This is a genomic window from Streptomyces sp. NPDC039424 (genome assembly GCF_055639495.1).
The window spans coordinates 1-114,739 of the sequence record NZ_JBVKAI010000021.1 but is presented as its reverse complement, the minus strand read 5'-3'; the positions used below and the strand labels follow the sequence as shown (position 1 = coordinate 114,739).

Below are 114,739 nucleotides of genomic sequence, written 5' to 3'. Positions count from 1 at the left end.
ATCCGTGCGGAATCTGCGCGGAATCTGCGCGGACTGGTTGCGCTGCGGCAAACGACGTACGTCGCCCGCCGGTGACGGCGCGCCGGTCCGGAGCCCGTCCGGGCCCCGCCTCTAATGGGGTTCCGCGGCCCGCGCACGGACGGCCCGCGCCAGGACGGAGACAGATGCACGAGATGTCCATCGCGGTCGCGGTGATCGAAGAGGTGGAAGAGGCGGCGCGGCGAACCGGCGACGTCACCGCGGTGCGATCGGTGCGGCTCCAGGTCGGCGAACTGGCCGGCGTCGTCCCCGACGCGCTGTCGTTCTCCTTCGAACTGGCCTCGGCCGGCACCGTCCTGGAGGGCGCCGAGCTGGTCGTCGACACGCTGCCGGGCCGCGCCCGCTGCGGGCCGTGCGCGCACGAGTGGGCCGTCGGCATGCCGCCCCTGCTGAGCTGCCCGCGCTGCGACGGCGCGACCACCGAGCTGCTGACCGGCCGTGAACTGCGCATCGCCGACGTGCGCTGGGAGAGCGGCACGACGCCCGCGGCCACCCGCGAACCGATCCTCGAGGAGCGCTGAACCATGTGCCGTGTCGTCGATCTGCAACAGGCCGTCCTCGCCCGGAACGACGAGGCCGCGCGCACCCTGCGCGAGGAACTCGCGGCCCTGGGCACCACCGTCGTCAACCTGCTCTCCAGCCCCGGCAGCGGCAAGACCGCCCTGCTGGAACACGAACTCACCCTGGCCCGTGAGCGGTCCGTGCCGGTCGCTGCCCTGACCGCCGACCTCGCCACCGAGAACGACGCCGAGCGGCTGGCGCGTTCCGGCGTCCCGGTCAAGCAGATCCTCACCGACGGCCTGTGCCACCTGGAGGCCGCGATGCTCGCCCGCCACCTCCAGGACTGGCTCCCCGACCCCACCCGGCTGCTGTTCGTGGAGAACGTCGGCAACCTCGTCTGCCCGGCCTCCTACGACCTCGGGGAGACGCTGCGGGTCGTCCTCGCCTCGGTGACCGAGGGCGAGGACAAGCCGCTGAAGTACCCCACCGCCTTCGGCCTCGCCCATCTCGTGGTCGTCACCAAGACCGACATCGCCGAGGCCGTCGGCTTCGACGAGGCGGAGTTCCGCGCCAACGTCGAGCGCGTCAACCCCGGGGTCGAGGTGCTGCTGACCTCGGTGCGCCGCCGGCAGGGGCTCGGCGCCCTGCTCGACAAGGCCCTGGCGGCGGCGGAGGGCGCCGTGCCGCACAGCCCCGTCATGGCCCGCCGCCCGCACGAGCACCCCGCGCCGGCCGGCGTCACCGCCCCGTCCGGCTCGTGAGCGTCCTGCCCCCACCGGCCGAGGCCGACCACCGGACCGCGCTGCGCCGCCGGGTCACCGTGCGGGGCGTGGTGCAGGGGGTCGGCTTCCGGCCGTACGTCCACAGCCTCGCCACCTCCCTGCACCTGACCGGGCACGTGACCAACACCCCGGAGGGCGTGATCGCGGAGATCGAGGGCGCTCCGGAGGCCGTCGCCCGGTTCTGCGCCCGGATCGCCCGGGACGCGCCGCCCCTGGCCCGCGTCGACACGGTCGACCACCAGGACGTGCCCGCCACCGGATCCGCCGCCTTCACCATCCTCGCCTCCCGCGCCGGCGGCCCGGCCCGCACCCTGGTCCCGCCGGACACGGCGACCTGCGCCGCGTGCCTGCGCGAACTCGCGGACCCCGCCGACAGCCGGTACCGCCACCCGTTCGTGAACTGCACCCACTGCGGGCCGCGGTTCACCATCGTCACCGGTCTGCCCTACGACCGGGCGCACACCACGATGGCCGGCTTCCCGATGTGCCCCGACTGCGCCCGCGAGTACGCCGACCCCGCCGACCGGCGCTTCCACGCCCAGCCCGTCGCCTGCCCGGCCTGCGGCCCGCGGCTGCGCCTGCTCGTCGCGGGACCGGAGCCGGGCGGGACACCGCGGGAGGCCACCCCGCCGGACCCGGCCGCCGCCGCCCGCGCCCTGCTGGCGGACGGCGCGATCCTCGCGGTCAAGGGGCTCGGCGGCTACCACCTGGCCTGCGACGCCACCAACCCCGACGCCGTCTCGCTGCTGCGCCGCCGCAAGGCCCGCGGGGACAAGCCGTTCGCCCTCATGGCCGGGAGCGCCGACGACATCGGGCACCTCGTCCGGCTCGGCCCCGAGGAGCGCGGCCTGCTCACCGGCGCCGCCCGGCCCATCGTGCTGCTGCGCCGCCGAAACGACGCCACCGGTGCCACCGGGCCCAGCCCCGCCCCGGCCGTCGCACCGGGCAGCCCCGACCTCGGCGTCATGCTGCCGTACACCCCCGTGCACCATCTCCTGCTCGGCCTGCCGGGGGACGCCGAAGGGCCCCGGCTGCTGGTCATGACGAGCGGCAACGTCTCCGGCGAGCCGATCGTCACCGACGACCGGGAGGCGCTCGGGCGGCTGGCACACCTGGCCGACGCCTGGCTCACTCACGACCGGCCGATCCATGTGCCGTGCGACGACTCCGTGGTCCGCGTGTGCGACGGCGAACCCCTGGTCGTGCGCCGGGCCCGCGGTTACGCGCCGCTGCCGCTGGACCTGCCGGTCCCGGTGCGTCCGGCGCTGGCCGTCGGCGGCGACCTGAAGAACGCCTTCTGCCTCGGCGAGGGCCGCCGCGCCTGGCTGTCGGCCCACATCGGCGACATGGACGACCTCGCCACCCAGCGGGCCTTCGCCCGCGCCGTGACCCAGCTGGAGTCCATCACCCCGGTCCGGCCCGCGCTGCTGGCGGCCGACCGGCATCCCGGCTACCGCTCCGTCGGCTGGGCCGAGCGCAACGCGGCGGGCCGGAGCGTCGTCCGTGTCCAGCACCACCACGCCCACGTCGCCGCCGCGATGGCCGAGAACGGCCTGGACGGCACCCGGCCGGTGCTCGGCGTCGCCTTCGACGGCACCGGCTACGGCGACGACGGCGCGGTGTGGGGCGGCGAGTTCCTGCTCGCGGACTACGACGGCTTCACCCGCTTCGCCCACCTCGCCTACGTACCCCTGCCCGGCGGCGACGCGGCCGTGCACCGGCCCTACCGCATGGCGCTCGCCCATCTGCGCGCGGCCGGGCTCGCCCGGTCCGCCGACCTGCCCTGTGTGACCGCCTGCCCGGACGACGAACTCCCGCTACTGGAACGCCAGTTGGAGCGGAACCTCAACTGCGTGCCCACCTCCAGCATGGGCCGGCTCTTCGACGCCGTGTCGTCCCTGGCCGGGGTGTGCCACCGGGCGGGATACGAAGCACAGGCGGCCGTCGAGCTGGAAGCCGCCGCACTGGGCGCCTCCCCCGGGGACGGCGCCGCCTACGCCTTCGCCCTGTCGGCGCAATCCGGCGACGGACCCGTGCGGGCCGATCCGGCACCCGTCCTCGCGGCCATCGTGGGCGACCTGCGAGCGGGCGTGCCGACGGCTGCCGTCGCCGCCCGTTTCCACCGGGGGGTGGCCGGCCTGGTGCACCGGCTCTGCCTGCGTGCGCGGGAGCGGCACGGAACGGACACGGTCGCCCTCACCGGGGGCGTGTTCCTCAACTCCCTGCTCTCCTCCGCCTGCGCCGCGGCCCTGCACGGCGACGGTTTCACCGTGCTGCGCCATCACCTCGTCCCGCCGGGCGACGGCGGCCTGGCCCTCGGCCAGCTCATGGTGGCCGCCCGCGCCGGAGTTCCCGATTGACCCCACAGCGAGGAGAGACCCATGTGCCTGGCGGTACCCGGCAGAGTGCTGGACATCCAGGAACGCGACGGCACCCGGATGGCCTCCGTCGACTTCGGCGGAGTGGTCAAGGACGTGTGCCTGGAGTACCTGCCCGACCTCCAGGTCGGCGAGTACGCCATCGTGCACGTCGGATTCGCGCTGCAGCGCCTCGACGAGGAGTCGGCCCGGCAGACGCTCGAACTGTTCGCCGAACTCGGCATGCTCCAGGAGGAGTTCGGCGACCCCTGGCAAGCAGCGGAAGCAGCCGCGGGTGAGGAGGCGCACAAGTGAAGTACATCGACGAGTTCCAGGACCCGGAGCTGGCCCGCCGGCTCCTCGACGAGATCCACGCCACGGTCACCAGGCCCTGGGCGCTGATGGAGGTCTGCGGCGGCCAGACCCACTCCATCATCCGCCACGGCATCGACCAACTCCTGCCCGATCACGTGGAGTTGATCCACGGCCCGGGCTGCCCGGTGTGCGTGACCCCACTGGAGGTCATCGACAAGGCCCTGGAGATCGCCTCCCGCCCGGAGGTGATCTTCTGCTCCTTCGGCGACATGCTCCGCGTGCCCGGCACCGGACGCGACCTGTTCCAGGTGCGCTCGGAGGGCGGGGACGTACGGGTCGTCTACTCGCCGCTGGATGCCCTGCGGATCGCCCAGCGGCACCCGGACCGCCAGGTGGTGTTCTTCGGCATCGGCTTCGAGACGACCGCGCCGCCGAACGCGATGACCGTCCACCAGGCCCGCAGGCTGGGCATCCGCAACTTCAGCCTGCTGGTCTCCCACGTGCGCGTCCCGCCCGCCATCGAGGCGATCATGCGCTCCCCGGACTGCCGGGTGCAGGGCTTCCTGGCCGCCGGGCACGTGTGCACCGTCATGGGGGTCGAGGAGTACCCGGAGCTCGCCGAGCGCCACCGCGTCCCGATCGTGGTGACCGGCTTCGAACCCCTGGACATCCTCGAAGGCGTCCGCCGCACCGTGGCCCAGCTGGAACGCGGCGAGCACCGCGTCGACAACGCCTACGCCCGGGCCGTCCAGCCCGAGGGCAACCCGGCCGCCCGCGCCATGCTCCAGGACGTCTTCGAGGTCACCGACCGGGCCTGGCGGGGCATCGGCGTGATCCCCGGCAGCGGCTGGCGGCTGTCCGCGAAGTACCGCGAGTACGACGCCGAGTCCCGCTTCTCCGTCGAGGGCATCCGCACCCAGGAGCCGGCCGAGTGCCGCAGCGGCGAGGTCCTGCAAGGCCTCATCAAGCCCTACGAGTGCGAGGCGTTCGGCACCGGCTGCACCCCGCGTACCCCGCTCGGGGCCACCATGGTCTCCAGCGAGGGCGCCTGCGCCGCGTACTACCTCTACCGGCGCCTGGAGACCACCCCCGCCGCCCGGGAGGCGAGCCCCGTTGCCTGACACCACCGACACCCTGGACCTCACCGGGTGGACCTGCCCTGCCCCGCTGCGCGACCAGCCCCGGATCGTCATGGGCCACGGCGGGGGCGGCACGCTCTCCGCCGAACTGGTCCAGCACGTCTTCGCCCCCGCCTTCGGCGGCGCCACCCTGGCCCAGCTGGGCGACGCGGCCACCGTGACCCTGGGCGGTGCCCGGCTGGCCTTCTCCACCGACTCCTACGTGGTACGGCCGCTGTTCTTCCCCGGCGGCAGCATCGGCGACCTCGCCGTCAACGGCACCGTCAACGACCTCGCCATGAGCGGCGCCCGGGCCGCCTACCTCTCCTGCGGGTTCATCCTGGAGGAGGGCGTGGAGATGGAGACCGTCTCCCGGGTGGCCGAGGCGCTCGGCACGGCCGCGCGGGCGGCGGGCGTCGAGGTGGCCACCGGCGACACCAAGGTGGTCGAGGCCGGGCACGGCGACGGGATCTACCTCAACACGGCCGGCATCGGCCTCGTACCCGCCGGAGTCGACCTGCGCCCGCAGCGGGTCGTGCCCGGCGACGTGGTGATCGTCAGCGGCCCCGTCGGTGTGCACGGGGTGGCCGTGATGAGCGTGCGCGAGGGCCTGGAGTTCGGGGTGGAGATCGTCAGCGACTGCGCGCCGCTGGGCTCTCTGGTCGAGGCGATGCTCGCCGTCACCCCGGACCTGCATGTGCTGCGCGACCCCACCCGCGGCGGACTGGCGGCCTCCCTCAACGAGATCGCGGCCGCCTCCGGCACCGGCGTCGTCATCACCGAGCGCCAGGTCCCGGTCCCGCCGGCCGTCGCCAACGCCTGCGCGATCCTCGGCCTCGACCCCTTCTACGTCGCCAACGAGGGCAAGCTGGTGGCGTTCGTCCCGCGCGAGCACGCCGACGCCGTCCTGGCGGCGATGCGGGCCCACCCGCTGGGCGCCGAGGCCCGGATCATCGGTGAGGCGGTGGCCGACCACCCCGGGATGGTGGTGGCCCGCACCGGTCTGGGCGGCACCCGGGTGGTCGACATGCCGATCGGGGAGCAGCTGCCGAGGATCTGCTGACCTCGGGCGGGAAGGGCGTGCTCAGGTGATCTCCGGGCGCACCGGCTCCGGCGTGAGCAGCAGCATCGTGGCGTCGTCGCGGACGACGCCACAGTGCTGTACGAGATCCGCCCACACCCGGCCCGGCAGTCCGCCCGGGTCTCCGTCGGCGAGCGCGGCGAGCCGGTCGGCCAGCGGATAGAAGGCGCCGGCGGTGTCCCTGGCCTCCCAGACGCCGTCCGAGGCCAGGAACAGCCGGTCACCCGGCAGCAGTTCCACCGTGGCCTCCTTCGGCGGGTCCACGTCGGCCAGGCCCAGCCCCAGCGGAGCCCCCGGCACGACCTCCACCTCCCGAGCCCGCCCGGCGTGCAGCAGCAGCGGCGCCGGATGACCGCAGGCCACCAGGCGCACCGAGCGGGCGTCGGGGGAGAACTCCAGCAGGACCGCGGTGGCGAACAGCTCCGCGTGCCGTACGGCCGCCGAGTCCACCGCGAGCCTGCGGTCCAGGCGCGCGGCGACGCACTCCAGGTCGGGCTGGTCCAGCACCGCCTCCCGGAACGCCCCCAGCAGGGACACCACGGTCGCCACCGCCGCCAGCCCGTGCCCCTGCACGTCCGCCATCACCGCCCGCACACCGTACGGGCCCTCGCGCACGTCGATGAAGTCCCCGCCGACCAGCGTCCCCTGCTGCGCCGCCCGGTACAGGCCCACGCACCCCACCGCCCCCACGCGCTCCGGCAGCGCAGGCGCCACCGCCCGCTGCACGGCCTCGGCGACCGTCCGCTCGGTGACCAGCTGGGCGTCGCGGTGGCTGCGCACGAAGGACACGAAGACGCTCAGCAGCGAGACGAAGCAGATGGTGAGCAGGTCGGTGTTGCCGGGCCGGTCCAGGTTCGCCGCCGGGATGTTCAGCAGCGTGACGGCGAGGCCGCCCAGGACGGCGGTCGCCAGCGGCCCGTACGACAGCACGGCGAGCGGCGGGATGGCGCCCAGCAGGAAGCCGATGTCGAGCGGGTGCGGACTGGCCAGGGTGGCCGCCGCGACGCCCGCCAGCAGCGCCACCGGCAGCACCCGCACCCAGCGTGGCGGCGGCGCTCCCCGCAGCCAGCCGGGGCGCTCCGCGGGCCGGCGCGACGACCGGACGGCCAGATTGCCCACATGCCCACGCTACGCCCGGCGGCGCACCGGGGCCCGTGGTGCGTCCGGACAGGTCCTTAATCGCTGGACGCCGCCGCGGGCCGGGCCCTAGCCTTAGGCACCACGCCCGAGGCCCGGTGGAAGGAGGCGAGTGCCATGCAGTTCTCATTCATCCAGCGCTCCCCTTCCGTTGCCCCGGCGTGGTTCGTCTGACCGACCGGGAGCGCTCCACGCAGTACGCATCCCGGAGGATTACGTGACCGACCTGGTCATCCGCACGCTCACCGAGCACGACGCCTCTCTCTTCGACGCCCTGCCCGACCCGCTCGGGGTCCGTGCCGCCCACCGGCTCACCCGGCACCGCCCCGACTGGAAGCGGGTCGCCCTGCGCGACGGCACGGTCGTCGCCCGCGCCGCCTGGTGGGGCGCGCCCGACGACACCGAGCCCGTCTTCATCAACTGGTTCGACGTGGCCGACGGCGAGGAGGAGGCGGGCGCCGAACTCCTGCGCACCGCGCCCTGGCGGGTCGGGGAACTGGAGATGACGCTGCCCTCGGGCTGGCGCGAGGACCCGGACCTGAAGGCGGCGGGCGAGACCCGCGTCCGGGCGGCCCGCGCCGCCGGGTTCGAGTTCCTGGTGGACCGCTTCCAGTACCGGTGGACCCCCCAACGCGGCCTCCCCGAGCGCCCCGGCCGTCTCGTCTTCACCGCCGAACCCGACGACGCGGTCTTCTTCGACGCGCTGCGCCGCATCCACTCCGCCACGCTGGACGCGCACGCCCGGCGGGCCATAGCGGAAGGCGGCGTCGACCTCGCCGCGCAGCGGGAACTGGACGTCTTCCACTGGTTCCCGTCGCCCCGCGAGTGGTGGCGGGTCGCCCGCACCCGCGCCGGCGACCTCGTCGGCATCCACGTCCCCGCACGCAACCCGTCGGGCGCGTGCATCGGGTTCATCGGCGTCGTGCCGGAACACCGCGGCCACGGCTACGCCGCCGACCTGCTCGCCGAGTGCACCCACTTCCTCGCCGAACAGGGCGCGGAGTTCATCGCCGCGGACACGGACCAGGGCAACCTGCCCATGGCCGAGCACTTCGCCCGGGCCGGCTATCCGGTCATACGGGAGCGCCTGTACTTCCACGCGGCCGCGTAGAAGCTTCAGGTTTCCACGATTCGCAGGTTTGTCCTCGGCGTCTCGGCACATCCGTATGTAGCACGGATTTCCGACGGATTGTGGAGGACAAGTGGGCATCATCGCCTGGATCCTGATCGGTCTGCTGGCCGGTGCGATCGCCAAGCTGCTGCTGCCGGGCAAGGACCCCGGGGGCATCATCGTCACCATGCTGATCGGCATCGTCGGCGGCCTGCTCGGCGGCTGGCTGGGCAAGGTGATCTTCGGTGTCGACTCGATCGACGGCTTCTTCGATCTGTCGACGTGGATCGCCGCGATCGTCGGCTCGCTGATCCTGCTGGTGCTGTACCGGCTCGTCACGGGCAGCCGGCACGGGCACACACACCGGCACGCATGACAAGGACGGTGGGGGCAGGGCTCGGGAAGTGGGCCCCGCACCCCGCCACGGGAAGCCGCGGCGGTCAGCCGGCCCGTTCGGGCAGGAGGGCGTGGGCAGCGGCGAGAATCTCGGTCACACGCAGACCGAAGACGGCGTCGCACGCATGGGGCAGTCCCGTGCGTGCGGCGCCGATCAGTGCGTCCACGGCCCGGCCGAAGGCGGCGAGGGCCCCGGCGGAACTCGGCGGCAGAGCCGTCACCCCGGCCGCGCCCCGCAGCTCGACGGTGGCTCCGGCGGCCTCGGCCGGTGCGGTGAGGCTCAGCGTCAGCGTGCTGGAGGCGCCGCCGACGTGTTCGAGGATCACATGAGTGGTGTCCCCGGGGCCGTGCGCCGCGGCCGTCACGTGCCGTACGTCGCCCAGGACGGGCAGGAGCACCGACAGGGCGTGCGGGCCGACGTCCCACAGGCCGCCCTTCTCCCGGCGCCACGGTGAGGCGGCGAACGGGCTGTCGGTCGTGAACACCGCGCCGAGCCAGTCCGCCCGTGCGGTGAACCACCCCGGCCGCTTGGCCTGTTCGGCGATCCAGGCCTCCGTCTCGGGCTGGAAGCGGGTGGTGAGGAAGATGACCGAGGCCACCCCGGCATCCCGTACGGTGTCCACGACCGCCCGGCCCTGCGGCACCGTGGCGGCGAGCGGCTTGTCCAGCAGCAGATGGCGTCCGGCGCGGGCCGCGCGCTCGGCGAGCGGGGCCTGCACGTCCGGCGGCAGGGCGACCGCGACGGCGTCCACGTCCGCGAACAAGGCGTCCACGTCCTCGTAGGCTCGGATGCCATGGCGGCCCGCCAGTTCCTCGGCGGCCTCCGTGCGCCGCCCCCACACGCCGGCGAACTCCACCTTCTCGCGCCCGCTCAGTGCGGGGGCGTGCACCATGCGGGCCCAGGGGCCCGTGCCGAGCAGTCCGATGCGCATAGCGCCGCCTCTCCAGGATCCCGAACCCGACGACGACCGGCGCCGGGCCGGCCGCCACCGAGGGTTTCACATCCGGGGTACGGCAGGGGAGGGCGGGCGCCGGAGGAACCGTGCGGCAGGCAGCGGCAGCAGCGGTACGACGGTCCCGGGCGGCCCGCTCGCTGGGCCTTCGACGGCTCACTCGGCGGTCGAGGCCTCCGCCATCGCGCGTTCCCGGCCGGGTGTCATCGCCCAGCGGATCGCGGAGGTCACGGCGCTGCCCAGTGGCTGGACGCAGATCCCTTCGGCCACCGGCAGGCGGGGCAGCCACAGCGCCCGCGAGGCCCAAGTGGGCAGCAGCGAGATCGCGTTGGCGGCGACCACGCCGTACGGGAGACGGGCGGCCGGCGGTACGGGCGGGCGCAGCAGCAGGAAACGGGCGGTGCCGCGCGCCTGCGGCGTCGCCCGCAGCTCCGGCCGGTAGGCGGCCAGCCGGCCGGCCAGCTCGGCACGGGTGCGCGGCGGGTCGGGGACCCCGAGCGCGGCGGCCACCCGCGCCGTGTCCGCGACGTAGCCGTCGCAGCCCTCGTCGTCCAGGGGCCGGGCGCCGTAGCGCTGGTGGGCCCGCAAAAAGCTGTCCACCTCAGCGACATGGACCCAGGCCAGCAGATGGGGGTCGGCGGCGTGGTAGGGGCGGCCGTCGGGTGCCGTCCCGCTGACCCGTTCGTGGACGCTCCGCACCCGGTCGCAGGCCTCCTGGGCGCTGTCGGCGGTGCCGTACGTCGTCACGGCCAGAAAGGCGCTGGTGCGCTGGAGCCGTCCCCACGGGTCGCCCCGGAACCCGGAGTGCGCGGCCACGGCCGCCATCGCCAGCGGATGCAGGGACTGCAGCAGCAGGGCCGAAAGCCCGCCGATGAACATGGAGGCGTCCCCGTGCACCCGGCGGATGGGCCGATCCCGGCCGAACCAGCGCGGGCCGGGGGTGTGGTGGATGCGGGCCCGGACACGCGCGCCGTCCGGGCCCGCGATCCGTGCGAAGATCTCACTGCCCAGGCGGTCCCGAAAGGCCGCGCCGTCGGTGGGGATGTCCAGCCTCATCGCCGATCCCTCCTCCCACCACTCTTCTGCCCCGCCTCGCCCGAGCGACACGATCGCGTCATCTCCCCGGCGTGGCGCGCGAGACGGGCATGATCAACGCCCTCCCGGGCATACGGTGCACAAAAATCGAGAGAGGGGCACTTCGTGCTGGTCCCGGACCCCAAGGTCGTCAGGAAGCTGCTGACCCGCTACGCGTCACTGCGGATCGCTCAGGCCGAGCGGCACACACCGGCGGTGACACGGGAACTCGAGGACGTGAGCTACACACTGTGCGTGATGACGGCGACCATGGACATCGGCGAGGCCATCGCCCGCGCGGACGCCCTGCTGCTGGCCGGGGCACGGCAGGCCGGCGCGGCGCCGGAGGCCGGAACCGAGACGGAAGGGGACAACGGGCTGCCCCTGGCCGTGTGACGAAAGCCTTGTGACGAAGACCGCGTGACGGACAAGCCGTACGTGGACCCGCCCGGATCCTTACACTCGTCAACCGTGCCCATGTCCATGGGCCGTTGTCCGAAAGGCATGTTGACGGGTGTTCCAGGATTCTCCCATTTACGACCGGCTTGTCGCGGAACGCGGCGACGTACCCGCGGGGGTACGCAGAGAGGCCGACCGCCTGCGCAGGGAGCTGGAGGTCGTCATGCTGCCACTGCGGTCGCACGGACACGCCCCCGGCACCACCCTGCCGCCGTCCGCGGCGCCGGCCCCGGCGTGGCAGCGGCTTCCCCAGCTGCCGGGTCCCGGATCGCCCTGATCCCGGACGCCGCGTGCGGTTCGGCCGTCGCGCCGCGTCCGGTGGGGGGTGAACTCACAGAGCGGACTTCCTCGTTCCGTTGGCCGTCGAGCACGGCTCGCTCGTGCCGCCCGCCAGCCACTCGGCGATGCTGCGGGCGATCGGCTGGCCGGTGTCCATCTCGACGAAGCCGAACTGGCCCGACTGGTTGCACTCCAGGAACCACCAGATGCCGTCGGCGTCCTCGGCGAAGTCGAAGGCGCCATAGGCTAGTTCGGCATCCCTCAGATATGTGCGGACGGCCTCGGCGACCCGCGGGGGCACGTCCACGGGAGCCCAGGGGGCGGACGACGGGGCGAAGCGGACGTCCACGTCGTCGGGATGCGCGTCCGGGGCGACCGGCTTGCGGGCGGCCAGCAGCCGCTCGCCCACGGCGGTCAGGCGGATGTCCGCCCGCTTGGCGACCCGGCGCTGCAGCAGCGTCGGCCCGAAGGCGACGGCCGCGAAGTCGGCGTCCGGCGCGACCCGGCTGGTCGGCACCGCGCGCGGCGGTTCCTGCGGGTGCGCGCCGGAGACCGGTTTGACCACCAGATCCGGGAACCGCGCGGCGAACTCCCGGGCGGCCTGCGGAAACGTCGTGATCAGCGTGGCCGGAACGGCCAGTCCGCTGCGCTGGGCGAGCCGGAGCTGCCACGGCTTGTGGCGGGCCCGGCGGGCGGCGTCCGGATGGTTCATCCAGCGGGCGTCGGTCGAGCGCAGCATGCCGTACAGGGCCTGGGAGGATTCCTCCGTCAGCCAGTCGGACGGCTGGGCGGCACGGGCGGCCGGGACCCCGGGCCTGCGCACCCAGACGGAGCGCAGGCCGTTCATGCCGACCAGCCGGCCCGCGACGGACAGATGTCCGCGGCAGACGCCCTGTACGTACTCGCCGGACAGGGCGACGCCGCTGGTCAGGTCGGCGGGGTCGAGCCGGACCACGGGGACGCCCGACTCGTTGAGCCGGAGGACCACCATGTCGGCGGTCACGTCCTCTTCGGTGGTCAGGATGAGTACCGTCATCTTCAGGGCCCGGCTCAGTCGTCGAAGTGCGTCTTGGAGCCGGCCGTGGAGGTCGTGGTCCCCAGCGCTCTGAGTGTCGCGTGGTCGGTGGCGGCGATCCGCCCGTCGGGGAGCACGTTCAACTGCAGTCCGGAGTCGTACGCGTACGGAGTGGTGACGTCCAACTGCACAGCGGGGCGCGCGTAGTTGAGCGTGAACGGTTGCATGGTGTCTCCCTGTTTCGGCTTCCACCTGCTTATACGAATCGAACGGGTGGTTGGTTTCCTTACTCTCCGTGATCACCTCCGGAAGCTGGGAAAACCACGGAACGTTGTGGCGCGAGTGCTGAGATAGCATCCGGCGGGGCGCAAGGTAGAAAGACGGATGTGGAAATGACGGACCAGCCCGATGAGCTGTTCGCGGCGGTCGACTCGCTGCTCGCCGCCGTCGACGGCAAAACCGTGCTGCCCGCACCGGCGGAGCGGCAGCGGCTGCGCGAGGCGGCCGGACTGACCCAGGCCGCCGTGGCCCAGGCCCTAGGGGTACGCGTACCCAGCATCCAGGCCTGGGAGGCGGGTCGCGCGGAGCCCAGGGGGGAGCGCTTGGAGGCCTACCGCCGCCTCCTCGCCGGTCTCGCCGACCGCTACCCGGCCGCACAGCCGTCTGCCGAGGCCACCATCCGCCCCGCCACGGAAAGCCCCGCCGGGCCCGACGCGCCGGCCGCACCCGCTGCGGCCGCACCCGCTGCGGCCCCACCCGCTCCCGCCCCTCCCCGTCGCCCGGGCACGCGGAAGAAACCGGCCACCCGGGCCCCCGCCCCCTCACCCCGCACCGAGTCCGAGCCCGTCGACCCCCGCTTCGCGCACGGCCCCCTCGCCGTCGTCGACGTCGCCGACGGTGAGGTCGCGGCGTACTGCGTCGGCGGGCTGGTGCTGGACGTGCCCGCGCGGTCGCTCCCGGCGCTGGTGGAGTGGACGCTCGCCGAGGCGAGGCTGGGGCAGGCGCGGCTGCACCGGTCGGGGAAGGACGCCGACCCGCTGGTGGTCCTCACGGCGGCGGCCTGCGAACGCTACGGGCTGCCCGCCCGGCTCACCGACGAGGAGCGCCTGGCCGGCCGGCTCCCCGAGTCGCATCCGGCCATCCGGCAGCTGAAGAAGGCCGACTGGAAGCTGACCCGGCGCGGCCTCGGCCCGTGGGCCCGGATCTACCGCCCGGCACAGGGCGGCCGACGCGCCTGCGTCCAGCTGTGCGTGCCCTCGTGGCACGCCCTGGACGCCCGGCACTGGGGCGACGCCGCCACGCTGCCGCCCGCCGACCTGGCCCGCGTCCTCGGCACGTACGCCACCCGGGTCCTGACCCCGCGCGGCTCCACCGCCGTCACCGGCCTGGAGCTGATGACCGCCCTGCACCCCCCGACCCGCGCCGTCAGGGGCGACGACGGCCAGTGGGTGTCCGCCCCGAACCCGGGCGCCCTGACCGAGGCCGTCGACTGCGCCCCGTGCGAGGCCCCCGACGGCCACCCGCTCCTCGCCCACCTCCCGCGCTTCCACCAGCGCACCCCGGCCGAGATGCTGCGCGAGGAGGCCTACGACTGGGCCCGGCCGCTGACCGACGAGGAGTGCATGAAGCCCTGCCTCGTCGGCATCGACGTCAACATGGCGTTCGCGGCGGCCGCCAACCGTACCGTCGTCGGCCTCGGCGCGCCGGTCCACCGGCACAACCCGGACTTCGACCCCTCGCTGCCCGGCTCCTGGCTCGTCGACCTGTCCCACGTCCGCCTCGATCCGCGTCTGCCGAGCCCGTTCACCCCGGACGGCGAAGCGCCGTCGGGTCCGGCGTGGTACGCGACGCCGACCGTGGCGTACGCGCTCGAACTCGGCTACGAGGTCGCCCCGCTGGAGGCGTACGTACGGCCCGAGCACGGCCCGTACCTGGACGCCTGGTACACCAGGCTGCGCGACGCGTACGTGGCCACCATGGCGGACCTCGGGGTCACGACCGGCATGACACCCGAGGAGTTCCTGGTCGCGATGGACGGCCACAAGGACCGGGATCCGCAGCTGGCGCTGGTGCTGGCGGCGATCAAGGCCACGGTCAAGGGCGGCATCGGCAAGCTGCGCGAGCGGGCCCGTACCGGGTGGCGGCCGGGCGAGCGCTGGTCCGCGCTGGACCGGCCGACCTGGCGGCCCGACATCCGTGCCGCGGTGATCTCCAAGGCGCGGACCAACATGCACCGCAAGATGCTGGCCATGGCCCGGGCGACCGGCCAGTACCCGGTGGCGGTCCTCTCCGACTGCGCGGTGTACGCCTCCGACGGCCCGACCCCGCTCGACTTCCTGCCCCACCGGGACGGCAAGCCCCTGCCCGGCGGCTTCCGGATCGGAGTGAGCCCGGGCATGGTCAAGCACGAGGGCACCCAGAGCGTGCTGTGGGCGGAGGGCCTGCGCGAGGAGCACGGCGACCACCTGAACCTGGCCCGCTACATCAAGTCCGGCCGGATCGCGGCGCCGGACGAGGGGGAGTAGACCCCCCGCGTCAGCCGGCCAGGGCCCGCCGGGCCACCGCGAGGGCCTGCTCGGCGTACCCGCGGCCGAACAGCACCGCGTGCACCAGCAGCGGGAAGAGCTGGTGCGGGCCGACACGGTCCGCCCAGCCGTCGGCGAGGGGTGCCGCCTCCTGGTAGCCCGCCAGCACCCGGTCGAGGTGGGGGCAGCCGAAGAGGCGGAGCATCGCCAGATCGGTCTCCCGGTGGCCGCCGTGCGCGGCCGGGTCGATGAGGCGGACGTGCCCGTCGGCGCCCCACAGCACGTTGCCGTTCCACAGGTCGCCGTGCAGCCGGGCGGGCGGCTCGGCGGGCCCCGCCAGCTCGGGCAGCCGCTCGCAGACCCGCTCGACGACGGTGGCCTCGGCGGGGCGCACGGTGCCGTCGTCGACGGCGCGGCGCAGATAGGGCAGCACGCGGTGCTCGGCGTACCAGCGCGGCCAGTCGGCGCCGGGTGTGTTGCGCATCGGGGCGAGCCCGATGTACGCGTCCTCGGGCCCGTCGGGCGGCGGCGCTCCGAACGCGGGGGCCCCGGCGGCGTGCAGGGCGGCCAGCGCGTGGCCGAAACGCGTCGCCGCCTCGGCGTCCGGCGGCCCGGTCGGGATCCGCTCGGTCACCATCCAGTGTTCGTCGTGGCCGTGGACGACGGGCACGCGGACCGCTTCGGCGGCGGCCAGCCAGCGCAGTCCGGTCACCTCCGCGCGCACCGCACGCGGACCGTCCCCGCGTTTGACCACCACCACGGTCCCACCGTCGAGGGTGACTTCGGCCAGTGCCCCGGACAGCGGACGCTCACCGGTCACCGGGCGCCCGGTGAGCCGGGCCGCCACCGTCCCTGGTCGCTGCGTGCTGTTGACCACGGTCCCAGGGTACGGCCCGAGCCGGACCGGGAGCCGTCACCACAACTTCCGGCCGGACCCGGCCCGTTGCCGGTCGCCGGTCAGGCCCACCGGGTTCCCGGCCGGGAGCAGTCCGGCCTCCCGTACGGTCCGGGCCAGCGGTTCGAGGAGGCGGGCGAGGCGTTCGGTGGCCTCCGTGCCCAGGGCGGTCCACGGCCGCTGCGCGGCGGCGTCGGTCCGGGCCTCGACGGCCGCGTGTTCCGCGACACCGGCCGGGGTGAGTGTCCCCTCGGCGGCGAGCAGGCCGCGCTCGCGCAGCTCGGCCTCGGCCGCCTGCCACGCCGGCGCGTCCCACTTGCGGCCCTCCCGCAGGGTGGAGCCGTCGGACTCGCCCGCGGCGGCCTTCAGCACCATCGCGGCGACCGGCCCGAGCCCGTGGTTCACCAGGACGGCCACGTGCCCGTCGCCGCGGTGCTCGCGCAGTGTGGTGAGGGCCTGCCACAGCCGCACATGCGGCTCCTTCGGGCGTTCCAGGGCCTGGTTGGCGGCGCCGAGGACCCGGCCCCCGGTGTCCGCGGCCATCGCCGCGGCCCAGGCCAGGTCGGCCGCCTCGGCCATCTCGGGGGAGGCGACGGCCTGCGGCCCCAACAGCCGCGTCAGCGCGGCGTCGACGGCCTCCTCCCGTGCCGCGAGGACGTCGGCCGGGGACGCGTATCCCCAGGCGTCGGGCAGGGCCCGTGCCACCCGGTCGGGGTGGAAGACGTAGAAGCAGCTGGTGACGACGGCCGGGGGCACCGCTCCGAGCGGCGCCGCGCGGAGCACGAAGTACCCCATCCAGAAGCCGCGCATCCCGAGCGCGTCGGTGGTCTGCCGGATCCCGGGCGCGTACACCAGGTCGTGCACCGGTTCGTACCGTTCCCACATCATCCGCGACAGCGCCTTGCCCACGGCTTCCTCCCGCTCTCCCGGCGCGCGCCGGGCAGTCGGCCCGATTATGACCGCTGTCATGGCCGCCGGGGAAGCGCGACCTGCCATGGGAGCGCTCCCGTGAACCGTTGCGCGGTCCCGCGATGGTGTCCCAGGGGTGTCATTGACATCAGCAGTCAGTCCTCTACCGTGGTGATCCGCACAGCATGTCGCACAGCCTTCGAAATATCGAACAAATGCCAGTGGGGCGGGGAATGGGACTCGCCGCCCCATGCCACCGACATGCGGAGGACTTCGTGACCCGACCTCTCGGCAGACGGTCGTTCCTCACCGCGGCCGGCGCGACCGCCGCCGCCCTGACCGTCACCGACGGACCCGCCGCCCATGCCGCGCCCCGCCCGGCCGGCGCCGCCCGCCCCCTGGCCGCCGCACGGGTGCGGCCCTTCCCCCTCACCGCGGTGACCCTGCTGGCCGGCCCGTTCAAGGACAACCAGAGCCGCAACACCGCCTATCTGCGCTTCGTCGACATCGACCGGCTGCTGCACACCTTCCGGCGCAACGTCGGCCTGCCCAGCACCGCACAGCCCTGCGGCGGCTGGGAGGGCCCGGACGTCGAACTGCGCGGCCACTCCACCGGCCACCTCCTCTCCGGCCTCGCCCTGACCTGTTCGGCCACGGGGGACACCGCCCTGCGCGCCAAGGGCCGCTCACTGGTCGCCGCGCTCGCCGCGTGCCAGGCCGCCTCCCCGGCCGCGGGCTACGGCAAGGGCTATCTGTCGGCCTTCCCGGAGAGCTTCTTCGACCGGCTGGAGGCCGGTACGGGGGTCTGGGCCCCGTACTACACCCTGCACAAGATCATGGCCGGGCTCGTCGACCAGTACCGGCTGGCCGGGAACGAGCAGGCCCTCGACGTGGTCCTCCGCAAGGGCGAGTGGGTCGACCGGCGCACCGCGAAGCTCAGCCACGAGCAGATGCAGCGGGTGCTGGAGACCGAGTTCGGCGGCATGAACGACGTGTTCGCCGACCTGCACGCGATCACCGGTGACGCCGTCTGGCTGGAGGTCGCCGAACGCTTCACCCACGCCCGCGTCTTCGACCCGCTCGCGGCGAACGAGGACCGGCTGGCCGGGCTGCACGCCAACACCCAGATCCCCAAGATGGTCGGGGCGATGCGGCTGTGGCAGGAGGGCCTGCCCGACCGCTACCGCACGATCGCCGAGAACTTCTGGCGGATCGTCACCGACCACCACACCTATGTCATCGGCGGCAACAGCAACGGCGAGGCCTTCCACGAACCCGACGTCATCGCGGGCCAGTTGTCGAACGGCACCTGCGAGAACTGCAACAGCTACAACATGCTCAAGCTGACCCGGCTGCTGCACTTCCACGCCCCGGACCGCACCGACCTGCTCGACTACTACGAGCGCACCCTGCTCAACCAGATGCTCGGCGAACAGGACCCGGACTCCGCGCACGGCTTCGACATCTACTACACCGGCCTGGCCCCCGGCTCCTTCAAACAGCAGCCGTCCTTCATGGGCACGGACCCGGACGCCTACTCCACCGACTACGACAACTTCTCCTGCGACCACGGCACCGGCATGGAGACCCAGGCGAAGTTCGCGGACACCGTCTACTCGCACGACGACCGGCAACTGCTGGTCAACCTGTTCATCCCCTCCGAGGTCACCTGGCGGGAGAAGAACATCACCTGGCGGCAGACCACCACCCTGCCCGACTCATCCGCCACCGTGCTCACGGTCACCGCCGGAGGCGCCGCCCACCGGCTGCTGGTCCGCATCCCCGCCTGGGCCTCAGGAGCCCGCGCGAAGCTCAACGGCCGTACCCTGCCCGACCGGCCCGCGCCCGGGAGCCGGCTGGTCCTCGACCGCGTCTGGCGGCGCGGCGACCGGGTCGAGGTCACGCTGCCCATGCGTACGAGCATCGAGGCCACCCCGGACGACCCCGACGTGAAAGCCGTCCTGCACGGGCCCGTGGTCCTGGCCGGTGCCTACGGCGACCGGGCCGACCCGTGGATGCCGCGCCTGGACACCGCCTCGGTGCGCCGGGCCTCGGCCGACCCGCTGCGGCTGACCGCGAGCGCCGACGGCGAGACGGTCACCCTGCTGCCCATATCCCGGGTCCACCACCAGCACTACACCGTCTACTGGCTGACCGGTGAACCGCCCTCCCCGCCGCCCGAGTTCGCGGCCTGGCACCCCTTCGACGAGACCTCCGGCACGACGGCCTCCGACGCCACCGGCCGGGGAAAGGCCGCGACTCTTGCCGGCGGCGCCGCCTGGACGCGGGGCCACAGCGGCGGAGCCGTCCTGCTGGACGGCGAGGACGGCCATGTCGCCCTCGCCGACGACCTGTTGGCGGGCGCCTCCGCCTACTCGGTGGCCACCTGGGTGAAACTCTCCGGCCAACCGGCCGCCTGGAGCCGGATCTTCGACGTCGGCACCGGTGTCAGCGCGAACATGTTCCTGACCCCGCTGAGCGACTCCGGGACCCTCCGGTACGCCATCACGGCGGGCGGCGGGGGAGCGGAGCAACGCATCAACGCCGACCCGCTGCCCATCGACCGCTGGGTGCACGTGGCCGTGACGTACGGCGCCGGAACCGCCGTCCTGTACGTCGACGGCCAGGAGGTGGGCAAGAACACCGCCGTCACCGTCGAGCCCCGGTACTTCGGCAACCACATCCGGGCCGCGTACATCGGCAGGTCCCAGTACTCCGACCCGTACCTGAAGGGGGCCGTCGACGACTTCCGCGTCCACGGCAGGGCACTTACCCCGGCCGAGGTCGCGGCGCTGGCCTCCGGTTCATGACGCGGCCGTCGCTCGCCGCGCCGCCGTGGCGTGGGCCCGCCGGGCGTGCTCTTCGGGCCGCGCCCGGCGGACGGCGAACGGGGCCGCGAGGCCGGTCAGGGCGAACATCGCCCCCACGACGTACCATCCGGGGCGCCCCCAGCCGATGCACAGCGAGATGAGCAGACCGGGACCGAGGGCCTCGGCCAGTCCGGCGCCGAGGCCGAACACGCCCAGGTACTGGCCGGTGGCGTGGGTTGGGGCCAGCGCGAAGGAGACCTCGAACCCGGCGGCGGAATGCCACAGTTCGCCGACCGTGTGGATCACCACGGCGGTCAGCAGCACCGTCACGGCGGTCCAGGCGGGGACGCCGTGCGACAGCGGGATCAGCGCACAGGCGAGGAGGAACGCCAGCCCCGCCCTGCGGTAGGCGAGTCCGCCGGCGACGGGGGAGGTGACGCCGCGGCCGGCCCGTACCTGGAAGGCGACGACGAGGACGGTTCCGGTGAGCATGGTGGCCGAGACGAGCCAGTGCGGGGCGGTGGTCTCCCGCACCAGCCACAGCGGAACGGCGACGGTCAGCACCTTGAACTGGATGGCCATGACACCGTCGAGGGAGGTGAGCAGGAGATACGGGCGGTCCCGCAGGGCCATCCAGCGGGGGCCGCCGCGGTCCGGGGCGGGGGCGATCGGCGGCAGCAGGACCAGGAGGACCGCGGCGGCCGCACAGGCGGTCGCCGTGCCGACGACCAGCAGCCGGTAGGCGGTGAGGGTGCCGACCTGGACCGCCCAGCCCGCCAGCAGGGCGCCGACGGAGACGCCGACGTTGGTCACGGCCCGCAGATAGGCCCGGAACTCCTGCGGCCGGTCCCCTCCGTAGTGCCGGATGAGCGGACTGCGGGCGGCCACCCCGGCCGCCTTCGCCCCGGTGGCCGCGCTGACCACCAGGACGAACGGCCAGAACCCGGTCGCGGTCACGAAGGCGGCCGTGGCCAGCGCCTGGACGAGGAGCGTCGCGGCGTAGACGCCCCGGGCTCCGCGCCGGTCCGCGAGATGACCCACGGCGATGCCCAGGGCCAGCGAGAGGAAACCGGCGAGAGCGAGGCCGAGCCCGACCTCGCGGGCCGGAAGGCGGGCGGCCTCGGTGAAGTACAGCACCCCGGCGGTCAGGTAGAGGCCGCTGCCGACGGTGTAGACGAAGTTCGAGGCGGCGAGGACGCGTTGGGGGCCGGGATCCGGCAGCAGTCGGGGCATGACGTGACTCCGCTTTCGCGAGCGGTGGTAAGGACCGAGCCAGCTTGTTGCATATTACTTGCAATAACAAGTGCTTTGCATGAGAGTGCATCGGAGATTGGGGTGTCCATGGAGAAGCGGAGACACGACGGTGTGACCCGGCGTCAGGCCCTCGCGCTCGGCGCGGTGGCCGCGGGGGCGGCGGCACTCGAGCTCGACCCGTCGGCCGCGGCCGCCGCCGAGACCGGTGACTCGCCCGCGACCGGACGGGTCCGCGAGCACTCGTTCGACGAGGGCTGGCTGTTCCTGCGCGGCGACGCCGACGGCGCCGAGTCGCCGTCGTACGACGACGGCTCCTGGCGGCCCTTCGACCTGCCGCACGACTGGAGCATCGAGGACCTGCCGTACGCGACCTCCACCGACGGCGGCGCCACCAGCGACCCCTCGCTCCTGGTCCTCAAGGACCCCGACCCGGACGCACCCGCCCCGCCGCAAGTGATCGGCCCGTTCGACATGCGGCGCAGCCAGAACGGCGGCTCGACCGGGTACACGGTCGGCGGAAGACGTCGACGGCGCGGGCGAACTCGCCGCGGTCGGCAACGGCAACCCGCACAACGTGGACAGCTTTCGGCAGCCCCGCCGCCACACCTGGCACGGCCAGGCACTCGCGATCCTGCGTCCGGCCAAGCGCCCCGGCCGCCTCACCCTGACGGCGAAGGCCACCGGTCTGCGCCCGGCGACCCTCACTCTGCCGGTCAGCGGAAGGTGATGCCCCAACTGCTTGTCCCCGGCCGCTGAATGGCGCACACCCCGCGGAAACCGAACGGCCGTGCCAGCCGTCTCACACACCGACACGGGTAGCCCGATCGAGCTGCCCCGACCAGCACCTTTACAGGGAATTACCGGGAGGCACGCATGGCCATGGTCGGCCTGTTCTGGATCAGCGAGGACGCCGTGTACATCGGGGCCGAGCCGGCAGGCACGGCGTACGGTGTCCGGCTGACCGGCGACGGGGTGGAAGCCCTGGGGCCCGACCGCGCCACCCGCTGGGGCTGGCCGGAGGTGCGGCGGCTCGACGTGGACGCCGTGCCCGTCCGCTCTCCGGCCCGCCGGATCGCCGCCGTCGCCCTCGACTCGCTGGCCGTGCTGGTCACCGGCGCCGGCGAGCTGCCACCCGCCTTCGCCGTCCGGGTGGAGACGGACGACGAAACCCGGGAGGTGAGCGTGCACACCGCCGCCGTCGGCGGCATCTACACGACGGCCGAGTACGAGCTCTCCCGCACGCTCCTCGGGCGGCTCGCCGACGGCTCCGCGAGCGTCGACGCCCTGCTCGCCTGGCGCCGCGACCGGGCCGACGACACCGCCCCCGACCGCGAGGAGCGCGAGGCGCTGCTGCGGAAGTGGGTGGAGTGCTGACGCGCTGACAGCTCACCCTCCCCCGGCGGCGCCTCCCGGCTTCCCGTCCCGTCAATGCCGCTCGGCTCCGCCCCGTTCGGGCGAACGGGCGCTCCGGGAGGGGGGTGCCGGTAACCCGGCTGGGCGGCTCGGATGGTGCGAGCCGGAAGTGTGGCTGACGGTGGTTCATGTCGGGGGTCGGGTCATGACAGCTGATGGAGTATCGGCTGCCCGGCCACGGCGGAAGGATTTCCGAGATGCGCTCTGCCCGCATGATCCTGGCCACGGCGGCGGCGACGGCCGCCTTCGCGTTCGCCGCTCCCGGGGCCCACGCCTACGGGGGCGACGACAGCCATGACGACTCTTCTTACAGCAAGGAGCACGGCGACGACAGCAGGCACGACGAGCAGGGCGGCGGGAGCCACTCCGGTGGCGGTTCGCACGACTCGTCGAGCGGGGACGACTGGGGGTCGGGCAAGGACGACAGCAGGTTCGACCCCGACAGCTACAAGGACGACGAGCACGACAAGGACGGGTACGGCAAGGACAAGGACCACGACAAGCCGCGCGGCGGTGTCCACACCGGTGGCGGCGCGCTGGCCTCGCCGGGCGTCACCGCCGCCGGGCTCTCCGTCGTGGCCGTGGCCGCCACCGGCATGTACGCGCTGCGCCGTCGTAAGGATGCCGAAGCGGGCGTCTGAGGGGCATCCGACGTCCGAGGGCTACGGCCGCCGCCCGCGCGCTTCGCGCTCGGCGGCCGGCTGCCCGCATTCCCGACCGCTGCGCTGCCGTGCCCGAGTGAGGTGGTGACCCATGGCAGCTCGCCCGTCGTCCCCCGCCCCCACCGATCCGGCACCGGCCGAACCGGGCGCCCGCTCCGGCGGACGGCTGCCGATGTGGATCGCCGCGTTCCTGCTCCTGGCCGTCGCTCTGATCGGAGGCCGTCAGAACCCGGCCGACTCGTCCGGGGCGTCCGGCACCCCGCGCGCCGAGAGCGCCCCCACCGCGTCGGCCGCCACGGGCACCGCCCCGGCGGGCGAGCCCCTGCCCCGCTCCAGGCCGACGCGTCTGTCCATCCCGAAGATCTCGGTCGACGCCCCCTTCACACCCCTCGCCATCGCCGACTCGGGCAACCTCGAACCGCCGCCCGCCGACAACGTGAACCTCGTCGGCTGGTACGCCGAGGGCGCCACGCCCGGGGAAGCGGGCACCGCGGTCATCGCCGGCCACGTCGACACGGTGACCTCCGCCGCCGTCTTCGCGCGGCTCGGCGAGCTGAAGCCCGGTGACCGTCTCACCGTCGAGCGGGCCGACGGCACGAAACCGGAGTTCGTGGTCGACAGCGCCGAGACCTTCCCGAAGGACGAGTTCCCCAGCGAGCGCGTGTACGCCGACGCGGCCAGGCCCGAGGTGCGGCTCATCACCTGCGCCGGGGACTACGACCACGCGGTCAAGGACTACACGGAGAACCTGGTGGTGTTCGCGCACCTCCTGTGAGCGCTCTTGTACCCTACGGCGCTGATGACGCCCCCTTCGTACACCGAGGAGGACCGCGGCTGCCTCCGCCTGGTCCTCGCCGTGCCCCTGACCCTGCTCACCCTCGTCGCCGCGTACTTCTGCCTGCTGGCCGTGACCATCCGTCCGTCCGGCCCGTGGGACGACGACGCGTACACCGGCATCGCCGTGGCCTGCGCCCTGACCCTCGGGTGCGCCGGCGGGGCGGCGGGGCTGTGGCTGATTCCGTCGGTGCGGCGGGTCATGGGCTGGGGGTGGGTGGCGCCCGCCCTGGTGCTGGGCGCCGTGGCGGGGGTGCGCTACGGGACGGGTGGCTGACCTCGTGTACGCCACCCGGGTCTCACGGCGTGTGAAGCCCCCGGCCAGACGGCACCCGGATGGCCCTCGGCAACCTCGCCCGGCTGGTCGAGGGGACGGCTCAGCGCGGGTGGTACGGGCGGGGCAGGCGCATACCGCGTTCGGCCATGATCCGCCGTACGCGGTCGGGGTAGTCGGTGATGACACCGTCGACGCCCATGTCCATCAGCGCCTCCACCGTGGCGGGATCGTCGCAGGTCCACGGGACGACCTTCAGGCCCCGGGCGTGGGCCTCGGCCACCATGGCCGCGTCGGAGTAGAAGCGGAAGCCCGGGTCGCCGACCTTGCCGTTCTGCGGGAAACCGTAGTTGGGGGAGAGGGTGGTGACCCCGGGGACGGTGGCCGCCGCCTTGACGAAGTCGCCGCCGTAGTCGTCCGCGTCGATCCCGCCGAGCCACGGGGACGCGCCCGGCAGGCCCACCTGGAGGAAGTCGTAGTTGGTGAGGGCCACCAGCGGCCAGCGGGGGGCGAGCCGGTGCATGGCCTTCAGCGCGCCCCAGTCGAAGGACTGGATGGTGACCTGGTCCTCGATGCCCGAGCGGTGGATCTCCTGGTACACCCGGCGGACGAACACCTCGCGCGGCGCGGTCTGTTCGGGCGCGCCCGCCTCGACCTTCGTCTCGATGTTCAGCTTGACCTTCCTGGCGTGGTAGCTCTTCACCAGGTTCAGGACGTCCTTGAGCTGGACCATCCGGAAACCCTCGACGACCTCCTGCTCGGGGAAACCGGGCAGTTGCCGGTAACCGCAGTCCATGGTCCGGATCTGGGCGAGCGTCAGGTCCTTGATGTACTTCCCGACGTACGGGTACATCGGGTCGCCGGGTACGACGGGCGCCGTGTCGCGGCACTTCTGGGCGCTGACCTGCCGGTCGTGATTGACGACGACCTTGAGGTCCTTGGTGATCTGGGTGTCCAGCTCCAGCGTCGACACCCCGAGGCGCATCGCCTTGCCGAACCCTTCCAGGGACTCCTCGGTCGTCATGCCGAGGCCACCGCGATGGGCCTGGAGATCGAAGGCCGGCCGGTGGGGCGGCACCCCGGGGTGAGCGTCCGTCGCCGCGCGGGCGGTCGCCGGTAACGCCAACGCCGGCACCAGGGCCAGGCCGGCGAGGATGTGCCGTACGGACATCGAAACCTCACTCGGGTCGGTTCGGGGCGAGCGGACGACGGTAGCCCGGCGCCGGACACGCGGCGCGGCCCTGGGGTGATGGTCCTGTGAACGGCGGGAGAGGGTAAGGCGATAACCAGTGTGGTGTTCCGGGGCGGGATGGGTACCCGGTACTCGTGACTGTGCCGCATCCTGCCGAGCGGTCCCGGAACGGGCGGGGCTGGTTCGAGCGGCTGGCCGAAGGCGTCTCCAACCTCACCAGCTCGATCGCCTTCTACTGCTTCTGCCTCGCCCTGGTGGCCGCGTTCATCGCGGTCCACGCCGCCGGTCTCTCCCTGACCTGGCAGGTGTTCGTCGGCGATGTCATGACCGCGGTCAACCTGCTCCTGCTGGCCCTGCTGAAGAACTCCGAGCGACGCGCCGAGCGCGCGGTTCAGCACAAGCTCGACAGCATCGCCGCCGCGCTGCTGGAGCAGAGCGAGGGCAGGACCGGCCAGGCCCACGAGGACCTGCGCCGGGCGATCCGTGTGGAGGAGGAGATCTGAGCCCGCCCGCCTCCGCCCTCGCACCGGGTGCCTCCGGCCGGGAGGCCTCACGTTTCCGTTCCGCTTCGCGCTGCTCCCGCGGGCGCGCTCGGCCGTGGTGGGTGCTGTCGCTCTCGTTCATGCGCGCCGAGTGCCGGCGTCGGCGATGTCCCGGTACCGGTCCAGCGCCAGTTTCAGTTCGGTGAGCACGGGCTCGGGAAGGGTGGCGCCCTGACCGAAGGCCAGGATGTGTTCGGCGACGGTACGCAGTTTGGTGTTCGTGCGCTGCGAGACGTCCCTGAGGACCCGCCAGCCCTCCTCCGGCGCGATCCGCCCCACGGCCACCACCACACCGATCGCCTGGTCGATGACGGCGTGTGAGGTGACGGCCTGCCTGAGCTGCGCGCTCTCCTCCGTCAGCCGCTCGTACTCCGTGGCCAGGTCCGTGGAGGACAACAGTACGAGGGGACGATGCCTGGAAATGGTGAAGAACGCCATGATGTCCCCCTTCGTGTGGTGCGCGTGGCGGAACTCCGGCTTCCCCCGGAACCGGCTCTTCACGCGGCCCCGCACATGTGCCGTACGTCTCGCCGATCACGGCCCGGCGAATCCGGGCACCGGACGTGGTCTACTGGGCGGGCCGCCGGGGGAGCGGCAGGTGCGGACCGTGGGGAAGAGGGCGGGGTAACCGGGGCTCATGAGCGGTACGGGCATGCCCGGGGGGCGGGACACGGGGCCGGTGCCGGCGGGGCGGGACGCCCAGCTCGCGGTCATCGGCTCGGCCCTGGCGGACATCGCCGTCACCGGTACGTGGATCGTCCTGCGGGGCGATCCCGGGATGGGGAAGACCGCCCTGCTGACGGCGGCCGGGACGATGGCCCGGCGCGCCGGTCTGCGCGTGCTGCGGATGACCGGCGCCGAGGCCGAGTCGGGCCTGCCGTTCGCCGCCCTGCACCAGGTGCTCTGGCCGCTGCTCGGCGACGCCGGGGCCCTCTCGGAGGACCAGCGCGTCGCCCTGGAAGCCGCGTTGGGAGTGCGCGAGGGCACACCCCCCGAGGGCTTCACGGTGGCGGGAGCCGCCCTCACCCTGCTCGGCCATGCCGCCGCGCGCCGGCCCGTCGTCGTCCTCCTGGACGACGTGCAGTGGGCCGACCCCTCCAGCGTCGCCGTCTTCGGGTACGTCCAGCGGCACCTGGCCCGGCTGCCCGTCGTCGTCATCGGCGCGACCCGGCCCGCCGCGGCCGTGGCCCGCGAGGAGGGCGACGGCACCGACGGCCTGCCGGGCCGGGTGATCGACCTGGAGCCCCTGGACGAGCGGCAGGCCGAACGGCTGCTGCGCACCCTCCACCCGAGCCTGCCCGAGGAGACCCGCCGCCGGGTGCTGCGCGCCGCCGGCGGCAACCCGCTCGCGCTGCACGAGCTTCCGGTACGGCTGCGGCGGACGGCCGAGGACCGCCCCGCCCGCCCCGGAGCGCCGGGGACGGCCGGGATCGCCGAGCTGTTCGGCGAACTCCCCCTGGGCGAACGGCTCGGGCGCCTGTACGAGGACCGGCTGCGCGCCCTCCCGGACGGCGCCCGGCACCTGCTGCTGACGGCGGCCCTCGGCGGCTCCTTCGCCCAGCGCGTCCCGCTGCTGCGGGAGCTGGCGGACCGCGACGGGGTGTCGCCCTGGACGCGGACCCGTGAGCACATCGAGGCCTCCGGGCTGGCGCACGCCGACCCGGCGACCGGCCGCCTGGCGTTCCACCACCCCCTGGTGCGCGCCGGTCTGGTGCACATCTCCACGCCCGCGGAGCGCCGCGCGGCGCACCGGCTGCTCGCGGACGCCCTGCCCGCCAGAAGCCCGCAGCGACTCACCCACCTCGCGGCCGCCGCCATCGGCACCGACGGCGAACTGGCCGCCCTGCTGCACGCGGAGGCCGACGCCATGGCCGCGCAGGGCGGAGACGCCGAGGCGGCGGCCATGCTCGCCCGGGCGGCGGGCCTGAGCCCGGACCCGAAGAGCCGGACCGCGCGCCTCGTCGCCGCGGCTGCCCTCGCCGGACGGGGCGGACGACTGCGCGCTGCGGCGGACCTCCTCGCCCAGGCCGAGGCCGAGGCCCGCCCGGGACGGCCCGAGCCCGCCGCCCTCTACGCGTTCGCCGCCGGCTACACCCGCCTCCAGCTCGACGGCGACCCGGCACCCGCCGTCGAGCTGCTGCCCGGCACCCTGGACCTGCTGGCCGCGCCGGAAGCCGGGGAGCTGCGCGCCCGGCTGCTGGAACCGATGCTGTTCCTGCTCATCGTCATCGCCGTCCACACCGGCGACGAACGGGCATGGGCCGCCGCCGAACACCAGGTGGCGGGCGCCTCCGAGCTGGCGCAGCTCTGCCGGCGGGCCTGGGCCGGCCCGTGCCGCGCCGTGGACGACGTGCCGGACCGGCTGCGGCAGGCGGTCGCCGCCCTGCCCGAGGACCGGGAGACCGCCGCGGCCTGGCTGCTGCTGTGGACGGCCGCCGCCCTCGACGCCGTCGGCGAGCACGACGCGCTGTGGAGCCGCTTCGCCCGCCACCACGCGTACGCCACCCAGGCCTTCATCGACATCCTCCGCGCGCACGACGACTTCCTGCACGGCCGCTGGGACGCCTCCCTCACCGCCTCCCGCCAGGGCGCCGAGGCGTCCGCCGCCCACGGCTACGCCTTCAACGAGATGCTGTTCCTGCAGAACGTCGCCCAGGTGCTCGCCGCCCGGGGGGACCGCGCCGGTCTCGCCACCCTTGAACCCGTCCTCGGGACCATGGCCCGGGAGCGGCGGATGCGCTTCGTCACCGAGCGGCTGCGGGGCCTGGAGGTGCTGTGCGCGCTCGGCCTCGGCCGGGCCGACGAGGCCTGGCGGTACGCGCGGCGCCTCACCACACCCGGGACGGTCCCGGCCCGTACCCCCTGGTTCCATCTGTCGCTCGTCGACTGGGTGCAGGCCGCCGTCGACAGCGGGCGGCACGCGGACGCCCGGCGCCATCTGCGGGCGGTCCGCGAGTCCGGCATCGCCCACGTCTCGGAGCACCACGGGTTCCTGGTGGCCGTGGCGGAGGCCCTCGCCGCCACCGACGACGAGGCGGACGGACGCCACGCGGCCGTGTACGCCCACCCGGGCGCCGACCGGTGGCCCTTCCCGCTCGCCAGGGCGCACCTCGCCCACGGACTGCGGCTCCGCAGGCAGGGCCGGCCCGGGCCCGCCGCGGACCACTGCCGGGCCGCCCTCACCGCCTTCGCCCGCCTCGGTGCCACGCCCTGGGCCGAACAGGCCGCCCGCGCCCTCGACGAGCCGGACGCCCGCACCGGGGCACCCGGCGACGGCGGTGGATTTCATCCGCTGCTGTCCGCCCAGGAGCTGCGGATCGCCGAGCTGGCCGCCCAGGGGCTGACCAACCGCCAGATCGGGGAGAGACTCGGGCTGTCGCCGCGTACCATCGGCGCCCACCTCTACAAGATCTTCCCCAAGCTGGGCATCACGACCCGTGGCGGGGTCGCCCGGGCCCTGGAGGAGACCCGGACCCGGCCCGGTCCTTGGGCAGGGCCCTCGCCAGGGCCGCCCGCGAGGTGATCCCCAGTTTGGGGAAGATGCGGTACAGGTGCGCTCCGACCGTCCGGGGGGACAGGTGCAGCTCGGCGCCGACCTCCTTGTTGGTCAGCCCGGTGGCGACCAGACGCGCGATGCGCAGCTCCTGTGCCGTGAGCGGGCCGCAGCCCGATGTCGCCGGACCGGCGCCCGCGACAGGGCCGAGGGCGGCGAGCTCGGCGCGGCACTGGTCCGCCCAGGGCGTGGCCCGCAGGTCCTGGAAGGTGCGGCAGGCGGCCCGCAGGAGGTCGTCCGCCTCCGCCGGCCGCCCCCGGCGGCGCAGCCAGGAACCGTGCGCCAGCCGCAGCCGCGCCAGGTCGAACGGCCACTGCCCGGCGCCCGGCATGGCGTAGGCCGCCGCGTAGGCCGCGTCCGCCGTGTCGTCCTCGGCCGTCAGCGCGGTCGCCGCGGCCAGCAGGAAGGCGTGGTGCCCGGAGATGGCGTCCATCCGTGCCGCCCGCCCCGCCGCGACGTGCGCCAGCGCCTCCGACCGGCGCCCGCAGCGCAGGCTCGCGGCCACCAGGTCGAAGAACGGCAGATGGCACCAGGACAGACCGCGCGGCAGGTCGCCGGGGGCCATCAGCCGGCGCAGCCGGGCGTACGCCTCCTCGTGCCGCCCGTGCGCCAGGGCGGCGAGGGCGTCGAGGTGGTCCAGATGATCCGTGACGAACCGCAGCCGCGCCTTCGACGCCGCCGGTTCGATCCGGGCCCGCAGCTCCCTCAGGCCCCGCTCGTCGCCGCGGCCCGCCAGGAAGTAGGCGTAATAGTGCCGGAAGAGCAGGGCGTTGGTGTGGTAGCCCAGTTCCTCCGCGGTCTCGGCCTCCCGCAGACAGTCCTGCGCCGCGTCCCAACGGCCCCGCAGGAACGCCTGATAGCACCTCGCCTTCGCCAAAGACCCCTGGGTGGCGTAGGCGTGCTCCCCGGCGAAGAGCCGCCACAGGTCCGCGTCGCCGCCGCCGACCGCGGCCGACGTCCACAGCAGCAGCCAGGCACTGCCCGTCTCGCCGCGGGCCGTCAGCCGCGCCACCAGCGCGCGCAGTTCCGCCTCCGCCCCGTGCGCCGTGCGCGGCGGGTCCGCCCAGGCACGGTGGCACAGCCGGGCGGCGGGGGACACGTCCTCGCGGTGCCGCTCCAGCGTCTGCCACCCCCTCGGGTCGCCCGTGTACACGGAGGCCAGCAGCAGCTTGAAGACCATCTGCTCCACGAGGTCGCCGAAGTCGGGGGCGCCGGGAGCGGTCAGCGCGGCCAGGGCGCGGGGCAGCAGCGAGAACGACGAGGCGAAGTCGACATGGTGACTTTGGTCGACGTACACGACCGCGTAGGCGAACAGCGGGGCGATGTCCTCGGGCACCGGCCCCCGCCGCAGTTCCCGCACCAGTTTCGCCGCGTACGCCAGGCGCCCGCCCCGGGCGGACATCACCGCCGCCCAGGTCAGCCGCCGCGCCCGGTCCCCGGCGTCGGCGCTCAGGGCCGCAGCGCGGTCCAGCAGCAGCGCCCCCTCCGCGTCACCGCCGCGCAGCGCGATACGGGTTCCCGCCTCCTGCAGCCGGGCGGCGAGCCGTTCGTCCGGCCCCTCGGCGGCGGAGGCCTCGTGCAGCAGCCGGCGCGGGTCGTCCCCGGCGAGCCGCCCGGCCAGCGTCCGGTGGGCGGCCCGGCGCTCCGCGTCCGAGGCGGCGGCGATCACGGCACTGCGCACCAGCGGGTGCCGGAAGACCAGCCGCCCGGTGTGGTCCAGCCGGGCCAGCCCGCTGCCCTCGATGTGACCGAGCGTCCGCTCCGCGCCGTCCGGCCCGCCGACCACGCCCTCCCGTACGAGGCCGCTCCCGTCCAGCGCGATCAGCAGCAGCACTCTCGCCGCGTCGGCGGGGAGCGCGCGCAGCCGTCGTACGTACACCGCCTCCAGCCGCTGTCCGAGCGGCAGGCGTTCCGGGAGCGGCACGATGCCCCTGCGGTGCTCGGCGGCCAACTGGTCCGGCAGCTCCGCCAGGGCCAGCGGGTTGCCCGCCGCCTCGTCCATCACCCGTTCGGCGGTGACGGCCGTCAGCCCCGGATGCCAGCGCCGCAGCAGGGCGCACGACTCCTCGCGCGACAGCGCCTCGACGTCCACCGGATGGGCGGGCCAGCCCTCCAGCGCGGAGCCGTCGGGACGGCTGGTGCACACCATGACGGCGGGCAGGTCGGTGATCCGCTGGTGCAGGAAGAGGAAGACGGCGGCGCTGGAGGAGTCCACCCAGTGCAGGTCGTCCACGAGGATCAGCACCGGACGGCGGCGCGCTTCCTCGGCGAGCAGTGCCAGCGCGGACGCGCCGACCATGAAACCCCCGGAGGGCAGCCCGTCGCGCAGGCCCAGGGCCCGCTCCAGCGCGTCCCGCTGCTGCCCGGACAGCGCCCGCGACTTCTCCAGCAGCGGCCGGAGCACCTGGTGCAGCGCCCCGAAGGCGATGCCGACCTCCGCCTCGCCGGCCGCCGCCCGCAGCACGGTGAAGCCCTGCTCCCCGGCGCGCGCGGCCGTCCAGTCCAGCAGCGAGGTCTTCCCGATGCCGGGGTCACCGCGTAGCACCGTCGCCGAGCCGCCCGCCCCGGACCGCGCGCCCGCCAGGGACCGCTCCAGCACCGCGCGCTCGCGCCGCCGGCCGACAAGGGGCGTGTCGCCGCGCCCGTCTCCCACGGTTCTCCCCTTCTCGTGTCCCCGCGCCATCGTGCCATCGCCGCGTTGCCCGAGCGTGCACGCCTCTTGCCCCTGCCCGCAGGAATGCCGGCCGTTCCCCCCGTCGGCACCGCGATCGCCGCAGGCTGGACCCCGTACGATCCCGTCGACCAGGGGGCCGCATGAGCCTGACACCCGCATCCGCCGACAACCTCGGCTTCCTCCACGTGACCACGGTGCGGGGCACGGCAGGGACCTACGTCCACGACCCCGTCGCCGCCGCCGACCCGTCACTGCTGCTGGGCCTGCACGCCTCCGGCCGCGCGACCCTCGTCCGACGGGGGACCACCGAGCCCTGCCGGTCCGACGACCTCTTCGTCGGCGAGGGCGCGGAGCCCTTCGCACTGCACGCGTCCGAGGACTTCGTACTGCACCTGGTGCGGATACCGCGGTACGCCCTCTCCCTCACCGACCGCCAGGTGCGCGCCCTGACCGGGCGGGCCCCCTCCGCCGACGGCGCGGTGGCGCCGCTGCTCGGTACGCTCCTGCGGGAGGCCGTCGGCGCGATGGACGCGTACTCCCCTCGGACGGCGCTCCATCTCGCGGGCAGCGTCGCCGAGTTGGTCGCCCTGCTGGCCGTCGACGACGCCGACGCCGGGCCCCGGGGCGGCGAGGGGCGCGAGAGCCTGGTCCGGCAGGTGCGCGCCCACGTCGACGCGCGCCTGTGGGACCGGGAGCTGACGCCCGCGAGTCTCGCCGCGGCCCAGCACATCTCGATCCGCTACCTGCACAAGCTCTTCGAGGACCACGGCAGCACGGTGGGCCGGTGGATCCAGCACCGCCGCCTGGAGGAGGCACGGCGCGAACTGGCCCGCCCCGGTCGGACCGACACCACGGTCTCCGCGGTCGCCCGCCGCTGGGGCTTCGCCAGCGCCACCCACTTCAGCCGCAGCTTCCGCGCGGCATACGGCGTCTCCCCCAGCGACTGGCGCGACGCCCGACTCCGCCCGACCCGGGGCACGGGGAACGCCCCCGGCTGACGGGCCGGTGCGGCGGGCGCTCCGCGCGGGTCGGAGCGGGCGGGCTGTGGTGTGTGGGGATGCCGGTGTGGCTCCGGGCCGGGGGTGGTCGGGGCTGGGTGGTCGGTGTGGCGGGTGTCGGCGGGGACCTGGGCGGCTCAGCGGTGCCGGGCCGATCCGCGGGGCGCGGGGGATGTGGACGCGTTGGTGCGTCAGGACGCGTGTGCCGACTCCGTGGATCCGGTGGTTTCGCCGAAGGCGGCGGTGTCGGTGGGGTGGCCGGACGCGTCGGCGGGGTGGTTGTCCCCGGTGGGGGGCCAGTCGCCCGCGGGGGAAGCGGTCGACGGTGCGACCGCCAGGCGGCGCCACTGCTGCGGCGCGTGACCGTGGACGGCCTTGAAGGCGCGGCTGAAGTGGGCCGCGTTGCCGAAGCCCCAGCGGGCGGCCACCACGGAGATGGACGGGCTCACCCGGCCGCGCCGGGCCAGCTCCCGCGCGCACTCCTCGACCCGGCGCCGCTGGATCAGCCGGCCCACGGTGATCCCCTCCCCTTCGAAGAGGCGGTGCAGATAGCGGACGGAGATGAGATGCGCCGCGGCGATCCGCTCCGCGGACAGCTCGGGGTCCTCGAGATTCCGCTCGACGTACTGACGGATCGTGGCGACCAGCCGGTCGCGTCCCGTCTCCGCGGGTTCCCGGGACTCCTCGGTGAGCTCGTCGACCAGGGCCGCCACCAGTTCGGTGACGATCCCCCCGAGCCGCTCGCCCACCGCGGCCGGAATCCGGGACGCCGACTCCTCCAGCCGTGGCAGAAACGTGGCCAGCAGCGCGGCCGTCCCGCCCGCCGGCGCGAGGACGCGGGCGGTCACGGAGCGCAGGTGCGTCACCGGGACGTGCAGGGCGTGGACGGGCAGGCGGAAGAAGAGGACCCCGGCCCGGTCCCGCTGCTCGACCGAGAAGGGCCGACGCAGATCGATCAGGGCCTGCCGGTCGCTCTCCACCAGGGCACCACGCCCGTCCTGCGCCAGCCGCACGGTTCCGTACCGGGCGATCACCAGGGCGATCGCGTCCCCGGCGTCCTGCGCGATGGAGCCCGCGCCCCGGGCCAGGCGCAGCGGCCCGGCCTCCCAGGCGAGCGTGCGGACGTAGCCGAGGTGATGCGAGGTCACCCGGCCGCGCGCGGGGCCGTCCTGCCCCACACGCTCCACGACCGGCGCCAGCCGGCGTGAGACCGCGGCCGCCACCTCGGTGGACGCGGTGGTGTCCGGGGAATCGGCCGTCTCGTGTCGAGCGCTCAAGAGGGCTCCCTTCAGCCGTCCCAGGAATGCGGTGCGCGGTGCGCGTGAGGGGGGACGGTCACCCCTTTCCACGGCCCTTCGACCGAGTCTCGGGCGCGCCCGGAGGGAGGTGTTAGGTCATATGACTGCACATCACTGTGACGGGCGGCGAAGTGTGCACGCAGCGACCCGGGTGGATACGGTGGCCCCGCCCACGCACCGTGACCGGCCCTCTAGGGTGGACACCCGTGTCGGCAGAGCCGCTTCCGGCACGGAGCGCCTGCTTGCCCGGCCGCGGGTGTGGATCCGCTCCTTCGAGCGGCCCGTGGTCCGCCCCTCAAGCAGGAGTTCCGGTGGAAGAAGACGTTGCGCCCTTCCGGGCGGCGCCTGTTCTCGAAAGACGGGCCCGGGCCTTCGTCGAGGAGTTCACCTGCCCCACGCCCTCGGCCACCGACGAAGCCGCCTCCCGGACCCGCATGGCGGCCCTGTGGAACGGCGGCGGCCGGGACGAGCCCGACATCGAGGAGGAGTGGCTGGCCCTGCCGGGCGGCGACGGCAACCGCATCCGGGTGCGGATCCTGCGCCCCGCGGGCACCGAGGAGCCACTGCCGGTGGTGCTGTACCTGCACGGCCTGGGCTGGATGCTCACCGACGCCTACGCGCACCGCAAACTGGTCGCGGACCTGGTGCTGGGAGCGGACGCCGCCGTGGTCGTCCCCGAGTACGACGTGCCGGAGGACGCCCGCCACCCGGGCGCCGTCGAACGGGCCTACACCGTCGCCCGGTGGATCGCCCGGCAGGGAGCCGAATGCCGGCTGGACGGGACCCGGATGGCGGTCGTCGGCGTCAGCGCGGGCGCTCAGCACGCGGCCTCCCTCACCCTGGTGGCGCGGGAGCGTGGCGGGCCGGCCCTGCGCCACCAGGTGCTGGTCTGTCCGGTCACCGACGCGGCGATGAACACCCCCTCCTACCGGCAGTTCGCGGACGGGTACTTCCTCGGCCGTGCCGCCATGTACGGCTACTGGCAGCAGTACGCGCCGGATCCGCTGTCCCGCGCACACGGCACGGTCTCCCCGCTGCGCGCGGACACCCGCCGGCTACGGGGACTGCCGCCGGCGCTCGTGCTCACCGCCGAGGCCGACGTGCTGCGCGACGAGGGCGAGGCGTACGCGGCACGGCTGAGGGAAGCGGACGTCCCGGTCGTGTCGGCCCGCTACCACGGCACGATCCACGGGTTCGTCCTGTTCGACCTGCTCCGCGGCACGTACGCGTCCAGGGCGGCCCGCATCCAGGTGACGGACACGCTGCACGCCGCCCTGCACGGCACCTGACCCGGTCAGTCGGCGCGACCGGCACCGTCCATGGGCCCACCGGCATCCCGGTGCCGCCGCCACTCGCTCGGTGTCACCCCGTACGCCGCCTGGAACCGGCGGCTGAAGTGGCTCGGGCTGCTGAACCCGCACCGGGCGGCGACGGCCGCGACGGTGAGGCGGTCGTAGCGGACGGCGGCCAGCATCCGCCGTGCTTTTTCCAGCCGTTCGGAGATCAGCCACTGCTCCAGGCTGACGCCCGCATCGCTGAACAGCTGGTAGAGCCGGCGCACGGAGACGGCGTGCTCCGCCGCGATCCGCTCCGGCGTCAGGTCACCGTCCGAGAGGTGCCGACGCGCGTAGGCCATGACCCGGGTCAGCAGGGTGTCGTCCATGGCCGACCTGACCGGGGCGGTCTCCTCGCCGTGCGCGGCCGACAGGAGCAGGGCGCGGACGAGGTCCGCGGTGGCGCTCGCGAGGGCCTGCGCGCCGGGGTCGGCCTCCATACGGCCCGGATCGCGCCACAGTGCCCGCAGATGCTGCAGCACCATGTCGTGCAGCGGGCTGGCGCGCAGCCGGAGGGAGGCCTTCACCACCGTGTCCACCGGCAGGCCGAGGCGGTCCACGTCGAACATGACGGCCTGCGAGGACCCGCTCCCGGACCAGCCGTACACCCGCGGTGACAACTCGTGGAAGACACAGATGTCGTCCGGGCCCAGCAGATGGCGCCGCCCCGCGACCTCGGCGCGGTGCACGCCCTCGGGCTGGAGCGAGACGGAGACGACGGGGTTGCTGCGGTGGTGGCGCACATGACGCTGCGTCCGCCGCACCTCGAAGCCCGAGTTGCGGGTGGCGAAGAGGTCCAGGCCGCCCACCCGCCACAGTTCCATGCGCGCGTGGATGCCCGCCTCGGGCTCCTCGTGGACGACGTCGTTGGGCACCGACTCGTCCGTCAGTGTGTGATGGAACACCTCCGCCCGCTCACGCGGCGCCACCGTGTCCAGATCGAGCAACAACACGTGAGCTCCCCAAGAGAAACGTTGCCGCACGGGCGCAACCGAGACTTTCACATGCTCCGCAAGATCGGCAAAAAGTGCTCGGGTACCCCTGTCTCTCCCTTCCAATCATGTCTCCTGCCCATCTTTTTCACGTTGCGGGGAACTTGGCCGGAAGCTTTGTGGGCCGTCGCTCGCGTGGGTTAGCCTGCGGCGTATTTTCTCCGTAGACACATCCGTGAACTGCGGAAACGCGCACGATCAGCCGGGTCGCCCAGCGGCCCCGGCACGGTTTCCGAGTCCTTCGACCAAGGGCTCCCGGGAGCGGAACGAGGGTACGCATGGCCGGCAAGGCGACCGAGGTGACCGAGGCGGTCCCGGGTGACCAGGAACTGAGACGACTTCTCGCGGGTCTGACAGCCGTGCGGGACGGCGACTTCGGGACGCGCCTGCCCGCCGACTCCGACGGTCTGATGGGCGACATCGCCACCGTGTTCAACGGCATGGTGGACCAGTTGTCGGTGTTCACCTCCGAAGTGACCCGGGTGGCCCGCGAGGTGGGCACCGAGGGCACCCTGGGCGGTCAGGCGGAGGTGCCGGGCGTGTCCGGCACCTGGGCCGACCTGACCGACTCCGTCAACGCGATGGCGGGCAACCTCACCACGCAGGTGCGGGACATCGCGCAGGTGGCGACGGCGGTGGCCAAGGGCGACCTGTCCCAGAAGGTCGACGTACCCGCGCGCGGCGAGATCCTCCAGCTGAAGGAGACCGTCAACACGATGGTCGATCAGCTGTCGGCGTTCGCGGACGAGGTCACCCGCGTCGCCCGCGAGGTCGGCACCGAGGGCCGCCTCGGCGGGCAGGCCCAGGTGCCGGGGGTCGGCGGTGTGTGGCGCGACCTGACCGACTCGGTGAACTTCATGGCGGGCAACCTCACCGCCCAGGTCCGCAACGTCGCCCAGGTGACCACGGCCGTCGCCCAGGGTGATCTCTCGCAGAAGATCACCGTCGACGCGCGCGGTGAGATCCTGGAGCTGAAGAACACCATCAACACGATGGTCGATCAGCTGTCGGCGTTCGCGGACGAGGTCACCCGCGTCGCCCGGGAGGTCGGCACCGAGGGGCGGCTCGGCGGCCAGGCCGACGTCAAGGGCGTCAAGGGAACGTGGCGCGACCTGACCGACTCGGTGAACTTCATGGCGGGCAACCTCACCGCCCAGGTCCGCAACGTCGCCCAGGTCGCCACGGCCGTCGCCCAGGGTGATCTCTCGCAGAAGATCACCGTCGACGCGCGCGGTGAGATCCTGGAGCTGAAGAACACCATCAACACGATGGTGGACCAGCTGTCGGCGTTCGCGGACGAGGTCACCCGCGTCGCCCGCGAGGTCGGCACGGCCGGCAATCTCGGCGGACAGGCGACCGTGCGGGGTGTCTCCGGCACCTGGAAGGACCTCACCGACAACGTCAACGTGATGGCCTCCAACCTCACCGGACAGGTGCGCTCCATCGCCCAGGTCGCGACCGCCGTGGCCAAGGGCGACCTCTCGCAGAAGATCACGGTCGAGGCCAAGGGCGAGGTCGCGGCGCTGGCCGACGTCATCAACACGATGGTCGACACGCTTTCGGCGTTCGCGGACGAGGTCACCCGGGTCGCCCGCGAGGTCGGCACCGAGGGCCGTCTCGGGGGCCAGGCCCACGTGCCGAACGTGGCCGGCACCTGGAAGGACCTCACCGACAACGTCAACTCGATGGCCAACAACCTCACCGGCCAGGTGCGCAACATCGCGCTGGTGACGACCGCGGTCGCCCGCGGTGACCTCTCCAAGAAGATCGACGTCGACGCCCGCGGCGAGATCCTGGAGCTCAAGACGACCATCAACACGATGGTCGACCAGCTCTCCGCCTTCGCCGACGAGGTCACCCGCGTCGCCCGCGAGGTCGGCACCGAGGGACGCCTCGGCGGCCAGGCCGAGGTGGAGGGCGTCTCGGGCACCTGGAAGCGCCTCACCGAGAACGTCAACGAGCTCGCCGGCAACCTGACCCGGCAGGTGCGCGCCATCGCCGAGGTGGCGAGCGCCGTGGCCGAGGGCGACCTGACCCGGTCCATCACCGTGGACGCCTCCGGCGAGGTCGCCGAACTCAAGGACAACATCAACTCGATGGTGGAGTCCCTGCGCGAGACCACCCGCGCCAACCAGGAGCAGGACTGGCTCAAGACCAACCTGGCCCGGATCTCCGGCCTGATGCAGGGACACCGCGACCTGCCCGTCGTCGCCGAGCTGATCATGGACGAGCTGGTTCCCCTGGTGTCCGCCCAGTACGGCGCCTTCTACCTCGCCGAGGACGGCGAAGCCGGGCCCGAACTGCGGCTCGTCGGCTCCTACGGCCGCCCCGAGGAGGATTCGCGGCCCGTCCGCATCCCCTTCGGCCGCTCGCTGGTCGGCCAGGCGGCCCGCAGCCGCCGCACCATCGCCGTGGACGAGCTGCCGCCCGGCTACATCACCATCTCCTCCGGACTCGGACAGGTGGAGCCCAGCGCCCTGTTGCTGCTGCCCATCGTCTTCGAGGACCAGGTCCTCGGCGTCATCGAACTGGCCTCGGTCCGCTCCTTCGCCCAGATCCAGCGGGACTTCCTGGAAATGCTGATGGAGACCATCGGCGTCAACGTCAACACGATCGTCGCCAACGCCCGCACCGATGAGCTGCTGGACGAGTCGCAGCGCCTGACGTCCGAACTCCAGGTCCGCTCGGCCGAGTTGCAGGCACGACAGGAGGAACTCCAGCGCTCCAACGCCGAACTGGAGGAGAAGGCCTCCCTGCTCGCCGAACAGAACCGGGACATCGAGGCGAAGAACCTGCAGATCGAACAGGCGCGGCAGGAACTGGAGGCCCGCGCCCAGCAGTTGTCGCTGGCCTCGAAGTACAAGTCCGAGTTCCTGGCGAACATGAGCCACGAGCTGCGCACCCCGCTGAACAGTCTGCTCATCCTGGCCCAGCTGCTCGCCCAGAACCCCTCCCGCAACCTCACCCCCAAGCAGGTCGAGTACGCGGGCATCATCCACTCCGCGGGCTCCGACCTGCTCCAGCTGATCAACGACATCCTCGACCTGTCCAAGGTGGAGGCCGGGAAGATGGATGTGGCGCCGGAGCGCGTCTCGCTGCGGCAGCTCATCGAGTACGTCGAAGCCACGTTCCGGCCGATGACGACGCAGAAGAGCCTCGACTTCACGGTCACCACCGCAACCGGCGCGCCCGCGGACCTGCTCACCGACGACTCCCGGCTGCGCCAGATCCTGCGCAACCTGCTGTCCAACGCGGTGAAGTTCACCGAGCAGGGCCAAGTCCAGCTGCGGATCGAGCCGGCGCTGGACGGCGAGGTGCCCGACGGGGTGCTGCGCAGCGGCAGCGTCGTCGCCTTCCGGGTCAAGGACACCGGGATCGGCATCCCGGAGCGGCAGCTGGAGACGATCTTCGGTGCCTTCCAGCAGGCGGACGGCACGACCAGCCGCAAGTACGGCGGCACGGGCCTGGGCCTGTCCATCACCCGGGAGATCGCGCACCTGCTCGGCGGCGCCGTCACCGTCGACAGCACCCCCGGCAAGGGCAGCACGTTCACGCTGTTCCTGCCCGTGGCCCGGCCGGACTTCGAGGAGGTGACGCGGACCGGCCGCCCGCCGCAGCAGGCGCTGGAGGCCGTCGCCTCCGAGCCGGTCACCGACGCCGCGCCCCGCGAGGGTGTCGTCCGTACCGGCACCAAGCGGCGTCCGCGCCGGCTGCTGGTCGTCGAGGAGCGTCCGCGCGGACTGCTCACCCTCGTCGCCGAGAGCGTGGTCAGAGACCTGGCGCACGGCCGGGAGGGCGACCCCTCGTACGCGCCCGTCGACATCATCACCGCCGTCGGCGCCCAGGAGGCGGCCGGTGCGCTGGCCGCCGAGCCGTGCCACTGCGTCGTCGTCGAACTGGGCACGCCGGAGGGGGAGTCGGCCGGCTTCCTGGACGCCCTGCAGGGCGACTCGGCGCTGGCGAGCGTTCCGGTCCTGGTGCACACCGGCCACCGGGTCGGCCCGGTCGGGGAGGACACCGCGCGCTCCGGTCCCGAAGGCCGGTCGCTGGAGTACCTGTTCAGCCTGGACGAGCTGCGCGAGCGCATCGCCCTGCACCTCTCCACCGAGGAGCCCGGCGAGGTGCTGACCCTGGTCCGGCCCGAGGAACCACAGCGGCCGGCGCTCGACCCCGGCGACACCGACGCCGCGGGCCGTACCGTGCTCGTCGTCGACGACGACGCGCGCAACCTCTTCGCGCTCAGCGGGATCCTCGAACTCCACGGCTTCCGTGTGCTGCACGCGGAGAACGGCCGCAAGGGCATCGAGACGCTGGTCGACAACCCGGACGTCGCCCTCGTCCTGATGGACGTGATGATGCCGGAGATGGACGGCTACACCGCCACCGCCGAGATCCGGAAGATGCCGCAGTACGCCGACCTGCCCGTCATCGCCGTGACCGCCAAGGCGATGCCCGGCGACCGGGAGAAGAGCCTGGCCTCCGGCGCCAGTGACTACGTCACCAAGCCGGTGGACACCCAGGACCTCATCGCATGCGTCCGACGCTGGCTCCCCGCATGAGGAGGCCCGTGCCCGCCCCAGCCCCGCGCCCGCACCATCGCGCCCCGGGGCCGTCCGCCAGCCGAGGAGCCCGCACACCGTGACCACGTACGACTCGACCCCCGAGCCGACGAACGACCCGCCGCCCCCCGAACGCGGCGCACCCGTGCAGCCGCAGCCCCGGCCCGACACCGGCACGCCGGACGCCGCCTTCGACGCCGACGAGCCGGGCACCGCGGCACCCCTGGTCCCGTCCGCCGCCGACACCTCCGCCCTCATCCCCGCCCAGCCCGGTCCGGAGGCCGGCCTGGCGGAGGCGTCGCGGACCTCGCCGGTGGGCAGGCTCGCCGCGACCGTGGAGCGGCTGCGCCGGGAGGTGCGGGCGGCGCAGGTCGAGGCCGAGGGGCGGGCGCTGATCGAGCTCGCCAAGGGCATCCTCGTCGAGCGGCTCGGCTGCGGCCCCGCCCAGGCCGCACGCCAGCTCGCGGAACTCACCGAGCAGGCCCGGGTGACCCCCCTGGAATTCGCGGTGGAGGTCATCAACCAGGCCGCCCGGGACCGGATGTCCGAGGTGACCGGGGCCTTCCTCGCCGCCACCGCGGAGGAACCGGAGCTCGTCGACGAGTCGGCCGCCGTACGGCTGCGCGCGGCCGAGAGCGGCGCCCTGGCGGCGAACGACACCCAGGCCGTGGCCGACTCGCTGCTCCAGCACGCGCTGCAGCCGCTCGGCGCGGTCGGCGTGGCCATCTGGGCCGCGGGGTCCGACGGTTCGCTGACCCTGGCCGGCAGCGCCGGATTCCCGCTCGCCGAGGCCGCCCGCTGGCGCTACGTCCCCCCGGACGTGGCCACGGTGGCCCGGCGCGGCCTCACCGAGCGCGCGGGACAGTGGCTGCCGTCGCTCTCGGAGTCGGGCCTGCCCACCATCGGCCGGTCCCTGTACCCGGACGGCGGCCGGGTGGCCGTACCCGCCGGGGCCGGTGGCCGCATCCACGGCGTGCTGGAGATCGCCTGGCCCAAGCCCGAGGAACCCCAGCCGCCGCAGGTCGTACGGCAGGTGGAGGCGCTGGCGGAGCTGTGCGCCCACACCCTGGAGACGTACACGCTGCTGCACGGGCAGCCGTACGAACACCGGGTCCTGCCGGACGCGCACGAGCTGACCGATCTCGCGGACGGACTGCACGACCCGGCCCTGGTCCTCGTCCCGCACCTCGACGGCGCCGGCCACCTCGTCGACTTCCGCATCCAGCACGTCAACAGCCGCTTCCTCGACCCGGCGGGCCGGTCCCGGGCCGTCGTCAACGGCGCCCTGCTGCTGGAGGCCTACCCGATGGCCGCCGGCGAGAGCGAGCTGTACCAGAGCGTCGAGCGGGTCTACGCCACCGGTGAGCCGTTCCGGGCGCGGCGCATGAACCTCACCGCGCTCGTCGACGAGGTCCCCCTCGCCGCCGTCGCCGACATCAGCATCAGCCGCCACGGCTCCAGCGTGCTGCTCATCTGGCGGATCGAGGACGAGACCGCCCGGCTCGCCAGCCTGCTCCAGCACGCCCAGCGCCTGGGCCGCATCGGCGGCTTCGAGGAGAACCTGCTGACGGGCGAGATCACCTGGAACGGCCAGCTGTTCAGCCTGTACGGCCGCCCGCCCACCAGCCCCCCGGTCGCGCTGGAGGAACTGCCCGCCCACGCCCACCCCGACGACGCCACCACCATCAGGCGGTTCCTGCGGACCCTGATGCACCACCGGCGCCCGGCCTCCGCCGCCTTCCGTCTGCTGCGGCCCGACGGGGTCACCCGCCATATCCGGGTCGTCGCCGAACCGGTCCTCGACACCGACGGCCGGCTGTTCGTCGTCCGCGGGGCCTACCAGGACATCTCGGCCCAGCACTGGACCGAGGTCGCCCTCGCCGCCACCCGCGACCAGCTGGCCCACACCGAGCAGCAGGCCGACGAGCGCAACCGGCTGGCCCTGCAGCTGCAGCACGCGATCATGCCCCCGGCGCAGGCCCCGTTGGAGGTGCCCGAACTCCAGATCGCCGTGCGCTACCGCCCCGCCGAGACGGAGCAGCTGGTCGGCGGCGACTGGTACGACGCGGTCGTGCTGCCCACGGGACTGGTGCTGCTGTGCGTGGGGGACGTGGCCGGGCACGGCATCGAGGCGGCCACCAGCATGGTGGTGCTGCGCAACGCGCTGCGCGGCCTCGCGGTCACGGGCGCGGGGCCGGCGCAGCTGCTGTCGTGGCTCAACATCGTGGCGCACCACCTGACGGGCGCGGTCACCGCGACCGCCGTCTGCGCGCTGTACGACGGCGACAGCCGCACCCTGCGCTGGGCCCGGGCCGGGCACCTGCCCCCGGTGGTAGTCCGGGACACGGAGGCGAGTGCCCTGCCGGTCGTCAAGGGACTGCTCCTCGGCGCCGTACCCGAGGCGGTGTACGAGGAGACAGAGGTCCAACTGGCCCCCGGCGACACACTGTTGATGTACACCGACGGTCTGATCGAGCGCCGCGACCGGTCCGTGGAGGAGTCCCTGTCGCATCTGCTGTCCACCGCCCGGTCCGCACCCGGCACGCTGGACCAGCAACTGGACCGGCTGCTCACCTACAGCAGGTCGGATACCGACGACGACACCTGCATCGTCGGTATCCGGGTCGTGTGACGGCGGGCGGGTGGGCTCGGGGAGGATACGTCCATGGACAGTGCGTCAGACGATGTGAAGCAGGCGATCGCGGGCGAGTTGCTGCTCATGGATCCGGAAGTACGCGCCTCGCGCGAACGGGCCGGGCAGCTCCTCGACCCGGAGTTCGTCGAGGTCGGCGGATCCGGGCGGCGGTGGACGTATGAAACCATGCTCGCCGAACTGAGCGACCACCCCGGCAGTTCGCCGGATGCCCCCCGATACGAGCCCTCGGATATGTCGGGGGTGCTGCTCGCGCCGGGTCTGGTGCATCTGACATTCGAGACCATGCTCGGCGAGCGCCGGACCAGGCACAGTTCGATCTGGCGCAAGGGAGGCGGGGGCCTGGGGTGGCGAATGTACTACCACCACGCCACGCGCGTGCCGCCCGGCGTGGACTGAGGGCCGGCCACTCCTCGCGTGTGCCCAGGGCCGCCACCCGGCATCCGGGTGGCGGCCCTCGACGTGTCGGCGCCTCAGTGGCCGCGGCGCGGGGATCAGACCGCCGGGGCCGGGTACGTCGGGTACTCCACACCGGAGACGTGCTGGACGACGCGGACGACCTGGCAGGAGTAGCCGAACTCGTTGTCGTACCAGAGGTAGAGGATCGCGTTGTCGCCCTCGACCTTGGTGGCGCCGCCGTCGACGATCGAGGCGTGCCGCGAGCCGATGAAGTCGCTGGAGACCGCGTCGGGGGCGGTGGTGAAGTCGATCTGGCGCTTGAGCGGGGAGGTCAGCGACACGTCACGGAGGTAGTCGAGGACCTCCTCGCGGTCGGCCTCGCGTGCGAGCTGGAGGTTGAGGATCGCGATCGATACGTCCGGCACGGGCACACGGATCGAGCTGCCGGTGATCCGGGCCTTCAGGTCGGGCAGCGCCTTGGCGACGGCGGAGGCGGCACCCGTCTCGGTGATGACCATGTTGAGCGGGGCCGAACGGCCACGCCGGTCCGACTTGTGGTAATTGTCCAGCAGGTTCTGGTCGTTGGTGAACGAGTGCACCGTCTCCACATGGCCGCGGAGCACACCGAACTCGTCGTCCATCGCCTTCAGCGGCGGGACGATCGCGTTGGTGGTGCAGGAGGCGCAGGACAGGATCCGCTCGTCCGGCTTGATCGTGTCGTGGTTGACGCCGTGCACGATGTTGGGCACGTCGCCCTTGCCCGGAGCGGTCAGGACCACCTTGTCGATGCCGGGGCGCAGGTGCTTCGACAGGCCCTCGCGGTCGCGCCACTTGCCGGTGTTGTCGATCAGGATGGCGTTCTTGATGCCGTACGCCGTGTAGTCCACCGACGTCGGGTCGTCGGCGTAGATGACCTTGATCTCGTTGCCGTTGGCGGAGATGGTGCTGTTGGTCTCGTCGACGGTGATCGTGCCCTGGAACTGGCCGTGCACGGAGTCCCGGCGCAGCAGTGAGGCGCGCTTGACCAGGTCCTGGTCGCCGCCGCCGCGCACCACGATGGCGCGCAGCCGCAGGCCGTTGCCCGAGCCGGACTTCTCGATGAGCAGGCGGGCGACGAGGCGCCCGATGCGCCCGAAGCCGTAGAGGACGACGTCGCGCGGCTCGCGGCGCTCGATCTTGTCGGCACCGGTGGCGCCGGCGACGGCCTCGGCGGTGAACTCCGCCACCGTCAGACCCCGGTCGTCCGCCTTGTAGGTCGCGGCGAGCATGCCGATGTCGATCTGGGACGGGCCGAGGTCGAGCGTGGTGAGTGCCTGCAGGAACGGCAGCGTCTCGGTGACGGAGAGCTCCGCGCCGGCGATCTGCCGGGCGAACCGGTGCGTCTTCAGGATGCTGACCACCGACTTGTTCACCAAGGAGCGGCTGTGCAGCAGGACGGTGACGTCCCGCTCGCGGTGCAGCTTCCCGATGATCGGGATCATCGACTCCGCGATCTCCTCGCGGTTCTTCCAGTTGGTGAACGAGTCGTCGTTGACAGTCACAGATCTATCTTTCGAGCTAGGCGGCGCTCATATGGTAACCACACGATACTTCGATCTTTCGGGTGGTCGAACAGGGGGTGCCCTTGTGCCGGTGACGGCACGGTGGAACGCTTCCTCTCCGCCGGCGGACGGGGGAGTGGAGGGGGCGGGCGGATGGAGCTGGAGCTGCGGCATCTGCGCGTGCTGTGCGCGATCGCCGACGCGGGAAGCGTCGGCCGGGCGGCATCCGGACTGGGGTGTTCCCAGCCTGCCCTGAGCACCCAACTCCGGCGTATCGAGCGGCACTTCGGTGAGCCGCTGTTCGAGCGCGGGCCGACCGGCGTTCGGCCGACCCCGTACGGCGCCGAGATCGTGGCCCGGGCCCGTGACGTCCTGGACCGTGCCGACGCGATCGGGCACCGCCCAGCGCCCGGCGCGGCGGGCCGCCGCCGCACCCTTCGGGTGGCGGCGACCAACTCGCCGATGCTGTCGGGCGCCGTGTCCGGGATGCGCGCCCGGCTGCCGGACGTCCCGCTCGCGGTGAGCAGCGTGTACGCCTCCTCGCGGATCGTGGAGCTCCTGGAGGAGGGCGCGGTGGACGCGGCCATCGCCGCGGACTATCCCGGTATGGAGCTCAGACACTCGGCGGTGGTGACTCACCGCGGGATCGTCACCGAGCCGAGCTTCGTGGCCCTGCCGTCGCGCCACCGGCTCGTGCGCCGCGCCGAGGTCCCGCTCGCCGAGCTGGCCGGGGACGCGTGGTTTCTCACGCCGGACGACGGGGCGGGCTGGCCGGGTGTGTTCTACGCGGCCTGCGCGGTGGCCGGATTCACGCCGGTGACCGTGCACGAATTCCTCGGAGACCAGGGGCAGTTGCAGAGCATGATCGCCGACGGCCTCGGCGTGTCCGTCGTCCAGGCGACCCTGCGGCCGATCCCGCGCGTGGTGGTCAAGCCGCTGGCCGGTACGCCGCTGTGGTGCCGCTATGTGCTGGCCTGGCGGCGCGACACGGTGGCCGAGGAGGTGGCCGAGACGCTGTTCCGGGCGGCCACCGCCGCCTACCGCGAGCTCGTCGCCGGGTCCGCGCACCTGAGGGCGTGGGCCTCGCGCAACTGGAGTGTGAGCGGGGCGTAGGTCCGGTCCGGTGGGGCACGCCGCGGGCGCGGGGCCCGGCAGGCTCGCATGCGCCCGCGCGGGGGTGCCTTGCTCGCGACATGATCCGTCGGCCGGGCCGAGCGGGCACGGGATGTTATGGCCCGGCGGTGCCATGTGCTATGTCACACGCCATTGTTGGGCCGACCCGGCGCTGAGACAGTGCCTCACACGCCTCATCGCCCCAGCCGAGGCGCATCCGTCCGTGAAGGAGCCCCGATGCGCTATCGCTTCGCGCTGCCCGGACGCATGGCCGGTGCCCTGGCCCTCTGCGTCACCCTCGCCGGCCTGCTGTCGGCGCCGGCCACGGCGGCACCCCCGGCCCGGACCGGCCCGGCCCCCGCGACCCAGGCCCGGACGGCGGTACCGGCCCCGCCGCCGGCCGGTTCGGCCCTCGACGCCACCGAGCGTCCCGAGCTGCAGCAACGGCGGCTCGCCCCGGCCCAGTTACCGCCCCTGGCACCCGCGCCGCCCCGCCGGGGTGCGGGAACCGGCCCGCGCCCCACCGTGCGAGCGGCCGCGTGCACTCCGGGCGACTTCGGCAGCAGGACCGGCGCGGCACTCGTCGCGCTCGTCAGGGCCTCGACCACCGACTGCGTCAACACCCTGTTCGCGGTCACCGGCACCGACGCGCACGCTGTCTTCCGCCAGCCGCAGATGGTCACCGTCGCCGGCGCCTTCACCGAGGCGGCACGCCGCTACCGGGGAGACAACTCCGCGCGCATCCAGCAGCTCGTCCTCTTCCTCCGCGCGGGCTACTACGCGCAGTTCAACCACCCGGCCGAGGTCGGCCCGTACGACGCCAGGCTGACCCGGGCCACCACCCGCGGCCTGGACGCCTTCTTCGCCCGTCCGCACTCCGAGGACGTCACCGCGGCCAACGGCGACGTGCTGGGCGAGGTGGTCGTCCTCACCGACAGCGCCGACCAGCAGGCTCGCTACCTGGACGTCTACCAGCGGCTGCTGGAGGACTACGACAGCTCCTACGACGCCGTCGACAGCATGGTCAGGGCCGTCAACGACGTCTACACCCCCCTCTGGCGCGGCAACTGGAACCCGGACTACGTCACCGCGGTCGCCGCCGACCCGGACATCGTCCGGGCCCTCTACGCGTTCGCGCTCGACCACCTCGACCTGCTCGGCACCGACCGCGGCTTCCTCGACTCCAACGCCGGGATGAACCTCGCCCGCTATGTCGAGCACCCCGCACTGCAGCCCACGGTCCGCCCTCTGGCCAAGGACCTGCTGGACGCCGCGCGGATCACCGGCCCGACCGCCGGGCTGTGGGTCGCGGTGGCCACCCAGGCCGACTCCTACGACCACGACGCGTGCTCCTACTACGACCTCTGCGACCTCACGGGCCGGCTGACCCGGGCGGCCCTGCCCGTCACCCACCGCTGCGACGCGGCGCACACCGTGCGGGCCCAGGCACTGACCGCCGCCGACCTGGACGCCGTCTGCGCGAGCGTGCTGGGCCAGGATCCGTACGTCCACGATCTCGTCAAGGACCAGGGACCCATACCCGGCCAGTACGTGTCGGCCATCGACCTCGTGGTCTTCGCCAGCCGCGCCGACTACCGGACGTACGCCTGGGCCCTCTACGGCGTCAGCACGGACAACGGCGGCATCACCCTCGAAGGAGATCCCGCCGACCCCGCCAACCGGCCCCTGTCGATCATGTACCAGAAGGACCAGGACGACGGCTTCGCGGCCCGGGTCTGGAACCTGAACCACGAGTACACGCACTTCATCGACGCCCGCGACGACATGAAGGGCGACTTCGCCCAGCAGACGACGGTGCCGGACGTGTGGTGGATCGAGGGCCTGGCCGAGTACGTCTCCTACGGCTACCGCGGCCTCACCTACGACCAGGCGGTCACGGAGGCGGGCAAGCACACCTACCGGCTCAGCACGCTGTTCCAGAACACCTACGGCAACAGCGACGTGACCCGCACATATCCGTGGGGCTACCTCGCGGTCCGCTACATGTTCGAGAGACACCCGGCGGACATCCAGCGCATGCTGGCCCGGTTCCGGGCCGGTGACTACCAGGGCGGCTACGCCGTCTACGCCACCGGCATCGGCACCCGCTACGACGCCGACTTCGACCAGTGGCTCACCGCGTGCGCCGCCGGTGCCTGCTCCTGACGGATCTCAGCTGCCGCGGGGCGGCAGGGCCAGATCGGCTGTGACGCGTTTGCCGCCGTCCAGCGGCGCGGCCCGCAGCTGGGCGCAGAGCAGGGCGACGAGCCGCAGCCCGTGACCGCCGATCCGGCGGCCGTCCTTGGGCTGGAGCTCCGGCAGGTATGTGGAGGTGTCCCAGACGGTGATGTGCAGCACATCGCCGCCGGGCGCCAGCTCCAGCAGCAGCCCGCACGGGCCGGGAGCGTGCCGCAGCGCGTTGGTGACCAGCTCGCTGACCACCAGCTGGGCGTCCTGGCTCACCCTCTGGTCGGGAAGATGACCGAGGCGGGCCAGGAACGCCGACACCGCGCGTCGCGCGTCGACGCCGCGCAGGGTGTCGGCGTCCCAGGTGGCGCTGTAACGCAGTGCGGTGGGCGCGCGGGAGTGCCGTTCATCCGTCGCCTGCTTCCTAAGCGGGATGACCATGTTCCATGGGCCTTCGTGTGGGGGGTCCTTGTCCTCGTGTGACGGGGGGCCGTGGTTGCGTCGAGTTCTCGGCTACCCGCAGTCGCCGCGCTCATGAGCGCGAGATTGGGTTGGTCGGTCAGACCCCTCCGTCCACGAGGCCGCCGCGTCGGTGTCGACGGCTACGTCCGGGTAACCGAACTGCGCAAGAACTCACGGAGAACGTCGGCGAGTCCTTCGGGAGCCTCCTCGGCCATATGGTGACCGGACTCGACCGGGCCGCCGACCAGCGTGCCGCCCGCCCAGTCCCGCCAGACGCCCAGCACGTCGCCGTAGAGGTCGACCATGTCGTCCCTGGTGGCCCACAGCACCTGGAGCGGGCAGCCGATGCGCCGGTCCGCCCGCCGGTCGGCCTCGTCGTGCTCCCGGTCGACGCCCAGGCCCGCCCGGTAGTCCTCGCACATGGCGTGCACGGTGGCCGGGTCGTGAATGGCGCGGCGGTAGTCCTCGTACGCCTGCGCACCCATCGGCTCGGGCCCGGCCCGGTACCAGGCCTCGGGATCGGCGCTGATCACCCGCTCCGCGGGCTTGTCGGTCTGCCCGAGGAAGAACCAGTGCCACCAGCTCGCGGCGAACCCCGCGTCGCAGCGCCGCAGCGCCTCCGCGATGGGGACCGCGTCCAGCACGCTCAGGGCGGACACCGCCTCGGGGTGGTCCAGGGCGAGGCGCGTGGCCACGTAGGCGCCCCGGTCGTGTCCGACGACCGCGAACCGTTCGTGGCCGAGGCCGCGCATCACCGCCAGGCAGTCCGCCGCCATGGCCCGCTTGGAGTACGGACGGTGCTCGGGGTCGGTCGGGGGCTTCGAGGACTGGCCGTAGCCCCGCAGATCCGGGCACACCACCGTGTGACCGGCCGCGACCAGCAGCGGAGCGACGCGGTGCCAGGTCGCGTGGGTACGGGGGTGACCGTGCAGGAGCAGCACCGCCGGGCCCTGCCCGCCGTACCGCACCCGCAGCCGGGCACCGTCCCCCTCGCACCACGCGAGTGTGAAGCCGTCGAACATTCGAGCCCCCTGCCCCTCGGACGTCCCGGGCCGCCTACCCCGGATCACCGGGGCCATACGGCCGACCCGTCGCCCCCGCCCCGCCGCCTACAGGTTCACGGTCCGCATGCCGGCCTCGTCGTAGCGTTCCCCGGCGGCCTTCGGCAGTTCGGCGTCGATGCGTGCCAGGTCGTCCTTGGTCAGCTCGACGTCGACCGCGGCGGCGTTCTGCTCGAGGTAGGTGCGGCGCTTGGTGCCCGGGATCGGGACCAGGTCCTCGCCCTGCGCCAGCACCCAGGCGATCGCCAGCTGGGCCGGTGTCACGCCCTTCTCGGCGGCGATCTCCTTCACCTTCTCCGCGAGCCTGCGGTTCACCTCCAGGTTGTCGCCGGTGAAGCGGGGGCCGCCGCGACGCCAGTCCGCCTCGTCGAGCTCGTCGGGCGAGGAGAACCGGCCCGCGAGGAAGCCGCGGCCGAGGGGGGAGTAGGGGACGAAACCGATACCGAGCTCCCGGCACGTCGGCAGGACCTCTGCCTCCGGGTCGCGGGTCCACAGCGAGTACTCGGTCTGCACGGCCGTGATCGGGTGCACGGCGTTCGCGCGGCGCAGGGTCTCCGGCCCGGCCTCGCTCAGGCCGATGTGCCGGACCTTGCCCTCCGCGACCAGTTCCGCCAGGGCGCCGACGGTCTCCTCGATGGGGACGTCCGGGTCGACGCGGTGCTGGTAGTAGAGGTCGATGTAATCGGTGCCCAGCCGTTCGAGGGAGCCGTGGACCGAGGCGCGCACATGCTCGGCCGAGCCGTCCTGCCGTCCCACCGTGCTCATGTCGCCGGGGACGGCGTCGTCCATCCGGTAGTTGAACTTCGTGGCGATCACATACTCGTCGCGATGGCCCCTGACCGCCTCGCCCACGAGCGTCTCGTTCGTGAGCGGACCGTAGACCTGCGCGGTGTCGAGGAAGGTGATGCCCAGCTCCAGGGCGCGCCGGATGGTCCTGACGCCCTCGTCCTGATCGGCGGAGCCGTAGAAGGCGGACATGCCCATGCAGCCGAGGCCGATGGCCGATACCTGGAGGTCCCGCAGCCTGCGCTGCTTCATGTGAGTCCCAGCCTTTCTCCGTGGAGTGGATGGTCGTTCTCTTCCGAGTGTCCGGCGGCCGTGCCGGCCCCGCTCCTCGGACACCTGGGCCCACTGCCCGGTGCCAGGTCATGGACCGTAGGACTTGAAGCGCACTCCAAGTCAAGCACTCACCCAGGGCGGGGGTACGTGGGATGATCATCCCTCGACTACGAGGGAGGGCGCGTGGAGATCGAGGTGGCGGGGGTCCGGGCACCGTCGGGGCGGGCCGCGGACGCGGCGCGGCTGGTGTGTGCGGAGTACGCGGAGGAGGCGCTGTACCACCACTCGTGGCGGTCGTACTTCTTCGGCGCGGCCTGGGCGCAGGCCCGGGGCCTCGACTTCGACCGCGAGCTGCTGTTCGTCTCGGCGATGCTGCACGACCTGGCCCTCACCCCGCCCTTCGACAGCCACACGCTCCCCTTCGAAGACGCCGGCGGCCACCTCGCCCGGGTCTTCACGGCGGGCCTCGGCTGGCCGTCCGAACGGCGCGACCGCGCGGCCGACATCATCGTGCTGCACATGCGGGACGACGTGGCGCCCGAAGTGGACCCGGAGAGCCGCCTGTTGCAGGTGGGCACGAGCGCGGACGTCTCCGGCACGGGCTTCGAGGCGTTCGACCCCGCCTTCACCGAGGCCCTCGTCGCCGCCCACCCCCGCCGGGGCTTCGCCGACTCCTTCGTATCCCTCTTCCGCGACCAGGCGCGGCGCAAGCCCGGGTGCGCGGCGGCGGAACTGGTGGCGGGGGACTGGGCGGACCGCACGTCGGCCCATCCGCTGGAGCGGGGCTGACCGGCCCGCGGGGTCACGGCAGGTCGCGCCGCATCGCGTCGGCGACGAGCTCCCCTACGAGCACGGCGGTCGCCGCCGGGCCGCGCAGCGGGGCCGTGGGCAGGATCGAGGTGTCCGCGACCCGCAGGCCGCCGACGCCGTGCACCCTCCCGTAGTGGTCGACGGCCGCCCCCGGATCGTCGGCGGGGCCCATGGGCACCGTGCCGCAGGTGTGCTGGGAGGTGCCGAGCCGGGAGTGGATCCACCGGTCGAGCAGCCGGTCGTCCTCCAGCGCCTGCGGTCCCGGTGCCGTCAGCCCGCCGGAGACCTCCGCGAAGGCGCCGGTGGCGACCAGCGCGGCGGTGGCGCGGACCGCTTCGCGCATGCGACGCCGGTCCTCGGGCGTCCGCAGGTAGCCGTAGTCGAGGGCGGGCGGCACGGCCGGGTCGGCGGACCGGGTGCGGAGCCGGCCGGTGAGCCGGGGCGACTGGACGGACGCGAGGAAGGCGAGCGGCTCACCCGGCGAGGTCACGGTGCCGCCGACCAGCCCGGCCAGGGGCACCAGCGACTGCAGTATCTCCAGGTCGCCCGGGTCGCCTCCGTCAGACGACGACAGGTGCAGGGCGCCGCCGAGCCAGGAGCCGACCGGTTCGGCCAGGGGCCTTCGGGGCATCCACTCCAGCACCACCTGGGGGTGGTCGCCGAAGCGTGCCCCGACGGCAGGAACGTTTCTGACGACGGGGACGCCGAGGCGCTCCAGATCGGCGCGCGGCCCTATCCCGGACAGATGCAGCAGGTGAGCGGAACGCAACGCCCCGGCGCACAGCACGACTTCGCCGCACTCCAGCCTCGTACGCCGCCCGTCGCGTTCGACCACGACCCCGGTCGCACGGCCGCGCTCGACGACTATGCCGAGGACCGTACTGCCGCCCGCCACCGTGAGGTTGGGGCGGCCGAGCGCGTCCAGCAGGTAGGCGACACCGGTGTTGAGGCGCAGTCCGTCCACGGCGTTGGACGGCACCGGGCCGAAGCCGGGCGCGTCCTGGGCGTTCTTGTCGGGCTCCTCGGGATAGCCCAGCAGGCGCGCGGCCTCCCGGAACGCGGCGGCGGCCGGGTGCCGCAGATCGGTGCGCCGTATCCGCACCGGTCCGTGCCCGCCGTGCGTCGCGTCGGCGCCGTGGTCGAGGTCGGTCTCCAGCGAGCGCAGGAACGGCAGCACCCGGTCGTACGACCAGGCGGCGCCGGCCGCGGCCGACCAGCGGTCGAAGTCCGCACGCCGGGCCCGGACGAAGTACCCGCCGTTGACGGTGGTCGAGCCGCCGAGGAAGCGTCCGCGGACGACCGTGTACGGGCGTCGCGGGGTGAGGTGCGCCGGGTACGGCTGCACGGCGGCGTGCCCGGGCTGGGCGCCCGGGACGAGCCGGGCGTCGAGCAACCCGGCCGGGAACCGCGAGCGGTGACGCGGCACCGGACCTGCCTCCAGCACCAGCACGGTGCGGCCGGGGTCCTCACTGAGGCGCGCCGCGAGGACGGCGCCGCTGCCCCCCGCTCCCACCACGATGACGTCGGGGCGGTCCGCCCCCGCTCCGGACCAGCCGTCAGACGCGCTCATGGTCGCCCCCGCCCTGGGACGTGGAGGGACCGAGCAGGCCGTCGACGACATCGCGCAGCGGGTCCAGGAGGTCCTGGCAGGAAGCGTCGCGCAGGGGCCGCAGCCCCACGGCGGACCGCACGACGGCGACCCCGACACCAAGGGCGACCAGCAGCTGTGCCCTGAGGAGGCGTTCGTCCTCCTCCGCCTCGGACTGCGCCCCGGACGGTGCGCCCGAGGCTTCGAGCACCTGGCGGCCGAAGTCCTCCAGCGCCTGCCGGCGCAGGGCGTCCACCTGCTCGTCGCCGGAGTTCCGCAGCAGCATCAGCACGGGGTGCTCGCCGAACTCCGCCCAGGCGCCGGCCGCCAGTTGGCGGCTGAGGGCCTCGGCCAGGGCGGCGCGGCCCCGGGGGAACTCCCCCTCACCCCCGAGGAAGCGGGGCGAGGACGCCAGCGCCGCTTTGAACAACCCCTCCTTGGAGCCGAAGTAGCGCTTGATCAGGGCGAGGTTGACCCCCGCGTCGGCGGCCACGTCCCGCAGCGTCGTGCGGTCGTAGCCGAGGCGGGTGAACCGGGCGCGTGCGGCGAGGAGCAGCGCCTGACGGGTGGCCGCCGCGTCCCGCCGTCGGCGGTCCCCGGCGGGATGCTCGCCGGGGTGCTCGGCCGGGGGGCCGGTCTCCTCGCCGTCCGGCGCACCGCCGGTCTCTGTCCGCACCACGGAAAGACCTCCTCCTCGCCGCGCCGACGAGGCGAGTAATCACTCGTTGACATGCTCGTCCGGGCAGGGCTACGTTACCAAGTAAACGACTGATGACTTATTCCGCTCGTTCCCCGGGCGGCACGGAAGGAACAGTGACGGAGCCTCGGCAAGCGCTCCTCGTCATGGATGTCCAACAGGCCGTGGTCGACCGTATCCCGATCCCGCCTGCCTGCCGCGCCTGCGCGAGGCGATCGACGCCGCCCGCGCCGCCGGGCTCCCCGTGATCCACGTGGTCGTCGGGTTCCGCCCCGGCTACCCGGAGGTCAGCCCCCGCAACAAGATGTTCGGCGCGCTCGCCTCCCGCGGCCCGGCGGACGCCGGCGGCGACGAAGCCATCCGGGTCCATCCGGACGTGGCCCCCGAACCCGACGAGACCGTGGTCACCAAGCGACGGGTCAGCGCCTTCGCCGGCAGCGACCTCGAGATGGTCCTGCGGGCGGGCGGCATCGAGCACCTCGTCCTCACCGGCATCGCCACCGGCGGCGTCGTGCTCTCCACCCTCCGTCAGGCCGCCGACCTCGACTTCGCCCTCACGGTCCTGTCCGACGGATGCCTCGACGCCGACCCCGAGGTGCACCGGGTGCTCACCGAGAAGGTGTTCCCCCAGCAGGCGGCCGTCACGACCGTGGCCGACTGGGCGGTGGCACTCTGACGGCCCGGGGTGGCCGGTCGTGGGGTACCGGCGGGCTCGTCACCGATGCGATGATCGCGACGATGTCCCACCAGCCCTCCAGGAGCCCGAAGTGAGCAGTGTCCACCACGATGTCGCCACGCTTCCCCCGGCACGGGTCGAGGAGGTCAGCGACGGCGTCTTCGCCTACGTACAGCCCGACGGGACGTGGTGGATCAACAACACCGGTTTCCTCGTCGGCCTGCGGGGGGTGATCAGCGTGGACGCCTGCTCCACGGTCCGCCGTACCCGCGCCTACCTGGACGCGATCGCCGGGATCACGCCGCAGCCGGTGCGTACGCTGATCAACACCCACCACCACGGCGACCACACCTTCGGCAACCACCTCTTCAACGGCGCCACGATCGTCGGCCACGAGGCCACCCGGACGGGCGTCCTCGAATGGGGCGAGCCCAAGTCGGCGCCGTTCTGGACGGAGGTCGACTGGGGCGAGTTCGTCCTGGAGCCGCCGTTCCTGACGTACACCGACTCGGTGACCGTGTGGGCGGACGACCTGCGCGCCGAGGTGCGGCATGTCGGCGTACCCGCGCACACGACCAACGACTCGATCGTCTGGCTGCCGGAGCGCAAGCTGCTGTTCAGCGGTGACCTGCTGTTCAACGGAGGCACGCCGTTCCTGCTGCAGGGCTCGGTCGCCGGTGCGATCCAGGTGCTGGAGGAGGTCGTCAAGCCGCTCGGAGCGACCACCATCGTCCCCGGACACGGCGCGGTCGCCGGGCCCGAGGTCATCGACGACGTCCTCGGTTATCTGCGGTTCGTGCAGAAGGCCGCCCGCGACGGCCGCGACGCCGGACTGACCCCGTTGCAGACCGCCCGGGAACTGGATCTGGGGAAGTACGGCGAACTGCTGGACCGTGAGCGGATCGTCGGCAACCTGCACCGGGCCTACGCCGAGTTGGAGGCCGGCCCGCTCGGCCGCCCCATCGACGCCGTCGCCGCACTCGCCGACATGGTCGCCTACAACGGCGGCCGCCCCCTGACCTGCCTGGCCTGAACCCCCGGGAAGAGACCTCGGGAAACTTGCGGAGGTCGCTCTGGTACCGCTGTTGGCACCGGGAAAAGGGGCGAGTGTGCCGGGAGCGAAGCCGGGCAGTAGCTGGGACATGCGACGGTGTGCGCCGGCACGGCGCGATCGTCGCATGTGCGACGCAAGGCGGTAAGAGCAAAGAAGGGTGGCGGCATGGTCGACACCACTACGGACGGCGAACAACACCTCCCGGGCAGGACCCCGAAAACGGTCGCGCGCCTGCCGCGGCAGGTGCGCGAGGAACTCACCCAGAGGCTCCGCCGCAAGAGGCGCGCCTTCCGCAAGGAGGACGTCCAGGTCGTCGAGCCCCCACTGCTGCGGCGCGCGGTCGGCGCCTCCGCCCTCGGCAACTGCATGGAGTGGTTCGACTTCGGCGTCTACAGCTACCTCGCCGCCACGATCGGGAAGGTGTTCTTCCCGGGCGCTTCCCCCGGCGCCCAACTGATCTCCTCCTTCGCGACCTTCGCCGCGGCCTTCGTCGTACGACCGCTCGGCGGCCTCGTCTTCGGCCCTCTCGGTGACCGGCTCGGCCGGCAGAAGGTGCTCGCCACCACCATGATCATGATGGCGATCGGCACCTTCGCCATCGGGCTGATCCCCGGCTACGACACGATCGGCATCGCCGCTCCCGTGCTGCTGCTGATCGCCCGCATGGTCCAGGGCTTCTCCACGGGCGGCGAGTACGGCGGCGCCACCACCTTCGTCGCCGAGTACTCACCCGACCGCCGGCGCGGATTCCTCTCCAGCTGGCTCGACTTCGGCACCTTCGTCGGCTACGCCCTCGGCTCCGCGCTGGTCACTTTGCTGAACCTGATGCTGACCGACGCCGAGATGCTCTCCTGGGGCTGGCGGATCCCGTTCCTGATCGCCGGACCGCTCGGCGTGATCGGCCTCTACATGCGGCTGAAGCTGGAGGAGTCGCCGGCCTTCCAGCAGCAGTTGGACGAACACGAGAAGAGTCTCGCCCAGGAGTCGGCCGGCACCGAGCTCAAGGCCATCGTCAAGGACCACTGGCGGCCGTTGCTCATCTGCATGGGTCTGGTACTGCTCTACAACGTCACCAACTACATGGTCACCGGCTTCCTGCCCACGTACCAGACGGAGACACTGCACCGCTCCAGCGGCTTCGCCGACGTGCTGGTGCTGGTGGGCATGGTGTGGATCGTCGTACTGATCACGTTCATCGGCCGGCTCAGCGACCGGGTCGGCAGGCGTCCGGTCTACGCGGTCGCCGCGGCGGCGATGGTCGTCCTCGCCGTGCCGTCCTTCCTGCTGCTCAAGATGGACGGAACCTGGGGGCCGGTCTTCGGGGTGCTGCTGCTCTCCACCCTGCTGGCCTGCTTCGCCGCGCCGAGTGCGGCCACCCTGCCCGCGCTCTTCCCGACGGCCGTCCGTTACGCGGCCATGGGCATCGGCTTCAACATCGCCGTCGCGGCCTTCGGCGGCACCACGCCGCTGGTCACCGAGGCCCTGATCGGTCTCACCGGCAACGACCTGATGCCCGCCTTCTATCTGATGCTGGCCGGCGCCATCGGCCTGGTGACGGTGCGGTTCCTGCCGGAGAGCGCCCAGGTGCCGCTCAACGGCTCCCAGCCGATGGTCGGTTCGAAGCAGGAGCGGCGGGAGCTGATCAGCACCTCCGAGGATCTGTACGCCTTCTCGCGGGAGTCACAGCCGCACGCCGGCCGGCGCTGACCCGCGCCGGGCGGTCAGTCCCACAGGGGATAGGTCACCACGCGGGTGAATCCCTCCGGCCTGGCATCGGCGTACGTCAGGCTGATCCGGGTGAAGTGCTGCACCTGCGGGTCCTTCTTCCAGGGCCGCGGGCGGTCGAGCCGCACGGTCACCGCGTACGAGCGGAAGGTGCCCGCCGCGCAGTACGGCTTGCAGTCGTTCACCAGGTTCACGCCCTTGGCCGTCGCCGATGTGGGGCCCCACTGCGACCAGTAGAGCCGGGCGAGGCGGCTGTTGCCGTCGCCGCAGGCCAGGATGAAGTCGGCCGGGTGGACGTCCTTGTGCCACAGGCAGTCCACGAGCACGGGTCCGGGCGGCGGTGCCGTCAGCTGTGTGTCGGACACCGGCGCCGGCGCGGTGGCCGCGGCCGGTGTCAGGGCCGCCCCGAGCAGGGCGCCCGCCCAGAGCGTGATCGCTGTCCACACCACCGGTCCGCGCATCTCGACTCCCGCCCGTGATCGCCTCTGTATCGACGCTACGACCGTCCGGGGCGATGCACCACTCGCGGAGACCCCGAGGCCTGCCTTGTGTCTTCGTACGAAGTTCGCACGTGATGGGTGACGTCCGCACCGCTGATTGATAGGAAACTTTCCTATCAAGGCAGAGCAGAGAACAACTCGCCACCCCCCACCCACACTTGGAGCCTCCGTGGCGCACCACGACCGCGAAACAACCCCCGCCCCCCTCTCCCGCCGGACTGCCGTCACCCTGCTCGGCACCGTGGCGTCCGGTGCCCTGCTCGGTGCCCCGCGTGCCGTGGCCACCTCGGCCGCCGCCCCGGGCCTCGACGACCCGGCGAAGAAGGAGATCGCCATGAAGCTGGTGTCGAGCGCGGAGAACTCCTCGCTCGACTGGAAGGCCCAGTACAAGTACATCGAGGACATCGGCGACGGCCGCGGCTACACCGCCGGCATCATCGGCTTCTGCTCGGGCACCGGCGACATGCTCGACCTGGTGCAGCTCTACACCGACCGCAAGCCCGGCAACGTCCTCGCCAAGTACCTCCCGGCGCTGCGCAGGGTCAACGGCGGCGACTCGCACGACGGCCTCGACCCGAACTACCCCCGGGACTGGCGCAAGGCCGCCCAGGACACGGCGTTCCAGCAGGCGCAGAACGACGAGCGCGACCGCGTCTACTTCAACCCCGCGGTCAAGCAGGGCAAGGCGGACGGGCTGCGCGCGCTCGGCCAGTTCACCTACTACGACGCCATCGTCATGCACGGCGACGGCGGCGACCCCACCAGCTTCCGCAACATCCGCAAGCGGGCCCTGCGCACGGCGAAGCCGCCGGCCCAGGGAGGCGACGAGACGTCCTACCTCAACGCCTTCCTCGACGCCCGGGTGTGGGCCATGAAACAGGAGGAGGCGCACAGCGACACCACCCGGGTCGACACCGAGCAGCGGGTCTTCCTGCGCAAGGGCAACCTCGACCTGAATCCGCCGCTGGACTGGAAGGTGTACGGCGACAGCTACCACATCGGCTGACGCCGGCGGCATGTCCGTGCTCCCCGCTCTCAGCCGCCGAGGAACTCCGCGACGACGGCCGTGAACCGGTCCGGGTCGTCCAGCCACGGGTAGTGCCCGGCCCCGGGCTGGACGACCAGTCCGGCGTCGGGGAACAAGCCGGTGAACTCCGCCATCGTGCGCGGGGGCGCTCCCGGATCGACCTCTCCGGCCAGCAGGAGCACCGGCGGTGCGAAGCGGGCCAGCGCGGCGCGGGTGGCGTCCGGGTCGAAGGCGCCCTCCGCCGAGAAGGCGGCCAGGGCCGCCGTGTTGTCCTGTTCCTCCTGGGCGGCGTGATGGGCCCGGGCGGTCTTGTCCCAGCGGCCGTAGGAGAACGGGACGACGGACCTCCAGAGCTCCTCGGTGGCCCGGCCCGCCACGATCTCCTCCAGGGCCGCGAACGCCGCCGGGAACCACGGCTCGTGCCGCCGCAGCCGCGCGGTCTCGACCCGGAGGTCTCCCGGGATTCCCAGGCCCACGGCCCTGACGCTCGGTGTGACCAGGGCGAGCCGCCGGACGCGCTCGGGGTGGCGGACCGCGTACTGGACGGCCAGGTTGGCGCCGCCGCAGTGTGCGAGCAGGTCCATCCGCTCCAGGCCGAGGTGTTCGCGCAGGGCCTCCACATCGGCGACGAGCCGGTCGCACCGGCCGGAGGCGGGGTCCGCCGGGACCGCCGACCGTCCGGTGCCCCGGAGGTCCGGCCGGATCAGCCGCCGGTGCGCGGACAGGCCGCCGAGGTCCCCGAGATATGCCGAGTCGGCGGGTCCCCCTGGCAGGCAGACCACGGGACTGCCGTCACCGAGGACGTGATAGGCGAGCGTCGTACCGTCGTACGCGGAGAGAAAACGCATGAGTGTGATGGCCTTTCGGGATGCCTGAGGGCGCTCCCCGGGGCCAACTGCCGCCTACGGCAGAGAAATCCGCGCGGACGCGGGGGAGGGGAGCACCCAGCCTGACACAGCGTTGATGGGTCTCACCTCCTCGGTTGATCATGTGCATGGCGACACTAGCAGTCCTGCGGCCGTCGGACCAGGGAAACGGGCGATGCGACAGCGGGCGTCCGGTCCATGTATGGTTGACCCCGAGCTGGTCGCCGCAACTCCTGGTGGCTGGTCGCGCGTTGGTGGTCCAAGGAAAGACGTCCCGCTTCCTGCGGGGAGATGCAGGTGCAAGGCCTGCCCGGCGCTCGGACATGAGCCCTCATCCGCTTCGTGCGGATGGGGGCTCATTCGTGTGTGCCGGGGGACAGCAGCGCGCTCCAGTCCTGTTCGGCGGCCCAGTCGGTGAAGCGGTGCCAGCCCACCTCCGGGTAGTCCCCGCGCAGACCGGTGACATCGACGTCGAGGCCGACGGTGGTGAAGTACTCGAACATGGCCGCCAGGTCGGCGGAGCGGGTGCGCACGTAGGACAGCGGCACCTCCTCGGGAGCGACCGGGCGGCCGATGGCACGCGCCAGGACCTCCGCCATCCGGCCGGGGGTGAGCTCGTCGGAGGCGATGTCGATGCGGCGCCCGGCGAACTCGTCGCGGCGCTGGAGGACCAGCGCGGCGAAGGCGCCGATGTCGGCCGCGGGGATGAGCGTGAGCGAGCGGCCGACGGGCATGGGCCAGGCGAAGGTGCCGTCGCGCAGCCCGTCGAGGGTCCAGCCGTCGGCGAAGTTGTCCATGAACGCCGCCGGGGCGATCACCGTCCAGGGCACGTCGGTGGTGCGCAGGTGCTTCTCGATCAGGTGCTTGCTCTCGTAGTGCGGGATGCCGGTGCCGCGGTCGGCGTGGGCGGCGGAGGTGAACACGACATGGCCGAGGCGGGCGTCCGCCGCCGCGTCGACGAGGGCCTTGCCCTGCCGGGTCTCGGTGGCGGTGTCGGTGCCGAACGGAGTGGTGACGGCGAAGAGCGAGTCGGCTCCGGTGAGCGCGGCGTCGAGGGAGGGGCGGTCGTCGAGGTCGGCGTGGCGGACGTCGGCGCCGAGGTCGCGCAGGGCTTCGGCGGCGGGGGAGTCGGGGCGGCGGGTGAGGGCGCGCACCCGGTGTCCGGCGGCCAGCAGGGCACGGGCGGTGGCCCCGCCCTGGGCGCCGGTGGCTCCGGTGACGGCGACGGTGAGCATGGTTCTCCTTCAAATATTAGCTGCGTCATGCAGCGAATGTGTCAAGCAGGAGAATAGCAGCGGATTGCTGCGCCGCGCAGCGATTAATCGCCCTGATCCGGCTCCTGACCACCTGGATCGCCTCGGTTATGTCAATGTGACGTATCCCGCGCTTCGGCGGGCCGCCGAGCCCCTAACGTTCATCGCGTGGCACGGCAGGGAAGTGGCCGACACCATGGTGTTCGTCACCGGCAGGCTGAAGGGATCGACAATGTTCCGCAAGGTGCTGGTCGCCAACCGCGGGGAGATCGCGATTCGCGCGTTCCGCGCCGGCTATGAGCTGGGCGCGCGCACGGTCGCCGTCTTCCCGCACGAGGACCGCAATTCGCTGCACCGGCTGAAGGCCGACGAGGCCTACGAGATCGGTGAGCCGGGGCATCCCGTGCGGGCGTACCTGTCGGTCGAGGAGATCGTCGCCGCGGCGACCCGCGCGGGCGCGGACGCGGTGTACCCCGGGTACGGCTTCCTGTCCGAGAACCCCGAGCTGGCCCGCGCCTGCGAGGAGGCGGGCATCACCTTCGTCGGGCCGAGCGCCCACGTCCTGGAGCTGACCGGGAACAAGGCGCGCGCGGTGGCCGCCGCCCGCGAGGCCGGCGTCCCGGTGCTCGGCTCCTCCGCCCCCTCCACCGACGTGGACGAGCTGGTCCGCGCCGCCGAGGACATCGGCTTCCCCGTCTTCGTCAAGGCGGTCGCGGGCGGCGGCGGACGCGGCATGCGGCGCGTCGAGGACCCCGCCCAGCTGCGCGAGTCCATCGAGGCGGCGGCCCGCGAGGCGGCCTCCGCGTTCGGCGACCCCACCGTCTTCCTGGAGAAGGCGGTCGTCGAACCCCGCCACATCGAGGTGCAGATCCTCGCCGACGGCCAGGGCAACGTCATCCACCTCTTCGAGCGCGACTGCTCGCTGCAGCGCCGCCACCAGAAGGTGATCGAGCTGGCGCCCGCCCCGAACCTGGACCCGGACCTGAGGGACCGGATCTGCGCCGACGCCGTGAGCTTCGCCCGGCAGATCGGCTACCGCAACGCGGGCACGGTGGAGTTCCTGCTCGACCGCGACGGCAACCACGTCTTCATCGAGATGAACCCGCGCATCCAGGTCGAGCACACGGTGACCGAGGAGGTCACCGACGTCGACCTGGTGCAGTCCCAGCTGCGCATCGCGGCCGGCGAGACGCTGGCCGACCTCGGCCTGTCCCAGGAGACGGTCACCCTGCGCGGCGCCGCCCTCCAGTGCCGTATCACCACCGAGGACCCGGCCAACGGCTTCCGCCCCGACACCGGCCGCATCAGCGCCTACCGCTCGCCGGGCGGCTCGGGCATCCGGCTGGACGGCGGCACCACCCACGCCGGTACGGAGATCAGCGCGCACTTCGACTCGATGCTGGTCAAGCTCACGTGCCGGGGCCGGGACTTCAGGGCCGCGATCGGCCGGGCCCGGCGTGCCGTGGCCGAGTTCCGCATCCGCGGCGTGGCCACCAACATCCCGTTCCTCCAGGCCGTCCTGGACGACCCGGACTTCCAGGCCGGGCGGATCACCACGTCGTTCATCGAACAGCGTCCGCACCTGCTCACCGCGCGTTCCTCCGCCGACCGCGGCACCAAGCTGCTCACCTACCTCGCCGACGTCACCGTCAACAAGCCCCACGGAGAGCGGCCCGAGCTGATCGAACCGGTCACCAAGCTGCCCCCGCTGCCCGCCGGGGAGCCGCCCGCGGGCTCCCGGCAGCGGCTCGTCCACCTGGGCCCGGAGGGCTTCGCCCGCTGGCTGCGCGAGTCGCCGACCATCGGCGTCACCGACACCACCTTCCGCGACGCCCACCAGTCGCTGCTCGCCACCCGGGTGCGCACCAAGGACCTGCTCGCCGTGGCCCCGGTGGTGGCCCGGACCCTGCCGGAGCTGCTGTCCCTGGAGTGCTGGGGCGGCGCCACCTACGACGTCGCCCTGCGCTTCCTCGCCGAGGACCCCTGGGAGCGGCTGGCGGCCCTGCGCGAGGCCGTGCCCAACATCTGTCTGCAGATGCTGCTGCGCGGCCGCAACACCGTGGGCTACACCCCGTACCCCACCGAGGTGACCGACGCCTTCGTCCAGGAGGCCGCCGCCACCGGCATCGACATCTTCCGCATCTTCGACGCGCTCAACGACGTCGGCCAGATGCGCCCCGCCATCGACGCCGTACGGGAGACCGGCACCGCGATCGCCGAGGTCGCCCTGTGCTACACCTCCGACCTGTCCGACCCGAACGAGCGCCTCTACACCCTCGACTACTACCTCCGTCTGGCCGAGCAGATCGTCGAGGCCGGTGCCCACGTCCTGGCCGTCAAGGACATGGCGGGCCTGCTGCGCGCCCCGGCCGCCGCCAAGCTGGTGTCCGCGCTGCGCCGCGAGTTCGACCTGCCGGTGCACCTGCACACCCACGACACGGCGGGCGGCCAGCTCGCCACCTACCTCGCCGCGATCCAGGCCGGCGCGGACGCGGTGGACGGCGCGGTGGCCTCCATGGCCGGTACGACCTCCCAGCCGTCGCTGTCGGCGATCGTGGCCGCGACCGACCACTCCGAGCGGCCCACCGGCCTCGACCTCCAGGCCGTCGGCGACCTGGAGCCGTACTGGGAGAGCGTCCGCCGCATCTACGCGCCCTTCGAGGCGGGCCTGGCCTCGCCCACCGGACGCGTCTACCACCACGAGATCCCCGGCGGCCAGCTGTCCAACCTGCGCACCCAGGCGGTCGCGCTCGGCCTCGGCCACCGCTTCGAGGACATCGAGGCGATGTACGCCGCCGCCGACCGCATCCTGGGCCGCCTGGTCAAGGTCACCCCGTCCTCCAAGGTGGTCGGCGACCTCGCCCTGCACCTCGTCGGCGCCGGGGTGAGCCCGGCGGACTTCGAGGGCGAGCCGAACCGGTACGACATCCCCGACTCCGTCATCGGCTTCCTGCGCGGCGAGCTGGGCACCCCGCCCGGCGGCTGGCCGGAGCCGTTCCGCAGCAAGGCGCTGCAGGGCCGCGCCGACGCCAAGCCGGTGCAGGAGCTGACCGGCGAGGACCGCACCGGCCTGGAGAAGGCCCGGCGTGCGACGCTCAACCGCCTGCTGTTCCCCGGCCCGACGCGCGACTTCGACACGCACCGGCAGACCTTCGGCGACACCAGCGTGCTGGACAGCAAGGACTTCTTCTACGGGCTGCGTCCCGCGAAGGAGTACGCCGTCGACCTCGAACCCGGCGTGCGGCTGCTGATCGAGCTCCAGGCCGTCGGTGACGCCGACGAACGCGGTATGCGCACCGTGATGGCCACCCTGAACGGTCAGCTCCGGCCGATCCAGGTACGCGACAAGGCCGCCGCCTCCGACGTCCCGGTCACCGAGAAGGCCGACCGCGCCAACCCCGGCCACGTCGCGGCGCCGTTCGCCGGCGTGGTGACGCTCGCGGTCACCGAGGGCACCGAGGTAGAGGCCGGGGCGACGGTGGCGACCATCGAGGCGATGAAGATGGAGGCCACCATCACGGCTCCGAAGGCGGGCCGGGTGTCCCGGTTGGCGATCAACCGGATCCAGCAGGTGGAGGGCGGCGACCTGCTCGTCGAGATCGCCTGAACCGGCCGCGCCGGACGAAGCGTCACCGGCCCGCCGACGGCACCGGGCCGTCGGCGGGCCGCGGGACGTCGGGGCTCAGGCGCGGCTCCGCCAGGGACCTGTCCTAGATCCGCAGTGCGCGCCCCTGCGCGCGTCCCGCCTCGGCGGCCCGGCCGCGCGTGGCCGGGTCGAGCGGATTGGGGCCGATCGCGGCGCGGGAGGCCTCGTCCGGCTCCACGACCAGTACTTCGGCGCCCTGGGCACGCAGCTGTTCCACGGCCTGTTCCAGCGGCGCGTCACTCGGGAACGGCTCGGTGCCTCCCATCGGCACGATCACCAGTACTCGCGAAGCGCCGGAGGCGTAGTCGGCGTTGGCCATGGAACGGACGCCGCCGTCGACGTACCGGCGCCCGTCGATCGTCACGGGCGGCCAGACACCCGGCACCGCACAGCTCGCCGCGACGGCGTCCACCAGGTTCACCTCGGAGGTGCTGTCGAACACCCGTGGCTCCCCGCTCTCGGCGTCCACCGCGACGATCCGCAGTGCCCGCGCGGGCCACTGGTGCACCGGCAGCCGGGACTCGATCACCGCCCGGCGCTCGGCCTCCGGCACGGTCGTCGCGTCGAGCGCCACCTTGCCGACCGCGCGCCGCATGTCCGCCACGGACGCGGCACCGTCCATCGCGGCGGCGATGTCCGCGGCGAACCCCTCCAGATCCAACTCGGCCATGATCTCCGCGGCCTGCAGAGCGGGGTCGGTCTGCCGGGCGTACAACTCCTCCAGCGCCAGTCCGCTTCCCAGCTGCGCCGCCACGGTCGACCCGGCCGAGGTCCCCACGATCACGTCGGCCCCCGTCACGTCCTGTCCCGCATCGGCCAGTCCCGCCAGTAACCCGGTGATCCAGGCGATTCCGCCGACCCCGCCGCCGCCCAGCACCAACGCTTCCGTCATGCCCACCCTCTTGGTCGTCGTGTACATGCGAAGACAAGTATGGGTGCGGTGTGCCGTCGGCCCGGTGCGGGTGGCGCGATACGCCCGGGCGACGACGGCTCGCGGACGGCAGGCGGGTCAGGTCTGGGGCGGGTTGCCCCGGTCCTGCTCGCGGCCCAGCTCGTCCTTCAGCCGCTCCTGGCCCGTGTCGACCTGGGAGCTGTACTTGCTCTGGGTCCTGTCGTCGACGTAGTCACCGGCCTTGTCGACGCCCTTGCCGGCCTGGCTCTCGTGGCCCTTCAGCATGCTCTTGAGCTTGTCCATCATGGACATGATGTGTCCTTCCTCGGCGGAACGGGCCCCGTTACCAGGGTCGGCACAGGACCGGTGATCCGCACCTCGGGCGCCTGGTCAGGCTTGCGCGAGGAAGGGGTGGGCGCGGGCGATGAGCAGGGCGACGTCGTCGTGGTTCGCGGGGTGCCGCAGATCGCGCAGGAGCCGGTCGCAGGTCTCCTCCAAGGTGGAGTCCGGCGTGTCGAGGAGGCGGACGAGGGTCTCGAGGCGTTCGTCGATGGAGTGCTCGCGGGTCTCGACCAGACCGTCGGTGTACAGGACCAGCTGGTCGCCGGGTGCGAGAGGGATGGTGGTGGTCTCGAAGGGCACGCCCCCGACGCCGAGCGGCGGGCCGGGCGGCAGGTCGAGCAGGCGGGGGCGCCGGCCCCGGCGGACGAGGACGGGGGGCAGATGGCCGGCGTTGGCGAGGTGGCACTCGCCGCGCCGGGGGTCGTACACGGCGTACACGCAGGTGGCGATGTACTGCTCCAGCCGTGAGGTGATCGTGTCCAGGTGGTGGAGCACCTGGGCGGGGTCGAGGTCGAGGTCGGCGAACGCGGCGGTGGCGGTACGCAGACGGCCCATGGTGGCGGCGGCGTCGATGCCACTGCCCATGACGTCGCCCACGACGAGCGCCGTCCGGGTGCCGTCCAGCGGAAGGACGTCGTACCAGTCGCCGCCGACCTCGTAGGCCGCCTGGGCGGGCTGGTACCGGGACGCGACCCGCAGCCCGGGCAGCCGCGGCGGATGGTCGGGCAGCAGACTGCGCTGGAGGGCCTCGGCCGCGTTGCGCACGCTCTGGTGCGCGCGGGCGTTGTCGATGCACACCGCCGCGCGGGAGGCCAGCTCCACCGCGATGGCCATGTCGTCCTCGTCGAAGGGCCGCGGATCGCGGGCGCGGGTCAGCCCCAGGAACCCCAGGGTGGCGCCGCGGGCGTTGAGCGGGACGGCGAGGTAGGAGTGCACCCCGGCACGCGCCAGCAGGGTGGCCGCGTGCTCGTCCCGGGCGATGCACGACAGGGCCTTGCCGTCGGCGTGCCGCACCAGGATGGGGCGACCGGTGCGCACGCAGCGGGTGGCCAGGCGGTCGGCGTCGTACGTGCTGAGCTCGCCCGGCGGGTCGGCGGCCCGGACGGCGTCGGTGGGATAGGCGGCCTTCACGGCGAGCGCCCGGAAGTGGGCGGGGCTGCCGGCCCGGGACGCGGGCCGGTGCTCGTCGAGGACGGAGTCGAGCACGTCGATGGCGGCCACGTCGGCGAAGGCGGGGACGGTGACCTCGGCCAGCTCCCGGGCCGTCTGGTCGACCTCCAGGGTGGTTCCGATGCGGACGGAGCCGTCGGCGATCAGGGTCAGGCGCCGCCGGGTCTCGCTGGCCTCCTTGGCCGCCCGGTACCGCTCGGTGACGTCCACCACCAGCTCGGCCACGCCGAGCACCCGGCCGTGGGTGTCCTCCAGCCGGAAGACCGAGAGCGTCCAGGCGTGCTCGTGTTCCGGGTCGGCCCGGGTGCGGCCGACGATGGGCGACTGCTCGACCCGCGGCCTCCCGGTCCGCAGCACCTCGCGCATGGCGGTCTCGGCCGCCTCGAACTCCGCGGCGCTCATGACCTCGCGGTAGTGCCGGCCGACGTGATCGGCCGCCGGTATGCCGTGGATGCGTTCCAGGGCGGGATTGATCGCCACGTACCGCAGGCCGGTGTCGAGGATCGCGATCCCGATGGGGGACTGGGAGATCAGCCGGGTGGAGAGGGCGACGTCGCGCTCCACCTCGCGCAGCGTCGGCGAGTCGGTGCCCAGGCCGAGGGCGTAGAAGTCGCCGTGGTCGTCCAGCAGCCGCATGTTGCGCAGTTCCACCAGCCGCGTGCTGCCGCCCTTGCAGCGGATGGGGAACGTGCCGCCCCAGCTCTGGCCGGTCTCCATGACCTCGGCGAACGTCTTGATCACCCAGTCGAAGTGCTCCTCGTGCACCAGCAGCCGCCCGGCGAACTGCCCGAGCGCCTCCTCGGCGGTGTAACCGAACAGCTGCTCGGCCTGCGGGCTCCACAGGACGACCCGGCCCTCGGCGTCCAGCAGTATCGCCGCGACTCCGAGCAGGTCCATCAACCCGCTGGGCGGCGACGCGTCGCCCTCCGACCGTTCGGTTCCGGTCCGGCCGAGGTTCGTCGGAGCCCACTCGGCTTGGCTCATCGCAGGCACTCCTTCCGCCGGCCGACGCGCATGGCCCGCCGGGCCTGGAGCGCGGCCCGCCTGCGTCGGCAGACGCCTCGCCTTACATGGTCCCCCCGATGTGCCGGTCGACACACCCCGTGACGCCGGCGGCGCCCTCCCCGCGCCCTCGGACACCCGGGTCAGTGCTCGCCCTTGCCTCCGTGCTTGGCCGCCTTCTTCGGGTTCGGCCGGGCGTCACCGGCCGGCTGTGCGGTCCGCTGTGCGGGGGAGGGGGACGCGGTGGCCCCCGAGGCCGGTGGGGTGGCGGGCTGCGCGGTCGAGGACGGCTCGGCCTCCCGGCCCCCCTCCGCGCCGTTGTCGGACGAGAACCAGGCCATACCGGCGAGCAGCGCGCCGACGAACAGGGCGGCGCCGCACAGCAGCAGCACCAAGCGGGAGCGGCGCGGGACGGATGCGCGGGAGCGGTGCTGTGCGGCCCGGTGCACCGTCGTACTCCACTCCGTGTCCGCCTTCGGGACGGGGAAGCCCGCGCCAGGGGTGGCAGCCGCGCGGGTGGCACGCGGGGCTGCCGGTATCGGGGTGTCCGGCAGTTCCCGCGGCAGGGGCTGCGCCATCCCCTGCCAGGCTCCGCGCCCGAACCAGTCCGCCACCTCCTCGGCCGAGGGCCGGTCCTCGGGCCGCTTGGCGAGGAGCCCGAGCAGGTAGTTCTCGAAGGCGGGCGGCAGGTCGGCACCGAGCTCACGGGGTGGCTGAGGGGCGGCGTCGAGGTGCTGGTGGAGGACCGCCAGGGCGGACGCGCCCTGGAACGGCGTGCGCCCGGTGAGGAGCTGGTAGAGCACGCAGCCCAGGGAGTACACGTCCGAGGCCGGGCCCGCGGGCTGGCCCAGCGCACGCTCCGGCGCGAGGTAGAGGCTGGTGCCGACGATCTGCCCGGTGGCGGTGAGGGCGGCGCCGGGGTCGTGGAAGAAACGGGCGATGCCGAAGTCGCCGATCTTCAGCGTGCCGTCGGCGTCCAGCAGGAGGTTCGCGGGCTTGATGTCGCGGTGCACGATGCCCTGCCGGTGGGCGGCGGCGAGCCCGGCGGCCGCCTCGGCGGCGATACGGGCGACGCGCGCGGCGGGCAGCGCACCGGAGGTGGCGAGCAGCCGGGCCAGGCTGTCGCCCTCGACCAGTTCCATCACCAGGAACAGGTTGTGCTCGTGCTGGCCGAAGTCGAGTACGCCGACCACGTTCGGGTGGCTGAGGGAGCCGGCGGTCTGCGCCTCCAGGTGGAAGCGGGAGACGGAGGTGGGATCGGAGCCCTGGGGCAGCAGCAGTTTCACGGCCACCGGTCTGCCGAGTATCTCGTCGAAGGCCCGCCAGACCTCCCCCATGGCGCCCCGCCCGATCGCGTCCTGCAACCGGTATCGGCCCGCTGCCAGCACCTGTTCTCCCACCCTCTTGCCGTACGACATCTCGACCGCCGGGCACGGCAACTCCCCACGTGGACGGGGGTGTCGGCGCTGCGGCTGGCCCAGCGTAGCGGCTCTTCGGGGGCCGTCCTTCCCAGTCGGTAAAGGCGGTGGCCGTCGCCCACACGGCAAGCGCGTCCAGACCCGCTTCGGTCACCGGGTGGTGGCTCTCCGGCGGGGCGGGACAGGTGGCGGGCAGGGCGCCGGTGCTGACGATCTGGCCGACCGCGATCGCCGCCGTGCGGTCAGGCGCCGCCACGCCGACTGCTCGGCCGGGTCGTCGCCGTCGGCCCGGTACTCCGCCGCCGACGCGGTCGCCCTGGCCCACGGCGGGTGCGCGCGTCAGCGCCGCCCGAACCGCCGGCCCGGTCCCGGGGCCCACAGCCACGAGTACGTCCGGGTGCGCCCCGCGATGTCGGAGCCGTGGGCGGCCGCCACCGCCGTCATCAGCGGCCATGCCAGGAAGGTCACCGCGATCTCCGCGTAACCGGCGTCCGTGCCCACCGCCACGACCGGGAACTCGGCGAGGAAGGCGAGCCCGCCCAGCAGCGCGCCCACGAGGGCGAGCCCCCACGGCCGGACGACGACGCGGGACGCGAGGGCCAGCCCCCCGCCGAGGACCAGGCCCATCACCACACCGGCCACCGCGCCGCCCGCGAGGAGCAGCCCGCAGTACCGGAGATCCCGGGTGGCGAACCCGGTGTCCCCTCCCGTGGCGAATTCCACGAGCGCCACTCCCAGGGCGAGCACCGCCCAGGGGATCACCGGCACTGCGGCCATCAGCATGCCGACGCGAATCCCGCGCCCCAGCGCCCCCTGCCTGCGCATTCGTCCCCGCCCCGGCCGATCGTAGTAACGGGGCGGCAGCCTACCCGGCGCCCGAGCGTGCCTGTCCGCCGCCGGTCAGCGCCCGGATCCGTCCACGTTCCATTCCCGAGGCAGGGCGGCGTCGCACAGGGCGCAGAAGAAGAAGCCCTCACGTACGACGTTGAGCCGGTGGCAGGAAGGGCAGCGGCGGAACACCACCTCGTGGGTGAACCGGGGCGGTCGGGCGATCCCGGCGCGGTCCAGGGCCGCGGCGACGGCGGGCCAGGAGGCCGTGTCGGGGCAGTAGCCGGTCGACTGGTTGCTGACCTCCTCCACCGCCCACCACCCGGCCTCCGCACGGAAGCCGATCTCACCCGCGCTCAGCACCGCCGCGCCGCCGGCGCACACCACGTGCTCGCTCCGGCGCGGTGCGAGGCGCAGGAACCCCGCGGTGTCGACCACGAAGGTGAAGGGCTCGGCCAGTTCGTCCGCGGTCCGGAGCGCAACCCATGTGCCGAAGTCCGCGGGCGACCGCACGACCCGGCCCTCGCCTCCGGGACGTACCAGGGCCATGAGCTCGGCAGGCCCCGCGTAGCGATAGGTTCGGCCCGGTGTGTTCATGGCGGCCAATCTAGGGCCCGTCCCCCGAGAGGTGACCGTGGTCGACGACTGGCGCGAGGACCGGATCGGCAGCGCGCTCCGGGGCGAGAACCCCACGGTGCTGCGGAGGCTGGAAGCGGGGTTCGCGGTGATCGGGGACGTCCAGTTCCTGCCGGGATACTCGGTGTTCCTCGTGGACGACCCCGCGGTGCAGCGGCTGTCGGAGCTTTCCATGAGCAGGCGGCGGGCGTTCCTGTCCGGCATGGACCGGCTGGGCGAGGCCGTCGAGCGGGCCTGTGCCCGGCTGGACCCGGCCTTTCGGCGCGTCAACCTGGAGATCCTGGGCAACACCGACCCGTTCCTGCACGCGCATGTGTGGCCGAGGTTCGACTGGGAGCCCGCCGATCTCGTGGGCAGGCCCGTGTGGCTGTACCCGCGCGAGCGGTGGAGCGACGAACGGTACGCCCTCGGCCCGGGGCATGACGCCCTGCGGGCCGCGATCGGTGAGGAGCTCGACCGGGGGAGTTCCTGATGCGAGGCGCGGTGCGGGCGCCGGCCCGGGTCACCATGACCGGTCTGCCGGGATGCGTGCCCGGCGGCCGGGCATGATGCTCGTGGAAGTTCCCCCAGAACCGACGGGAGTCCCCATGTCCGTCCCCGTCACACCGGCCCGGCGGCCCGCCGCGGGCGTGATCCCGCGCGGTGCGTCCCGGGCGCTCGACGAGCAGGGCCGCGACGCCCCCTGCCGGACGGCCGCGTCATGACCGCCCTCGCCGTCGTCGGAGCGGGCCCTGGCCTCGGGGCCGCCGTGGCCCGCCGCTTCGGCCGCGAGGGGTACGACATCGCCCTCGTCGCCCGTGACCAGGACCGGCTGGACACCCTGACCGGTGAACTCGGTGCCGAGGGGGTCACCGCGCGCGGCTTCGCCGCCGACGTGCGCGACCCGCAGACCCTTGTCGCGGCGCTGGACGCGGCGGGCGCGGCCGTCGGCCCGATCGAGGTGCTCCAGTACAGCCCGGTCCCGCACCGGGACTTCATGCGCCCGGTCCTGACGACCACGCACACCGATCTGCTGGGGCCGGTCGAGTTCTCGGTGTACGGCCCGGTCGCCGCCGTGCAACAGGTCCTGCCCGGCATGCGTGCCCTGGGCCGCGGCACGATCCTGTTCGTCAACGGCGGCACCGCCGTCGTCCCGCACCCCGAGCGGGCGGGCACGTCGATCGCCTTCGCCGCCGAGAGCGCCTACGGCCATCTGCTGCACGACCGGCTCGCCGCCGAGGGCATCCACGTAGCGCAGCTGATCATTCCCGGCGCGATCATCCCCGGGCACCACCGCAAGGACCCCGCCGTACTCGCGGACCTCCTGTGGAGCATGCACCAGGACCGGCACGGCTTCCGGCACTTCGCCGACGACCTGGACTCCTGAGCCCGCGTCCGGGCAAGGCCACGGCCGAGTCGGCGGGGCGCACGGTGAACGGGGCGATCTTGGGCAGACGGCAGGAGTGATCTTCACGCACCACAGGGGGGAGCCTCACCACCGTGACCGTGCCCGCACGCCGCCTCAGCCGGACCAGCCGCCGACGCCCCTTCGACCTGCGCGCGACGGCGGTGTACTTCGGCATCCTCGCCATTCTCCTGATCGTCCTGGGCCTCACCGTTCGCGCGGCGGCCGCCGCCGCCGAGCGCCGCCCGGCCTGGGTCGCCGTCCTGTGCCTCATCGGTGTCGCGTCCGCGGTGGCGGTGCGCCGCCGATGGCACCGGCGCACCGCACGGCGGGCCGCACACCGGGCCGCCGCCGCGCTCGACGCGGCGACCCGCACGGCCGTCGAGGCATTGGAGACGCCGCCGGTTCCCGACGCCCCGCCCTTTCACGACGAGGGTGAAGTCGTCGACTACGACGCCCTGGACCCCGACGAGTTCGAGCAGGCGATAGCCGCGCTCTGCGAACGGGACGGTTGTGCGCGGGTGGAGGTGGTCGGCGGAGCCGGGGACCTCGGTGCCGACATCCTGGCCGTGACCCCCGACGGGCGGCGCCTCGTCATCCAGTGCAAACGCTACTGCGCCACCAACCGCGTGGGTTCGGAGGAGCTCCAGCGCTTCGGCGGCACCTGCTACACCGTCCACGAGGCCGACCTCGCGATCGTCGTCACCACCGGCGACTTCACCGCGCCGGCCGCCGAGTACGCCGAACTGTGCGGGATCCTCTGCCTGGACGGACAGGCCCTGCGGGCATGGAGCGACCGTACCGGACCGCAGCCCTGGACCTGCCCCGACCGCCTCTAGGGAAGCATTGCTACAGCAAAGCATGCATGGGCCACCGGGTTGGCGTGCGCGCCGGTGATCCGTTTAGGCTGCCCCGGTCTGTGCCGCGCCCGCCGGCCCGGGCGACGGAGGTGGAAGGCCGATGAACCAGCACGCCTCGGCAACCGACCCGGCCCCGGAACGGCGCCCCGAGCTGGTCCACGACCCGGACGTGGAGGGGAACCGGATCGCGGCGGTACGCCGCTACGACATTCTCGACACCCCGCCCGACGGGGCGTTCGACCGGGTGGCGGCGATGGCCGCCCGCCTCTTCGACGTCCCCGTGGCGACGGTCACGATCGTGGACACCGACCGGATCTGGTTCAAGGCGGCCCACGGCCTGGAGGGCGTGAAGGAGATCGGCCGGGACCCGGGCCTGTGCGGCTCGGCCGTGCTGCGCGACGAAGCGCTGGTGATACCCGACACACTGCTCGATCCGGTCGCGGTGGAAAATCCGCTGGTGGCCGGAGAGATGGGCGTGCGCTTCTACGCCGCCGCCCCCATCGTCACCCATGACGGACACCGGCTCGGCACGGTCAACGTCCTCGACACCAGGCCGCGCGCGATCACCCCGGACGACACCGCGACGCTCACCGACCTCGCCGCGATCGTGATGGACGAGATGGAGCTGCGGCTGTCCGCACTGCGCGCGCTCCGGTACGAGCAGCAGCAGCGGGAGGCCCAGAGCCGGCACGCGGAGGCCGAGCGGAAACGGGCGGAGGCGGAGCGCGCGGCACGGGAGCGGGCGGAGAAGGACAAGGCCGCCATCGCCGCGTTCGCCTCGACCCTGCAGCGCACGCTGCTGCCGCCGGCGCTGCCGGCCGTGCCCGGACTGGAGCTGGCCTGCCACTACAGCACCGCCTCCGCCTACGACGTCGGCGGCGACTTCTACGACATCTTTCCCCTGGAGGGCGGGCGGTGGGCGTTCTTCCTGGGTGATGTGTGCGGCAAGGGCGCCGAGGCGGCGACCGTCACCGCGCTGGCCCGCCACACCCTGCGCGCCGCGGCGCAGATCGATGCGGACCCGGTCGCCGTGCTCACCGCCCTCAACACGGTGCTGCTGACCGACGTCGCCGCCGGGAGCCGCTTCTGCACCGCCGTCTTCGGCCTGCTCACCCCGCGGGAGTCGGGCTCCTTCACGGTGACGCTGGCCACCGGTGGGCATCCGCCGGTCTACCATCTGCGGCCCGACGACAGCGACGCGGTGTGGGTGAAGGCGGTCCGCCCCAAGGGCGGCATGCTCATAGGAGCCTTTCCCCAGGCGCGGTTCGCCGAGGTCACCTTCGATCTGACCCCCGGCGAGGCCCTCCTCCTCTATACCGACGGGCTGATCGAGGCCCGCGACGGGCAGGGCGCCATGCTCGGCGACGAGGGCCTGACCGGTTTCCTGCACCAGCGCGACGGTCGCCTCGACGCCACCGGACTGGTGGAGGACACCGTCACCCTGCTCACCTCACTGCCCGACAAGGCAGGGGACGACGTCGCCCTGCTGGCCCTGTCCGTACCGGCCCCCGAGGCGGCTCCCGAAACGGGCATGGCCGCCACCGCCCACACCGCCGCCGCACCCGACAACCTCGGCAAGGAGTGATCACCACGTGACCGACGACCTCCGTACGACCGTCCAGCACCCCCGCCCGGGGCTCGCCGTCGCCGCCGTCACGGGAGCACTGGACATGCAGGCCGCCCCCGCCCTGCAGGCGCATGTGCTGGACATCATCCGGCAGGGGCACCCGCACCTGATCCTGGACCTGCGACAGGTCAGCTTCTGCGACTCCACCGGCCTGAGCGTCATCATCGGGGTCTGGCACGCGGCCCAGGGCGCCGGCGGCTCGCTGGCCCTCGCCCACGTTCCCGACCGCCTGATGCGCATGCTCACCCTGACGGGCGTCGACACGCTCCTTCCCCTCCACCCCACGACCGCCGACGCGGTGGCGGCCCGGTCGGCGGCGGACGCCGGGGGTCAGTGCCAGTAGCTCGGCATGCCGCCGTCGCCGCCACTGTGCAGGGCCGCCCACACCGCCAGCAGGATCACGGCCACGACCGCGACGGTCAGGATCAGGCAACCGCGGTTGCCGGACCGGTTCAGCTCGCGCACACGGGCCGCCTCGGCGGCCCGGCCCTCCGGGCTGTCGCGCAGCTGCCCGGCCGTCACCTCGGCCGTTCCGTCGGCCATCGCCCGGGCGACGCGTGCGACGTCGTCCGCGTGGAAGGAGACGACCGTCCGCGAACCCCAGGTGGAGTTCGCGGTCCGGGTGCGCGTGCGCACACCGTTGGCCTCGGCGACGGCGCCGATGCACACCGCGCGGATCGACGGCCAGGCCTCGGCGACCTGCCGGTGGTCCCTCCACGGCGCGTCCGGCGGCCTCATGGCAGGGCCGCCCGGATCCAGGCGTCGCGCACTCTCGTCCTCCCAGGGCAACGGGCTGCGCGGTGTCCGGCCCGGCCGTCAGCCGCTCTCAGGGCGCCGTGCGAGGAAGACGAACTCCCGGCCCGGACGGTCGGGGGCGTCACGGACGTCCTCCACCACATACCCCTCGGCGGCCAACTCCGCCTCGATCTCCCGTCGTTCACGGAAACGCAGCGTCGACTCCGAGGTCAGCATCCGCCCGTCCGCACGGAACACGCAAGTCCCCCGGAACGTCACCAGGGGCAGGCTCACCTCGATCAGGTCGAACCACTGCTCGACCACGCCGACACCCGGGATGTCGGCCACCTGGTACGAGGCCTCGCGGTTCCACTCCTCCCAGGCCCGCCGGGCCGGATCCCTGGTCTCGAACACCAGGAGGCCGCCGGGCCGCAGAGCGTCGTAGACCCCCCGCAGGGTCCTCCGCCACACCTGGGGATCGACGATGGCCTGGGCCACGTTCGCCGTCATCGTCGCGAGGTCGACCCGCAGCGGGGGGAGCGCGGTCGCGTCACCGTGGATCCAGCGCACCCGATCGGCGCCCGGTTTGCCCCGGGCCACCTCGACGGACGCCTCGGCGGGATCCACGCCGACGACCTCCATCCCCCGATCGGCCAGCAGGAGCGCGAACACCCCGGTCCCGCAGCCGATGTCCAGCACCCGGCGCGCCCCGAACTCCTCCGCGATGCCGACGTACGCGTCCAGATCGCCGCGGTCGGGATCGAGCGCGTCGTAGATCGCGGCGAGCCGTGGAAGCCGGAAGCATTCGTCAGCCATGCGGCCGAAGCTACGGGGAGCCGCCGCCGAACGGCCACCCGGTTTCGCACGAGACACGCGGACACACGTGGCGGGGCCCCCGTTCCGGGAACGGGGGCCCCGCCACGTGTGTCTCGCGCTCAGTGCCGGAAGGCGTCCTTGATCTTCTCCTTCGCCTGACGCATGTCGCCCTTCGACTGCTTCGCCCGGCCCTCGGCTGTCAGCCCCTCGTCGTCCGTCGTGCGGCCGACGGCCTCCTTGGCCTTGCCCTTGGCCTGCTCCATCTTGGCCTTGGCCTTCTGCTCTCCAGCCACCGTGCTCACTCCAAGTCGCAATCGACAGTGGGGTCACTACGACGAGTGACCGCAAGAGGGGCACATAAACCCTCAGCGGCGCCTCGGGTTCCCACGCGGCCTGATGGTGGCGTGCGGAAGGGCGGGCGCGGGCAGGCGGTCGCCGTCGTAACCCTCGACGGCGCCGAAGCGGTCGGAGGCGTTCTGCCACGCTTGCCTGGCCTCGACGACATCCTCGTGGTCGCGCCCGATGAAGTTCCACCACATGACGACCCGCTCCTCGAACGGCGTCCCGCCCAGCAGCACGGCCCGGGCGGGGGCGTCGGTCTCGTTCGTCAGCGTCAGCGTGCCGCTTCCCGGGCCGAGGTAGCCCAGTTCCGCAGGGCGCAGCAGCGTCCCGGCCAGGCGGACGTCCCCCTGGTCCACGAGCAGTCCGTGCTCGAAGGCGGTGTCCACCGGGAGTGCGGTCGTCGAGCGCGGCTCCAGGACGAGTTCGGCGCCGAGCAAGGGGGTGAACGTCCGCACCGGAGAGGTGTCACCGGCGAGGGATCCCAGGAACACCCTGATCTCCGCGCCGCCGACCCGCACCGGGCCGGGCACGTGGTGCCGGAAGTCACGGGCGGTGTGCCGGTGCTCCTCGGGCAGCGCCACCCACAGCTGGACGCCGTGCAGGATCGTCGTACGGGGGGGTGGAGACCTCCGAGTGGCTGATGCCGTACCCGCCCGTCATCAGGTTCAGCTCACCGGGCTTTACCAGCGCGTGGCTGCCCAGGCTGTCCCGGTGCTCGATCTCCCCGCTGAACAGCCAGCTCACCGTCTGCAGTCCGGTGTGCGGATGCGGAGCGACGTCCATGCCGCCCGACTCGGCGACGTCGTCGGGCCCGTAGTGGTCGGCGAAGCACCAGGCTCCGATCAGCGTCCGGGCCCGCTGCGGCAGCGTACGCCGTACGGTCATGGCCCTCGGGCCGCCCAGGGGGACGTCCCGCGCGGACAGCACCTCGACCTGCGGCGCGGGTTCCCCGTTGTCCGCGGCACTTTCGGATTCAACGATCATGCCTGATGGTACGTCCGCGGGGTACGCCCGTGGCAGGCACGCCTCCCCGCCCGGCACTCCCAGGCATGCGCCGGTGCGCTGGAGGACAACAGACGGCGGCACGCGCGCCCTAGCGTGCGTCCCGAGCACCGGTCACTTCCTGTGGACCGGTAACTTCCCAGGGAAGGAAAAGCACTTGCCGTACATCACCGTGGGCCAGGAGAACTCCACCACCATCGACCTCTACTACGAGGACCACGGCACCGGGCAGCCGGTCGTCCTCATCCACGGCTTCCCGCTCGACGGCCACTCCTGGGAGCGGCAGAGCGCCGTGCTGCTCGACGCGGGCTACCGCGTGATCACCTACGACCGCCGTGGCTTCGGACAGTCGAGCCAGCCGACGGCCGGCTACGACTACGACACCTTCGCGGCCGACCTGAACACCGTGCTGGAGACCCTCGACCTGCGGGACGCCGTCCTGGTCGGCTTCTCCATGGGCACCGGTGAGGTCGCCCGGTACGTGTCCACGTACGGCTCCGGCCGGGTCGCCAAGGTCGCCTTCCTGGCCTCGCTGGAGCCCTGCCTGCTCAAGTCCGACGACAACCCCGACGGGGTCGCCCCGAAGGAGTTCTTCGACGGCGTGGTCGCGGCCGTCAAGGCGGACCGCTACGCGTACTACACGGACTTCTACGAGGACTTCTACAACCTGGACGAGAACCTCGGCACCAGGATCAGCGAGGAAGCGGTCCGCAACAGCTGGAACGTCGCCGCGGTCGGTGGCTTCTTCGCCGCCGCCGCCGCGCCGTCGACCTGGTACACCGACTTCCGGGCCGACATCCCGGCCATCGACGTACCTGCCCTGATCCTGCACGGTACGGGCGACCGGATCCTGCCCGTCGAGGGAACCGCGCGGCCCTTCCACAAGGCGCTGCCGTCCGCCGACTACGTGGAGATCGAGGGCGCCCCGCACGGCCTGCTGTGGACGCACGCGGAGGAGGTCAACGCCGCGCTCCTCGCCTTCCTGAGGAAGTGACCCTCAGCCCCCGTATGCCGCTTTTCTTACACTTTCTCCCGTTTTGCACGTAATGACCTGACATTGCGGGAACTCGGAAGACCGGGAGCGAGGAACGTGACGTACGGAGGCGAGTGGAACCATGGCTGAGCAGAAGTCGCCGGACCTCACCAGGCCGCTGCGCACCGCGGCCTCCGCGCTGCGCAGGGTGCCCGGTGCCGGGACGGTCGGCAGGGTCACGGAGGACGCGCTGAACGCCGTCGGGGCGGTATCGCCGCGCGGGCGGCGCATGGCGGTCTACACGGGCGCCGGGGTCCTCGGCGTCGCCGGCGTCGTGGAGTGGCCCGTCGCCCTGACCGGGGCCGCCGTGGCCTGGCTGACCCAGCCCCGCCCCGAGCACCCGGAGCAGCCGGCCGCGTCGAGCGGCGACGGCCACGGAGGCGGCAAGCACCACGGCAACGGCAAGCGCCACGGCAACGGGAAGCACCACGGGGACGGCAAGCACGCCTCGGGCTGGACCAGCACCGCCGTGCGGCACACCCGCAGCGGCGAGTGAGGGCACGAGATGGGGCTCGCGGGAGTGATGCGCTCCTCGACCGCCGCCGGGCTCGTCCTGACCGGTCCCCGGCTGCTGGCGAGCGGGGCCGCGCCCGCCGTGGGCCTGGCCGCCGGGGCAGCCGCCGCGACGGTACGGGCCGGGGTGCGGGGCGCCGACACCACCGTGCGGGTGACGCGGGTCGTGCGCAACGCGCTGCCGGGCCGCACCGGTCAGTGGCGGTCCGGCGCCCGCGCCCACCTCGCGCTGCGGCCGGCCGACGCGGAACTCGCCCGGTCGGCGGACGCGGCCCGGCACGCGGCCCGAGCGGCCGGCCGGGTGGCCGAGGCGCTGGCCGAACACCCCGACGTGGCACTCGCCTACTGGGACGGCGGCCTGGGACGGCTGGTGGTGACGGCGGCCGAGGACAGCCTCACCGACGGGGTGGTGGAGCGGGCCGCCGCCCTCGCCGAAGACCACGGACTGGTGGCCAGGGAGGACCCGGAGGAGGAGTTCACCCACCCCGGCGACCCGGCCGCCGTACGCACCGCGGCGGCGGCCCTCGCGGTCGATGCCCTGGGCACCGCCGTCGCGTTCACCACCTCCGCGCTGCCGCTGCCGCGCGCGCCCCGGGCGGTCACCGCGGGCGTGACGCTGCTGCGCGAGAACCCGCGCTTCCGCTCCTGGCTGGCCGGCCGCCTCGGCCGGTCCCGGATGGACCTGGTGCTCGCCGCCGCCAACGCGGCCAGCCACGCCGCGGACCGCTCACCGACCGCCCTGGTACTGGACGGATCCCTGCGCGCCTGCCAGCTCGCGGAACGGGTGGCCCGCGCGACCGCGTTCGACGCCACCCACGACCGGCTGTCCGGCCCCCACCGCGTGAGCGTGCCCGCCGGTCACTGCCCGCGCCCACCGCTGCGCACCGTGCCGGACCAGGAGTACGCCGCGCACGCCTCCATCGGCAGCGTGGTCGGCGCCCTGGTGACCGAACTCGTCAAGCACGACGTCCACGAGGCGGCGGAGGCCGTGCTCGCCGGCTCGCCCAAGGCGGCCCGCTACGGGCCCGCCGCCTTCCACGCCGTCCTGAGCGGCGCCCTGGCCCGGCACGGTGTGCTGGTCCGGGAGCCCGGGCGGCTGCGGGAACTGGAGACCGCGGACATCCTCGCGCTGCACCCCAGCGCACTGCGCGCACCGGGCGCCGACGCGGATCCGTGGGGCGAGGCCGTTCTCGACGCGGCCCGGCATGCCGGGCTGCTCGTGGTGATGACCGACGATCCCGCCCTGGCCGACCTCGCCGGGCTCGCCGACCGGGTCGTCGACGGCGACCGGCCATGGGACGAGGTGGTGCGCGAACTGCGCCAGGGCGACGAGGGCGGCACCGTCCTCACGGTCGCCCGGACCGCCTCGGCCGACGACGCCGATGTGCTCTCCGGGCTGCTCGGCGGCGATGTGGCCGTCGCGCTGACCGACCAGGACGGGGTCGTCGTCTGGGGCGCGGACGTGCTGGCCCCGCACGGCCTGCCCGACGTGTGGCGGCTGCTGACCGCGATCCCGGCCGCGCGCAAGGTCAGCCGCCGTTCGAAGACCCTGGCCCGCTCCGGCGCCGCCCTGTCCGGCCTGCTGGTGGCCGTCGGCGAGGCCCGGCGCTCCCCCCGGTCGCCGCTGCCCGGCCTGCGCCACGCACCGGTCGACGCGGGCGCGGCCGCCGCCCTGCTGAGCGGCGTACGGGCGGCCATCGGCGTGGCCACGGCCCGCGCTCCGCATCCCCGGCCGCGCATCGCCTGGCATGCCCTGGAACTCGATGAGGTCCAAGAGCGGCTGGCCCGCCAGACGGCACCGCGGCCCACCCTCGGCGAGCGGACCGCCGCCCGGGCGCGCGGCGTCGCCGGCGCCGCCCGCCGGCACCCGGTGCTCGGCCCCGCTTCCGCCCCGGTGCGCTGGTCGGTGCGGCTCGGCCGCGCCGTACGGGGCGAACTCGACGACCCGCTCACCCCGGTGCTGGCGGTCGGCTCGGCGGCGTCGGCGATCCTCGGCTCCGCCGTGGACGCCCTGCTGGTCATCGGGGCGCTCGACCTCAACGCCCTGATCGGCGGCGTCCAACGGCTGCGGGCCGAGCGGGCGCTGTCCGGGCTGCTGGCCCAGCAGAAGCAGAAGGCACATCTCAGCCTGCGCCCGGACCGGCGGCCCGAGGAGCACGACGAGGCGACGCCGCGGGAGGCGGCACGGACCGTGGACGCCACCCAACTGCGCCCGGGCGACGTCATCGGGCTCGGCGCCGACGACGTCGTACCCGCCGACGCCCGGCTGCTGTGGGAGGACGGCCTGGAGGTGGACGAGTCCGCGCTGACCGGCGAGTCCCTGCCGGTGGACAAACACACCGACCCCACCCCGCGCGCCGCCGTCGCGGACCGCCGGTGCATGGTCTTCGAGGGGACGACCGTGGTGGCCGGGCGGGCCGAGGCGGTCGTGGTGCACACCGGCGACCGCACCGAGGCGGCACGTGCCGTCCACCTCGCCGCCCGTAAGCCCCCGGCCGCCGGTGTGCAGGCCAGACTCCAGGAACTCACCGGCAAGGCACTGCCGTTGACGCTCGCGGGCGGCGCCGCCGTGACCGGGCTGTCCCTGCTGCGCGGCGCCCCGATCCGACGGGCGGTCAGCGGCGGGGTCGCGGTGGCCGTGGCCGCCGTTCCCGAGGGGCTGCCGCTGGTGGCGACGGTGGCCCAGCTCGCCGCCGCCCGGCGGCTCAGCCGGCGGGGCGTGCTGGTCCGTACCCCGCGCACGCTGGAGGCGCTGGGCCGGATGGACACGCTCTGCTTCGACAAGACCGGCACACTCACCGAGAACCGGCTGCGCCTGGTCCAGGTGGCCGGCGCCGACGGCACGGTCCGCACGGCCGACCGCCCGGAGTCCGCCGAGACCGTACGGATCGCCGCCCGGGCCTGTCCCCGGCTGAACGGCGACTCGGGCGGCAGGCCCGCCCACGCCACCGACGAGGCGGTGCTGGAGGCGGCGGAGCCGGACCCGGACTGGGTGCAGACCGAGGGCCTCCCGTTCGAGCCCGGACGCGGCTACGCCGCCGCCATCGGGCACACCGCGGACGGAGCCCGGGTGCTCGTGGTCAAGGGCGCCCCGGAGACCGTGCTGCCCGCGTGCGCCGATCTGCCGCCCCGTGCCTCCGACGCGGCCCACGCGCTGACCGGCGACGCACTGCGCGTCCTGGCGGTGGCGCAACGCCCGCTGGACGCGGACGAGAACGACACGGACGCCCTCGACCAGGCCCTGGACGGACTCCGCTTCACCGGTCTGCTGGCCCTGTCGGACGTGCCGAGGGAGAACTCCAGCGCCCTGGTCCAGGCGCTGCGGGAGACGGGCGTACGACCCGTCATGCTCACCGGTGACCACCCGCAGACCGCCCGGGCGATCGCCCTGGAGCTGGGCTGGCCCGAGGACACGGCCGTCGTCACCGGCGACGAGCTGGCCGCCGCCGACCGTGCGCAGCGCGCCGGGATCCTGCGGGACGCGGACGTCGTGGCCCGGGTCGCGCCCGAGCAGAAGCTCCTGGTCGTCGAGGCGCTGCGGGACGCGGGCCGGGTGGTCGGCATGGTCGGCGACGGCGCCAACGACGCCGCGGCCATCCGCGCCGCCGACATCGGCGTGGGCATCAGCGCCCGCGGCTCGGCGGCCGCACGCAACGCGGCCGACATCGTCCTCACCTTCGGCGACCTGTCCGTGCTCACGGACGCGGTGGCCGAGGGCCGCGCCCTGTGGCGCTGCGTCGCCGACGCCATCGCCATCCTGATCGGCGGCAACGCGGGCGAGGTGAGCTTCGGCATCCTCGGCAGCCTGCTGTCGGGTTCGGCCCCGCTGTCCACCCGTCAGATGCTGCTGGTGAACCTGTTCACCGACCTGTTCCCCGCGATGGCGGTGGCGGTCACACCGCACGAGGAGCGGCGGGACGAGGCTTCCCCGGCGGGCGGCGCACCCGACGGACAGCTCGTCACCTCACTCCTGCGTAAACCCCTGCTGCGCCAGATCCGCCACCGTGCGCTGACCACCTGCCTGGGCGCCACCATGGCCTGGCTGATCGGCCGGTTCACCCCGGGCACGACCCGCCGCTCCACCACCATGGCCCTGTGCGCGGTGGTCGGCACCCAGTTGGCCCAGACCCTCGCCGACCGCCGGGACAGCCTCCTGGTCCGGGCCACGGCCCTGGGCTCCGCCGCCGTCCTCGTGGCCCTCGTCCAGACCCCCGGTGTCAGCCAGTTCTTCGGCTGCACCCCCCTCGGCCCCCTCGGCTGGGCGGGTGTGGTCGCGGCCATCACGCTCGCGGTGACCGGCCAGCGGGCGCTGCCGCGGGTCGAACGGGCGATTCTGGGCTGGTGGCGGTCGAGCGTCGCCCGGCCCGAGGCATCGGGCGCACCGCAGTCGGTCGTGAACTCGGTACGGCGGACCTGGGAGGCGCTCAACCACACCTTCGCCGGAACGGGCAACGCGGCCTCCGGCACGGCCTGACCGAGGGCGCGGCCCCCCGGTTGTCAGTGCCGGATGCGACGCTGCCCGGCATGGATGAGCAGGAGTTCATGCGCGGCCGGGTGTACGGGGCCGACCACGACGACGCCGGCCCCCGCCCCCACCACACCTACGCCCAACTGGTCGGCGGCCCGCTGGACGGGCTGCTGCTTGACGTCACCGACCGCTCGGGCCGTCCGCCGGGCGAGCCGGTGGCCCTGGTGACGGAGATAGGCCGCTACGGACCCGGCGGCCGCGCCCTGTACGTGCCCCGGGCGGACGACGCTTCCCGTTACGACTGGTACGGCGACACTCCCTGACGAGTGAGGGGCCGATCCCGTCAGGCGGCGGCCGTCAGCGCGGCGCCCTTGCCCTTGCTGACGGCGTCCTCGTGGGCCTGGGCCTTGGAGGCCTCGGCGAGCGGGATGAGTTCCGCCATCGCGGGGTTGGAGTGGGCCATGGTGAGCTCGGGGACGATGAAGTCGACCCGCATGCCCATCATGTCCCCGAGGAGCGCCCGCAGCAGGTTCTGCACGTACTCGAAGCCCTCGCGCGGGGTGCCGGGAGCGTAGGAACCGCCGCGGCTGGCCACGACGTACACCGGGGTGCCCTTGATCGGGGACTCCTCGGCCATCGCCGTACGGCCCACGAGCAGCACCTGGTCGAGCCACGCCTTCAGCGTGGACGGGATCGTGAGGTTGTACATCGGGGCGCCGATGAGCACGGCGTCGGCGTTCTCCAGCTCCTCGATCAGCTTCAGGCGCGCGGCGAAGGCCGCGGCCTGCTCCGGGGTGTGCTCGGACGGGGCGGCGAACCCGGCGGACGCGGTGAGGGCGTCGAGGTGCGCAACCGGGTGCGCGGTGAGGTCGCGGTAGATCACGGTGCCGTCGGGGTGCTGCTCCTCCCAGGCCTTGCGGAACGCGGCCGTGACCGAGCGGGAGGCGGAAGCGGCCTCGGGCCAGAGGGACGAGTCCAGGTGCAGCAGCGTAGCCATGGAGATCTCCAATGTGAGGTCGTGTCGTTCCGTGCGTACCTAGTAATAACACAGGCGCTTACTTTTTTTCATCTACAACGAAGGTCATAGTAGACTGAGGTCATGAGGGATGCCGGCGCCGAGCCCTGCAAGACGGTCGACAAGGCCATCACGCGTGTGTTCACGCTGCTCGGTAAACGCTGGACCGGCCCGATCGTCGCGGTGCTGATGGCGCAGCCGGTGCACTTCGCCGACCTGCGCCGCGCCATCCCGGGCATCAGCGAGCGCATGCTCTCGGACCGGCTGAGCGAACTCGGTGCCGCGGGACTCGTCGTGCGCGAAGTGGACGAGGGGCCGCCGCTGCGGGTCTCGTACCGCCTGACCGAGGCGGGCGCGGCACTGGAGCCGTCCCTGAAGGAACTCGCCGTCTGGGCGGAGAGGCACCTGCCGGAGACGGACTGCGGCTCCAACCCCTGCGCCGTCTGAGCCCTCGGCGCCTCCGGTCACCTGTGTGGGCGCGCGGCAGCGGGCCGCGCGGTCCGAGTGCGCCGCCTCTTGTGTGACCGGCCAGGCACGGTGCACCGGATTCTGACGTTATGTCTGATTAGCATGCGGGGTCCGCGGACCCGCCCCCGCATGAGAGGACGTCAGATGGCGCGACCGGGCCGTCACAGAGCTCTGGCCGAGCACCCCTCCTCCCCGCATGACGCCGTGCTGCGGGCCGCCGCCCGGCACGTCGGCCGCCGCCGTCTGCTCACCGTCGCCGCGGCGGCGGCCACGCTCGCCTTCACCACCAACCGGCCGGCCCGTGGCGCCTCGGCCGCCCCCGAACTCGACGCCGCGCGCATCTCCCAGGATCCGTTCACTCTCGGTGTCGCGTCCGGAGATCCCCTCCCGGACGCGGTGGTGCTGTGGACCCGGCTGGCCCCCGCCCCGTTCGAGGCGGACGGCGGACTGGGCGGGCAGCGGGTCACCGTCCAGTGGGAAGTCGCCCGGGACGAGAACTTCTCCGTGCCGGCGCAGCGGGGCGAAGCGGTGGCCCATCCCGAGTACGGCCACAGCCTGCACATCGACGTCCGGGGCCTGCTGCCCGGCACCGTCTACCACTACCGGTTCCGCACCGGCGCCTGGATCAGCCCGGTCGGCCGCACCCGCACCGCACCGCCCGCGGGCAGCGACACCTCGGCCCTCCGGCTCGCGGCCGTGGCCTGCCAGGCGTACCAGGACGGCTACTACACCGCCTACCGGCACCTCGCCGAGGACGACGTCGACGTCGTCTTCCACCTCGGCGACTACCTCTACGAGTACGCCGTGGACGCCGCGGGAGGCGAGCGCCGCTACACCGGCGTCCCGCTGCCCGACGTCTTCGACCGCGAGACCATGACCCTGACGGACTACCGCCTGCGGTACGCGCTCTACAAGAGCGACCCCGACCTGCGGGCGGCCCACGCCACCCACCCCTTCGTCGTCACCTGGGACGACCACGAGACCGAGAACAACTACGCCGGTGCCGTCGACGAGCACGACGACCCGCCGGAGCGGTTCCTGGTGCGGCGCGCCGCGGCCTACCGGGCGTACTGGGAGAACCAGCCACTGCGTTCCGCGCAGCTCCCGCAGGGCCCCGACATGCGGTTGTACCGCCGCCTCCAGTGGGGCACGCTCGCCCAGTTCGACATCCTGGACACCCGCCAGTACCGCTCCGACCAGGCCTACGGCGATGTGCCGCACGTTCCGGGGGCCGAGTCCGACGACCCGGCGCGCACCCTCACCGGCGACGCGCAGGAACGCTGGCTGATCGACGGATGGCGGGCCTCGACCGCCCTGTGGAACGTGACGCCCCAGCAGGTGTGCTTCTCCCAGCGCAAGTTCGACCTCAACGCGGAGGCCAAGGTCTCCATGGACGCCTGGGACGGCTACCGCGCCTCACGCGACCGCGTCGTCGCCGGCGCCAAGGCGGCCGGCATCGACAACTGGCTGGTCCTCACCGGGGACGTCCACGTCGCCTACGCCTTCGACATCAAGGACGACTTCGACGACCCGGCCTCCCGGAACCTGGGCACGGAGCTCACCTGCACATCGGTCACCAGCGGCAAGGACGGCGTCGACAGGCCCGCCGGCTGGGGTACCTACATGCGGGCCAACCCCCACATGAAGTTCTACAACGGAAGACGCGGCTACGTCCGCGTCGAACTGGGACGCCAGACCGCCCGGGCCGACTTCAGGACCGTCTCCGCCGTCACCACGCCCGGCGCCGCCGTCACCACGGCCGCGTCCTTCGTCACCGAGGCCGGCGCTCCCGGCCTGAAACCGGCCTGAGACCAGCCGTGGTCCGGGCACGGCACCGGACCGCGGCGCACAGTTGGTTCCCGCCTCTGGCTTCGCACGCGTACCGGACGGTATACAAGCTCCGTTGACCGTGCGAAGGCACCAGGGGGAGGGCTTGCATGGCGGGCGAAACGCATTCGGGCGGAGCGGCGAGACGCCGACGGGCGGTCACTGTGGGGGCGGTGCTGGGCGGCTGCGCCCTCGTCGCCGCTTCGACGACGCCCGCCGCGGCGAACGGGAGGGGGCACGGCGGCGGCACGCACTACGTGTCCCTCGGCGACTCCTACACCTCGGGCCCCTTGATACCGCGGCAGGTGGACGCCAACTGCGCCCGCTCCGACCACAATTACCCCTCGCTCGTGGCGGCGGAGCGAGGAGTGACCGCGTTCAAGGACGTCAGCTGCAGCGGGGCGACGACCGAGCACATGTGGAAGTCCCAGGGCACCAACGGCCCCCAGCTGAACGCCCTGCGACGGGACACCGACCTGGTGACGGTCCAGATCGGCGGCAACGACATCGGCTTCGGATCCATCATCGCGACCTGCGCCCGCCTGGGCGCCACCGACCCGACGGCAAACCCGTGCGAGCGCTACTACACCTCCTCCGGCATCGACCAGCTGGCCGTGAACATCGCGCAGACCGCACCGAAGGTCGACCGGGTACTGCGGGCCGTGCACGCCAGGGCGCCGCACGCACGTGTACTCGTCGTCGGCTACCCGGACCTCCTCCCCGACGACGGCAGCGGCTGCTACCCCGCCGTCCCGTTCGCGGCACGGGACTTCCCCTACCTGCGGGACACGGGCAAACGGCTCAACCTGATGCTGCGCCTGGTGGCCGCGTGGAACCACGCCGAGTACGTCGACACATACGGCCCCACACGCGGCCACGACATGTGCGAGGCACCGGCGGACCGCTGGATCGAACCGCTGCAGCCGGCCGCGCCCGCGGCCCCCGCGCACCCGAACGCCAAGGGCGAGGAGGCCATGGCGCGTGCCGTGCTCGAACGCCTCGGCAAGGGGCATGGGCGCGGCTGAGCGGCCCGGGCGGGTGCCTCAGTCGGCCGCCGCGGCCGGAGCGGGCTGAGACCGGGTGGACGGCGAGGTCTGCGGGGGCGGGGCGGAACGGCGCCCCCGCAGGAGCAGCCGCCGCGCCGGGACTTCCACCGCCTCGTACAGGACCCAGGACAGCCCGAGCGACAGGGTGAACGCGACGGCGGTGACGGCCAGGCCCACCGGCACGCCGAAGTGGGGGGACTTGCCGAGCAGGCCGATGCCGGCCCGCAGCACCAGCAGATGGACCATGTAGAAGGCGAACGACAGTTCCCCGAGCCGCACCGTCCGTCGGCGCCGCCAGAGTGAGGGCAGGCCGTGCAGGTCCGCGACGGCCGCCGCCGGGATGAGCAGGGCGAAACCGGCGATGGTGCACGCCGTGCCCGGGTACCCGGCCGTGACCTGGGGGACGAGGAAGTACCCGATGATCGCCAGGGCGAGGGAGGCCTCCAGGCCGGGCCCGCGCCACCGGTCGAGGAGCACCAGCCGGGCGAGCGCGGCGCCGAGCACGAACTCGGGCAGGCGGGCGGCGGGGAAGGAGTTGATCGGCTGGCTCAGCCAGTGGTGGGCGTCGGCCCAGGCCAGCACCAGCACCGTCAGCACCGACGCCGCGGCCAGCGCGGCCGACCCGCGGGCGCCCAGGCGGCGCAGCAGGAGAGCCAGCAGCGGGAAGGTGGCGTAGAAGAACGCTTCGCAGGCGAGCGACCAGCTGACCGGGTTCAGCGTCTGCCACCACGGGCGCCACCAGGAGTGCACCAGCAGCACGTCGGCCAGCCCCTGGCGCAGCGTCGGCCTCGCCTGATGGGCCAGTGTGTAGGCCATCACCAGCGCGATCGCGACGGTGACCAGGTGCACCGGGTAGATGCGGGCGACGCGCCGCCACCAGAAGCGGAGCGCGCGGTCGTTCGGGCGTGCGGACCAGGTCAGTACGAAACCGGACAGCACGAAGAAGAACGACACTCCGCCGGCGCCGGCCCCGAAGGCCCAGTTCATGAGGCGACCGCCGTCGCCTCCGAAGTAGCCGAAGTTGCGTACGTGCAGTCCGAAGACCAGCAGCGCGGCCATCCAGCGCAGCCCGGTGAGCGAGGGCAGCGGGGGCGCCGAGGCGGGCCGTGGAATCCCGGTGGTGTTCGTGAGGGGGGGCGGGAGCGTGGTGGGGGCGGGTGGCGTCCGGGGCGCCCTGGTCGCCGTCGTCATGGATTCACCTGTCGGGGGAGGTTCGCGCGGGGTATGAAAGGGAAGGTTGCCCGTTCGTCACCTTTCATTCCGTTTCCGTGCGAAACATCACACCGCTGGTCGCGGGCCGTGTGGGGCTTTTCCGGGGCTTCTGATACCCGGTCACCACCGGGCGGGACGGTTCGGCCCGGGACGTGGCCCGAACGGCCCTGGCGGGTACCCGGCGGTCCCCGGAGGGTGGGTGATGTGCCCCGCGGCACGCGTCACACCCCCGACCGCCGGCCGACCCGGAAGGAACCCCGATGTCCGTCGACACACAGCAGGCGCCCGGCGGGCTCTCGGACGAGGAGCTCGCCACGCTGGACGCCCACTGGCGCGCCGCGAACTACCTCTCCGTGGGTCAGATCTATCTCATGGCCAACCCCCTGCTGACCGAGCCGCTGCGTCCGGAGCACGTCAAGCCGCGCCTGCTCGGGCACTGGGGCACCTCACCCGGCCTCAACCTGGTCCATACCCACCTCAACCGCGTCATCAAGGCCCGCGACCTGGACGCCCTGTGCATCTGGGGCCCGGGTCACGGCGGCCCCGCCGTCCTGTCGAACTCCTGGCTGGAAGGCTCGTACACCGAGACCTACCCGGACGTCACCCGGGACGCGGCCGGCATGGCGCGGCTGTTCCGGCAGTTCTCCTTCCCCGGCGGGGTGCCCAGCCACGTCGCCCCGGAGACCCCGGGCTCGATCCACGAGGGCGGGGAACTCGGCTACGCGCTCTCGCACGCCTACGGGGCGGCCTTCGACAACCCCGGCCTGCTGGTCGCCTGTGTGATCGGCGACGGCGAGGCGGAGACCGGGCCGCTGGCCGCCTCCTGGCACTCCGACAAGTTCCTCGACCCGGTGCACGACGGCGCCGTCCTGCCGATCCTCCACCTCAACGGCTACAAGATCGCCAATCCGACGGTGCTGTCCCGGCTGCCCGAGACCGAACTCGACGACCTTCTGAAGGGCTACGGTCACGACCCGATCCATGTCACCGGCGACGACCCGGCCGCCGTGCACCGGGCGATGGCCGAGGCCATGGACACCGCCGTGGACCGCATCGGCGCCTTCCAGCGCGCCGCCCGCGAGGACGGCGCGACCGAGCGTCCCCGCTGGCCGGTGATCGTGCTGCGCACCCCGAAGGGCTGGACCGGCCCGGCCGAGGTGGACGGCCTGCCCGTGGAGGGCACCTGGCGCTCCCACCAGGTGCCGCTGGCCGCCGTCCGGGACAACCCGGAACACCTGCGGCAGCTGGAGACGTGGCTGCGCTCGTACCGGCCCGAGGAGCTCTTCGACGAGCACGGCGCCCCGCGCCCCGACGTGCTGGCCTGCGTCCCACGCGGCACCCGCCGGCTCGGTGCCACCCCGCACGCCAACGGCGGGCTGCTGCTGCGCGCCCTACCCCTGCCACCGCTGGAGCGGTACGCCGTCGAGGTCGACAAGCCCGGCGCGACCCTCCACGAACCGACCCGCGTCCTCGGCGACCTGCTGCGGGACGTCATGGCGGCCACCGCCGACCGGCGCGACTTCCGCCTGGTCGGCCCCGACGAGACCGCCTCCAACCGCCTCCAGGCCGTCTACGCGGCCAGCGGCAAGGCCTGGCAGGCCGGCACCCTGCCGGTGGACGAGGACCTCGACCCGCACGGACGGGTGATGGAGATCCTCTCCGAGCACACCTGCCAGGGCTGGCTGGAGGGCTACCTCCTCACCGGCCGGCACGGGCTGTTCTCCTGCTACGAGGCCTTCGTGCACATCGTCGACTCGATGGTCAACCAGCACGTCAAATGGCTGCGCACCACCCGCCGCCTGCCCTGGCGCGCCCCCATCGCCTCGCTCAACTACCTGCTGACCTCACATGTGTGGCGGCAGGACCACAACGGCTTCTCCCACCAGGATCCCGGCTTCGTCGACCACATCCTGAACAAGAGCCCGGAGGCGGTACGGGTCTACCTGCCGCCGGACGCCAACACCCTGCTGTCGGTGGCCGACCACGTCCTGCGCAGCCGCGACTACGTCAACGTGGTCGTCGCCGGCAAGCAGCCCTGCTTCGACTGGCTCTCCCTGGAGCAGGCGAAGGCCCACTGCGCGCGCGGCGCCGGCATCTGGGAGTGGGCGGGCACCGAGGACGGCTCCGGGGAGCCGGACGTCGTACTGGGCTGCGCGGGTGACGTCCCCACCCAGGAGGTGCTGGCCGCCGCCCAGCTGCTGCGCCGGCACCTGCCCGAGCTGACCGTGCGGGTGGTGAACGTCGTGGACATCGCCCGCCTGCTGCCCAGCGAGGAACACCCGCACGGGATGAACGACTTCGAGTACGACGGACTGTTCACCGCCGACAAGCCGGTGATCTTCGCGTACCACGGCTACCCGTGGCTGATCCACCGTCTGGCCTACCGGCGCACCGGCCACCGCAACCTGCATGTGCGCGGCTACAAGGAGATCGGCACCACGACCACGCCGTTCGACATGGTGGTCGGCAACGACCTGGACCGCTACCGCCTGGTGATGGACGTCATCGACCGCGTCCCCGGCCTGGCCGTGCGGGCGGCGGCCGTCCGCCAGCGCATGGCGGACGTCCGGCAGCGCCACCAGGCCTGGATCCGCGAGCACGGCACGGATCTGCCGGAGGTGGCCGACTGGTCCTGGGACGGCTGAAACAGGGCCGATCGGCCCTGGCCCGCGGGCCCCGCGGCGGGAAAGGATGCTGCTGACAACCGCGCACATCCCAGGGAGCGAACGCGATGGCGGAGCGCGAACCGGCCGGCCCCGGCACCCCGATCCGGGTCTTCCTCCTCGACGACCACGAGGTGGTACGGCGCGGGGTGCGCGACCTGCTGGACGACGAGCCGGACCTCACGGTCGTCGGTGAGGCCGCCACCGCCGAGCAGGCACTGGCGCGCGTGCCCGCCCTCCGCCCGGACGTGGCGGTCCTCGACGTCCGCCTGCCGGACGGGGACGGCGTGACCGTGTGCCGGGAACTGCGCTCGGGCCTGCCGGAGCTGGCCTGTCTGATGCTGACCTCGTTCGACGAGGAGGAGGCGCTGCTGGACTCGATCATGGCAGGTGCGTCCGGGTACGTGCTCAAGCAGATCCAGGGCTCCGACCTGGTCTCGGCCGTGCGCACCGTGGCCGGCGGCCAGTCGCTGCTGGACCCGAGCGCGACCACCAGGCTCATGGCCCGGCTGCGAGGCGGGCAGCCACGGGAGGCGGAGCCGGACGCCCTGCCGGGCCTGACCGAGCGGGAACGGGAGATCCTCGCTTTGATCGGCGAGGGGCTCACCAACGGTCAGATCGGCCGACGGCTGTACCTCGCCGAGAAGACGGTGAAGAACCACATCTCCCGCCTGCTCGCCAAGCTCGGCGTCGAACGGCGCGTCCAGGCCGCCGTCATCGCCACCCAGGCCCAGGCCCGGCCGCGCGGCGAAAGGCGCTGACGGCCGCCTCAGCGCGCAGCCGGCCGGGACCGCGACTCACAGTTTCAGCGTGAACCAGGTCGTCTTGCCCTCGTCCGTCGGCCGCACCCCCCAGCTGTCGGCCAGGGTGCGGACCAGGAACAGACCGCGGCCGGACTCCTCGTCCTCGTCCTCGGCCGCGAGGCGGGGCTGGGGGAGCTGCGGGCTGTGGTCGCTGACCTCGACGGTGAGGTCGGTGGGGGTCCGGCACAGGCGCAGCCCCAGCGGGCCCTCGGCGTGCTGCACGGCGTTGGTGAGGGTCTCGGACAGCAGCAGCAGGGCGTCGTCGGCCGGTGCCGCGCACTCCCATGAGGCCAAGGTCCGGTTGAGGAACGCGCGTCCCTCGGGGACGGAGGCCGGCGCCGCGGGCAGCTCGGTGGTCACGGCGGCCAGGGGCGCGGCCGGCAGCTGGGCCAGCAGGAGCGTCACATCGTCGTTGTGCCCCTCGGCGTCCGGCAGCAGCGTGGCGAGCACATGGTCGGCGGCGGCCTCCAGCCCGGCGGCGGCCTCCACCCCGGTGGACCGGGGGAAGAAGGCGTCGAGGACGGCGGCGAGTTCGGAGAGCCGGGCCTCGATGTCGCTGCCGGGCGTCTCGATCAGGCCGTCGGTGTACAGCACGAGCGTGGCGCCGGGCGCTATGTCCGTGCAGGACTGCTCGTAGAGGACGTCACCGACGCCGAGCGGGGCGTTGACCGGCGTGGGAAGCGTGCGGACGCCGTCCCACGGGCCGACGACGAGGGTCGGCAGATGCCCGGCGGAACACACCGTCACCGTGCCGGCGTCGGGGGCGATGACCAGGTAGCAGCAGGTGACCAGCTGGTCGGGGACGTCCAGGTCGGTCACGGCCGTGTCCAGGGCCTGCATCAGCTGGCGCGGCTGCATGCCCGTCTTGGCGAGCGCGTGCGCGGCCGAACGCAGCTGGCCCATCACGGCGGCCGCCTCCAGACCGCGGCCCATCACATCGCCGATGAGGACACCGACCCGCCCCGCGCCCAGCGGTATGAGGTCGAACCAGTCGCCGCCCACGCCGGCGCCCTGCGTGGCGGGCCGGTAGCGGCTGGCGGTGGCCAGGCCGGGGATGGCGGGCGGGGTCCCCATGAGGCTGCGCTGCAGCGTGAGCGCGATGTGCCGCTGCTGCTCCAGCAGCGCCGTGAGCTCGGCCTCCGCGCGCTTGCGGTCACTGATGTCCCGGACGATGGCGCACGCGCCGACCACCCGGCCCCGGGTGTCCCGGGTCGGCCACAGCGTGACGTCGACGTCGAGCAGCGACCCGTCCCTGGTGACCCGCAGCGTCTCGAAGTGCTCGACCTTCTCGCCGTGCCGCAGCCGCTGCAGCAGCGCGCAGACGTCGTCCTGCAGCTCGGCCGGGGCGAGCAGGGACACGTGCCGGCCGATCGCCTCCTCGGCCGTGTAGCCGTACAGTCGCGCGGCGGCGGCGTTCCAGTACGTGATGTAGCCGTCGAGGGTCTTGGCGAGGATGGCGTCCTGGGAGGACTCGACGAGTGCGGCGAGTTCGTTGATACGGGCCTCGGCCGCCTTGCGGTCGCTGACGTCGCGCACGGCCGCGGACACCAGCAGCCCGTCCTCGGTCTCCAGGGGGCTGAGGCTGATCTCGACGGGGAACTCGCTGCCGTCCTTGCGCAGCCCGTGCAGTTCCAGCCCGGCCCCCATGGGCCGCACCTGCCCGTTGGCGGCGTAGCCGTCGCGGTGCCGGGTGTGGTGGGGCCGGAAGCGGTGCGGCACCAGCAAGTCGACCGGGTGGCCGAGCAGTTCCTCGCGCCGGTAGCCGAACAGGGCCTCGGTCTGGGCGTTGACGAGCCTGATGACGCCGGTGTCGTCGACGATGACCATGGCGTCCGGCGCCGCCTCCAGCAGCCCGCGGAACCGTTCCTCGGCCGCCGACGGCCCGCCTTGCGGCAACCGGGCACCGCACCGGCACCGCTCCAGGACCGCGGGATCCGCCGACCGCGTCGGCTCGTCCACGAAAGCGTTCATATCTACCGCCATGTCGCTCGATGCTGCGGCCATCTCAACGCATACCGGTCCGCACTGCCGTGACTTGTCGCGGGATGTCCCGGCACTGGCCGAAACGGGTTCGCGACGTGGACGAACGCGTCCGTGACGCGTCCGCGGCTGATCACATGCGGTCGCCCGGTTCCGCAGCCGGGGTTCGGCGGCCCACCGCCGTAGGGCCGGTCGGGCCCGGACAGGGACCTGTGGGCCCTGCCTTCCGGGAGCCCCGGCCGGAAGGCTGGAGCCGAACCCGACAACAGGAGGTGGGCACCATGTCCCGCACCATCACCGTGGGCCTCGACGGTTCCCCCGAGAGCCGGGCCGCCGCCGAGTGGGCGGCCCGCGAGGCGCGGCTGAGTGGTCTGCCACTGCGGCTGGTGCACGTCTGGGAGCCGGTCCCGGCGCCCATGGCACAGGCCCCGCCGCTCGGTGCCGAGACGCACCAGCACTGGACCGGGAGGATTCCGCGCGAGACCGCCGAGGGGCTGCGGCTGCGCCACCCCGGTGTGGAGGTCGTCGCCGAGCAGCGCGGCGGCAGTCCCGGCGAGGTGCTGGCGGCGGCCGAGGAGGCCGAGCTCGTGGTGCTCGGCTCCCGGGGCCTGAGCGGCATCGGCGGCTTCCTGCTCGGCTCCGTCGGACAGGCGGTCGTCGCCCGCGCCGAGCGGCCCGTCGTGCTGGTGCGGGCCGGGGAGCAGGCCTCCGACGAGCACGAGGCGGACCCGGTCGGTATCCCGTCCGCCGCGACGCCGTACCGGCCCGTCGTGATCGGCGTGGACACCGCCGCCCCGGACGACACGCTGCTCGCGTTCGCCTTCGAGGCGGCCTCCCGGCGCGGGACCGCCCTGCGGGCCGTGCACGCCTGGCCCCTGCCGCCGTACTACGCCTACGGCCTCGCCGTCGACCCCGTCTTCGACGAGGAGATCGCCGAACAGCACAAGACCGCGCTCACCGAGGCGCTGCGGCCCTGGCGGCAGAAGTACCCGTCCGTCGAGGCCGTCGAGGACTGCGGGCCCGGCAGCGCGTCGGAGCGCCTGGTCGCCGCCTCGCGCGAGGCGTCCCTGGTCGTCGTGGGCCGCCGCGCCCGCCGTGCCCCGTTCGGCCCACACCTCGGCCCCGTCACGCACGCGGTCCTGCACCACGCCGCCGCGCCCGTGGCCGTGGTCCCGCACGACTGAGCGTCACGTGGGACGGTGGACTGGAAGCGTGTGCTGCACGCCGTGGCGGCCCCGGCGAAAGGTGGTGAGTCCGATGACGGAACTGCCCCTGGTCGTGGGCGTCGACGGATCGGAGTGCGGCCTGGCCGCGGTCGACTGGGCGGTGGCCGAGGCGGCCCGCCGCGGGCTGCCGCTGCGGCTGGTGTACGCCTCCCTGTGGGAACGCTACGAAGGCACCGTTCCGGCAGGCGGCGGGGAGCGCCCCTCCGAGCAGGTGATGGCCGAGCACATCGTCGCCTCGGCGGCGGCGCGGGCCCGGCGGCGCGACCCGGACGTGAAGGTCACCACCGACATCCTCCCGCAGGAGGCGGTGGACGCCCTCCTGCGGGAGAGCGACGACGCCTCCGCCGTGGTGACGGGAGCACGCGGCCGGGGCGAGATCAAGGGGCTGCTCCTCGGCTCGGTCGGTCTGTCCGTGGCCGCCCGCGCCCACTGCCCGGTCGTCGTCGTCCGCGGTGACCGGGCCGGCCTGACCGGCACCCACGGGCGCGTCCTGCTCGGCGCCGGGGATCCCGGCACCGGGGGCGAGGCCGTGCGCTTCGCCCTCCAGGAGGCCGAGGCACGCGGAGGCGTCCTCGACGTCGTACGGGCCTGGCGCCGCCCCGCACACGAGAGCGCCGGGCTGCCCCTGCACGCCGGGAACCCGGCCGTACGGCACGAGCAGCAGGCCTCCGCCCTGCTCGACACACTGCTGCGCGACGCGACGGCCGACCACCCGGACCTCCGGGTACGCCGCACCACGGTGGAGGGCCCGGCCCGCAAGGTGCTGGTGGACCGCTCGGCCGCCGCCGACCTCGTCGTCATCGGGGCCCGCCGCCGGCGCGGCCACCTCGGACTCCAGCTCGGCCGGGTGGCGCACACGCTGCTGCACCACTCGTACTGCCCCGTGGCGGTCGTACCGGAGCACGTATGACGCCGAGCGGACTCCCCCTAAGGGCCCACTCGACCCTCGTGCAGCCGCCCGCGCGATGGTTTGATGGACGTGGCGGAAAGGACTTCCACCAGACGCGGAGAAGCGGCCACCTGCCGCGCACCGCGCAATCCGGATCCGCGAGAAGCGGGTGGTCCTTTCCGCCTCAGCCGTCCCGTCGGACGGGAGCGGCGCCGCGGGGGACCGGCACCTATGGGAGGCACACGTCATGGTCCGGAACATCGCGGCGGCAGTCGACGGATCCCCCGAAGGCCTCGCGGCCGCGCACTGGGCGGCCCAGGAGGCGCTGCGCCGCGGAGCCGCGCTGAGCCTCGTACACGCCTGGCACCCGCACGCACGGCCGGCGCCGTACGTCCCCGCGGACAGCACCGAACACGGCTGGGCCGAGCACCTGCTCGAGGAAGCGGTCGACAGCGTCCGCGCCGCGCATCCCACGCTGACGGCCACCGGCCGCCTGATGCGCGACTCCACGGTCTCCGCGCTGCTCTCGGTGTCCCGCCAGACGGAGTTGCTGGCGCTCGGATCGCCGGTACTCGGCGCTACGGCGGGGTTCGTCACCGGCTCGGTCTCCCAACGCGTGGTGAGCCAGGCCGCCTGCCCGGTGGTGCTGGTACGGGCCGGGAGCGCCGCCGCCGACGACCACCTGCCCGCCGTGGACGGGGTGGCCCCGGACGAGATCCCCGAAACCCCCTACCGCGCCGTCGTCCTCGGCCTGGACGTCGCACACCCCAGCGACGACCTGATCGACTTCGCCTTCGAGGCCGCCCGGCTGCGCCACACCGAGCTCCGCGTCGTCCACGCCTTCAAGGCGCCGCCCGCCGATGCCGTCTCGCCCCATGTCACCGGCCCGGAGCGCCTCGCGGCCGAGGAACACGCGGTCGTCACGGCCCTGCGTCCGTGGAGCGAGAAGTACCCCGAGGTGCCCGTGACCCGGACCGTCGTGGCGGGACGGTCGGGCGCCGAACTCGTGCGCGCCGCCACCGGCGCCTGCCTCGTCGTCGTGGGCCGCCCCACCGGCGGGGGCCGGCTCGGTGCCCACACCGGCCCCGTCGCCCACGCCGTCCTGCACCACGTCGGCTGCCCGGTGGCCGTGGTCCCGCACGCCTGAGCCGCCGTACGGGCGTTCCCTGGCCCGTGAGCACGGCCCTGTGGTCCCACCGAGCGCGGACGCAAGCGAAGGGCGTGGGGCGACCCCCGGTGCGACAATGGGCTCGTGAGGACCCCGCCCTGGGATGGGACGAAGGTATGGGCGTCAGCGGCGCGCTCGGCAGTCCAGGTCCGGCCGATCCGTTCGACATCGAATGCGCGGCCGTGGCGATCACCGATGCCGAGTGGCTGATCGTCTACTGGAGCCCGGGGGCCGAGAGCCTGCTCGGTTATCCGGCCCGTGACGCGGTGGGACGCCCGGTGGAATCCTTCCTGGCGAACGGAAACCCCGCCGCCGCCGTGTCAGGGCTGCGCCGGACCGGCGACGGCTGGACCGGTGCGCTCGCCGGCCGGCACCGTGCCGGTCACGCCCTCGACGTCGCGATCCGGGTGTGCCCCCTGGCCGGCGCGGGCGGCCACCACGGCTGGCTCGTCGTCGCCTGCGACGCCAAGGAACGGACGGCGTACGAGTTCTTCGAGGCGGTCACCCGGGGCCTGCTGGAGCGATCACCCGTGGGAGTCGCCGTCCTGGACACGGACCTGCGCTGGAAATGGGCGAACCGCGCACTGGCCGACATGGAGGGATACGGGTCCGCGGAGGACGACCCGGCCGCCGACTGCGGTGCCCTGGCGGATCACCACGCCCGGCGCGCGCTCGTCACGGGGCAGCCCCAGGTGAGCCTGGAACACACGCCGCCGCACCACGACCTGTCCCGCCGGGGAGGAGAGCGAGCTTTCCGGCTGCGCTCCTTCATCCCCGTACGGGACGCCGCGGGCCGGACACTGGGCATCTGCCTCGTCGCCCTGCACGCCACCGGCCAGGACTCGGCACGCGACCGGCTCGCCCTGCTGAACGCGGCCAGCGCACACATCGGCACCACCCTGGATCTCGACCGGACGGTGCAGGAACTGGCGGAGGTCGTGGTGCCGCGGGTCGCCGACTTCGTGGCGATCGACCTCCTGGACGCCGTACGAACGGACGCGGACCAGCCTCCGGGACCACCCCCGCACGGCGGACCGAAACTGCGCCGGGCCGCTCATCTGTCGATCCAGGAGGACCACCCCGAAGTGGTCGTCGAGATCGGAGCCGGCACCGACTATCCGGCCCGGTCCCCCCAGGAACGCTGCCTGGCCACGGGGAAACCCATCCGCGAGGTCGTCAGCGCCTCGACACCATGGCTGGTCGACGACTCCCGCCGCTGGACGAGGCTCCTCCGGCTGGGCGTGCACGCACATCTGGTCGTCCCTCTCCGGGCCCGCGGGATCACCATGGGGGTGGTGACCCTGCTGCGCTGGAAGAAGCCGGACCCGTTCGACGAGGACGACCTGCTGCTCGTCGAGGAACTGGTGGCGCGGGCCGCGGTGTGCGTCGACAACGCCCGGCGCTTCGCCCGGCAGCATCAGGCGGCGCTCACCCTGCAGACCAGCCTGCTGCCGCCCGTTCTGCCCCGGCACACCGCGGTCGACGTCGCCTACCGCTATCTGCCCGCCGACACCGAGGCGGGCGTGGGCGGTGACTGGTTCGACGTCATCCCGCTCTCGGGCGCCAGGGTCGCACTCGTCGTGGGCGACGTGGTCGGTCACGGGCTGCACGCCGCGGCCAGCATGGGGCGGCTGCGCGCCGCCGTCCAGACGCTGGCCGATCTGGACCTGCCCCCGGACGAACTGCTGACCCATGTCGACGACCTGGTCGTGCGCCTGTCGGACGAAGCCGAAGCAGCCGCGGAGGGCCCGCTGGTGATCGGCGCCACCTGCGTGTACGCCGTCTACGACCCGGTCGCCCGCACCATCGTGGTCGCCCGCGCCGGACACCCCAGCCCCGCCATCGCCCACCTGCGCGAACCCGTCGAGTTCCCCGACATCCCCGCCGGTCCGCCCCTTGGACTCGGCGGCCTCCCGTTCGAGTCCGCCGAGATCCCGGTGGAGGAGGGGAGCATCATCGCGCTCTACACCGACGGGCTGATCGAGGCATCGGACCGGGACGTCGACGTCGGCATGGAACGCCTGTGCTTCACCCTGGCCCACCCCGACCGGCCGCTCGAAGAACTGTGCGACATCATGGTCCGCACCCTGCTGCCGGACCGCCCACGTGACGACGTCGCCTTCCTCATCGCGCGGACCCGCGTACTGAGCCCCGACCGCGTCGCGTCCTGGGACGTCCCCGCGGACCCCTCCGCCGTGCACGTGGCCCGGAACAACGCCGCCCGGCAGCTGTCCATGTGGGGCCTCGACGAGGTGGCCTTCACCACGGAGCTCATCGTCAGCGAACTGGTCACCAACGCCATCAGGCACGCGTACGGCCCGATCAGCCTGCGCCTCATCTACGAGCGCGCCCTGATCTGCGAGGTCTCGGACGCGAGCAGCACCTCCCCGCACCTGCGACGGGCCCTGAGCACCGACGAGGGAGGGCGCGGGCTGTTCCTGGTCGCCCAGGTCGCCCAGCGCTGGGGCACCCGCCACACCTCCGGCGGCAAGACGATCTGGGCGGAGCAACAACTGCCGGACGGTGCGTGAGCGGCCCGGAAGGGAGGGCCTGGGATGACAGCGGAAGCCTTCCGGTCCGACGATGACGGATCCGGCATCGACTCGCTCCGGCCCATCGGGCTGCTGGACGTGCTGAGCGTCGCCGCGGTGGTCCTGGACACCCGCGGGCGCATCGTGTTCTGGAGCCCCCAGGCGGAGGAGCTCTTCGGCTACACCGCGCAGGAGGCGCTCGGCAAGTACGCCGCCCGGCTGCTGGTCCGACCCGAGCACCTGCAGTCCGTACTGAGCCTGTTCGCTGAGGTGCTGGAGACCGGCCGGAGCTGGGCCGGGGCCTTCCCCATCCGGCACAAGGACGGCACGACCCGCCTGATGGAATTCCGCAGCATGCGGCTGCTGGACGACGTCGGGAACGTCTTCGCCCTCGGCATCGCGGCCGACCACACCCTGCTGCAGCGCGTCGAGACCGACCTGGCCCTGTGCGAGCGGCTGATCAGCCAGTCCCCGATCGGTCTCGCCCTCCTGGATCCCGAGCTGCGCTATCTCCTGGTCAACCCGGCGCTGGAGCGCATCGACGGCATACCCGCCGAGGACCACATCGGCCTCCACCTCAGGGACGTCCTCCCCTTCCCCGAAGTCGAGACCATCGAGTCCGCGCTGCACCAGGTGCTCACCACCGGCACCCCGCTGGTCGACCAGTACCACGTGGGCCGTCCCCCGACCGACCCCGACCACGACCACGCCTGGTCCCTGTCCTTCTACCGACTGGAGGACACCGCCGGGCGGACCCTGGGCGCCGCCACCTCGGTCGTCGACGTCACCGAGCGGCACCGCGCGGCCACCGAGGCCGACCGGGCCCGGCGCCGCCTGGCGCTCATCGCCGACGCCTCCACCCGCGTCGGCACCACACTGGAGGTCGAGCACACCGCCCGGGAACTGGCCGACATCGCGACCCCCGAACTCGCCGACGTGGTCGCCGTGGACGTCCTCGACTCCGCCCTGGCCTGCCGCCGTACCCGCAGACCCGACAACGGCCCGGAGCTCTTCCGCGCGCTGGCCCTCAAGGCGGCCCACCCCACCGTGGCCCTGCGCGCCGCCGACCCGCCCGGCGACCTGGCCGCCTACGACGGCGACCGCCTGGTCACCCTGTGCGTGCACACCGGCCGGCCGGTCCTGGTGCGGCACGTGGGAGACCGCGATCTACGGCGCATCGCACGCGACGCCGAGGCCACCACGCTGCTGGCACGCGCCGGCGTGCACTCCTATCTGGCCGTGCCGCTGATCGCCCACGGCGAGGTGCTCGGCGCACTGGACCTCAAACGCACCCGCAATCCGCTCCCGTTCGACGAGGACGACGTCATCCTGGCCGGCGAGCTCGCCAGCCGCGCCGCCGTGGCCATCGACAACGCCCGCTGGTTCCAGAGCGTGCGCAACACCGCCCTCACCCTGCAGCGCAGCCTGCTGCCCGACCATCCACCGCACCCCACCGGCCTCGAACTCGCCTCGCGCTACCAGCCCGCCCAGAGCACCAGCGAGGTCGGCGGCGACTGGTACGACGTCATCGCCCTGGCCGACGACAAGACCGCCCTGGTCGTGGGCGACGTGATGGGCAACGGCATCGACGCCGCCGCCACCATGGGCCGGCTGCGCACCGCCACCTGCGCCTACGCGGACCTCGACCTCGCTCCGGAGGCGGTGCTCCAGCACCTGGACAAGATCACCTGCGATCTGGAGCACTACATCGTCACCTGCCTCTACGCGGTGTACGACCCCCGGACCAGGTTGTGCCAGCTCGCCAACGCCGGACACATGCCCCCGGCGCTGGCCCGCCCCGGCCGGGCCCCGGAACTGCTCGACCTGCCCACCGGAGCCCCGCTCGGCGTCGGAGGCGTCCCCTTCCAGACCACGACGACCCGGCTCGGCCCCGGCGACCTGCTGGTCCTCTACACGGACGGCCTGGTCGAAACGCGCCACCACCCCATCGACGACCGCCTGAACGTGCTCCTCAGCTTCCTCGACGAGCCCAGCCGGCCCCTGGAAGAGACCTGCGACCTCCTTCTGTACGGCCTGCGCCACCCGGACGACCACGACGACGTCGCCCTCCTCGCCGCCCGGACCACCTAGGAGCCGGTGCGCACCTGTTCCTCCAACCGCTCCAGGCTCCTGTCGAGGGCGTCGCGGGCCGCCTGCTCGCCCGGGTCATGGCTGTCCTCGAAGAACGACAGGTGCACCGTCACCTCACTGGTGCCGCCGCCGATCCCGGCGACCTGCAGCCAGCCGGCGTAGCCGCCCTGCTCGCGGGTGCCCCATTCGATGCGCATCTGATCCCGCTCGGCACGCAGCAGGGCCGAGGTGTCCTGGTCGTAGTGATCCTCGTGCACCGTGACCGAGGGTGGCTCCCCGGGGCGCACGTGCAGGGCGTCCGGCAGCCAGGTGTCGAGCCTGCCGACATCGGCCGCCTGGTCGAAGACCTGCTCGGGCTGTGCGGGCATCGTGCGTGAACGTTCGTACTCGGCCATCGCGGCACCGTCCCTCCGCTCGGGGGCCTACCCCGGACGCGTGCCCCTTCTGCGGCAACCGAAAAGTCCCCGGGTCGCTACGTCGGCGCCGTCCGCAGCGCGCGCCGCACCGACCAGACGACGGAGACGAACGGGACGGCCACGACGGCGCCGATCACACCCGCCACGATGCTGCCCCCGATGACGGAAACGGCCACGACGAGCGGATGGAGGCTGACCGCCCAGCTCAGCACCAGCGGATGCAGCACATGGCCCTCGAGCTGGCCGATGACGACGATGAGCACGAGTACGGCCACGGCCGTGAGGGGGCCGCGCCCGGCGAGCGCGACCACCGTCGCCACACCGAGGGCGATCGGCGAGCCCACCAGCGGCACGAACGCCGCGAAGAACTCCAGCAGGGTCAGCGGCAGCGCGAGCGGGACCCGCAGCAGGAACAGGGCGACACCGACCAGTACGGCGTTGGTGGCGGCCACGATGATGATGCCGCGGGTGTAACCGGCGAACGTCCGCCAGGCGGCCCGCCCCGCCCGGTCCCACCTCGGGCGGGCGCCCCTGGGCAGCAACTGGTCGCGCACCCAGCCCCACAGCCGCTCGCCGGAGTGGATGAAGAAGACGGAGGAGAACAGCGCGAGCACACCCGCGGTGACCACCTCGACGACCCTGCCGAGACCGCTGACGGCGCTGCTGAGCAGCCGCGCCCGGTGCGCGGCGACGTAGTCCATCGCCTGGCGCTGCAGATCGGCGAGCCTGCCGGAACTGAGCCGGAACGGCGGGCGCTGAAGCCACAGTTCGATCCGGTGCACGCCGCCCCGGAACTCACCGGCCAGTCTCGTCGACTCGCCCGCCACCGCGTTGCCGACGAGAGCGAGCAGGCCGAACAGCAGCAGCAGACTCCCGACGAGGGCGACGGCGACGCTGAGGGGTCTGGGGAGCACACGGTCGAGCAGGTCGGCGAGGGGGCGCAGCACCGATGTGACGACGAGCGCCAGGAACAGGGCCACGGCGATGAGCTGGAAGCGGCCGAGGATGGTGAAGACGCCGTAGACGACGACGCCGACGACGACGAGGCGCCAGGCGTAGGCCGCGGCGACCCGCAGTGACGGCACCGTGCGCTCTGCCGCCGAAGGGGAGTGCGGGCCGGAGCCGACGCGCCGGGGGAGTCGCACGGTGTGCGCCGGCCGGCTGCCCAGTACCACGCCGCCCGCCCGGCGTTCGCGGCCCCGTCCGGCCGTCCGGCCGTCCGTATCGGCCACGGCGTCTCGCGCCTCCCCTCCGTTCCTGACGGTCGGTCATGTCTAGAGCAAGGTAAGGGCAAGCAGGGCGGCCGACCGGGCACAACGCGCCCGGGCGGGGGCTTTATGCTTCGGCCGTGACTGTGAACGCGGCGCTCGCCGACATCCTCGACCGCGACGCCGCCGAGACCGAGTCGGACCGGCTGCTCGCCGCTCTGGTCGACCACGGTGTGTTCGTGCCCGTGCGGGACAACGGCTCGGTGCTGTTCCTGCGGAGCCAGGACGGCACTCCCGCCCTGCCCGGGTACGTCAGCGAGGCGTGCTGCGCCGGGCGGTTGCCCGAAGCGGCCGGAGCGGTCCACTGCGACGCCCTGCGGCTGCTGGACATCGCCGAGCGGACCGGCGTCGCGAAGCTGGCGCTCCACTCCGCCCAGGGCTGGGCCGGCGTGCCGATACCCCTGCTGCACCGGACCCTCCGTGACCGCGGCCGGCAGGCTGCCGGCGAGCGGCTCGTGCTCACCTGGTCCACCCACCCGGTGGCGGTGGCCCTCCGGGACGCGCTGTCGCGCCGGGTGCGGGAGTTCCCCGCCGTCCGCACGGTCTGGGTGTCGCAGGCGCGGTGGCTCGACACCGGCATGGAACACCTGATGCTGCACATCGCCGTCGACGAAGAGCTTCCGTCGGCTTCCGCGCAGCGCCTGATGGAGACGCTGCTCGCCGAGGAGGTGGTGCTCGGCGCCGACGACCCCCGGGTGTCCATGCTCGCGCTGAACACCACCACGCACGCCGCGTCGACGGCCGAGTTGGGGTCCCTGGGTCTGGACACCGTGCGCTGCGATCACGCCACCGGGCGCGTCGAGGTGGTCTCCCGCGCGTACGACGGCCCGCACCGCTGACGGCAGCGTCCCGCAGTCCGGAATACCGGGCGTCGGCGTCGTGGCCTTCGGTCCGACGGCCGGTGAACGCCGCCCGTGCAGGGATAACGTCCCCCGTTGGGGGAACGCGGACTTCTCCGTCCGGACGCACCGGTCCGGAACACACCGCCGTCCGTCATGGGGGAGCAGATGCCAGTACGCCGATGGTCCTCGGGGCCGGAATCGCCCCCTCGGGGCGCGGTGCTGGCGGGCCGTTACCGAACGGACGCCCTGCTGGGGCGGGGCGGCGCCGCCGACGTCTACGAGGCCTTCGACCTCCAGCTGAGGCGGCCGGTGGCGGTGAAGGTGTTCCGTGCGGGCAGTGACGCGCAGACCGAGGAACGCTTCGCCGAGGAGGCCTTCCTGCTGGCTCGTCTGCAGCACCCCGGACTCGTCACCGTCCACGACTTCGGACGGGACCTAGGCCGCCCCTTCCTGGTCATGCGGCTCCTCAAGGGTTCGACGTTGCGCGCACGCATCGCCGCGGGCGCCCTGCCGCGGGCGCGCGTGTGCACGCTCGGCGCGGCCCTGGCGCAGGCCCTCGCCCACGTACACGCCGCCGGGGTGGTGCATCGGGACGTCAAACCGTCCAACATCCTCATGGACGAGGCCGGCGCCCCCCACCTGACCGACTTCGGCATCTCACGGCTGATCGACGGCACCGCGCACACCGCCACCGGAGCGTTGGTGGGCACCGCCGCGTACCTGGCTCCCGAGCAGGTCATGGGCCGCGAGGTCGGGCCCGCCGCGGATGTCTACGCCCTCGGTCTGACCCTGCTGGAGTGCCTCAAGGGACGACTGGAGTACGACGGCGTCCCGCTGGAGGCGGCGATCGCCCGTCTGCACCGTCCTCCGGTCATTCCCGCCTTCCTCGACGGCGACCTGTCCCGACTGCTGGGCGCCATGACCGCCCTGGACGAGCGCGAACGCCCCGGCGCGTCCGCGTGTGCCGACGCGCTGGCCGCGCTGAGCCCGAGCGGTCCCCGCGCCGCGCTCGCGGCGGGGACGTACGGCACCGATCGTCCGGGGGACAGCCGTACCCCGGCGATTCCCGCCGACCCCGCCGGGCTCAGGACCGTGCCGGCCCCGCGGCCGGCCTCGGCCGCCCGCCGCCGGCGCGGCGGGCGGAGTCTGGCGACAGCCGGCGCCGCGCTGGCCACGCTGCTCGGCGTCACGCTGACGGGATCGATCGGTGACCTGTCCGGCTCCGGTGGTACCGCCTCGGGCACCGATGACCACGGACCGACCGCCCCGGCCACCGAACCGCCGCGCGACCCCTCCGCACCGGCGGCCGGGACGACGCGGCCGGCCCCCGGGACACCCGCCGCCCGGGCCCCGGAACAACCGGCCACCACCGCGGCCCCGTCCCCCACGCCCCGGGCGCAGGGCGAGCCCGGCGGCCGAGGCACGCAGACGACCGTGAAGACCGCGGCGCGAGCCAAGCCGAAGAAGGACAAGACACGGGCGCACCCGTCCAAGAAGCAGAGCGCGCCCCAGCACGGCAAGAAGCGCTGAGCGTGCCGCCGGCGGCTTTCGGCCGAGGGAATCCGGGAACCCGGTCGCCTGTCCCGACCGCCCCAGTGACCACGGAGGCCGACGTGACGGATCAGCACCACGCCCCGCAGGACCCGACCACGCAGCACCCCCGCCCCGACTTCCCCTCCCAGGACCAGCCCCACCCCGGCTGGACCGGGCCGATGGATCCGCCGCCCGACCACGGTGAGGACTCGTACCGCGGCTCCGGGCGCCTGGAGGGCCGCAAGACCGTCATCACGGGCGGGGACTCCGGCATCGGGCGGGCGGTGGCCCTGGCCTTCGCCCGTGAGGGGGCCGACGTGCTGTTCACCTACCTCGCGGAGGAGGAGGGCGAGGCACGCGAGACCTCCCGCCTGGTGGAGGACGCGGGCCGCAAGGCGGTCGCCGTCCCCTGCGACATCCGTGAAGAGGACAGCTGCCGGGCGCTGGTCGAACGGGCGGTCGCCGAGTTCGGGAGCGTCGACGTCCTGGTGAACAACGCGGCGTTCCAGATGTCCCAGCCGGAAGGCATCGAGGCGATCACGACCGAGCAGTTCGACCGGGTGATGCGGACGAACCTGTACAGCATGTTCTGGCTCACCAAGTTCGCCCTGCCGCACATGCCGCAGGGCGGCAGCGTCATCAACACCACGTCGGTGCAGGCGTACAAGCCCAGCCCGCATCTGCTGGACTACGCGATGACGAAGGGCGCGATCGTCACCTTCACCCACGGGCTGGCCCAGCTGCTCGCCGAGCGCGGCATCCGCGTCAACGCGGTCGCGCCGGGCCCGGTGTGGACCCCCCTGATTCCCGCGACGATGCCCGACACGGCGGAGTTCGGCAAGCAGAGCCCGCTGGGCCGCCCGGCCCAGCCGGCCGAGCTGGCCCCGGCCTACGTCTATCTCGCCTCCGCGCAGGCGAGCTACATCACCGGGGAGATCCTCAACGCCACCGGCGGCACACCGCTGCCGTGAGCACCCCTTATCGGGGCATTTGACCTACTTGGCGACTAGGCTTTGGGTATGGCCGGGTCGCGTGGGGACATGGCGGCGCCGGGGTCGGTGCGGAGGGGCGGGGGTGGTGTGCGATGAGTGTCGGGGTGTCGGGGGCCGGCGGCTCGGGAGTCTTCTCGAGCGGCACGGATGTGGTGGGGGCGCGCATCGCGGGTTACCGCGTGGAACGTGAAATCGGCCGCGGCGGAATGGCGGTCGTCTACTGCGCGCGGGATCTGCGGCTGGATCGTCTGGTCGCCTTGAAGCTGCTCGCCCCGGAAATGGCCCGCAATGAGACGTTTCGTCGGCGTTTCGTGCATGAGTCGCGGGTGGCCGCCGCGATCGATCACCCGCATATCGTGCCGATCTTCGAGGCCGGTGAGGCGGAGGGCGTGCTGTACATCGCGATGCGCTATGTGTCCGGCCTGGATCTGCGGGCCCTGCTGGACCAGGAGGGCCCGCTGGCCGTGGCGACGGCGCTGCGCATCGCCGGTCAGGTGGCCTCGGCGCTCGACGCGGCTCATGAGCACGATCTGGTGCACCGGGATGTGAAGCCGGGGAACGTCCTGGTGGCCGGCGGGACGGACAGCGATCACCCCGAGCACGTGTATCTCACCGATTTCGGGCTGACGAAGAAATCGCTGTCGCTGACCGGGTTCACGACGGTCGGTGAGTTCGTGGGGACCCTGGACTATGTGGCGCCGGAGCAGATTTCCGGGCGCCCGGTGGACGGCAGGTGCGATCTCTACAGCCTTGCCTGCGTCATCTACGAGCTCCTCACGGGCGGCCCGCCTTTCAGGCGGGACGAGGACATCGCGTTGCTGTGGGCGCATCAGTACGACGATCCGCCCGCGCTGAGCGAGACGGGGGAGGGGATTCCGCCGGCGTTGGACGAGGTGATGGCCACGGCGCTGGCGAAGGTGCCGGAGGACCGATACGGCTCGTGCCTGGAGTTCGTGGCGGCCTTGCGGGCGGCCGCGGGCGGCGCGGGTGCCGGCGGTGCGAGTGCCGACGGCGCGGGGGCGCGGCCCGTGAGCGAGGAGGACGGCGAGGTGGCCGGGGACCCGTGGCCCGGCGATCCGGTGCCGGATCCGCCGGGCTGGGCCAGGCCGGTCTTCGGCCGTCTGCCGGGTGAGCCCCCTGCCGGGTGACTCCTCGTCCCCGCTCAGTTGACGACGATGTCCCCGGCCGGCTCGGGAGCGTCAGGGGCCGTGCCGGTGCTGGTGTCGTCCTGGTGCGGGTCCATGGGCTCGGGCTGAGGCGTGGGTGTGGGGGTGGGGACGGGGGCGCTGTCGTCGGGCTTGTGGTCGGTGGATCCGGGCGCCTCGGGGCAGGGGGGACCGTTCTTGCCGCCGCTGCCGGAACCGCCGCGGCCGTTGCTCCCGTTCTGGCCGCCGCATCGGCCGTTGCCGCCGCGTCCACCGGCGCCACCCGTGCCCGCACCGCCCGGTGCCGTGCAGACGGGCCCGTCGGTGCCGGTGCCGTTGCCGCCGTTGCCGCCATTGCCGCCGTCACCGCGACGGCAGGGGTCCTCGTGACCGTCATGGCCGTCGTGACCCTTGTGGCCCCTATGGCTGTCGTCGTCCTTATGGCCCTTGTGGCCGCCGCGGTTCCAGCGGTCGTCGTTGTGCTTGCTGTCCTTGTGCTTGTCGTGCTTGTCGTGCTTGTTGTCCTTGTGGCGTCCGTGGTCGTCGTCGTGGGCCGTGGTGGCCGACCGCGTCGTGCTGGGTGCCGTCGGTGCCGCGAACGCGGTGGACGCGGGGATCAGGGCACCGCCGGCGGTCAGCAGGGCGGACGCGGTGGTGATGGCCAGGCGGCGGGTCCAGATGGTGTCGATCACGGTGATCTGTGTCCTTCGTTCGTGGTTCCTGGTACTTCCAGTAGGCCCGGACGGCGCGCCGCGGTCACGTTCCGGCAAGTCGTGGCTTGACGCGGGCCGCGGTCATCGGGTAAGGCCGTTGCTCTCCCCGGCTGCGGAGGCGGCGGGCCGAAGTACCGGATCGCGGTCGACGGCGCCGCTGGGCGGCAGCAGCGCGACGGCGAGGACGAGGGCGGGCAGCACCACGGCCGTGGCCCGCACCGTCCAGTGGCCCATGGCGAACACCCCGGGCCCGGTCGCCGGGCCGGCGGTGGCCCCGCGCCACAGGCGGAGCCACAGCGCCGCGAGGTGCGGCATCGTCACCCGCAGCGCGGCGAAGCCGGGGCCGACGACGACCTCCGCGCCGTAGCCGCCCCGGTCCGTCCACAGGTCCCGGATCTGGCCGCGCCACCAGTCCACTGCCGAGGGCAGCTCCCACAGATAGGTGACCATCAGCAGCCACAGCCACGGCGGCGGAGACAACGGCGTCCCGCCGTCCCGGGCGCCTGGCCTCATCCGGACCGTCCCGCCCGCCGATCCGTCCGTCGGCGCGGCCTCGGCAGCCGGGCGGCCAGTCGGCGCAGGCCGCCCCGGACGCCGGGCGCGGCAGCGTCTTCGTCCGCGTCGGGAGACCGTGCGCCCGCGAGCAGGGCGAGGAAGGCGACGGCTCCCGCGTCGCGGCCGGCGTGCAGTGCGGCCACGGCCTCGGCAGCGCTCCGGTCGGCCTGCGGGCGCCGCACGCCACGGGCCTGCAGACAGCGCGACACCTCCGCGACCGCCCCGGCCAGCACGGCGAGGTCACGGTCCGCCGCCGCGTCCGCGGGCGCCGGGTGAGCCGACTCGGGCCGGGGCGCGGCGACCGGGCTGCCGCTCTGGCGCTCCCGCAGAGCGAGCAGCAGCGCGGACCCGGAGATGACGTTCGCGAGGACCGGCGACCCCAGTGCCGCCTTCAGCAGCGTGTAGGAGGCCGCCAGCGCGTCCCACAGCGTCGGAAGGACGGCGGCGTCCAGTGCGCCTCCGGTGCCCGCCGGGACCGAGGGAACCGGGCGCAGCAGTACGCGGCGCCCTCGGCCGCCGTGCGCGTACACACGGGCGGTGTGGCCGGCGAAGTCGATCTCGTCCGGGGCGGCCCCCGCCGCGATGCTTCCCGCCCAGACGTCCAGGAGCTCGTCGTCGCTAGGACCATTCGACACGGAAGCTCCTGGTGCCGTCGGCCGAGCTGCCGCTGAGGGTCAGGGACGCGGAACCGTCGGTCACGGTCCCCTCCAGGCTCGTACCCACCGCCATGCCGTAGGGGAAGCCGGTGTAGCCGGAGCACTGGAAGAGCGGCTTGGGCACGAATCCACACCCCGGCCGTCGGTGGTGTCGGTTCCGCTCAGCGCGGAGGTCACTCCGAAGGCCCCCTCCGCCGTCTGGCTGTCGCTGGCCCAGGAGAGGTGGAAGGAGTTGCCCTCCGAACCGACCGGATCGTCGATGATCAGCGTCGCCGGCAGGTCGTACGACCGCGAGGCGGCGGCGCAGCCGGGGTCGGCGAAGTCCACGCTGACGTGCGCGGTGCCGCTCCACTCGCCGTGCGGCACCCCGGACGTCACCGCTGTGTCCTCGGACTCCGTCTCGGCGGTGGCGGTGGCGGTGGCGGTGTCCTCCTGCGTGGTGGTCGGCTCCGGGGTCACCGCGCGAGGCAGCCCAGCAGGACACCGACACCCGTCACGGCCGGGCGTGTACCACGTAAACCGGGCTTTCTTCGCGGCCTTTGACGGACCATCTGGTTTTCCCCCCAGCGCCTCCGGTGCTCGCCTGGCGTACTCCGGGACTATACGGAACAGGGAGCATGCTCCCACCCGAAAGTGTTGAAAATCTGACGAATGACAACCGGTGACCGTCTGGGGTCGGTAGCCTTTCGGATTCGTCTCAGCCGACTCGCGTCACCTCGACGGAGAAGTCGTTGTCCACCGTGTAGTAGGGGCGCAGCCGGGCGTCGCCGACGGCGGCCGTCGGGTAGACGAAGACCTCCTTGCGGTCCGCCACGTCGTCGAGGAGGCGGGCGACCCGGATGAGAGGCGCTTCCGTCGCGGGCTGGACGAAGACGTCCCAGACGCCGTCGCCGGCGGGCGTCGCGGCGGCGAGTTCCCCGTAGTCGATGGTGAAGGAGAAACTCCGGCCGTCCTCCGCGGCCCGTGGCCGCACAGTGTGTACGGTGCCGCTGCCACCCCGCAGACGCAGCCGCACCACGGCTCCCTCAGTGAGCGAGGTGCCGTGCAGGCGTGCCCCGACCGTGATCGACCGGTCCGTGACGTCGACGCCGCCCGCCTCGGCGTGGGCGGGGCGGAGCCAGGCGCGGACCGCGAGGTGGCCCTGCTTGGTGACGTAGGGAATCCGGACGGCCAGCGGGGACGGCCGGTCACGGAGGTGCCCGTCGACGAGGGCGCGCAGGTCGCGCAGGCCCGAGCGCAGCTGTTGCCGCTGGGATTCCGGTCCCGCGAGCAGGTACACGTCCCACCGGCCCTGCGCGAGAACGGTCTGCGGGCCCAGGACGGCGCGTTGCCGACCGTCGTCGCAGGGTTCGAGGTCGAGGACATGGAGGGTCTTCTCGGGCTGCCCCTTCTTGGGGCGCAGCCGCAGGAGCAGCTGCCGTCCTTCGGCCGGCCGCAGCGGCAGGTCGAAGGTGATCCGGCCGTCCGCGTCGACCGCGCAGCCCACGCGCGGCGTCGCACCGTGTTCCGTGCTCATCGCACCGGCCTCCTCACCATGCGCAGCACACTGCCGGCCGCGGTGTACGCGGCGTCGCGGGCGGCGAACCCCTGACTGGTCAGGACGCGACGCACGCGGGGGCGTTCTCCTGCGACCGGTCGTCCCGCCCTTCTGGCGGAAACCGCCTCCTCGAGCAACCGCTCGGCCTGCGCGACCACCGGACCGGGGGCGAACCGTCGTGCGTTCTCCAGGGCCGCGCGGCCCGCACGGCGGCGTCGCTCGTCGTCACGGACCAGTTCCAGCAGTGCGGCGGCCAGCGCGTCACGGTCCCCGACCGGCACCAGCCGGCCGTCGACGCCGTCCTCGATGATCTCGGCGGGGCCGTACGGGCAGTCGGTGCTGACCACCGGCAGGCCGCAGCGCATCGCCTCGACGATCGTCATGCCGAACGGCTCGAAGTTGGAGGCGGCGGCGCCGATCGAGGCCTTGACCCACTCCGCCTCCATGGGGGCCGCCGTCCCCATCAGGAAGACGTTGTTCCACAGTCCGCGGTCCGTGATGAGCTGCCGCAGCCGGGCGTGCTGCTCGCCCTTGCCGTAGATGCGCAATTGCCAGTCGGGGTGCTCGGCGGCGACCACGGCGAAAGCCTCGATCAGGAGATCGTAACGTTTCACCGGGACCAGCCGGCCGGCCGCGACGACCACCTTCGCGGTGCCGTCGGCGGCGGGCAGCGCGGGGTCCGGCACGCTGTTCGGGAGGTTCTCCACCCGCACACCGGGCAGCCGCATCTTGCGCCGGTAGGCGGCCGCGTCCGCCTCGGTCACCGTGGTGAGCGCGTCGAGCCGGCGGTAGGCCCGGCGCAGTGCGCTGCGCAGCCGCGCCGGATGGTTGTCCAGGGTCAGGTGCTCCTGCCCGACGCGTGCGACATGGCTCGGCGCCTGGAGCGCGAGATGCACGTTGAGTCCGGGCCGGGTGCCGATCACCACGTCCGCGTCGGTGGTGGCGAGGCATGCGCCGATACGCTCGTCGGTCAGCTCGCTGTACTGCCCGTACCGGTACTCGGCCTCGGGAAACACTTTCGCCGGTCTCAGGTGCAGCGGGTGCTCCTTCTCCTGTCTGAGGTCCACCAGTGGCCGCAGCGACACCCTGGGGTCCAGGGTGAAGGTCGGCCGCTCCAGGTGGCGCAGCACGGAGACGATCTCCACCTCGTGCCGCTCGGCCAGGGCCTGGGCCAGGTTGAACGTCGTGGTGATCGTGCCTCCGATCCCGTAGGCGTTGTGCAGCAGGAAAGAGATCTTCATGGCGGCCTAGACCGTGCCAACTGCCGCATAGTTGCGCCCTGTTACTACTTCGTAATGCTCATCTGTTGTCCAGGTGTCGTGATCGTGGACATCGGGTGCCGCGGATGCTGTGACGCGCCTGTGACAGTCGGCGGACACGGTGGTGAAGTCGGTCGGCCAGGCTTTTTGAAACGGACAAATTGCAGCTTTCGGGCATTTGTCC

At 73.2% G+C, this 114,739-nt stretch carries 97 protein-coding genes and 2 pseudogenes; 55 read left to right on the top strand and 44 right to left on the bottom strand.

Annotated features, from left to right (window positions below):
* Positions 1–164 precede the first annotated feature (164 nt).
* From ACZ7L0_RS36155 to hypE, 6 genes are read left to right on the top strand one after another with little or no spacing between them, the layout of a single operon-like run.
* A complete protein-coding gene (locus ACZ7L0_RS36155) occupies positions 165–560 on the top strand; it encodes a hydrogenase maturation nickel metallochaperone HypA/HybF (protein ID WP_471246798.1) in 396 nt (131 codons plus the stop codon).
* A 3-nt stretch (positions 561–563) separates the two neighbouring features.
* The gene (gene hypB / locus ACZ7L0_RS36150) at positions 564–1,301 is read left to right on the top strand and encodes a hydrogenase nickel incorporation protein HypB (protein WP_471246797.1); all 738 of its coding nucleotides are present in this window, start codon (positions 564–566) and stop codon (positions 1,299–1,301) included.
* The gene (gene hypF / locus ACZ7L0_RS36145) at positions 1,298–3,682 is read left to right on the top strand and encodes a carbamoyltransferase HypF (protein ID WP_471246796.1); all 2,385 of its coding nucleotides are present in this window, start codon (positions 1,298–1,300) and stop codon (positions 3,680–3,682) included. The genes hypB and hypF overlap by 4 nt, the downstream gene beginning before the upstream one ends.
* Before the next feature lie 21 nt (positions 3,683–3,703).
* On the top strand, positions 3,704–3,994 hold the full coding sequence (locus ACZ7L0_RS36140) for a HypC/HybG/HupF family hydrogenase formation chaperone (RefSeq protein ID WP_471246795.1): 291 nt from the start codon (positions 3,704–3,706) through the stop codon (positions 3,992–3,994).
* Positions 3,991–5,115: a hydrogenase formation protein HypD gene (gene hypD / locus ACZ7L0_RS36135; protein ID WP_471246794.1), complete on the top strand. Its 1,125-nt coding sequence runs from the start codon at positions 3,991–3,993 to the stop codon at positions 5,113–5,115. The genes ACZ7L0_RS36140 and hypD overlap by 4 nt, the downstream gene beginning before the upstream one ends.
* Positions 5,108–6,175: a hydrogenase expression/formation protein HypE gene (gene hypE / locus ACZ7L0_RS36130; RefSeq protein ID WP_471246793.1), complete on the top strand. Its 1,068-nt coding sequence runs from the start codon at positions 5,108–5,110 to the stop codon at positions 6,173–6,175. Before hypD ends, hypE begins: the two co-directional genes overlap by 8 nt.
* Before the next feature lie 21 nt (positions 6,176–6,196).
* Here the strand turns inward: hypE and ACZ7L0_RS36125 are convergent, their stop codons facing one another.
* Entirely contained in the window at positions 6,197–7,312 is a 1,116-nt protein-coding gene (locus ACZ7L0_RS36125; protein WP_471246792.1) for a PP2C family protein-serine/threonine phosphatase, read from the bottom strand.
* 235 nt (positions 7,313–7,547) lie between these two features.
* Here ACZ7L0_RS36125 and ACZ7L0_RS36120 point away from each other — a divergent pair, with 235 nt between their 5' ends.
* On the top strand, positions 7,548–8,441 hold the full coding sequence (locus ACZ7L0_RS36120; RefSeq protein ID WP_471246791.1) for a GNAT family N-acetyltransferase: 894 nt from the start codon (positions 7,548–7,550) through the stop codon (positions 8,439–8,441).
* Positions 8,442–8,532: 91 nt separating this feature from the next.
* Positions 8,533–8,817 carry a GlsB/YeaQ/YmgE family stress response membrane protein gene (locus ACZ7L0_RS36115; RefSeq protein WP_471246790.1) on the top strand — a complete coding sequence of 95 codons (285 nt, stop codon included), beginning with the start codon at positions 8,533–8,535 and terminating at the stop codon, positions 8,815–8,817.
* Between the two features lie 64 nt (positions 8,818–8,881).
* On the opposite strand, the gene ACZ7L0_RS36110 is transcribed toward ACZ7L0_RS36115, so the two are convergent.
* The gene (locus ACZ7L0_RS36110) at positions 8,882–9,769 is read right to left on the bottom strand and encodes a Gfo/Idh/MocA family protein (RefSeq protein ID WP_471246789.1); all 888 of its coding nucleotides are present in this window, start codon (positions 9,767–9,769) and stop codon (positions 8,882–8,884) included.
* A gap of 177 nt (positions 9,770–9,946) precedes the next feature.
* Positions 9,947–10,846 (bottom strand): oxygenase MpaB family protein, encoded by a 900-nt coding sequence (locus tag ACZ7L0_RS36105; RefSeq protein WP_471246788.1) that lies wholly within the window; start codon positions 10,844–10,846, stop codon positions 9,947–9,949.
* Positions 10,847–10,990: 144 nt separating this feature from the next.
* Here ACZ7L0_RS36105 and ACZ7L0_RS36100 point away from each other — a divergent pair, with 144 nt between their 5' ends.
* On the top strand, positions 10,991–11,260 hold the full coding sequence (locus tag ACZ7L0_RS36100; RefSeq protein ID WP_471246787.1) for a DUF5133 domain-containing protein: 270 nt from the start codon (positions 10,991–10,993) through the stop codon (positions 11,258–11,260).
* A gap of 118 nt (positions 11,261–11,378) precedes the next feature.
* Positions 11,379–11,600 (top strand): hypothetical protein, encoded by a 222-nt coding sequence (locus tag ACZ7L0_RS36095; protein ID WP_471246786.1) that lies wholly within the window; start codon positions 11,379–11,381, stop codon positions 11,598–11,600.
* 54 nt (positions 11,601–11,654) lie between these two features.
* Here ACZ7L0_RS36095 and tgmB read toward each other — a convergent pair whose 3' ends face one another.
* Both tgmB and tgmA read right to left on the bottom strand, forming a co-directional pair.
* Positions 11,655–12,638, bottom strand: coding sequence for an ATP-grasp ribosomal peptide maturase (gene tgmB / locus ACZ7L0_RS36090; protein ID WP_471246785.1), 984 nt, complete (start codon positions 12,636–12,638; stop codon positions 11,655–11,657).
* A 14-nt stretch (positions 12,639–12,652) separates the two neighbouring features.
* Positions 12,653–12,844 carry a putative ATP-grasp-modified RiPP gene (tgmA, locus tag ACZ7L0_RS36085; protein ID WP_020938095.1) on the bottom strand — a complete coding sequence of 64 codons (192 nt, stop codon included), beginning with the start codon at positions 12,842–12,844 and terminating at the stop codon, positions 12,653–12,655.
* Between the two features lie 165 nt (positions 12,845–13,009).
* Here tgmA and tap point away from each other — a divergent pair, with 165 nt between their 5' ends.
* Positions 13,010–15,142, top strand: a complete 2,133-nt coding sequence (gene tap, locus ACZ7L0_RS36080) for a telomere-associated protein Tap (protein WP_471246784.1) — start codon at positions 13,010–13,012, stop codon at positions 15,140–15,142.
* A 10-nt stretch (positions 15,143–15,152) separates the two neighbouring features.
* Here tap and ACZ7L0_RS36075 read toward each other — a convergent pair whose 3' ends face one another.
* Positions 15,153–16,019: a fructosamine kinase family protein gene (locus ACZ7L0_RS36075; RefSeq protein WP_471246783.1), complete on the bottom strand. Its 867-nt coding sequence runs from the start codon at positions 16,017–16,019 to the stop codon at positions 15,153–15,155.
* Between the two features lie 36 nt (positions 16,020–16,055).
* Positions 16,056–17,006: an SCO6745 family protein gene (locus ACZ7L0_RS36070; protein WP_471246782.1), complete on the bottom strand. Its 951-nt coding sequence runs from the start codon at positions 17,004–17,006 to the stop codon at positions 16,056–16,058.
* Between the two features lie 215 nt (positions 17,007–17,221).
* Here ACZ7L0_RS36070 and ACZ7L0_RS36065 point away from each other — a divergent pair, with 215 nt between their 5' ends.
* Complete coding sequence (locus ACZ7L0_RS36065) at positions 17,222–19,756, top strand: glycoside hydrolase family 127 protein (protein ID WP_471246781.1); 2,535 nt, start codon at positions 17,222–17,224, stop codon at positions 19,754–19,756.
* On the opposite strand, the gene ACZ7L0_RS36060 is transcribed toward ACZ7L0_RS36065, so the two are convergent.
* Entirely contained in the window at positions 19,751–20,989 is a 1,239-nt protein-coding gene (locus ACZ7L0_RS36060) for an MFS transporter (protein WP_471246780.1), read from the bottom strand. The genes ACZ7L0_RS36065 and ACZ7L0_RS36060 overlap by 6 nt on opposite strands.
* A gap of 108 nt (positions 20,990–21,097) precedes the next feature.
* On the opposite strand from ACZ7L0_RS36060, the gene ACZ7L0_RS36055 reads away from it, so the two are divergent.
* From ACZ7L0_RS36055 to ACZ7L0_RS36035, 5 genes are all read left to right on the top strand, one after another.
* Complete coding sequence (locus ACZ7L0_RS36055; protein WP_471246779.1) at positions 21,098–21,766, top strand: hypothetical protein; 669 nt, start codon at positions 21,098–21,100, stop codon at positions 21,764–21,766.
* Positions 21,767–21,883: 117 nt separating this feature from the next.
* Entirely contained in the window at positions 21,884–22,384 is a 501-nt protein-coding gene (locus ACZ7L0_RS36050; RefSeq protein WP_471246778.1) for a hypothetical protein, read from the top strand.
* Between the two features lie 236 nt (positions 22,385–22,620).
* Complete coding sequence (locus ACZ7L0_RS36045) at positions 22,621–23,064, top strand: hypothetical protein (RefSeq protein ID WP_471246777.1); 444 nt, start codon at positions 22,621–22,623, stop codon at positions 23,062–23,064.
* Positions 23,065–23,176: 112 nt separating this feature from the next.
* Positions 23,177–23,860 (top strand): class F sortase, encoded by a 684-nt coding sequence (locus ACZ7L0_RS36040; protein ID WP_471246776.1) that lies wholly within the window; start codon positions 23,177–23,179, stop codon positions 23,858–23,860.
* A 24-nt stretch (positions 23,861–23,884) separates the two neighbouring features.
* On the top strand, positions 23,885–24,196 hold the full coding sequence (locus ACZ7L0_RS36035; RefSeq protein ID WP_471246775.1) for a hypothetical protein: 312 nt from the start codon (positions 23,885–23,887) through the stop codon (positions 24,194–24,196).
* A 100-nt stretch (positions 24,197–24,296) separates the two neighbouring features.
* Here the strand turns inward: ACZ7L0_RS36035 and ACZ7L0_RS36030 are convergent, their stop codons facing one another.
* Positions 24,297–25,364 (bottom strand): glycerophosphodiester phosphodiesterase family protein, encoded by a 1,068-nt coding sequence (locus tag ACZ7L0_RS36030; RefSeq protein ID WP_471246774.1) that lies wholly within the window; start codon positions 25,362–25,364, stop codon positions 24,297–24,299.
* A gap of 155 nt (positions 25,365–25,519) precedes the next feature.
* Between ACZ7L0_RS36030 and ACZ7L0_RS36025 the strand changes: the two genes are divergently transcribed.
* Complete coding sequence (locus ACZ7L0_RS36025; protein WP_471246773.1) at positions 25,520–25,888, top strand: low affinity iron permease family protein; 369 nt, start codon at positions 25,520–25,522, stop codon at positions 25,886–25,888.
* Positions 25,889–26,005: 117 nt separating this feature from the next.
* On the opposite strand, the gene ACZ7L0_RS36020 is transcribed toward ACZ7L0_RS36025, so the two are convergent.
* Positions 26,006–26,365: an ANTAR domain-containing protein gene (locus ACZ7L0_RS36020; RefSeq protein ID WP_471246772.1), complete on the bottom strand. Its 360-nt coding sequence runs from the start codon at positions 26,363–26,365 to the stop codon at positions 26,006–26,008.
* A gap of 199 nt (positions 26,366–26,564) precedes the next feature.
* Here ACZ7L0_RS36020 and ACZ7L0_RS36015 point away from each other — a divergent pair, with 199 nt between their 5' ends.
* Positions 26,565–29,450, top strand: coding sequence for an ATP-binding protein (locus tag ACZ7L0_RS36015; protein ID WP_471246771.1), 2,886 nt, complete (start codon positions 26,565–26,567; stop codon positions 29,448–29,450).
* Here ACZ7L0_RS36015 and ACZ7L0_RS36010 read toward each other — a convergent pair.
* Positions 29,356–32,133 carry an ATP-binding protein gene (locus ACZ7L0_RS36010; RefSeq protein ID WP_471246770.1) on the bottom strand — a complete coding sequence of 926 codons (2,778 nt, stop codon included), beginning with the start codon at positions 32,131–32,133 and terminating at the stop codon, positions 29,356–29,358. The genes ACZ7L0_RS36015 and ACZ7L0_RS36010 overlap by 95 nt on opposite strands.
* A 161-nt stretch (positions 32,134–32,294) precedes the next feature.
* Between ACZ7L0_RS36010 and ACZ7L0_RS36005 the strand changes: the two genes are divergently transcribed.
* A complete protein-coding gene (locus tag ACZ7L0_RS36005; RefSeq protein WP_471246769.1) occupies positions 32,295–33,152 on the top strand; it encodes a helix-turn-helix domain-containing protein in 858 nt (285 codons plus the stop codon).
* 191 nt (positions 33,153–33,343) lie between these two features.
* Here the strand turns inward: ACZ7L0_RS36005 and ACZ7L0_RS36000 are convergent, their stop codons facing one another.
* Positions 33,344–34,429 (bottom strand): helix-turn-helix domain-containing protein, encoded by a 1,086-nt coding sequence (locus tag ACZ7L0_RS36000; RefSeq protein WP_471246768.1) that lies wholly within the window; start codon positions 34,427–34,429, stop codon positions 33,344–33,346.
* Positions 34,430–34,761: 332 nt separating this feature from the next.
* Here ACZ7L0_RS36000 and ACZ7L0_RS35995 point away from each other — a divergent pair, with 332 nt between their 5' ends.
* Positions 34,762–35,739 (top strand): alpha/beta hydrolase, encoded by a 978-nt coding sequence (locus ACZ7L0_RS35995; RefSeq protein ID WP_471246767.1) that lies wholly within the window; start codon positions 34,762–34,764, stop codon positions 35,737–35,739.
* 5 nt (positions 35,740–35,744) lie between these two features.
* On the opposite strand, the gene ACZ7L0_RS35990 is transcribed toward ACZ7L0_RS35995, so the two are convergent.
* Positions 35,745–36,737 carry an AraC-like ligand-binding domain-containing protein gene (locus ACZ7L0_RS35990; protein ID WP_471246766.1) on the bottom strand — a complete coding sequence of 331 codons (993 nt, stop codon included), beginning with the start codon at positions 36,735–36,737 and terminating at the stop codon, positions 35,745–35,747.
* A 317-nt stretch (positions 36,738–37,054) separates the two neighbouring features.
* On the opposite strand from ACZ7L0_RS35990, the gene ACZ7L0_RS35985 reads away from it, so the two are divergent.
* From ACZ7L0_RS35985 to ACZ7L0_RS35975, 3 genes are all read left to right on the top strand, one after another.
* Positions 37,055–41,335: a HAMP domain-containing protein gene (locus ACZ7L0_RS35985; protein WP_471246765.1), complete on the top strand. Its 4,281-nt coding sequence runs from the start codon at positions 37,055–37,057 to the stop codon at positions 41,333–41,335.
* Positions 41,336–41,558: 223 nt separating this feature from the next.
* Positions 41,559–43,967, top strand: a complete 2,409-nt coding sequence (locus ACZ7L0_RS35980; RefSeq protein WP_471246842.1) for a SpoIIE family protein phosphatase — start codon at positions 41,559–41,561, stop codon at positions 43,965–43,967.
* Between the two features lie 33 nt (positions 43,968–44,000).
* Positions 44,001–44,387 carry a nuclear transport factor 2 family protein gene (locus ACZ7L0_RS35975; protein WP_471246764.1) on the top strand — a complete coding sequence of 129 codons (387 nt, stop codon included), beginning with the start codon at positions 44,001–44,003 and terminating at the stop codon, positions 44,385–44,387.
* Between the two features lie 95 nt (positions 44,388–44,482).
* Here ACZ7L0_RS35975 and ACZ7L0_RS35970 read toward each other — a convergent pair whose 3' ends face one another.
* Entirely contained in the window at positions 44,483–45,928 is a 1,446-nt protein-coding gene (locus ACZ7L0_RS35970) for a glyceraldehyde-3-phosphate dehydrogenase (protein ID WP_471246763.1), read from the bottom strand.
* A 153-nt stretch (positions 45,929–46,081) separates the two neighbouring features.
* On the opposite strand from ACZ7L0_RS35970, the gene ACZ7L0_RS35965 reads away from it, so the two are divergent.
* Both ACZ7L0_RS35965 and ACZ7L0_RS35960 read left to right on the top strand, forming a co-directional pair.
* Positions 46,082–47,041, top strand: coding sequence for a LysR family transcriptional regulator (locus ACZ7L0_RS35965; RefSeq protein ID WP_471246762.1), 960 nt, complete (start codon positions 46,082–46,084; stop codon positions 47,039–47,041).
* Between the two features lie 237 nt (positions 47,042–47,278).
* On the top strand, positions 47,279–49,207 hold the full coding sequence (locus ACZ7L0_RS35960) for a collagenase (protein ID WP_471246761.1): 1,929 nt from the start codon (positions 47,279–47,281) through the stop codon (positions 49,205–49,207).
* Between the two features lie 6 nt (positions 49,208–49,213).
* On the opposite strand, the gene ACZ7L0_RS35955 is transcribed toward ACZ7L0_RS35960, so the two are convergent.
* From ACZ7L0_RS35955 to ACZ7L0_RS35945, 3 genes are all read right to left on the bottom strand, one after another.
* Positions 49,214–49,669: an ATP-binding protein gene (locus ACZ7L0_RS35955; protein WP_471246760.1), complete on the bottom strand. Its 456-nt coding sequence runs from the start codon at positions 49,667–49,669 to the stop codon at positions 49,214–49,216.
* Between the two features lie 161 nt (positions 49,670–49,830).
* Positions 49,831–50,712, bottom strand: coding sequence for an alpha/beta fold hydrolase (locus ACZ7L0_RS35950; protein WP_471246759.1), 882 nt, complete (start codon positions 50,710–50,712; stop codon positions 49,831–49,833).
* 87 nt (positions 50,713–50,799) lie between these two features.
* Positions 50,800–51,789, bottom strand: a complete 990-nt coding sequence (locus tag ACZ7L0_RS35945) for an aldo/keto reductase (protein ID WP_471246758.1) — start codon at positions 51,787–51,789, stop codon at positions 50,800–50,802.
* A 204-nt stretch (positions 51,790–51,993) separates the two neighbouring features.
* Here ACZ7L0_RS35945 and ACZ7L0_RS35940 point away from each other — a divergent pair, with 204 nt between their 5' ends.
* Positions 51,994–52,599 (top strand): HD domain-containing protein, encoded by a 606-nt coding sequence (locus ACZ7L0_RS35940; protein WP_471246757.1) that lies wholly within the window; start codon positions 51,994–51,996, stop codon positions 52,597–52,599.
* A gap of 13 nt (positions 52,600–52,612) precedes the next feature.
* Here the strand turns inward: ACZ7L0_RS35940 and mftG are convergent, their stop codons facing one another.
* Positions 52,613–54,190, bottom strand: a complete 1,578-nt coding sequence (gene mftG / locus ACZ7L0_RS35935; RefSeq protein ID WP_471246756.1) for a mycofactocin dehydrogenase MftG — start codon at positions 54,188–54,190, stop codon at positions 52,613–52,615.
* The gene (locus ACZ7L0_RS35930; RefSeq protein ID WP_471246755.1) at positions 54,177–54,887 is read right to left on the bottom strand and encodes a TetR/AcrR family transcriptional regulator; all 711 of its coding nucleotides are present in this window, start codon (positions 54,885–54,887) and stop codon (positions 54,177–54,179) included. Before ACZ7L0_RS35930 ends, mftG begins: the two co-directional genes overlap by 14 nt.
* A gap of 92 nt (positions 54,888–54,979) precedes the next feature.
* On the opposite strand from ACZ7L0_RS35930, the pseudogene ACZ7L0_RS35925 reads away from it, so the two are divergent.
* The 3 genes and pseudogenes from ACZ7L0_RS35925 to ACZ7L0_RS35915 all read left to right on the top strand — a co-directional run bounded on the left by ACZ7L0_RS35925 (position 54,980) and on the right by ACZ7L0_RS35915 (position 58,342).
* Positions 54,980–55,581, top strand: a pseudogene (locus tag ACZ7L0_RS35925) (cysteine hydrolase family protein).
* 91 nt (positions 55,582–55,672) lie between these two features.
* Positions 55,673–56,614: an MBL fold metallo-hydrolase gene (locus tag ACZ7L0_RS35920; protein WP_471246754.1), complete on the top strand. Its 942-nt coding sequence runs from the start codon at positions 55,673–55,675 to the stop codon at positions 56,612–56,614.
* Between the two features lie 186 nt (positions 56,615–56,800).
* Positions 56,801–58,342, top strand: coding sequence for an MFS transporter (locus ACZ7L0_RS35915; protein ID WP_471246753.1), 1,542 nt, complete (start codon positions 56,801–56,803; stop codon positions 58,340–58,342).
* Positions 58,343–58,356: 14 nt separating this feature from the next.
* Here ACZ7L0_RS35915 and ACZ7L0_RS35910 read toward each other — a convergent pair whose 3' ends face one another.
* Positions 58,357–58,821 (bottom strand): hypothetical protein, encoded by a 465-nt coding sequence (locus tag ACZ7L0_RS35910; protein WP_471246752.1) that lies wholly within the window; start codon positions 58,819–58,821, stop codon positions 58,357–58,359.
* A 208-nt stretch (positions 58,822–59,029) separates the two neighbouring features.
* Here ACZ7L0_RS35910 and ACZ7L0_RS35905 point away from each other — a divergent pair, with 208 nt between their 5' ends.
* A complete protein-coding gene (locus tag ACZ7L0_RS35905) occupies positions 59,030–59,866 on the top strand; it encodes a chitosanase (RefSeq protein ID WP_471246751.1) in 837 nt (278 codons plus the stop codon).
* Between the two features lie 29 nt (positions 59,867–59,895).
* Here the strand turns inward: ACZ7L0_RS35905 and ACZ7L0_RS35900 are convergent, their stop codons facing one another.
* Together ACZ7L0_RS35900 and ACZ7L0_RS35895 are read right to left on the bottom strand one after the other, a co-directional pair.
* Positions 59,896–60,735 carry an alpha/beta fold hydrolase gene (locus tag ACZ7L0_RS35900; RefSeq protein ID WP_471246750.1) on the bottom strand — a complete coding sequence of 280 codons (840 nt, stop codon included), beginning with the start codon at positions 60,733–60,735 and terminating at the stop codon, positions 59,896–59,898.
* Positions 60,736–61,109: 374 nt separating this feature from the next.
* Positions 61,110–61,988: an NmrA/HSCARG family protein gene (locus ACZ7L0_RS35895; protein WP_471246749.1), complete on the bottom strand. Its 879-nt coding sequence runs from the start codon at positions 61,986–61,988 to the stop codon at positions 61,110–61,112.
* Between the two features lie 250 nt (positions 61,989–62,238).
* Here ACZ7L0_RS35895 and ACZ7L0_RS35890 point away from each other — a divergent pair, with 250 nt between their 5' ends.
* On the top strand, positions 62,239–65,613 hold the full coding sequence (locus ACZ7L0_RS35890; protein ID WP_471246841.1) for a pyruvate carboxylase: 3,375 nt from the start codon (positions 62,239–62,241) through the stop codon (positions 65,611–65,613).
* Positions 65,614–65,716: 103 nt separating this feature from the next.
* Here ACZ7L0_RS35890 and ACZ7L0_RS35885 read toward each other — a convergent pair whose 3' ends face one another.
* From ACZ7L0_RS35885 to ACZ7L0_RS35860, 6 genes are all read right to left on the bottom strand, one after another.
* Positions 65,717–66,544 (bottom strand): patatin-like phospholipase family protein, encoded by an 828-nt coding sequence (locus ACZ7L0_RS35885; RefSeq protein ID WP_471246748.1) that lies wholly within the window; start codon positions 66,542–66,544, stop codon positions 65,717–65,719.
* A 117-nt stretch (positions 66,545–66,661) separates the two neighbouring features.
* Positions 66,662–66,856: an antitoxin gene (locus ACZ7L0_RS35880; RefSeq protein ID WP_471246747.1), complete on the bottom strand. Its 195-nt coding sequence runs from the start codon at positions 66,854–66,856 to the stop codon at positions 66,662–66,664.
* A gap of 78 nt (positions 66,857–66,934) precedes the next feature.
* Positions 66,935–69,040: a SpoIIE family protein phosphatase gene (locus ACZ7L0_RS35875; protein ID WP_471246746.1), complete on the bottom strand. Its 2,106-nt coding sequence runs from the start codon at positions 69,038–69,040 to the stop codon at positions 66,935–66,937.
* Between the two features lie 161 nt (positions 69,041–69,201).
* The gene (locus ACZ7L0_RS35870; RefSeq protein ID WP_471246745.1) at positions 69,202–70,458 is read right to left on the bottom strand and encodes a serine/threonine-protein kinase; all 1,257 of its coding nucleotides are present in this window, start codon (positions 70,456–70,458) and stop codon (positions 69,202–69,204) included.
* Positions 70,459–70,815: 357 nt separating this feature from the next.
* The gene (locus tag ACZ7L0_RS35865) at positions 70,816–71,259 is read right to left on the bottom strand and encodes a hypothetical protein (RefSeq protein ID WP_471246744.1); all 444 of its coding nucleotides are present in this window, start codon (positions 71,257–71,259) and stop codon (positions 70,816–70,818) included.
* A gap of 117 nt (positions 71,260–71,376) precedes the next feature.
* Entirely contained in the window at positions 71,377–71,901 is a 525-nt protein-coding gene (locus ACZ7L0_RS35860) for a hypothetical protein (RefSeq protein ID WP_471246743.1), read from the bottom strand.
* Between the two features lie 37 nt (positions 71,902–71,938).
* Between ACZ7L0_RS35860 and ACZ7L0_RS35855 the strand changes: the two genes are divergently transcribed.
* The 5 genes from ACZ7L0_RS35855 (at position 71,939) to ACZ7L0_RS35835 (ending at position 76,154) form a co-directional block, all read left to right on the top strand.
* On the top strand, positions 71,939–72,412 hold the full coding sequence (locus ACZ7L0_RS35855; RefSeq protein ID WP_471246840.1) for a diadenosine tetraphosphate hydrolase: 474 nt from the start codon (positions 71,939–71,941) through the stop codon (positions 72,410–72,412).
* A gap of 228 nt (positions 72,413–72,640) precedes the next feature.
* Positions 72,641–73,306, top strand: a complete 666-nt coding sequence (locus ACZ7L0_RS35850) for an SDR family NAD(P)-dependent oxidoreductase (protein WP_471246742.1) — start codon at positions 72,641–72,643, stop codon at positions 73,304–73,306.
* Between the two features lie 113 nt (positions 73,307–73,419).
* Complete coding sequence (locus ACZ7L0_RS35845) at positions 73,420–74,163, top strand: restriction endonuclease (protein WP_471246741.1); 744 nt, start codon at positions 73,420–73,422, stop codon at positions 74,161–74,163.
* A 121-nt stretch (positions 74,164–74,284) separates the two neighbouring features.
* A complete protein-coding gene (locus ACZ7L0_RS35840; RefSeq protein ID WP_471246740.1) occupies positions 74,285–75,769 on the top strand; it encodes a PP2C family protein-serine/threonine phosphatase in 1,485 nt (494 codons plus the stop codon).
* Positions 75,770–75,776: 7 nt separating this feature from the next.
* Positions 75,777–76,154 (top strand): STAS domain-containing protein, encoded by a 378-nt coding sequence (locus ACZ7L0_RS35835; protein WP_471246739.1) that lies wholly within the window; start codon positions 75,777–75,779, stop codon positions 76,152–76,154.
* Here the strand turns inward: ACZ7L0_RS35835 and ACZ7L0_RS35830 are convergent.
* The 4 genes and pseudogenes from ACZ7L0_RS35830 to ACZ7L0_RS35815 form a co-directional block, all read right to left on the bottom strand.
* Positions 76,142–76,549, bottom strand: coding sequence for a hypothetical protein (locus tag ACZ7L0_RS35830; RefSeq protein WP_471246738.1), 408 nt, complete (start codon positions 76,547–76,549; stop codon positions 76,142–76,144). The genes ACZ7L0_RS35835 and ACZ7L0_RS35830 overlap by 13 nt on opposite strands.
* Positions 76,550–76,627: 78 nt before the next feature.
* Positions 76,628–77,362: a class I SAM-dependent methyltransferase gene (locus tag ACZ7L0_RS35825; protein ID WP_471246737.1), complete on the bottom strand. Its 735-nt coding sequence runs from the start codon at positions 77,360–77,362 to the stop codon at positions 76,628–76,630.
* A gap of 119 nt (positions 77,363–77,481) precedes the next feature.
* Complete coding sequence (locus ACZ7L0_RS35820) at positions 77,482–77,655, bottom strand: CsbD family protein (protein ID WP_471246736.1); 174 nt, start codon at positions 77,653–77,655, stop codon at positions 77,482–77,484.
* Positions 77,656–77,727: 72 nt separating this feature from the next.
* Positions 77,728–78,688: pseudogene (locus tag ACZ7L0_RS35815) on the bottom strand (pirin family protein).
* 175 nt (positions 78,689–78,863) lie between these two features.
* On the opposite strand from ACZ7L0_RS35815, the gene ACZ7L0_RS35810 reads away from it, so the two are divergent.
* The 4 genes from ACZ7L0_RS35810 (at position 78,864) to ACZ7L0_RS35795 (ending at position 85,043) form a co-directional block, all read left to right on the top strand.
* The gene (locus tag ACZ7L0_RS35810; RefSeq protein ID WP_471246735.1) at positions 78,864–79,700 is read left to right on the top strand and encodes an alpha/beta fold hydrolase; all 837 of its coding nucleotides are present in this window, start codon (positions 78,864–78,866) and stop codon (positions 79,698–79,700) included.
* 121 nt (positions 79,701–79,821) lie between these two features.
* A complete protein-coding gene (locus ACZ7L0_RS35805) occupies positions 79,822–80,235 on the top strand; it encodes a hypothetical protein (RefSeq protein WP_471246734.1) in 414 nt (137 codons plus the stop codon).
* 9 nt (positions 80,236–80,244) lie between these two features.
* A complete protein-coding gene (locus ACZ7L0_RS35800; protein ID WP_471246733.1) occupies positions 80,245–84,726 on the top strand; it encodes an HAD-IC family P-type ATPase in 4,482 nt (1,493 codons plus the stop codon).
* Positions 84,727–84,776: 50 nt separating this feature from the next.
* On the top strand, positions 84,777–85,043 hold the full coding sequence (locus ACZ7L0_RS35795; RefSeq protein WP_471246732.1) for a hypothetical protein: 267 nt from the start codon (positions 84,777–84,779) through the stop codon (positions 85,041–85,043).
* A gap of 20 nt (positions 85,044–85,063) precedes the next feature.
* Here ACZ7L0_RS35795 and ACZ7L0_RS35790 read toward each other — a convergent pair whose 3' ends face one another.
* Positions 85,064–85,717, bottom strand: a complete 654-nt coding sequence (locus ACZ7L0_RS35790; protein WP_471246731.1) for an FMN-dependent NADH-azoreductase — start codon at positions 85,715–85,717, stop codon at positions 85,064–85,066.
* A 102-nt stretch (positions 85,718–85,819) separates the two neighbouring features.
* Here ACZ7L0_RS35790 and ACZ7L0_RS35785 point away from each other — a divergent pair, with 102 nt between their 5' ends.
* From ACZ7L0_RS35785 to ACZ7L0_RS35775, 3 genes are all read left to right on the top strand, one after another.
* Positions 85,820–86,182: a winged helix-turn-helix transcriptional regulator gene (locus tag ACZ7L0_RS35785; RefSeq protein ID WP_471246730.1), complete on the top strand. Its 363-nt coding sequence runs from the start codon at positions 85,820–85,822 to the stop codon at positions 86,180–86,182.
* Positions 86,183–86,347: 165 nt separating this feature from the next.
* Entirely contained in the window at positions 86,348–88,012 is a 1,665-nt protein-coding gene (locus ACZ7L0_RS35780) for an alkaline phosphatase D family protein (RefSeq protein ID WP_471246729.1), read from the top strand.
* A gap of 128 nt (positions 88,013–88,140) precedes the next feature.
* Positions 88,141–89,055, top strand: a complete 915-nt coding sequence (locus tag ACZ7L0_RS35775; protein ID WP_471246728.1) for an SGNH/GDSL hydrolase family protein — start codon at positions 88,141–88,143, stop codon at positions 89,053–89,055.
* Positions 89,056–89,073: 18 nt separating this feature from the next.
* On the opposite strand, the gene ACZ7L0_RS35770 is transcribed toward ACZ7L0_RS35775, so the two are convergent.
* The gene (locus tag ACZ7L0_RS35770) at positions 89,074–90,267 is read right to left on the bottom strand and encodes an acyltransferase family protein (RefSeq protein WP_471246727.1); all 1,194 of its coding nucleotides are present in this window, start codon (positions 90,265–90,267) and stop codon (positions 89,074–89,076) included.
* Between the two features lie 281 nt (positions 90,268–90,548).
* Here ACZ7L0_RS35770 and ACZ7L0_RS35765 point away from each other — a divergent pair, with 281 nt between their 5' ends.
* Positions 90,549–92,933 carry a phosphoketolase family protein gene (locus ACZ7L0_RS35765; RefSeq protein ID WP_471246726.1) on the top strand — a complete coding sequence of 795 codons (2,385 nt, stop codon included), beginning with the start codon at positions 90,549–90,551 and terminating at the stop codon, positions 92,931–92,933.
* 86 nt (positions 92,934–93,019) lie between these two features.
* Positions 93,020–93,712 (top strand): response regulator, encoded by a 693-nt coding sequence (locus ACZ7L0_RS35760; protein WP_471246725.1) that lies wholly within the window; start codon positions 93,020–93,022, stop codon positions 93,710–93,712.
* A gap of 36 nt (positions 93,713–93,748) precedes the next feature.
* On the opposite strand, the gene ACZ7L0_RS35755 is transcribed toward ACZ7L0_RS35760, so the two are convergent.
* Positions 93,749–95,737 carry a PAS domain S-box protein gene (locus ACZ7L0_RS35755; RefSeq protein WP_471246724.1) on the bottom strand — a complete coding sequence of 663 codons (1,989 nt, stop codon included), beginning with the start codon at positions 95,735–95,737 and terminating at the stop codon, positions 93,749–93,751.
* 278 nt (positions 95,738–96,015) lie between these two features.
* On the opposite strand from ACZ7L0_RS35755, the gene ACZ7L0_RS35750 reads away from it, so the two are divergent.
* The 5 genes from ACZ7L0_RS35750 to ACZ7L0_RS35730 all read left to right on the top strand — a co-directional run bounded on the left by ACZ7L0_RS35750 (position 96,016) and on the right by ACZ7L0_RS35730 (position 103,639).
* Positions 96,016–96,918: a universal stress protein gene (locus ACZ7L0_RS35750; RefSeq protein ID WP_471246723.1), complete on the top strand. Its 903-nt coding sequence runs from the start codon at positions 96,016–96,018 to the stop codon at positions 96,916–96,918.
* 73 nt (positions 96,919–96,991) lie between these two features.
* The gene (locus ACZ7L0_RS35745) at positions 96,992–97,870 is read left to right on the top strand and encodes a universal stress protein (protein ID WP_471246722.1); all 879 of its coding nucleotides are present in this window, start codon (positions 96,992–96,994) and stop codon (positions 97,868–97,870) included.
* A 226-nt stretch (positions 97,871–98,096) separates the two neighbouring features.
* On the top strand, positions 98,097–98,996 hold the full coding sequence (locus ACZ7L0_RS35740; RefSeq protein WP_471246721.1) for a universal stress protein: 900 nt from the start codon (positions 98,097–98,099) through the stop codon (positions 98,994–98,996).
* Between the two features lie 203 nt (positions 98,997–99,199).
* Positions 99,200–101,548, top strand: coding sequence for a SpoIIE family protein phosphatase (locus ACZ7L0_RS35735; protein WP_471246720.1), 2,349 nt, complete (start codon positions 99,200–99,202; stop codon positions 101,546–101,548).
* A gap of 24 nt (positions 101,549–101,572) precedes the next feature.
* On the top strand, positions 101,573–103,639 hold the full coding sequence (locus ACZ7L0_RS35730; protein WP_471246719.1) for a SpoIIE family protein phosphatase: 2,067 nt from the start codon (positions 101,573–101,575) through the stop codon (positions 103,637–103,639).
* On the opposite strand, the gene ACZ7L0_RS35725 is transcribed toward ACZ7L0_RS35730, so the two are convergent.
* Together ACZ7L0_RS35725 and ACZ7L0_RS35720 are read right to left on the bottom strand one after the other, a co-directional pair.
* Positions 103,636–104,034 (bottom strand): SRPBCC family protein, encoded by a 399-nt coding sequence (locus ACZ7L0_RS35725; RefSeq protein WP_471246718.1) that lies wholly within the window; start codon positions 104,032–104,034, stop codon positions 103,636–103,638. The two genes, ACZ7L0_RS35730 and ACZ7L0_RS35725, sit on opposite strands and share 4 nt — an antisense overlap.
* Before the next feature lie 77 nt (positions 104,035–104,111).
* Complete coding sequence (locus tag ACZ7L0_RS35720; protein ID WP_471246717.1) at positions 104,112–105,287, bottom strand: AI-2E family transporter; 1,176 nt, start codon at positions 105,285–105,287, stop codon at positions 104,112–104,114.
* Between the two features lie 116 nt (positions 105,288–105,403).
* Between ACZ7L0_RS35720 and ACZ7L0_RS35715 the strand changes: the two genes are divergently transcribed.
* The 4 genes from ACZ7L0_RS35715 (at position 105,404) to ACZ7L0_RS35700 (ending at position 109,838) form a co-directional block, all read left to right on the top strand.
* Positions 105,404–106,162 carry a hypothetical protein gene (locus tag ACZ7L0_RS35715; RefSeq protein ID WP_471246716.1) on the top strand — a complete coding sequence of 253 codons (759 nt, stop codon included), beginning with the start codon at positions 105,404–105,406 and terminating at the stop codon, positions 106,160–106,162.
* A 168-nt stretch (positions 106,163–106,330) separates the two neighbouring features.
* Positions 106,331–107,695, top strand: coding sequence for a serine/threonine-protein kinase (locus ACZ7L0_RS35710; RefSeq protein ID WP_471246715.1), 1,365 nt, complete (start codon positions 106,331–106,333; stop codon positions 107,693–107,695).
* A gap of 83 nt (positions 107,696–107,778) precedes the next feature.
* Positions 107,779–108,669, top strand: coding sequence for an SDR family oxidoreductase (locus ACZ7L0_RS35705; protein WP_471246714.1), 891 nt, complete (start codon positions 107,779–107,781; stop codon positions 108,667–108,669).
* Between the two features lie 113 nt (positions 108,670–108,782).
* Positions 108,783–109,838 carry a serine/threonine-protein kinase gene (locus ACZ7L0_RS35700; protein ID WP_471246713.1) on the top strand — a complete coding sequence of 352 codons (1,056 nt, stop codon included), beginning with the start codon at positions 108,783–108,785 and terminating at the stop codon, positions 109,836–109,838.
* 14 nt (positions 109,839–109,852) lie between these two features.
* On the opposite strand, the gene ACZ7L0_RS35695 is transcribed toward ACZ7L0_RS35700, so the two are convergent.
* The 7 genes from ACZ7L0_RS35695 to ACZ7L0_RS35665 form a co-directional block, all read right to left on the bottom strand.
* Positions 109,853–110,527, bottom strand: coding sequence for a hypothetical protein (locus ACZ7L0_RS35695; protein WP_471246712.1), 675 nt, complete (start codon positions 110,525–110,527; stop codon positions 109,853–109,855).
* A 102-nt stretch (positions 110,528–110,629) separates the two neighbouring features.
* A complete protein-coding gene (locus tag ACZ7L0_RS35690) occupies positions 110,630–111,061 on the bottom strand; it encodes a hypothetical protein (RefSeq protein ID WP_471246711.1) in 432 nt (143 codons plus the stop codon).
* Positions 111,058–111,738 (bottom strand): hypothetical protein, encoded by a 681-nt coding sequence (locus ACZ7L0_RS35685; protein WP_471246710.1) that lies wholly within the window; start codon positions 111,736–111,738, stop codon positions 111,058–111,060. Before ACZ7L0_RS35685 ends, ACZ7L0_RS35690 begins: the two co-directional genes overlap by 4 nt.
* A 60-nt stretch (positions 111,739–111,798) precedes the next feature.
* A complete protein-coding gene (locus ACZ7L0_RS35680; protein WP_471246709.1) occupies positions 111,799–112,218 on the bottom strand; it encodes a hypothetical protein in 420 nt (139 codons plus the stop codon).
* Between the two features lie 238 nt (positions 112,219–112,456).
* The gene (locus ACZ7L0_RS35675) at positions 112,457–113,275 is read right to left on the bottom strand and encodes a hypothetical protein (RefSeq protein WP_471246708.1); all 819 of its coding nucleotides are present in this window, start codon (positions 113,273–113,275) and stop codon (positions 112,457–112,459) included.
* Complete coding sequence (locus tag ACZ7L0_RS35670) at positions 113,272–114,537, bottom strand: glycosyltransferase family 4 protein (RefSeq protein ID WP_471246707.1); 1,266 nt, start codon at positions 114,535–114,537, stop codon at positions 113,272–113,274. The genes ACZ7L0_RS35675 and ACZ7L0_RS35670 overlap by 4 nt, the downstream gene beginning before the upstream one ends.
* Positions 114,538–114,543: 6 nt before the next feature.
* A partial coding sequence (locus tag ACZ7L0_RS35665) for a hypothetical protein (RefSeq protein WP_471246706.1) occupies positions 114,544–114,739 on the bottom strand: 196 nt, incomplete at its 5' end.

What these genes read in the sequence shown, in the direction of transcription:
- ACZ7L0_RS35880 (WP_471246747.1), bottom strand. Translation starts at nt 66,856, where the DNA reads ATGTCCATGATGGACAAGCTCAAGAGCATGCTGAAGGGCCACGAGAGC.
- ACZ7L0_RS36045 (WP_471246777.1), top strand. Translation starts at nt 22,621, where the DNA reads ATGCGCTCTGCCCGCATGATCCTGGCCACGGCGGCGGCGACGGCCGCC.
- ACZ7L0_RS35860 (WP_471246743.1), bottom strand. Translation starts at nt 71,901, where the DNA reads ATGAACACACCGGGCCGAACCTATCGCTACGCGGGGCCTGCCGAGCTC.
- ACZ7L0_RS35840 (WP_471246740.1), top strand. Translation starts at nt 74,285, where the DNA reads ATGAACCAGCACGCCTCGGCAACCGACCCGGCCCCGGAACGGCGCCCC.
- ACZ7L0_RS35955 (WP_471246760.1), bottom strand. Translation starts at nt 49,669, where the DNA reads ATGGTCATCCCGCTTAGGAAGCAGGCGACGGATGAACGGCACTCCCGC.
- ACZ7L0_RS35915 (WP_471246753.1), top strand. Translation starts at nt 56,801, where the DNA reads ATGGTCGACACCACTACGGACGGCGAACAACACCTCCCGGGCAGGACC.
- ACZ7L0_RS35775 (WP_471246728.1), top strand. Translation starts at nt 88,141, where the DNA reads ATGGCGGGCGAAACGCATTCGGGCGGAGCGGCGAGACGCCGACGGGCG.
- ACZ7L0_RS35850 (WP_471246742.1), top strand. Translation starts at nt 72,641, where the DNA reads ATGACCGCCCTCGCCGTCGTCGGAGCGGGCCCTGGCCTCGGGGCCGCC.
- ACZ7L0_RS35780 (WP_471246729.1), top strand. Translation starts at nt 86,348, where the DNA reads ATGGCGCGACCGGGCCGTCACAGAGCTCTGGCCGAGCACCCCTCCTCC.
- ACZ7L0_RS35900 (WP_471246750.1), bottom strand. Translation starts at nt 60,735, where the DNA reads ATGCGTTTTCTCTCCGCGTACGACGGTACGACGCTCGCCTATCACGTC.
- tgmB (WP_471246785.1), bottom strand. Translation starts at nt 12,638, where the DNA reads ATGACGGTACTCATCCTGACCACCGAAGAGGACGTGACCGCCGACATG.
- ACZ7L0_RS35690 (WP_471246711.1), bottom strand. Translation starts at nt 111,061, where the DNA reads ATGAGGCCAGGCGCCCGGGACGGCGGGACGCCGTTGTCTCCGCCGCCG.
- ACZ7L0_RS36040 (WP_471246776.1), top strand. Translation starts at nt 23,177, where the DNA reads ATGGCAGCTCGCCCGTCGTCCCCCGCCCCCACCGATCCGGCACCGGCC.
- ACZ7L0_RS36070 (WP_471246782.1), bottom strand. Translation starts at nt 17,006, where the DNA reads ATGACAGCGGTCATAATCGGGCCGACTGCCCGGCGCGCGCCGGGAGAG.
- ACZ7L0_RS35975 (WP_471246764.1), top strand. Translation starts at nt 44,001, where the DNA reads ATGGACAGTGCGTCAGACGATGTGAAGCAGGCGATCGCGGGCGAGTTG.
- ACZ7L0_RS36015 (WP_471246771.1), top strand. Translation starts at nt 26,565, where the DNA reads ATGAGCGGTACGGGCATGCCCGGGGGGCGGGACACGGGGCCGGTGCCG.
- ACZ7L0_RS36060 (WP_471246780.1), bottom strand. Translation starts at nt 20,989, where the DNA reads ATGCCCCGACTGCTGCCGGATCCCGGCCCCCAACGCGTCCTCGCCGCC.
- ACZ7L0_RS35710 (WP_471246715.1), top strand. Translation starts at nt 106,331, where the DNA reads ATGCCAGTACGCCGATGGTCCTCGGGGCCGGAATCGCCCCCTCGGGGC.
- ACZ7L0_RS35750 (WP_471246723.1), top strand. Translation starts at nt 96,016, where the DNA reads ATGTCCCGCACCATCACCGTGGGCCTCGACGGTTCCCCCGAGAGCCGG.
- ACZ7L0_RS35670 (WP_471246707.1), bottom strand. Translation starts at nt 114,537, where the DNA reads ATGAAGATCTCTTTCCTGCTGCACAACGCCTACGGGATCGGAGGCACG.
- ACZ7L0_RS36105 (WP_471246788.1), bottom strand. Translation starts at nt 10,846, where the DNA reads ATGAGGCTGGACATCCCCACCGACGGCGCGGCCTTTCGGGACCGCCTG.
- hypB (WP_471246797.1), top strand. Translation starts at nt 564, where the DNA reads ATGTGCCGTGTCGTCGATCTGCAACAGGCCGTCCTCGCCCGGAACGAC.
- ACZ7L0_RS35790 (WP_471246731.1), bottom strand. Translation starts at nt 85,717, where the DNA reads ATGGCTACGCTGCTGCACCTGGACTCGTCCCTCTGGCCCGAGGCCGCT.
- ACZ7L0_RS35805 (WP_471246734.1), top strand. Translation starts at nt 79,822, where the DNA reads ATGGCTGAGCAGAAGTCGCCGGACCTCACCAGGCCGCTGCGCACCGCG.
- ACZ7L0_RS36140 (WP_471246795.1), top strand. Translation starts at nt 3,704, where the DNA reads ATGTGCCTGGCGGTACCCGGCAGAGTGCTGGACATCCAGGAACGCGAC.
- mftG (WP_471246756.1), bottom strand. Translation starts at nt 54,190, where the DNA reads ATGAGCGCGTCTGACGGCTGGTCCGGAGCGGGGGCGGACCGCCCCGAC.
- ACZ7L0_RS36110 (WP_471246789.1), bottom strand. Translation starts at nt 9,769, where the DNA reads ATGCGCATCGGACTGCTCGGCACGGGCCCCTGGGCCCGCATGGTGCAC.
- ACZ7L0_RS35865 (WP_471246744.1), bottom strand. Translation starts at nt 71,259, where the DNA reads ATGCTGATGGCCGCAGTGCCGGTGATCCCCTGGGCGGTGCTCGCCCTG.
- tap (WP_471246784.1), top strand. Translation starts at nt 13,010, where the DNA reads ATGACGGACCAGCCCGATGAGCTGTTCGCGGCGGTCGACTCGCTGCTC.
- ACZ7L0_RS35765 (WP_471246726.1), top strand. Translation starts at nt 90,549, where the DNA reads ATGTCCGTCGACACACAGCAGGCGCCCGGCGGGCTCTCGGACGAGGAG.
- ACZ7L0_RS35895 (WP_471246749.1), bottom strand. Translation starts at nt 61,988, where the DNA reads ATGCTCACCGTCGCCGTCACCGGAGCCACCGGCGCCCAGGGCGGGGCC.
- ACZ7L0_RS35960 (WP_471246761.1), top strand. Translation starts at nt 47,279, where the DNA reads ATGCGCTATCGCTTCGCGCTGCCCGGACGCATGGCCGGTGCCCTGGCC.
- ACZ7L0_RS36035 (WP_471246775.1), top strand. Translation starts at nt 23,885, where the DNA reads ATGACGCCCCCTTCGTACACCGAGGAGGACCGCGGCTGCCTCCGCCTG.
- ACZ7L0_RS36055 (WP_471246779.1), top strand. Translation starts at nt 21,098, where the DNA reads ATGGAGAAGCGGAGACACGACGGTGTGACCCGGCGTCAGGCCCTCGCG.
- ACZ7L0_RS35965 (WP_471246762.1), top strand. Translation starts at nt 46,082, where the DNA reads ATGGAGCTGGAGCTGCGGCATCTGCGCGTGCTGTGCGCGATCGCCGAC.
- ACZ7L0_RS36020 (WP_471246772.1), bottom strand. Translation starts at nt 26,365, where the DNA reads ATGGCGTTCTTCACCATTTCCAGGCATCGTCCCCTCGTACTGTTGTCC.
- ACZ7L0_RS35945 (WP_471246758.1), bottom strand. Translation starts at nt 51,789, where the DNA reads ATGAAGCAGCGCAGGCTGCGGGACCTCCAGGTATCGGCCATCGGCCTC.
- ACZ7L0_RS35890 (WP_471246841.1), top strand. Translation starts at nt 62,239, where the DNA reads ATGTTCCGCAAGGTGCTGGTCGCCAACCGCGGGGAGATCGCGATTCGC.
- ACZ7L0_RS36155 (WP_471246798.1), top strand. Translation starts at nt 165, where the DNA reads ATGCACGAGATGTCCATCGCGGTCGCGGTGATCGAAGAGGTGGAAGAG.
- ACZ7L0_RS35950 (WP_471246759.1), bottom strand. Translation starts at nt 50,712, where the DNA reads ATGTTCGACGGCTTCACACTCGCGTGGTGCGAGGGGGACGGTGCCCGG.
- ACZ7L0_RS35675 (WP_471246708.1), bottom strand. Translation starts at nt 113,275, where the DNA reads ATGAGCACGGAACACGGTGCGACGCCGCGCGTGGGCTGCGCGGTCGAC.
- ACZ7L0_RS35825 (WP_471246737.1), bottom strand. Translation starts at nt 77,362, where the DNA reads ATGGCTGACGAATGCTTCCGGCTTCCACGGCTCGCCGCGATCTACGAC.
- tgmA (WP_020938095.1), bottom strand. Translation starts at nt 12,844, where the DNA reads ATGCAACCGTTCACGCTCAACTACGCGCGCCCCGCTGTGCAGTTGGAC.
- ACZ7L0_RS36005 (WP_471246769.1), top strand. Translation starts at nt 32,295, where the DNA reads ATGAGCCTGACACCCGCATCCGCCGACAACCTCGGCTTCCTCCACGTG.
- ACZ7L0_RS35755 (WP_471246724.1), bottom strand. Translation starts at nt 95,737, where the DNA reads ATGGCGGTAGATATGAACGCTTTCGTGGACGAGCCGACGCGGTCGGCG.
- ACZ7L0_RS35700 (WP_471246713.1), top strand. Translation starts at nt 108,783, where the DNA reads ATGAGTGTCGGGGTGTCGGGGGCCGGCGGCTCGGGAGTCTTCTCGAGC.
- ACZ7L0_RS35795 (WP_471246732.1), top strand. Translation starts at nt 84,777, where the DNA reads ATGGATGAGCAGGAGTTCATGCGCGGCCGGGTGTACGGGGCCGACCAC.
- ACZ7L0_RS35745 (WP_471246722.1), top strand. Translation starts at nt 96,992, where the DNA reads ATGACGGAACTGCCCCTGGTCGTGGGCGTCGACGGATCGGAGTGCGGC.
- ACZ7L0_RS35875 (WP_471246746.1), bottom strand. Translation starts at nt 69,040, where the DNA reads ATGAGCCAAGCCGAGTGGGCTCCGACGAACCTCGGCCGGACCGGAACC.
- ACZ7L0_RS35985 (WP_471246765.1), top strand. Translation starts at nt 37,055, where the DNA reads ATGGCCGGCAAGGCGACCGAGGTGACCGAGGCGGTCCCGGGTGACCAG.
- ACZ7L0_RS36050 (WP_471246778.1), top strand. Translation starts at nt 21,884, where the DNA reads ATGGCCATGGTCGGCCTGTTCTGGATCAGCGAGGACGCCGTGTACATC.
- ACZ7L0_RS36030 (WP_471246774.1), bottom strand. Translation starts at nt 25,364, where the DNA reads ATGTCCGTACGGCACATCCTCGCCGGCCTGGCCCTGGTGCCGGCGTTG.
- ACZ7L0_RS35760 (WP_471246725.1), top strand. Translation starts at nt 93,020, where the DNA reads ATGGCGGAGCGCGAACCGGCCGGCCCCGGCACCCCGATCCGGGTCTTC.
- ACZ7L0_RS35885 (WP_471246748.1), bottom strand. Translation starts at nt 66,544, where the DNA reads ATGACGGAAGCGTTGGTGCTGGGCGGCGGCGGGGTCGGCGGAATCGCC.
- ACZ7L0_RS35785 (WP_471246730.1), top strand. Translation starts at nt 85,820, where the DNA reads ATGAGGGATGCCGGCGCCGAGCCCTGCAAGACGGTCGACAAGGCCATC.
- ACZ7L0_RS35770 (WP_471246727.1), bottom strand. Translation starts at nt 90,267, where the DNA reads ATGACGACGGCGACCAGGGCGCCCCGGACGCCACCCGCCCCCACCACG.
- ACZ7L0_RS35730 (WP_471246719.1), top strand. Translation starts at nt 101,573, where the DNA reads ATGACAGCGGAAGCCTTCCGGTCCGACGATGACGGATCCGGCATCGAC.
- ACZ7L0_RS35910 (WP_471246752.1), bottom strand. Translation starts at nt 58,821, where the DNA reads ATGCGCGGACCGGTGGTGTGGACAGCGATCACGCTCTGGGCGGGCGCC.
- ACZ7L0_RS35800 (WP_471246733.1), top strand. Translation starts at nt 80,245, where the DNA reads ATGGGGCTCGCGGGAGTGATGCGCTCCTCGACCGCCGCCGGGCTCGTC.
- ACZ7L0_RS35740 (WP_471246721.1), top strand. Translation starts at nt 98,097, where the DNA reads ATGGTCCGGAACATCGCGGCGGCAGTCGACGGATCCCCCGAAGGCCTC.
- ACZ7L0_RS35830 (WP_471246738.1), bottom strand. Translation starts at nt 76,549, where the DNA reads ATGAGGCCGCCGGACGCGCCGTGGAGGGACCACCGGCAGGTCGCCGAG.
- ACZ7L0_RS35725 (WP_471246718.1), bottom strand. Translation starts at nt 104,034, where the DNA reads ATGGCCGAGTACGAACGTTCACGCACGATGCCCGCACAGCCCGAGCAG.